The sequence below is a fragment of the Bradyrhizobium sp. BEA-2-5 genome, assembly GCF_032918025.1.
GTDB classification, from domain to species: Bacteria; Pseudomonadota; Alphaproteobacteria; order Rhizobiales; family Xanthobacteraceae; genus Bradyrhizobium; species Bradyrhizobium pachyrhizi.
Genome location: NZ_CP136629.1, coordinates 2,462,993 through 2,577,273, shown reverse-complemented (window position 1 = coordinate 2,577,273; position 114,281 = coordinate 2,462,993). Strand labels below are relative to the sequence as shown.

At 64.8% G+C, this 114,281-nt stretch carries 104 protein-coding genes, 1 tRNA gene and 4 pseudogenes (2 of these 109 running past the window's edge); 49 read left to right on the top strand and 60 right to left on the bottom strand.

From position 1 onward, the window contains the following. The 4 genes from RX327_RS12055 to RX327_RS12040 form a co-directional block, all read left to right on the top strand. On the top strand, positions 1-841 hold the 3' portion of the coding sequence (locus RX327_RS12055; protein WP_028334463.1) for a phytanoyl-CoA dioxygenase family protein. The gene continues 32 nt to the left of window position 1, outside the view; 841 of the gene's 873 nt are visible here — the last part of the coding sequence; the start codon falls outside the window, past its left edge; the stop codon is at positions 839-841. Positions 842-967: 126 nt separating this feature from the next. After that, positions 968-2,314 (top strand): MFS transporter, encoded by a 1,347-nt coding sequence (locus RX327_RS12050; RefSeq protein ID WP_028334464.1) that lies wholly within the window; start codon positions 968-970, stop codon positions 2,312-2,314. A gap of 3 nt (positions 2,315-2,317) precedes the next feature. After that, a complete protein-coding gene (locus RX327_RS12045) occupies positions 2,318-3,178 on the top strand; it encodes a sugar phosphate isomerase/epimerase family protein (RefSeq protein WP_050387812.1) in 861 nt (286 codons plus the stop codon). A 57-nt stretch (positions 3,179-3,235) separates the two neighbouring features. After that, complete coding sequence (locus tag RX327_RS12040) at positions 3,236-4,741, top strand: hypothetical protein (protein WP_317250362.1); 1,506 nt, start codon at positions 3,236-3,238, stop codon at positions 4,739-4,741. 15 nt (positions 4,742-4,756) lie between these two features. Here the strand turns inward: RX327_RS12040 and RX327_RS12035 are convergent, their stop codons facing one another. Continuing rightward, positions 4,757-5,380 carry a division plane positioning ATPase MipZ gene (locus RX327_RS12035; protein ID WP_317250360.1) on the bottom strand — a complete coding sequence of 208 codons (624 nt, stop codon included), beginning with the start codon at positions 5,378-5,380 and terminating at the stop codon, positions 4,757-4,759. A gap of 169 nt (positions 5,381-5,549) precedes the next feature. Beyond that, a complete protein-coding gene (locus tag RX327_RS12030; RefSeq protein ID WP_050387956.1) occupies positions 5,550-6,338 on the bottom strand; it encodes a crotonase/enoyl-CoA hydratase family protein in 789 nt (262 codons plus the stop codon). Positions 6,339-6,442: 104 nt separating this feature from the next. On the opposite strand from RX327_RS12030, the gene RX327_RS12025 reads away from it, so the two are divergent. From RX327_RS12025 to RX327_RS12010, 4 genes are all read left to right on the top strand, one after another. Beyond that, positions 6,443-7,012 (top strand): TetR/AcrR family transcriptional regulator, encoded by a 570-nt coding sequence (locus tag RX327_RS12025; protein ID WP_028334468.1) that lies wholly within the window; start codon positions 6,443-6,445, stop codon positions 7,010-7,012. A gap of 37 nt (positions 7,013-7,049) precedes the next feature. Beyond that, positions 7,050-7,808, top strand: coding sequence for an SDR family NAD(P)-dependent oxidoreductase (locus RX327_RS12020; RefSeq protein WP_038377534.1), 759 nt, complete (start codon positions 7,050-7,052; stop codon positions 7,806-7,808). Positions 7,809-7,917: 109 nt separating this feature from the next. Continuing rightward, on the top strand, positions 7,918-8,841 hold the full coding sequence (locus RX327_RS12015; protein WP_157345630.1) for a glutathione S-transferase family protein: 924 nt from the start codon (positions 7,918-7,920) through the stop codon (positions 8,839-8,841). A 213-nt stretch (positions 8,842-9,054) separates the two neighbouring features. Then, on the top strand, positions 9,055-10,089 hold the full coding sequence (locus RX327_RS12010; protein WP_317250359.1) for an LLM class flavin-dependent oxidoreductase: 1,035 nt from the start codon (positions 9,055-9,057) through the stop codon (positions 10,087-10,089). A gap of 85 nt (positions 10,090-10,174) precedes the next feature. On the opposite strand, the gene RX327_RS12005 is transcribed toward RX327_RS12010, so the two are convergent. The 3 genes from RX327_RS12005 to RX327_RS11995 all read right to left on the bottom strand — a co-directional run bounded on the left by RX327_RS12005 (position 10,175) and on the right by RX327_RS11995 (position 15,953). Then, positions 10,175-11,746 (bottom strand): porin, encoded by a 1,572-nt coding sequence (locus tag RX327_RS12005; RefSeq protein WP_317250358.1) that lies wholly within the window; start codon positions 11,744-11,746, stop codon positions 10,175-10,177. Positions 11,747-12,484: 738 nt separating this feature from the next. Continuing rightward, positions 12,485-15,589: a DEAD/DEAH box helicase gene (locus tag RX327_RS12000; protein ID WP_317251246.1), complete on the bottom strand. Its 3,105-nt coding sequence runs from the start codon at positions 15,587-15,589 to the stop codon at positions 12,485-12,487. A 289-nt stretch (positions 15,590-15,878) separates the two neighbouring features. Beyond that, a tRNA-Gln gene (locus RX327_RS11995) sits at positions 15,879-15,953 on the bottom strand. A gap of 232 nt (positions 15,954-16,185) precedes the next feature. Here RX327_RS11995 and RX327_RS11990 point away from each other — a divergent pair. Then, positions 16,186-17,962: pseudogene (locus RX327_RS11990) on the top strand (acyl-CoA dehydrogenase). Between the two features lie 519 nt (positions 17,963-18,481). On the opposite strand, the gene rpsU reads toward RX327_RS11990, so the two are convergent. Further along, on the bottom strand, positions 18,482-18,778 hold the full coding sequence (gene rpsU / locus RX327_RS11985; RefSeq protein ID WP_082190822.1) for a 30S ribosomal protein S21: 297 nt from the start codon (positions 18,776-18,778) through the stop codon (positions 18,482-18,484). A 498-nt stretch (positions 18,779-19,276) separates the two neighbouring features. Between rpsU and RX327_RS11980 the strand changes: the two genes are divergently transcribed. Then, the gene (locus tag RX327_RS11980) at positions 19,277-19,510 is read left to right on the top strand and encodes a DUF6894 family protein (RefSeq protein WP_050387816.1); all 234 of its coding nucleotides are present in this window, start codon (positions 19,277-19,279) and stop codon (positions 19,508-19,510) included. A gap of 22 nt (positions 19,511-19,532) precedes the next feature. On the opposite strand, the gene RX327_RS11975 is transcribed toward RX327_RS11980, so the two are convergent. The 3 genes from RX327_RS11975 to RX327_RS11965 form a co-directional block, all read right to left on the bottom strand. Continuing rightward, positions 19,533-19,775 (bottom strand): DUF6894 family protein, encoded by a 243-nt coding sequence (locus RX327_RS11975; protein ID WP_028334475.1) that lies wholly within the window; start codon positions 19,773-19,775, stop codon positions 19,533-19,535. Positions 19,776-20,220: 445 nt separating this feature from the next. Continuing rightward, positions 20,221-20,478, bottom strand: a complete 258-nt coding sequence (locus RX327_RS11970; RefSeq protein WP_028334476.1) for a hypothetical protein — start codon at positions 20,476-20,478, stop codon at positions 20,221-20,223. Positions 20,479-20,582: 104 nt separating this feature from the next. Continuing rightward, a complete protein-coding gene (locus tag RX327_RS11965) occupies positions 20,583-20,792 on the bottom strand; it encodes a cold-shock protein (protein WP_317250357.1) in 210 nt (69 codons plus the stop codon). A gap of 23 nt (positions 20,793-20,815) precedes the next feature. Here RX327_RS11965 and RX327_RS11960 point away from each other — a divergent pair, with 23 nt between their 5' ends. Together RX327_RS11960 and RX327_RS11955 are read left to right on the top strand one after the other, a co-directional pair. Beyond that, positions 20,816-22,213, top strand: coding sequence for a response regulator (locus RX327_RS11960; protein WP_317250356.1), 1,398 nt, complete (start codon positions 20,816-20,818; stop codon positions 22,211-22,213). Positions 22,214-22,318: 105 nt separating this feature from the next. Next, positions 22,319-23,839: an MASE4 domain-containing protein gene (locus RX327_RS11955; RefSeq protein ID WP_160321827.1), complete on the top strand. Its 1,521-nt coding sequence runs from the start codon at positions 22,319-22,321 to the stop codon at positions 23,837-23,839. A 1-nt stretch (position 23,840) separates the two neighbouring features. Here the strand turns inward: RX327_RS11955 and RX327_RS11950 are convergent, their stop codons facing one another. Then, positions 23,841-24,374, bottom strand: a complete 534-nt coding sequence (locus RX327_RS11950) for an HdeA/HdeB family chaperone (RefSeq protein WP_082190839.1) — start codon at positions 24,372-24,374, stop codon at positions 23,841-23,843. Here RX327_RS11950 and RX327_RS11945 point away from each other — a divergent pair. The 3 genes from RX327_RS11945 (at position 24,355) to RX327_RS11935 (ending at position 25,904) form a co-directional block, all read left to right on the top strand. Further along, positions 24,355-25,110: a DUF2092 domain-containing protein gene (locus tag RX327_RS11945; RefSeq protein ID WP_317250355.1), complete on the top strand. Its 756-nt coding sequence runs from the start codon at positions 24,355-24,357 to the stop codon at positions 25,108-25,110. The two genes, RX327_RS11950 and RX327_RS11945, sit on opposite strands and share 20 nt — an antisense overlap. Then, positions 25,107-25,400 (top strand): hypothetical protein, encoded by a 294-nt coding sequence (locus tag RX327_RS11940; RefSeq protein ID WP_050387820.1) that lies wholly within the window; start codon positions 25,107-25,109, stop codon positions 25,398-25,400. The genes RX327_RS11945 and RX327_RS11940 overlap by 4 nt, the downstream gene beginning before the upstream one ends. 144 nt (positions 25,401-25,544) lie before the next feature. After that, complete coding sequence (locus RX327_RS11935; RefSeq protein WP_038377519.1) at positions 25,545-25,904, top strand: HdeA/HdeB family chaperone; 360 nt, start codon at positions 25,545-25,547, stop codon at positions 25,902-25,904. A gap of 201 nt (positions 25,905-26,105) precedes the next feature. Here RX327_RS11935 and RX327_RS11930 read toward each other — a convergent pair whose 3' ends face one another. Continuing rightward, a complete protein-coding gene (locus RX327_RS11930) occupies positions 26,106-27,098 on the bottom strand; it encodes a LysR family transcriptional regulator (RefSeq protein ID WP_028334482.1) in 993 nt (330 codons plus the stop codon). Between the two features lie 143 nt (positions 27,099-27,241). Here RX327_RS11930 and RX327_RS11925 point away from each other — a divergent pair, with 143 nt between their 5' ends. Further along, positions 27,242-27,628 (top strand): DUF1330 domain-containing protein, encoded by a 387-nt coding sequence (locus RX327_RS11925; RefSeq protein WP_028334483.1) that lies wholly within the window; start codon positions 27,242-27,244, stop codon positions 27,626-27,628. Positions 27,629-27,671: 43 nt separating this feature from the next. Here RX327_RS11925 and RX327_RS11920 read toward each other — a convergent pair whose 3' ends face one another. Then, complete coding sequence (locus RX327_RS11920; RefSeq protein WP_082190825.1) at positions 27,672-28,727, bottom strand: lytic transglycosylase domain-containing protein; 1,056 nt, start codon at positions 28,725-28,727, stop codon at positions 27,672-27,674. A gap of 76 nt (positions 28,728-28,803) precedes the next feature. After that, on the bottom strand, positions 28,804-29,496 hold the full coding sequence (locus RX327_RS11915) for a VOC family protein (protein ID WP_050387822.1): 693 nt from the start codon (positions 29,494-29,496) through the stop codon (positions 28,804-28,806). A 144-nt stretch (positions 29,497-29,640) separates the two neighbouring features. Between RX327_RS11915 and RX327_RS11910 the strand changes: the two genes are divergently transcribed. Together RX327_RS11910 and RX327_RS11905 are read left to right on the top strand one after the other, a co-directional pair. Beyond that, positions 29,641-30,204: a DinB family protein gene (locus tag RX327_RS11910; RefSeq protein ID WP_028334485.1), complete on the top strand. Its 564-nt coding sequence runs from the start codon at positions 29,641-29,643 to the stop codon at positions 30,202-30,204. 107 nt (positions 30,205-30,311) lie between these two features. Next, positions 30,312-31,040 carry an alpha/beta fold hydrolase gene (locus RX327_RS11905; RefSeq protein ID WP_050387823.1) on the top strand — a complete coding sequence of 243 codons (729 nt, stop codon included), beginning with the start codon at positions 30,312-30,314 and terminating at the stop codon, positions 31,038-31,040. On the opposite strand, the gene paoC is transcribed toward RX327_RS11905, so the two are convergent. The 3 genes from paoC to paoA are packed head-to-tail and all read right to left on the bottom strand — an operon-like array spanning position 31,037 to position 34,858. Continuing rightward, positions 31,037-33,238 (bottom strand): aldehyde oxidoreductase molybdenum-binding subunit PaoC, encoded by a 2,202-nt coding sequence (gene paoC, locus RX327_RS11900; protein ID WP_317250354.1) that lies wholly within the window; start codon positions 33,236-33,238, stop codon positions 31,037-31,039. The two genes, RX327_RS11905 and paoC, sit on opposite strands and share 4 nt — an antisense overlap. Before the next feature lie 31 nt (positions 33,239-33,269). Continuing rightward, entirely contained in the window at positions 33,270-34,220 is a 951-nt protein-coding gene (locus RX327_RS11895; protein WP_050387825.1) for an FAD binding domain-containing protein, read from the bottom strand. Then, positions 34,217-34,858 (bottom strand): aldehyde dehydrogenase iron-sulfur subunit PaoA, encoded by a 642-nt coding sequence (gene paoA / locus RX327_RS11890; RefSeq protein ID WP_317250353.1) that lies wholly within the window; start codon positions 34,856-34,858, stop codon positions 34,217-34,219. Before paoA ends, RX327_RS11895 begins: the two co-directional genes overlap by 4 nt. Positions 34,859-35,221: 363 nt before the next feature. Here paoA and RX327_RS11885 point away from each other — a divergent pair, with 363 nt between their 5' ends. The 9 genes and pseudogenes from RX327_RS11885 (at position 35,222) to RX327_RS11845 (ending at position 45,325) form a co-directional block, all read left to right on the top strand. Then, positions 35,222-35,983, top strand: coding sequence for a crotonase/enoyl-CoA hydratase family protein (locus RX327_RS11885; protein WP_050387826.1), 762 nt, complete (start codon positions 35,222-35,224; stop codon positions 35,981-35,983). A gap of 61 nt (positions 35,984-36,044) precedes the next feature. Then, positions 36,045-37,715, top strand: a complete 1,671-nt coding sequence (locus tag RX327_RS11880) for a bifunctional metallophosphatase/5'-nucleotidase (RefSeq protein ID WP_317250352.1) — start codon at positions 36,045-36,047, stop codon at positions 37,713-37,715. 285 nt (positions 37,716-38,000) lie between these two features. Then, positions 38,001-38,925: pseudogene (locus RX327_RS11875) on the top strand (histone deacetylase family protein). A gap of 127 nt (positions 38,926-39,052) precedes the next feature. Then, the gene (locus tag RX327_RS11870) at positions 39,053-39,304 is read left to right on the top strand and encodes an exodeoxyribonuclease VII small subunit (RefSeq protein WP_317250351.1); all 252 of its coding nucleotides are present in this window, start codon (positions 39,053-39,055) and stop codon (positions 39,302-39,304) included. Positions 39,305-39,848: 544 nt separating this feature from the next. Further along, complete coding sequence (gene dxs, locus RX327_RS11865; RefSeq protein ID WP_317250350.1) at positions 39,849-41,777, top strand: 1-deoxy-D-xylulose-5-phosphate synthase; 1,929 nt, start codon at positions 39,849-39,851, stop codon at positions 41,775-41,777. Between the two features lie 103 nt (positions 41,778-41,880). Continuing rightward, the gene (locus RX327_RS11860; protein ID WP_028334496.1) at positions 41,881-42,444 is read left to right on the top strand and encodes a nucleoside 2-deoxyribosyltransferase; all 564 of its coding nucleotides are present in this window, start codon (positions 41,881-41,883) and stop codon (positions 42,442-42,444) included. Beyond that, positions 42,441-43,202: a TlyA family RNA methyltransferase gene (locus RX327_RS11855; protein ID WP_317250349.1), complete on the top strand. Its 762-nt coding sequence runs from the start codon at positions 42,441-42,443 to the stop codon at positions 43,200-43,202. The genes RX327_RS11860 and RX327_RS11855 overlap by 4 nt, the downstream gene beginning before the upstream one ends. After that, a pseudogene (locus tag RX327_RS11850) lies at positions 43,195-44,437 on the top strand (class I SAM-dependent RNA methyltransferase). Before RX327_RS11855 ends, RX327_RS11850 begins: the two are co-directional and overlap by 8 nt. A gap of 54 nt (positions 44,438-44,491) precedes the next feature. Next, entirely contained in the window at positions 44,492-45,325 is an 834-nt protein-coding gene (locus RX327_RS11845; RefSeq protein WP_157345602.1) for a nucleotidyltransferase domain-containing protein, read from the top strand. Between the two features lie 104 nt (positions 45,326-45,429). Here RX327_RS11845 and RX327_RS11840 read toward each other — a convergent pair whose 3' ends face one another. Then, the gene (locus RX327_RS11840) at positions 45,430-46,281 is read right to left on the bottom strand and encodes a DUF1194 domain-containing protein (protein ID WP_317250348.1); all 852 of its coding nucleotides are present in this window, start codon (positions 46,279-46,281) and stop codon (positions 45,430-45,432) included. A 233-nt stretch (positions 46,282-46,514) separates the two neighbouring features. Between RX327_RS11840 and clpS the strand changes: the two genes are divergently transcribed. Continuing rightward, complete coding sequence (gene clpS / locus RX327_RS11835) at positions 46,515-46,820, top strand: ATP-dependent Clp protease adapter ClpS (protein ID WP_317250347.1); 306 nt, start codon at positions 46,515-46,517, stop codon at positions 46,818-46,820. Positions 46,821-46,910: 90 nt separating this feature from the next. Then, positions 46,911-47,675, top strand: a complete 765-nt coding sequence (locus RX327_RS11830; protein ID WP_244482665.1) for a hypothetical protein — start codon at positions 46,911-46,913, stop codon at positions 47,673-47,675. Here RX327_RS11830 and RX327_RS11825 read toward each other — a convergent pair. From RX327_RS11825 to RX327_RS11815, 3 genes are all read right to left on the bottom strand, one after another. Continuing rightward, positions 47,672-48,865: an adenylate/guanylate cyclase domain-containing protein gene (locus RX327_RS11825; RefSeq protein ID WP_317250346.1), complete on the bottom strand. Its 1,194-nt coding sequence runs from the start codon at positions 48,863-48,865 to the stop codon at positions 47,672-47,674. The genes RX327_RS11830 and RX327_RS11825 overlap by 4 nt on opposite strands. A 44-nt stretch (positions 48,866-48,909) precedes the next feature. Then, complete coding sequence (gene aroC, locus RX327_RS11820; protein WP_317250345.1) at positions 48,910-49,998, bottom strand: chorismate synthase; 1,089 nt, start codon at positions 49,996-49,998, stop codon at positions 48,910-48,912. A 130-nt stretch (positions 49,999-50,128) separates the two neighbouring features. Beyond that, positions 50,129-50,728: a histidine phosphatase family protein gene (locus RX327_RS11815; RefSeq protein ID WP_050387834.1), complete on the bottom strand. Its 600-nt coding sequence runs from the start codon at positions 50,726-50,728 to the stop codon at positions 50,129-50,131. 227 nt (positions 50,729-50,955) lie between these two features. Here RX327_RS11815 and RX327_RS11810 point away from each other — a divergent pair, with 227 nt between their 5' ends. Together RX327_RS11810 and RX327_RS11805 are read left to right on the top strand one after the other, a co-directional pair. Then, positions 50,956-51,444, top strand: a complete 489-nt coding sequence (locus RX327_RS11810; RefSeq protein ID WP_317250344.1) for a sigma-70 family RNA polymerase sigma factor — start codon at positions 50,956-50,958, stop codon at positions 51,442-51,444. A 67-nt stretch (positions 51,445-51,511) separates the two neighbouring features. Continuing rightward, the gene (locus tag RX327_RS11805) at positions 51,512-52,276 is read left to right on the top strand and encodes an anti-sigma factor (protein ID WP_317250343.1); all 765 of its coding nucleotides are present in this window, start codon (positions 51,512-51,514) and stop codon (positions 52,274-52,276) included. A gap of 388 nt (positions 52,277-52,664) precedes the next feature. Here the strand turns inward: RX327_RS11805 and RX327_RS11800 are convergent, their stop codons facing one another. Together RX327_RS11800 and RX327_RS11795 are read right to left on the bottom strand one after the other, a co-directional pair. Beyond that, on the bottom strand, positions 52,665-53,621 hold the full coding sequence (locus RX327_RS11800; protein ID WP_317250342.1) for a DnaJ C-terminal domain-containing protein: 957 nt from the start codon (positions 53,619-53,621) through the stop codon (positions 52,665-52,667). 119 nt (positions 53,622-53,740) lie between these two features. Beyond that, positions 53,741-54,148, bottom strand: coding sequence for an RT0821/Lpp0805 family surface protein (locus RX327_RS11795; protein ID WP_317250341.1), 408 nt, complete (start codon positions 54,146-54,148; stop codon positions 53,741-53,743). 108 nt (positions 54,149-54,256) lie between these two features. Between RX327_RS11795 and pdxH the strand changes: the two genes are divergently transcribed. Both pdxH and RX327_RS11785 read left to right on the top strand, forming a co-directional pair. After that, positions 54,257-54,898, top strand: coding sequence for a pyridoxamine 5'-phosphate oxidase (gene pdxH, locus RX327_RS11790; RefSeq protein ID WP_317250340.1), 642 nt, complete (start codon positions 54,257-54,259; stop codon positions 54,896-54,898). Between the two features lie 154 nt (positions 54,899-55,052). Further along, on the top strand, positions 55,053-55,805 hold the full coding sequence (locus RX327_RS11785; RefSeq protein ID WP_317250339.1) for an SDR family oxidoreductase: 753 nt from the start codon (positions 55,053-55,055) through the stop codon (positions 55,803-55,805). A 133-nt stretch (positions 55,806-55,938) separates the two neighbouring features. On the opposite strand, the gene RX327_RS11780 is transcribed toward RX327_RS11785, so the two are convergent. After that, positions 55,939-56,163 (bottom strand): hypothetical protein, encoded by a 225-nt coding sequence (locus tag RX327_RS11780; RefSeq protein WP_028334509.1) that lies wholly within the window; start codon positions 56,161-56,163, stop codon positions 55,939-55,941. Positions 56,164-56,293: 130 nt separating this feature from the next. Beyond that, the gene (locus RX327_RS11775; RefSeq protein ID WP_317250338.1) at positions 56,294-57,271 is read right to left on the bottom strand and encodes a magnesium transporter CorA family protein; all 978 of its coding nucleotides are present in this window, start codon (positions 57,269-57,271) and stop codon (positions 56,294-56,296) included. Positions 57,272-57,609: 338 nt separating this feature from the next. Here RX327_RS11775 and RX327_RS11770 point away from each other — a divergent pair, with 338 nt between their 5' ends. Then, positions 57,610-58,287, top strand: a complete 678-nt coding sequence (locus RX327_RS11770) for a L,D-transpeptidase (RefSeq protein ID WP_317250337.1) — start codon at positions 57,610-57,612, stop codon at positions 58,285-58,287. Between the two features lie 17 nt (positions 58,288-58,304). Here RX327_RS11770 and RX327_RS11765 read toward each other — a convergent pair. Next, positions 58,305-59,454: pseudogene (locus RX327_RS11765) on the bottom strand (extensin family protein). A 76-nt stretch (positions 59,455-59,530) separates the two neighbouring features. Here RX327_RS11765 and RX327_RS11760 point away from each other — a divergent pair. Continuing rightward, the gene (locus RX327_RS11760) at positions 59,531-61,159 is read left to right on the top strand and encodes a fatty-acid--CoA ligase (RefSeq protein WP_317250336.1); all 1,629 of its coding nucleotides are present in this window, start codon (positions 59,531-59,533) and stop codon (positions 61,157-61,159) included. 287 nt (positions 61,160-61,446) lie between these two features. Beyond that, positions 61,447-62,304 carry a DUF1499 domain-containing protein gene (locus RX327_RS11755; protein ID WP_317250335.1) on the top strand — a complete coding sequence of 286 codons (858 nt, stop codon included), beginning with the start codon at positions 61,447-61,449 and terminating at the stop codon, positions 62,302-62,304. 91 nt (positions 62,305-62,395) lie between these two features. On the opposite strand, the gene RX327_RS11750 is transcribed toward RX327_RS11755, so the two are convergent. From RX327_RS11750 to RX327_RS11735, 4 genes are all read right to left on the bottom strand, one after another. Then, positions 62,396-63,313 (bottom strand): MBL fold metallo-hydrolase, encoded by a 918-nt coding sequence (locus tag RX327_RS11750; protein WP_317250334.1) that lies wholly within the window; start codon positions 63,311-63,313, stop codon positions 62,396-62,398. A gap of 132 nt (positions 63,314-63,445) precedes the next feature. Beyond that, entirely contained in the window at positions 63,446-64,660 is a 1,215-nt protein-coding gene (locus RX327_RS11745) for an acyl-CoA dehydrogenase (RefSeq protein WP_317250333.1), read from the bottom strand. A 129-nt stretch (positions 64,661-64,789) separates the two neighbouring features. Next, entirely contained in the window at positions 64,790-65,866 is a 1,077-nt protein-coding gene (gene ribB, locus RX327_RS11740; RefSeq protein ID WP_317250332.1) for a 3,4-dihydroxy-2-butanone-4-phosphate synthase, read from the bottom strand. 249 nt (positions 65,867-66,115) lie between these two features. Beyond that, positions 66,116-67,849, bottom strand: coding sequence for a cation:proton antiporter (locus tag RX327_RS11735; protein ID WP_317250331.1), 1,734 nt, complete (start codon positions 67,847-67,849; stop codon positions 66,116-66,118). A gap of 59 nt (positions 67,850-67,908) precedes the next feature. On the opposite strand from RX327_RS11735, the gene RX327_RS11730 reads away from it, so the two are divergent. Together RX327_RS11730 and RX327_RS11725 are read left to right on the top strand one after the other, a co-directional pair. Continuing rightward, positions 67,909-68,451, top strand: a complete 543-nt coding sequence (locus RX327_RS11730; RefSeq protein ID WP_050387841.1) for a DUF3124 domain-containing protein — start codon at positions 67,909-67,911, stop codon at positions 68,449-68,451. Between the two features lie 60 nt (positions 68,452-68,511). Further along, a complete protein-coding gene (locus tag RX327_RS11725) occupies positions 68,512-69,750 on the top strand; it encodes a PLP-dependent aminotransferase family protein (protein WP_317250330.1) in 1,239 nt (412 codons plus the stop codon). A gap of 115 nt (positions 69,751-69,865) precedes the next feature. On the opposite strand, the gene RX327_RS11720 is transcribed toward RX327_RS11725, so the two are convergent. Continuing rightward, on the bottom strand, positions 69,866-71,146 hold the full coding sequence (locus tag RX327_RS11720; RefSeq protein ID WP_050387843.1) for an amidohydrolase family protein: 1,281 nt from the start codon (positions 71,144-71,146) through the stop codon (positions 69,866-69,868). 232 nt (positions 71,147-71,378) lie between these two features. Here RX327_RS11720 and RX327_RS11715 point away from each other — a divergent pair, with 232 nt between their 5' ends. Then, positions 71,379-71,609 (top strand): hypothetical protein, encoded by a 231-nt coding sequence (locus tag RX327_RS11715; RefSeq protein WP_050387960.1) that lies wholly within the window; start codon positions 71,379-71,381, stop codon positions 71,607-71,609. 71 nt (positions 71,610-71,680) lie between these two features. Here the strand turns inward: RX327_RS11715 and RX327_RS11710 are convergent, their stop codons facing one another. From RX327_RS11710 to RX327_RS11695, 4 genes are all read right to left on the bottom strand, one after another. Then, positions 71,681-72,499: an aldo/keto reductase gene (locus tag RX327_RS11710; protein WP_317250329.1), complete on the bottom strand. Its 819-nt coding sequence runs from the start codon at positions 72,497-72,499 to the stop codon at positions 71,681-71,683. A 328-nt stretch (positions 72,500-72,827) separates the two neighbouring features. Continuing rightward, a complete protein-coding gene (locus tag RX327_RS11705; protein ID WP_317250328.1) occupies positions 72,828-74,408 on the bottom strand; it encodes an alkaline phosphatase D family protein in 1,581 nt (526 codons plus the stop codon). Positions 74,409-74,654: 246 nt separating this feature from the next. Continuing rightward, a complete protein-coding gene (locus tag RX327_RS11700) occupies positions 74,655-75,086 on the bottom strand; it encodes a hypothetical protein (protein WP_050387846.1) in 432 nt (143 codons plus the stop codon). A 234-nt stretch (positions 75,087-75,320) separates the two neighbouring features. Continuing rightward, positions 75,321-78,797 (bottom strand): indolepyruvate ferredoxin oxidoreductase family protein, encoded by a 3,477-nt coding sequence (locus RX327_RS11695; RefSeq protein WP_317250327.1) that lies wholly within the window; start codon positions 78,795-78,797, stop codon positions 75,321-75,323. 234 nt (positions 78,798-79,031) lie between these two features. On the opposite strand from RX327_RS11695, the gene RX327_RS11690 reads away from it, so the two are divergent. From RX327_RS11690 to RX327_RS11675, 4 genes are all read left to right on the top strand, one after another. After that, positions 79,032-79,982: a hypothetical protein gene (locus RX327_RS11690; RefSeq protein ID WP_317250326.1), complete on the top strand. Its 951-nt coding sequence runs from the start codon at positions 79,032-79,034 to the stop codon at positions 79,980-79,982. Positions 79,983-80,028: 46 nt separating this feature from the next. Further along, complete coding sequence (locus RX327_RS11685; RefSeq protein ID WP_050387849.1) at positions 80,029-80,583, top strand: carboxymuconolactone decarboxylase family protein; 555 nt, start codon at positions 80,029-80,031, stop codon at positions 80,581-80,583. A gap of 1 nt (position 80,584) precedes the next feature. Beyond that, positions 80,585-81,385 (top strand): SDR family NAD(P)-dependent oxidoreductase, encoded by an 801-nt coding sequence (locus RX327_RS11680; RefSeq protein ID WP_317250325.1) that lies wholly within the window; start codon positions 80,585-80,587, stop codon positions 81,383-81,385. 216 nt (positions 81,386-81,601) lie between these two features. Beyond that, positions 81,602-81,820, top strand: coding sequence for a hypothetical protein (locus tag RX327_RS11675; protein WP_028334528.1), 219 nt, complete (start codon positions 81,602-81,604; stop codon positions 81,818-81,820). Positions 81,821-81,856: 36 nt separating this feature from the next. On the opposite strand, the gene RX327_RS11670 is transcribed toward RX327_RS11675, so the two are convergent. Both RX327_RS11670 and RX327_RS11665 read right to left on the bottom strand, forming a co-directional pair. Continuing rightward, entirely contained in the window at positions 81,857-85,039 is a 3,183-nt protein-coding gene (locus RX327_RS11670) for a multidrug efflux RND transporter permease subunit (protein ID WP_317250324.1), read from the bottom strand. A gap of 23 nt (positions 85,040-85,062) precedes the next feature. Continuing rightward, on the bottom strand, positions 85,063-86,307 hold the full coding sequence (locus tag RX327_RS11665; protein ID WP_317250323.1) for an efflux RND transporter periplasmic adaptor subunit: 1,245 nt from the start codon (positions 86,305-86,307) through the stop codon (positions 85,063-85,065). 202 nt (positions 86,308-86,509) lie between these two features. Here RX327_RS11665 and RX327_RS11660 point away from each other — a divergent pair, with 202 nt between their 5' ends. Further along, positions 86,510-87,109 (top strand): TetR/AcrR family transcriptional regulator, encoded by a 600-nt coding sequence (locus tag RX327_RS11660; RefSeq protein ID WP_317250322.1) that lies wholly within the window; start codon positions 86,510-86,512, stop codon positions 87,107-87,109. A gap of 69 nt (positions 87,110-87,178) precedes the next feature. Beyond that, complete coding sequence (locus RX327_RS11655) at positions 87,179-88,903, top strand: sulfate permease (RefSeq protein WP_317250321.1); 1,725 nt, start codon at positions 87,179-87,181, stop codon at positions 88,901-88,903. Positions 88,904-89,013: 110 nt separating this feature from the next. On the opposite strand, the gene RX327_RS11650 is transcribed toward RX327_RS11655, so the two are convergent. From RX327_RS11650 to phnG, 9 genes are all read right to left on the bottom strand, one after another. Further along, a complete protein-coding gene (locus tag RX327_RS11650) occupies positions 89,014-89,625 on the bottom strand; it encodes a pyridoxamine 5'-phosphate oxidase family protein (RefSeq protein WP_317250320.1) in 612 nt (203 codons plus the stop codon). A gap of 76 nt (positions 89,626-89,701) precedes the next feature. Then, positions 89,702-90,295 (bottom strand): phosphonate metabolism protein/1,5-bisphosphokinase (PRPP-forming) PhnN, encoded by a 594-nt coding sequence (gene phnN / locus RX327_RS11645; RefSeq protein WP_050387854.1) that lies wholly within the window; start codon positions 90,293-90,295, stop codon positions 89,702-89,704. Beyond that, positions 90,292-91,446 (bottom strand): alpha-D-ribose 1-methylphosphonate 5-triphosphate diphosphatase, encoded by a 1,155-nt coding sequence (locus tag RX327_RS11640; protein WP_317250319.1) that lies wholly within the window; start codon positions 91,444-91,446, stop codon positions 90,292-90,294. The genes phnN and RX327_RS11640 overlap by 4 nt, the downstream gene beginning before the upstream one ends. Before the next feature lie 13 nt (positions 91,447-91,459). Next, positions 91,460-92,158, bottom strand: a complete 699-nt coding sequence (gene phnL, locus RX327_RS11635; protein WP_317250318.1) for a phosphonate C-P lyase system protein PhnL — start codon at positions 92,156-92,158, stop codon at positions 91,460-91,462. Positions 92,159-92,166: 8 nt separating this feature from the next. After that, positions 92,167-92,964: a phosphonate C-P lyase system protein PhnK gene (gene phnK / locus RX327_RS11630; protein WP_317250317.1), complete on the bottom strand. Its 798-nt coding sequence runs from the start codon at positions 92,962-92,964 to the stop codon at positions 92,167-92,169. Next, positions 92,957-93,841: an alpha-D-ribose 1-methylphosphonate 5-phosphate C-P-lyase PhnJ gene (locus RX327_RS11625; RefSeq protein WP_317250316.1), complete on the bottom strand. Its 885-nt coding sequence runs from the start codon at positions 93,839-93,841 to the stop codon at positions 92,957-92,959. Before RX327_RS11625 ends, phnK begins: the two co-directional genes overlap by 8 nt. Then, positions 93,838-94,941 (bottom strand): carbon-phosphorus lyase complex subunit PhnI, encoded by a 1,104-nt coding sequence (locus tag RX327_RS11620; RefSeq protein WP_317250315.1) that lies wholly within the window; start codon positions 94,939-94,941, stop codon positions 93,838-93,840. Before RX327_RS11620 ends, RX327_RS11625 begins: the two co-directional genes overlap by 4 nt. 3 nt (positions 94,942-94,944) lie before the next feature. Further along, on the bottom strand, positions 94,945-95,553 hold the full coding sequence (phnH, locus tag RX327_RS11615; protein ID WP_317250314.1) for a phosphonate C-P lyase system protein PhnH: 609 nt from the start codon (positions 95,551-95,553) through the stop codon (positions 94,945-94,947). Between the two features lie 4 nt (positions 95,554-95,557). Next, entirely contained in the window at positions 95,558-96,019 is a 462-nt protein-coding gene (phnG, locus tag RX327_RS11610; protein ID WP_317250313.1) for a phosphonate C-P lyase system protein PhnG, read from the bottom strand. A 116-nt stretch (positions 96,020-96,135) separates the two neighbouring features. On the opposite strand from phnG, the gene phnF reads away from it, so the two are divergent. Continuing rightward, positions 96,136-96,861 carry a phosphonate metabolism transcriptional regulator PhnF gene (gene phnF / locus RX327_RS11605; RefSeq protein ID WP_317250312.1) on the top strand — a complete coding sequence of 242 codons (726 nt, stop codon included), beginning with the start codon at positions 96,136-96,138 and terminating at the stop codon, positions 96,859-96,861. A 169-nt stretch (positions 96,862-97,030) separates the two neighbouring features. Here phnF and phnE (RX327_RS11600) read toward each other — a convergent pair whose 3' ends face one another. The 4 genes from phnE (RX327_RS11600) to phnC all read right to left on the bottom strand — a co-directional run bounded on the left by phnE (RX327_RS11600) (position 97,031) and on the right by phnC (position 100,667). Next, on the bottom strand, positions 97,031-97,879 hold the full coding sequence (gene phnE / locus RX327_RS11600) for a phosphonate ABC transporter, permease protein PhnE (RefSeq protein WP_317250311.1): 849 nt from the start codon (positions 97,877-97,879) through the stop codon (positions 97,031-97,033). After that, positions 97,876-98,760, bottom strand: coding sequence for a phosphonate ABC transporter, permease protein PhnE (gene phnE, locus RX327_RS11595; protein ID WP_317250310.1), 885 nt, complete (start codon positions 98,758-98,760; stop codon positions 97,876-97,878). The genes phnE (RX327_RS11600) and phnE (RX327_RS11595) overlap by 4 nt, the downstream gene beginning before the upstream one ends. 79 nt (positions 98,761-98,839) lie before the next feature. Then, a complete protein-coding gene (gene phnD / locus RX327_RS11590) occupies positions 98,840-99,772 on the bottom strand; it encodes a phosphonate ABC transporter substrate-binding protein (protein ID WP_317250309.1) in 933 nt (310 codons plus the stop codon). Positions 99,773-99,851: 79 nt separating this feature from the next. Beyond that, positions 99,852-100,667, bottom strand: coding sequence for a phosphonate ABC transporter ATP-binding protein (gene phnC / locus RX327_RS11585; protein WP_317250308.1), 816 nt, complete (start codon positions 100,665-100,667; stop codon positions 99,852-99,854). 210 nt (positions 100,668-100,877) lie between these two features. On the opposite strand from phnC, the gene RX327_RS11580 reads away from it, so the two are divergent. The 3 genes from RX327_RS11580 to RX327_RS11570 are packed head-to-tail and all read left to right on the top strand — an operon-like array spanning position 100,878 to position 103,411. Continuing rightward, positions 100,878-101,543, top strand: a complete 666-nt coding sequence (locus tag RX327_RS11580; protein ID WP_317250307.1) for a chloramphenicol acetyltransferase — start codon at positions 100,878-100,880, stop codon at positions 101,541-101,543. Continuing rightward, positions 101,540-102,712: an alpha-D-ribose 1-methylphosphonate 5-triphosphate diphosphatase gene (locus RX327_RS11575; RefSeq protein ID WP_317250305.1), complete on the top strand. Its 1,173-nt coding sequence runs from the start codon at positions 101,540-101,542 to the stop codon at positions 102,710-102,712. The genes RX327_RS11580 and RX327_RS11575 overlap by 4 nt, the downstream gene beginning before the upstream one ends. A 9-nt stretch (positions 102,713-102,721) precedes the next feature. Beyond that, on the top strand, positions 102,722-103,411 hold the full coding sequence (locus tag RX327_RS11570; RefSeq protein ID WP_317250304.1) for a DUF1045 domain-containing protein: 690 nt from the start codon (positions 102,722-102,724) through the stop codon (positions 103,409-103,411). Positions 103,412-103,417: 6 nt separating this feature from the next. Here the strand turns inward: RX327_RS11570 and hemC are convergent, their stop codons facing one another. The 11 genes from hemC to RX327_RS11515 all read right to left on the bottom strand — a co-directional run. Next, a complete protein-coding gene (gene hemC, locus RX327_RS11565) occupies positions 103,418-104,428 on the bottom strand; it encodes a hydroxymethylbilane synthase (protein WP_317250303.1) in 1,011 nt (336 codons plus the stop codon). Positions 104,429-104,493: 65 nt separating this feature from the next. Then, positions 104,494-105,114 carry a bifunctional nicotinamidase/pyrazinamidase gene (gene pncA, locus RX327_RS11560; protein ID WP_050387866.1) on the bottom strand — a complete coding sequence of 207 codons (621 nt, stop codon included), beginning with the start codon at positions 105,112-105,114 and terminating at the stop codon, positions 104,494-104,496. After that, positions 105,114-105,932: an aspartate dehydrogenase gene (locus RX327_RS11555; RefSeq protein ID WP_317250302.1), complete on the bottom strand. Its 819-nt coding sequence runs from the start codon at positions 105,930-105,932 to the stop codon at positions 105,114-105,116. Before RX327_RS11555 ends, pncA begins: the two co-directional genes overlap by 1 nt. Beyond that, the gene (locus tag RX327_RS11550; RefSeq protein WP_244482668.1) at positions 105,932-107,350 is read right to left on the bottom strand and encodes a M20/M25/M40 family metallo-hydrolase; all 1,419 of its coding nucleotides are present in this window, start codon (positions 107,348-107,350) and stop codon (positions 105,932-105,934) included. The genes RX327_RS11555 and RX327_RS11550 overlap by 1 nt, the downstream gene beginning before the upstream one ends. 129 nt (positions 107,351-107,479) lie before the next feature. Continuing rightward, on the bottom strand, positions 107,480-107,968 hold the full coding sequence (locus tag RX327_RS11545; protein WP_028334552.1) for a Rid family hydrolase: 489 nt from the start codon (positions 107,966-107,968) through the stop codon (positions 107,480-107,482). Positions 107,969-108,142: 174 nt separating this feature from the next. Further along, entirely contained in the window at positions 108,143-108,550 is a 408-nt protein-coding gene (locus tag RX327_RS11540) for a c-type cytochrome (protein ID WP_028334553.1), read from the bottom strand. After that, entirely contained in the window at positions 108,550-110,142 is a 1,593-nt protein-coding gene (locus RX327_RS11535) for an NAD(P)/FAD-dependent oxidoreductase (protein ID WP_082190828.1), read from the bottom strand. The genes RX327_RS11540 and RX327_RS11535 overlap by 1 nt, the downstream gene beginning before the upstream one ends. Positions 110,143-110,266: 124 nt before the next feature. Continuing rightward, complete coding sequence (locus RX327_RS11530) at positions 110,267-111,016, bottom strand: hypothetical protein (protein ID WP_317250301.1); 750 nt, start codon at positions 111,014-111,016, stop codon at positions 110,267-110,269. 311 nt (positions 111,017-111,327) lie between these two features. Next, complete coding sequence (locus tag RX327_RS11525; protein ID WP_317250300.1) at positions 111,328-111,753, bottom strand: GFA family protein; 426 nt, start codon at positions 111,751-111,753, stop codon at positions 111,328-111,330. 231 nt (positions 111,754-111,984) lie between these two features. Then, positions 111,985-113,205 carry an ABC transporter substrate-binding protein gene (locus RX327_RS11520; RefSeq protein WP_050387870.1) on the bottom strand — a complete coding sequence of 407 codons (1,221 nt, stop codon included), beginning with the start codon at positions 113,203-113,205 and terminating at the stop codon, positions 111,985-111,987. Between the two features lie 234 nt (positions 113,206-113,439). After that, positions 113,440-114,281: the 3' portion of an amidase family protein gene (locus RX327_RS11515; RefSeq protein ID WP_317250299.1), read on the bottom strand. The gene runs 589 nt beyond the window's last position; the window shows 842 of its 1,431 coding nt (coding positions 590-1,431); the start codon falls outside the window, past its right edge — the gene reads right to left on this strand; it ends in the stop codon at positions 113,440-113,442.

Sequence of the window (114,281 nt, the reverse complement as noted above, 5' to 3'; positions counted from 1 at the left end):
GCGCGACGGGGTGATCGTGGTCCCCGAGGTGCTCAACCAGGAGACCTTAGGCAAGGTGCGCACGGTCCTCGCCGAGCTCGTGGCCGGCGCCGCCAGCGTGAGCGAGCACACCGACGTCTACGACCTCGAGCCGGGCCATTCGCCTGACAATCCGCGCGTCCGCCGCATCAAGGCGCCGCACAAGGTGCATCCGATCTTCGACGAGATCGTGCGCAGCCCCGCCGTGATCTCGATCCTCACCAAGCTGATCGGCCCCGGCCTTCGCCTGCACGGCTCCAAGCTCAACATGAAGTCAGCGCAATACGGCTCGCCGGTCGAGTGGCATCAGGACTGGGCATTCTATCCGCATACCAATGACGACATCCTCGCGATCGGCGTGCTGCTCGACGATTGCGACATCGAGAACGGCCCGATGCTGGTGACGCCGGGATCGCACACCGGCGCCACGATGTGGGATCATCACGGCGAGGACGGCCACTTCGCGGGCCTGATCGATCCGGACCAGATCCAGGACGACATCAAGCGCGCGGTGCCCTGCATGGGCAAGGCCGGCAGCATGTCGTTCCATCACGTGCGCGCGCTGCACGGCTCGGCGACCAACACGTCGAACCGGCCGCGCAACCTGCTGCTCTATGAAGTGGCCGCCAGCGACGCCTGGCCGCTGATGGGCGTCAAGGACTTCGACGAATTCAACAGCCGCCTGCTGGCGGGCCCTCCAGTGGTCGCGCCGCGGCTCACCGACGTGCCGGTGCGGATGCCACTGCCGCCGGCCAAGCGACAGGGATCGATCTACGAGACCCAGTCGGCATCGAAGAAATCCTACTTCACGCGCGCCGCTTAAGACCGACCACAATGCCCGCGGCCAGGCCGCGGGCATTGCCGCTTTCACGAGCACGATCCGCCGCGACAACTGCGGAGATCGTGCCCGATCAAAACGACCATAAAAACCAAAACAACGGGGAAACGAATGACCGAGATGGCAAGAGATGGCGCTCGCACATCGCGCCTGCGTGTGATCCTGGCCGCAAGCATCGGCTCCGCGCTCGAATGGTACGACTTCTTCCTCTACGGCACCGCAGCGGCGCTGGTGTTCGGCGAGCTGTTCTTTCCGAAGAGCGATCCGGTGGTCGGCACGCTGCTGTCGTTCCTGACTTTCGGCGTCGGCTTCGTGGTGCGGCCGTTCGGCGGCCTTTTGTTCGGCATCCTCGGCGATCGCTATGGCCGCAAGCCGGTGCTGGTCTCCACACTCCTGATGATCGGCATCGGCACCACCGCGATCGGCTTCCTGCCGACTTATGGGCAGATCGGGATCTGGGCGCCGATCCTCCTGGTCGCGATGCGCGTCATCCAGGGTCTCGGCGCCGGCGCCGAGTATGGCGGCGCGGTGATCTATCTGGTCGAGAACGCACCGCCGAAGCATCGCGGCTTCTGGGGCGGCTTCGCGCCGCTCGGCGTCTCCGTCGGCAACCTGCTTGCGGCCGCCGCCTTTGCGCTGGTCACCATGCTGCCGCGCGAGGATTTGATGAGCTGGGGCTGGCGCCTGCCTTTCCTGGCGAGCTTCCTGCTGATCGTCGTCGGCATCTTCGTCCGCATGCGCATCACCGAGACGCCGGTTTACACCGAGGCGGTGGTCGCGCGCGGCAAGGTCGAAAGCAATCCGGCGATGGAAGCGTTGCGCCGGCATCCGCGCAACTTCTTCGTCGTGCTCGGCGCCCGCATGGCCGAGAACGGGCTCGGCTATTTCTTCCCGGTGTTTGGGCTGAGCTACGTGATCACCACGCTCGGCGTGCCCAAGGCGGAGGCGCTCAGCGCGCTGATGCTGGCATTCACGGTCGAACTGTTTGCGATCCTCGGCTTCGCGGCATTGTCTGACCGGATCGGACGGCGGCCGGTCTACATGTTCGGCGCGCTGGCCGGCGTGGCGCTCGCCTTCCCGTTCTTCTGGATGGTCGGCACCAAGGAATGGATCATGATCGCGCTCGCCTTCATCCTGGCGCGCGCGGTGGTAACGGCGGCGATGTTCGGGCCGCAGGCGGCGTATTTCGCCGAGCTGTTCCCGCCGCAACGCCGCTTCGCGGGCTTTGCCTTCGCCCGCGAGCTCGGCTCGCTGCTGTCGGGTGGTCCGGCGCCGTTCGTCGCCACCGCGCTGGTCGCAGCCTATGGCACCTGGTGGCCGGTCGCCTGCTACGCGATGTTCCTGTCCGCCTGCACCGTCGTTGCGATCTGGATCGGGCCCGAGACCTACCAGGAGAACATCGCCGCCGACGAAGGCGAACATGCCGAGCTGCCCACGGCGATCCCGGCGCGGGCCTGATCGGTGGCGCAGCAACTGCGTGTCCTGCAGTCGCTCTGGGCGATGGAGCGGCGGCTGGCGGATGAGGGCGAATGGCCGCTGCAAACCCAGCTCGCGATGATCCGCGATGCCGGGTTTGACGGCGCCGGCGTGCGCTTCATCGATCCTGTCTTTGCGCGCGAGGTGACGAGCTTCCTTCGCGCGCATGGCATGATCTGGCAGGCGCAATGCTACCCGAGGACGGTCGACGACCTGAAACCGGTGCTCGAGCTGGTCGCCCGGCTCGGCGCCGATCATGTCAACCTGCAGCCGGACGTTCGGCCGCGCCGGCTCGCAGATTGCATTCCGCTGCTCGAAGGCTGGCGGCGGCTTGCCGCGGAGGCCGGCGTTGCCGTGCATGTCGAGACCCATCGCGACCGCATGACGACCGACCTGTTCTTCATGCTCGACCTGCTCGACTGCTTTCCCGATCTGCGGCTCACCGCCGATCTCTCGCATTATCTGGTCGGCCGCGAATTCGCCTGGCCGGTCGACGACGTCAACCATGCGATGATCCATCGCATCCTCGACAATGCCTGGGGCATCCATGGCCGTATCGCGAGCCGCGAGCAGGTGCAGATCTCGCTCGGCTTTCCGCAACACCAGGGCTGGGAGTCGCTGTTCATGGGTTGGTGGGACTACGGTATCCGCTCGTGGCGGAAACGTGCCGGTCCCGACGCCACCCTGACCTTCCTGTGCGAGCTCGGTCCCCCGCCCTATGCCATCACCGGGCCCGACGGCAGGGAACTGTCCGACCGCTGGCAGGACGCGCTGGTCATGAAGGACACGATCCGCGCGCTTTGGGATCGTATCGCGAACGAGCCGCAAGGCCCGTTCCCGCATTGATTCAAGCAAGCCGCGGCGGCATCCTGAACGCCACAATCCGGAACGCCGCGAGGACCCGTGCGCGACCGCTGGGCTTATCCGCTTCGATGCCTCGTCGCCGTCTCGGCGATGGCAACCTTCGCGCATACGAAGGCGGCCGCGGCAGAGTTCGCCCTGAATGTCGCGACCCTGCCGCGCGTCGCGACCATCGACCCGCGCTTTCAGTCCTACAACATCGAGATGGTCGAGGTGACCGGCGGACGGTTCTGGAAGCGCTACGCAACCGCCGCCACGCGCCGGCGAGCAGAAACGGAGCGGTTCGCAGCTCGCGCTCCGATCGACCTGCACGATGGCAGGCTGCACAAGCTCGCCGCCGCGCTCTCTCCCGCCTATCTGCGCGTCAGCGGGACCTGGGCCAACAGCACGTTTTTTTCGGATTCCGAGACGCCACCGGCTGCACCGCCAGCCGGCTTCAACGGCGTGCTGACGCGACGGCAATGGCGGGACGTGATCGAGTTCTCGCGCGCCGTCGACGCTCCCATCGTCACGTCCTTTGCGATCAGCGCGGGCGCGCGTGACGCTGCGGGGCAATGGAGTCCCGAGCAGGCCCGGCAACTTCTCGCTTTCACGCGATCTGCTGGCGGGCGTATCGCCGCGGCCGAGTTCATGAATGAGCCCGATCTGCCGGCCATCGGCAGTGCCCCTGACGGCTACGATGCCGCGGCCTACGGCCGGGATTTTGCAGCGTTCCGCGGCTTCATGAAGGACACCGCGCCCGACGTGACGATCCTCGGCCCCGGCACGATCGGCGCCGGCGCTGAGGCCCAAGCGCTTTTCGCCGCATCAGCGGCAGGCATCGACGCGGTCTCCTACCATCACTATGGCGCGCTGTCGGCGCGATGCGGCGGTGATCGCAGGGCAAGGCAGGCATTGTCGGACGAATGGTTGGCGCGAACCGGCAACAGCCTCGCCCTCTACGAGACGCTGCGCGACCAGCTTGCACCGGGCAAGCCGATCTGGGTGACCGAGACGGCCGAGACCGCGTGCGGCGGCAATCGCCTGGCCGCGACGTTCACCGATACGTTCCGTTACCTCGATCAACTCGGATGGCTGGCCAAGGCCGGCGTTCAGGTGGTGATGCATAACACGCTTGCCGCGAGCGACTATGGGCTGCTGGACGAGCGCACGCATCTGCCGCGGCCGAATTATTGGGCTGCGCTGCTGTGGCGGCGGTTGATGGGCACCACCGTGCTGGATGCCGGTATCGCGGAGCGTCACGGCTTCCATGTCTATGCGCATTGCGCGCGCGACATGCCCGATGGAGTGGCCCTGCTCGTCATCAACAATGATCGGCGGATGCGGCACAAGCTCACGCTGTCAGCCGCCTCGCAACGTTACACGCTCGCGAGCGAAAAGCCTGCCGACGGCAACGTCCAGCTCAATGGCGCGACGCTTTTGCTTGGAGCCTCTGATCGCATCCCCGCGCTGGACGGCAATGCGACAGTCGCCGGAACGATCGTCTTCGCACCGGCAACCATCACGTTCCTGACCGTCACCGACGCCGGCAACGCCAATTGCCGGTAGCGGCCCGACGTCGCCTTACGCCGCGTCGCGGCTGGCGTCGGAGGATTCCGGCCGACGCGCCACCAGATGGCCGAGCATGATGGCGGTCATCAGCCGTTCCATCTCGAGCCGTGCGGTGACATGCGACATGGTCGGCCGGCTACCGAGTGCGAGCTGGCTGGCGTCGTCGACCGCCGTCAGTCCGCGCGGGTAGAATTCGCGGAAGATCACGCGTTCGGCCAGGCCATCGACCAGGCGGAAATTCAGCGTCTTGGCCAATTCGCTCAAGGCTTCGCCGACCAGGCGCTTGTTGCGTGACCCGAGCGTGGAGAGACGGTTGCGCAGCACCACCCACTCGAATGCCGGCTGATCGTGTGCGCTGCGCTGGCGCCGCGCTTCCTCCACCATCTTCGAATAGTGGCTGATGCCGGTCACCTTGAAGTCGTTCGGATCGACGGTGCCGAGCACGTCGAAATCGAGGAAGCTGTCGTTGAGCGGCGTGATCAACGTGTTCGCCAGCGAATGCGTGAACGTCGTGAGATAGGTGTCGTGGCCGGGACAGTCGATGACGACGAAATCGTGCGACCGGCCGAGCCGCTCGACGATCTCGGCCAACGCGCTGCGCCCGAGCGTCTCGACCTCGCTGCTCCTGCCGCTCACCGATACCGGACGCTTGAGTGAAAGCAGGACGAAACAGAATTTAATGAATGACTCGAATTTCCCTGATTCGACGAATCTCGACAAGAGTCGCTGCTACATTGTCGTGATCGAAATCAAGAAGCTGCGACATCATTGTCACAGCTTCTTCGAGCACGTATCGTGAACGCAACTAACGTCCCTGAAACACAGCCGAGCGACGCTCCACGAAGGACTTGATGCCCTCGGCCGCATCTGATGTGTTGAGCACGCGTTCGCGGATCTGCGGGATGATCGCAATTGCCGCCTGCTCGCCGGCTTCGATGAACTTGCGGCCCGCCTCCTTGGTTACCTGGATTCCAAGCGGCGCATTGCGCGCGATGATCTCCGCGAGCGCCATTGCACGCTCGACCTGCTGGCCCGCGGGCACGACTTCCTGCACGAGACCGATCCGATGCGCTTCGGCGGCGGTGAACTCGTCGCACAGCAACAGGTGATACATCGCATCGCCCCACCCGGCGCGGCTGATATAGCGGAAATGCGCACCCGCCAGCGGCGCGATGCCGCGCTTGGCTTCCATCTGGCAGAAGCGGCTGTCGTCCGCGGCGATCACGATATCGCCGGCCAGCATCATCTCGATGCCGACGGTGAACACGATACCCTGCACCGCCGTGACGATCGGCTTTCGGCAGCGCTTCGACAACCCGAATGGGTCGACGTTGCCCTCCGGCAGCGGCTTGCGCGTCGCCGTCGGACCGAAGAATTTCGGCATGTCGAGACCCGCGGTGAAACTGCCGCCGGCGGCGCAGAGCACGCCGACCCAGAGGCCATCGTCATTGTCGAGCAGCGTCAGCGCGTCGGAAAGCTCAGCCATCATCTCCGGACTGAAGGCATTCTTCTTCGCGGGATTGTCGATGATGATCTTGAGGATGTGGTCGTGCCGCTCGTGGCGGACCCGCCCTTCGCTCGCGCTGCCGGACATCAGTTCCTCCCTGCTTTGTGACTGGATAATTTCTGGATGATGGTTGTCATCCAGATACATGATGGTCATAATCCAGAAAGAGAGTCAAACAGGGGACAGGCGAGATGGGCCATTCCCAGGCCGAAAAGGCCAGGAGCCGTGAGCGTATTCTGAACGAGGCTGCGACGCAGATCCGCGGCAAGGGCCTCGACGCGCTCAGCATCGGCGGCCTGATGCAGCAGGTGAAGCTGACCCATGGCGGTTTCTATGGGCACTTCGCCTCGCGTTCCGACCTGATCGCCGCGGCGCTGGAACAGGCGCTGGATGCAGGCGAAGCGTCGGCTCACGCGGCGCGCGATCCCGACAAGCCGATCAACATCAACACACTGGTGCGGAGCTATCTCAGCCGCGCCCATCGCGACTCGCCCGGGTCGGGCTGCGCGATCGGCGCGCTGATCTCGGATGTCGGCCGCGCCGACGCGCAGTGCCGCGCGGTGATGGAGCCGCACATCGAATCCTTCATCGCCAAGGTCGCCGAGACGTTCGGCGACGATGACGACGGCAACGCAATCCTCGCGGTGAGTGCGATGGTCGGGGCGCTGGCGATCTCGCGCGTCCTCACCGACCAGAAGCGGTCCGACGCCGTTCTGCGCACGGTGCGCGACAGCATCGTCGCGATGGCATCCGACGAATGATTTCGCCCGCGCCGCGGGCACCTTGATGGAGCAAGCCATGAACGACCGATCCGCCCTCGAGCCGACCGCCGTGCAGGGAAGCGTGCTGATTGCCGGCGTCGGCGCATCGAACGGCCTCGGCGCGGCGATTGCGCGTCGCTTTGCTGCCGGCGGCTATCCCGTCGCGATCGCCGGCCGCAACGCCGACAAGCTCGCCGCGACGGCGGCCGAGCTCGCCGCAGGCGGCGCAACGGTCGCGCATGTGGTCGGCGACGCCTCCACGGCGGCCGATGTCGCGCGCTTCGTCGCGGCGGCCGAGAGGCTCGCACCGCTCGCGATGGCCGTGCACAATGCGGGCTCCAACCGGCCGGCACCGTTTCTGAAGGTCAGCGAGCAGCGCTTCGAGGAACACTGGCGCGAACATGCGCTCGGCGGTTTCCAGCTGGCACAGGCCGCGATCCCCGCTTTGCTTGCGCGCGGCGGCGGCACGCTGGTGTTCACCGGCGCCAGCGGTTCGCTGCGCGGCAAGGCCAACTACTCACCGTTCGCCGCCGCAAAGGCCGCGCTGCGCGCGCTGGCGCAGAGCGTGGCGCGGGAGTTCGGGCCGCAGGGCATCCATGTTGGCCATGTCGTGGTCGATGGCGGTATCGAGGGCGACCGCCTGCTGAGCATGCGCCCACAATTGAAGGACGAGCGCGGACCGGATGGCATGCTCAACATCGCGGCCATCGCCGACGCCTATTGGGTGCTGCACCACCAGCATCGCAGCGCTTGGACGCTGGAGCTCGACCTGCGGCCGTGGGCGGAGCAGTTCTGAACGCGCTGCGCCGCCCTCCTCACCGCGAATATAGGTTGCGATCGGCCGGAATCTTGTCAGCTTATGCGGCAAGGTCCGTCGAGATCGCACCCTGTCCCGGGAGAAGGCCATGTCGCAGCCCACGCCGATCCTGCACCATTTCGATCAATCGCCGTTCTCCGAGAAGATCCGCATCATCTTCGGATTCAAGAAACTCGCCTGGAATTCGGTGCGGATCTCACGGATCATGCCGCGGCCCGACCTGATGCCGATGACCGGCGGCTATCGCCGCACGCCGACGATGCAGATCGGTGCCGACATCTATTGTGACACACAGATCATCATCCGCGAGCTGGAGCGGCGCTACCCGACGCCGACGCTGTTTCCGGCAGGCAATGCCGGCATGCCCTGGGCGCTCGGCATGTGGACCGACCGGCCGTTCTTCCAGAACACGGTCAACCTCGTGTTCGGCTTCATCGGCGACAAGGTCCCGCGGGATTTCATCGAGGATCGCGAGAAGTTGCGCGGCGGCAAGTTCGACGTCGCCGCCATGACCGCGGCGCTGCCGCAGATGCGCGACCAGTTCCGCGCCAATATCGACTGGATCGAGGCGCAACTCGGCGACGGCCGGCCGTGGCTGTTCGGCGAGTTCAGCCTCGCGGACGTTAGCGCCTACATGAACGTGTGGTACGCGCGGCAGAGTCTCGCCACGATGGACGAGATCATGACGTCCTTTCCGCGCGTTGCGGCATGGGAGGAGCGCATCCGCGCCATCGGCCACAGCACGCGCACCGAGATGTCGTCGGCCGACGCGCTCGAGATCGCGGCGAAGGCACGGCCGGAGTCACCTGTGTTCGGCGACCCCACGGACCCGAACGGTCGCAAGCCCGGCGACGTCGTTGCCGTGATGCCGGATGACTACGGCAAGATCCCGGTGCGTGGCGAGATCGTCTCGCTGTCGGCGCAACACATCGCGATCCGCCGGTCGGATGAGCGCGTCGGCGAGGTGGTGGTGCATTTCCCGCGCGCCGGTTTCCTGGTGGTCCCGGGCTGATTGCCGCAGGCTGCTCCCAATCGGGCCTGGAAACGCTGCGTTTCGCGGCGTGACCTTGCCGGGCCCCTGAACCGGCAATAGCTCCCGTTTATCTCCAACAGAAGGCTCCACAGCGCAGGCTTGCGGATAGATCCGCAGCAACCCGACCTTTCGGCCTGCGTGCGATGGGTGGCCCGTGGTGGATGCTCCGCCACGCCGACAACTGGACTGACCATGACGACCTCCGTCGAATTCGGGCTTGATACGTTTGGCGACGTGACCAACAACGCCGCCGGCACGCCGCTGCCCCATGCCCAGGTGATCCGCAACGTCGTCGACGAAGCGGTGCTGGCCGATCAGCTCGGGATCGATTTCATCGGGCTCGGCGAGCATCACCGCTCCGATTTCGCGATCTCCTCGCCCGAGACCGTGCTCGCCGCAATCGCATCGCGCACCAGGCGAATCCATCTCGGCTCGGCCGTGACGGTGCTCTCCTCGGACGATCCGATCCGCGTATTCCAGCGCTTTGCCACGCTCGATGCACTCTCGAACGGGCGCGCCGAGGTGATCCTCGGCCGCGGCTCGTTCACGGAATCCTTTCCGCTGTTCGGCTTCGACCTGAGGCAATATGAAGAGCTGTTCGAGGAGAAGCTCGATCTGTTCGCCGAACTGCTCAAGCAGCAGCCGGTGACCTGGCAGGGCAAGCTCCGGCCACCGCTCAAGAGCCAGTCGGTCTATCCGCCGGTCGAGAACGGCACGCTGAAGACCTGGATCGGCGTCGGCGGCAGCCCGCAATCGGTGGTCCGCGCCGCGCATTACGACCTGCCCCTGATGCTCGCGATCATCGGCGGCGATCCCTCGCGCTTTGCGCCCTACGTCGATCTCTATCACCGCGCCTTCAGGGAGTTCGGCCGCCCGTCCAAGCCGATCGGCGTGCATTCGCCCGGCTACGTCGCCGAGACAGATGCGGAGGCGCGCGAGGAGCTCTGGCCCGACTACAAGGCCATGCGCGACCGCATCGGCAAGGAGCGCGGCTGGCCGCCGATGGGGCGCGACGAGTTCGTGACTGAGGCCGAGCACGGCTCGCTCTATGTCGGCGCGCCGGAAACCGTTGCCCTCAAGATCGCGTCGACCGTGAAGACGCTCGGCGCGGCGCGCTTCCAGCTGAAATACTCGGCGGGCCCGCTGCCGCATGAGAAGCTGATGAAGAGCATCGAGCTCTATGGCAGCAAGGTTGTGCCGATGGTGCGCGACATGCTCGCCGCGTGAGGCGCCAGAACCGGCAATCACAAAGCAAAACCCCCGGCGTTTTGGCGCCGGGGGCTCTGTTAGCTTGCAGTCAGATCAACCGGTGTTACCAGTTGCGCTGGGCGCGCAGCAGGAGGCTGTAGGTGTCCTGGTCCTTCAGCTCGTAGGTCGCAGCCGGCTTGGCGATCGTGGCGCTGCCCGGGAAGGCGACCGTACCAGCGAAGCTCTGGTCCAGACGGGTGTAGGTGAAGTCGGCCGAGAAGGTCAGGTTCTTCACCGGCGTCCACTGGGTCTGCGTGCCGAGCTGCGCGATGCTGTAGTCGGGGTTGCAGGACGTCAGAGCCGAACCAGCACCGAAGAAGTTGCTGAGCGAGCCACCCACGCCGTTGCCAGCCGGGCCGCAGAGGTAGCCCTTGGCGGTGCCGTTGTAGTTAACCTGGGCCCAAGCACCGTAGATGCTGGTGTTCCAGTTCGGGTTCCAGTTGTGCACGTAGGCACCACGGAAGCCGTAGGTCGTGATCAGCTGCTGCTGACCGCCCGTGACGAACACGCTGTCCGGAGCACTGCCGAAGCCGATGCTCTGGTAAGCACCAGGAACGTTCGTGCCGCCGAAGATGGTGTTCGCACCAGCGGAGCCGGCGAGATCCTGGATGTTATAGCGGGTCGCACCGTTGGTGTAGACACCCTGCAAGTTGATGGTGTCGCCAGGTCCGGTCGGGATGTTCTTGATCGACAAGGCCAACGAACCAGCCCAGCCCCACTTGTCGTCCGGATGACCGGTCAACTCGGTCGCGCCGTAATAGGCGACGTGGTTGTCATGCGCGGCAACCGACGCCTGGAACAGACCCCAGGCCTGGTCGACACGCAGCATCGCGACGAGATCCGGAGCAATCGTGCCGGCATAGTCGCTGACGCCGAACGTGTTGACGTTGCCGGGAACGCCGAAGTTGACGGGCGCACCGAGGTTGGCCACACCAGCCTGGTAGTAAGCCGACTGATCCTGAGCCGACAGAGACAGCGACACGCCGTTGCCGAACTGCGCGGTATAGGTGAACTGGTTGACACCAGTGACCGTGCCGCTGCCGCCGACGAGACCGTCGAAGTTGTTGCCGGGATAGTTGGTCCAGGGAGCCGAGAACTGCGAGACCGCCTTACCGATGGTGAAACCGGCGAACTGGATGAAGGCGTAGTAGACGCCGACCGTGCCGCCTGCAACCGCGCCGGAGTTGGCGTTGTTCGGAGCCGAAACCGCGCCGATCGGCGAGTAGACGGTCGCACCGTTGCCCTGACCGGCATAGGTGTCCGAGGTCCAGGAGAACGTCGCATCGAAGAAGGTGCGGACGACGCCGTATTCGGTCGCGGTGCGCGTGTCGATGTTGAGATCCTCGCGCGAACGCCAGGTGTAGCCGTTGGTGAAGCGGTTGTTCGCACCACCAGCACCCGAGGTGTTGCCGGTGTGGTCCGAGTTGGTGTTCGCCAGGACTTCGGCGCGCAGGTAACCACCCAGCTTGATGCAGGTGTCGGTGCCCGGGATGTAGTAGAACCCGGCACCATACAGGGAGCAGATCTTCACGTATTCGACCGCCTTGGCCTTCACGGGGAGATCGGCTGCCTGCGCTCCGCCCACGGCGATCAGACCCGCCGCTGAGCCGAGCAAAAGGCTCTTAACCAACTTCATGTTAAACCTCCAAGTTGCTCTTCAGGGAAGGTTCCGGATCCGCCGGGTAAAACACCCTCAGGTTGGTTCCCTTTGTCCCTTAAAATCCCCGCTTAGTCCCTTCGCGCCTTCGGACACACCCGCATGAACGCGAGGGACTTAAGCGAAAGACCTAAACGGGACGACCTCGGGATGCCCCCCTCCGTCGTAGTTCCATATGAGACAGAAGGCCCCCGATCACGCAACAAAAGACCGCTCGGTTTGCGGCGAGTTGCGGCTGTTTTCGGGCAAATGTTGCACAAATATCACGGGCTTTTGAATTGCGGCATTTCCGCAAGTCATTGAAATACAATACGAATATTTCAGTTACCGCTATCGGGCACAAGATTGGGCAACACCGCGCGGAACGGTGTGCAAAACGCGTAGTCCTACTGAGAAAGCGAAAGCTGAAGCCGGCTTCGGCAGCACTGATTCCGGTATCCCGGGCACGACATTTCGGCCCAAAACGCCGAGATTTGAACAACATAACCCGCCCCGAATACCGTCGACTCGCGTCTGGAAGGGGGCTTTCCGATGGCTCGGAGCAGGCCGAATGACGGCGGGCGGTTTGCCACGCATGTGCAGTAACGATGCTACATGTCACTGGGATGTCAGCGCGCAGAATCGGTCGATTTGTTCTCCGCAGCCGCAGCGCGCTGAAACATCTCTACTGTACGCGGTGCATCCGCAAGGCTCGTCTCCGACGGAGCCGCGTCGCGCTCACTCGTCCAAAATGTCCAGGAGATCCTCGATCCGCTCGAAAGGCGGCTCGTGTATGTTGTCCGAATAGAACACGCGATCGCCATCGCGCTCGAGCGAACGTGCTCTGGATTTGGGCAGCCTCCCGGGAAGGAACGTCGCCGCGACGGCCTCCGGGCCGACATCGAGCCTCACGATCCCTCGCCGCTTGCAATCGATCCTGAGCCTCGCCGCGGCGAAGAAGTCCCGACCGGCCGACGGCAGCCTGCCGAAGCGTCGCGAGGTCTCTTCCTCGAGATCTTCCAGATCGTCTTCGCTCCGGCACCTCGCGGCACGGCCATAGATTTCAAGCCGCACGGATTCCGATTGTACGTAGCTCCTGGGCAGCAAATCCGCGAGCGGAAGGTTGAGATCGGGTACCCACAGATCGGCGGACCGGTCGTTGGTCTTCTCCGAGGCTTGCTTGAGAAGGTGGCTGTACAGCACCGGACCGAAAACCTGCACATGGCCGGATTGCCGTTCCGAAAGCAGATCCCCGGCGCCTCTGAGGTCGAGATCCCGCTCGCTGATCGCGAAACCGGCGCCCGGTCTGCTGAACTCCTCCAGAACGGCCAAACGCCTCCCGGATTGTTCCGAACTGGATTCGGTCAGCATGTATGCGAAGGCGCGCGTCCCGCCGCGTCCCACCCGGCCTCTCAGCTGGTGCAGCTGGGCAAGGCCGAACTTTTCCGGCCAGCACACCACGATGGTGTTGGCGCGGGGAATGTCGAGGCCGCTCTCGACGATGTTGGTCGCGAGCAGGACGTCGGCACCGCCCTCGACGAAGCTCATCATCCGGTCGTCGATCTCGTCGGCAGGCAGCTTTCCGTGCAGACAGACGATGCGCAGGTCCGGCGCCACCGCCTGCACCCGCGCCAGCATCGGATCGAGATCATGGATGCGCGGACAGATCAGGAAACTCTGCCCGTGGCGGCGCTGCTCGCGCAGCAGCGCGTTGGCGATGGCGGCATCCGACAGCGGCGCAATCCGGGTCGCGACCGGAAGCCGGTGCACCGGCGGCGAGGCGATCACGCTGAGCTCCCTGAATCCCGCAAGGCCCGCCGCTAGCGTGCGCGGAATCGGCGTGGCACTCATCCACAGCGTATGGACGCCCTTCGCCAGGCCTGAAAGCTTCGCCTTCTCCGCCGCCCCGAAGTGCTGTTCCTCGTCGATGATGACCAGACTCAACTTGGCGAACTTCACGTCCTTCGATGCGATCGCCTGCGTGCCGACCACGACCTTCATCTTGCCGCTTCGCAGGCCCTCCTTGGTCTCCTTCATCTCCGGAGACGACGTCGCCCGCGACAGGCTTCCCACTTCGATGCCAAGCGGGGCAAACCGTTTGCGGAAGGTCGCGACGTGCTGCCTTGCCAGCACCGTCGTCGGCACCGCGATCGCCACCTGCTTGCCCGACAGCACCACCGCGGCCGCCGCGCGCAGCGCCACCTCGGTCTTGCCAAAGCCGACGTCGCCGCAGACCACCCGGTCCATGGGATGACCGGATGCAAGATCGTCCAGCACGTCGCTGATCGCCTGGGCCTGGTCGATCGTCGTGAAGTAAGGGAAGCGCGCGACGAACTGCTCATATGCGGGACCGGGAGCGACCAGCTTGGAAGCGCGCCGGCGGCGCCGTTGCGCGATGTGTTTGGCAAGCGCCTTGGCGGCAGTCTGAATTTCCTGCTCCGCCTTGGTTCGGCGCGTCCACCACGTACTGCCATCGGCCCTGTCCAGTGCCAGCTTGCCGAGCTCCGCGGCATACGGCCAGATCAGCGCAAGATCGGCCGGCGGAACGAGGACGGCATCGTCCCCCGCGAATGCCAGCCTGATCATCTCGCGCGATGATCCCTTCCCCACATCGAAGGTCTGCAAGCCATCGAGCACGGCAAGGCCGCGCTGGAGGTGGACGACCACCGTGCCCTGCTCGGGCACATCGGCATGGTCGAAGGCCGCACTCCAGGCGCGCGCCATCGGCTGCGGATGATGCGCGCGGCTGCCGAGCACGTCGGTCGCCGTCACGACGACGAGCGGCTTGCGCCCTGAGCCGATGAAGCCGGTGTCGAAGTCGGCCAGCAGCGCGCCTGCGCCGCCTCGCCCCTTCGCCGCCTCGTTCCAGTTTGCGAAGCGCTCCGCCTTGATCCCGCTCATTCGCTCCATCGCGCGCAGGTCATCCTCGACCGCCGCGACAAACAGCAGCCGCGATCCGGCGCGCTCGGTGTCGGCGACAAATGCGCGAAGCGCTTTCCGCGACGAGGCGACCTTCGAGAAGTCGGGCGTGGCGGTGAAAGCTGCCTTTCGGGGCAGCGAGCTCATCCGTCTGGTCAGCCGTTTCCAGTCAGCGGGCCCCAGATACTCGCGCTCCGCCTCCCTGCGGCCGGCCGCCTCCTTGATCGTGCTCAGCCAGCTATCAGCGTGGCCTGACACGCCCGCGTCCGCGATCCAGCGCGCACGCTCACAATAATCCAGCAGCGCCGCCCGCTGCACCCGCTTGCCTCCCAACGCGATCCGTTCGGACATGGGGTCGATGTGCAGTTCCTCCGCGTCGAACACGACGTCGTGCTCGTCCGGATCGACACCGGCGATTCTGCGGATCACGCCACCGGAATGCTCAATTCTGAACGGCCCCAGCGCGCCCGCGGGAAATACCTCGAACGTCATTCCGTGGAACAGAGCGCTGCCGGGATAATCCGCCTCTTCGTCGAGATCGTATCCCAGAGCTTCCAGACGATCCTTGAGTTCCCGCTCGGAGTAGCCCGCCCCCACCTTCAAGCTGATGCTGAGGCGCGCCGAACTGGCGGGCAACGGCAACCGCTCCATGATCGCCTCCGCCGTCGATACCAGGAAGACCGGCTTCTTGCTCCGGGCGAGGCGCCTCAACACCGAACTGCGCCGGCCGGCGATCTCTCGTGACGGCTCCAGCCCGTCAAAGGGCAGGGTATTCAGCCTCGGGAACACCAGCACCTCGAGCGAGGGATCGAGCGAATGCAGCACGCTGCCCAGGCGCTCGGCCCTGTTCTCGCTTTCCGCAAGGAAAACGATGCCGTCCCGCCCGGACTTCTTCCATTGCTCGAGAAGATGGAGCGCCAGCATGCCAAGCGGTGAGGAAGACGAGATCCCGGAACGCGCCGATCCCTTGCTTTTCTTCTTCGCGCCAGCAGCAGCGCGGGCCTTCTTGGTATTCGCCACGTCAGATCCGTCGTTATATCGTGATTACGATCGCCCGGTGACCTGCGTCTCCGGACGACTCGGGGCTTGTCGCCCGCCGCCATGGAAACCAAAGCGGCACAGATTTCCAGCTAGCCGGCCCAATCCGCCCGAAATGGCGGCGGGGGCGGCCGGCAAAAATCGATTCCTCTCTTGAAATCAATGGCTTGTTTGGTGGCTGGGGCGGGAGGGATCGAACCTCCGAATGGCGGAATCAAAATCCGCTGCCTTACCGCTTGGCTACGCCCCAACGCACCGATCGAAGGCCACGTCGGTCTATAGGGTGAGTCCCGCCATTTCAACAGGGCGGCGATCGAAAAGGCACGAAAGCCGCAGGATGATGACGGTACTCTTATTATAAGGCGACTTATAAGGCGACGCCGCGGTGGCCGAAACAGACCGTACGATGTCCGTTCGGACTGTTGAGAGGCCGCCGGTTTCATGGGATGACAATTTGCAAACGCCTCGTCGGGAGTAACGCCATGACCTACCGTGCGCCGATCAACGATATGCTGCTGTCGCTCAACCATGGCGCGGGCCTCAAGGCCGCCGTGGAGGCCGGCCATTACGGCGATTTCGACGCCGATCTCGCGGCCGCCGTGCTGGAGGAAGCCGGCAAGTTCGCTTCGGACGTGCTGGCGCCGCTCAACAAGATCGGCGACGAGCACGGCATCAAGCTGGACGACGGCAAGGTCACGACCGCACCCGGCTGGCCGGATGCCTACAGGCGCTGGACCGAGGGCGGCTGGAACGCGGTGTCCGGCCCGGAAGATTTCGGCGGCCAGGGCCTGCCGCTCGCGATCAACGCCGCCTGCACCGAGATCTGGAGCGCCGCCAACGTCGCCTTCGGCCTCTGCCCGCTGCTGACCGCCTCGGCGATCGAGGCGCTGGACACGCATGGCAGCGACGAGCTGAAGAGAATCTATCTCGGAAAACTCGTCTCCGGCGAATGGACCGGCACGATGCAGCTGACCGAGCCGCAGGCCGGCTCCGACGTCGGCGCGTTGCGCACCCGGGCCGTTCGGCAGCCCGACGGCACCTATCGCATCAAGGGGACCAAGATCTTCATCACCTATGGCGAGCACGACATGACCGACAACATCGTGCATTTCGTGCTGGCGCGTCTGCCGGATGCGCCCGCCGGCACCAAGGGCATCTCGCTCTTTCTCGTCCCCAAGTTCATGGTGAATGCCGACGGCTCGCTGGGCCAGCGCAACGACATCTATGCCTCCGGCGTCGAGCACAAGCTCGGCATGCACGCCTCCCCGACCTGTACCATGACCATGGGCGATCATGGCGGCGCGATCGGCTTTCTCATCGGCGAAGAGAACCAGGGCATGCGCTGCATGTTCACGATGATGAACCAGGCCCGCCTCGGCGTTGGACTCGAGGGCGTCGGCGTTGCCGAACGCGCCTACCAGCAGGCCTTGTCGTATGCGCAGGAGCGCCGGCAAGGGAAAGCTATCGGCCGCAAGGGCGACGAGATGGATGCGATCTTCGTGCATCCCGACGTCAAGCGCATGCTGATGCGGATGCGCGCAGACCGCGGCCGCGCGCACCATCTGCTATGCGACCGCCGTTGCGATCGACGTCTCGACGCGCGCCAAGGACCCGAAGGTGCGCGCCGATGCGGCAGCACGCGCGGCGCTGCTCACGCCGATGGCCAAGGCCTATTCCACCGACATCGGCAACGAGGTCGCCTATCTCGGCGTGCAGGTGCATGGCGGCATGGGCTTCATCGAGGAGACCGGCGCGGCTCAGCACTACCGCGATGCCCGCATCACCGCGATCTACGAGGGCACCAACGGCATCCAGGCGATCGATCTCGTCACGCGCAAGCTCGCAGCCAATGGCGGCGCGTCGGTGTGGTCGCTGCTCGACGAGCTCGCTGCCGTCATCAAGCAGGTCGAGACCTCCAACGATCCGGCGTTCGGCACCACGGGCGCCAAGCTGCGCGACGCGCATGCCGCGCTGGAGCGCACCAGCAAATGGCTGCTCGAGCGCCTCGCCTCGGCGCCGAACGAGGCACTGGCCGGCGCAACGCCCTATCTGCGGCTGTTCGCCGCAACGGCCGGTGGCTGCATGCTCGCCGGCGAGGCGCTGGCCGCCAAGGCGAACGGCGAAGCCGAGCCGCAGCGCTACGTCACGCTGGCGCGCTTCTTCGCCGAGAACATCACTGTGCAGGCGCCGTCGCTGGAAAAGACCGTGACCGAAAGCGCCGAGGCGGTGACCGGCGCGGATGCGGTGCTGGCGGGGTAGGATACCTTCCACCGTCAGCGAGGTGAGGAGGCCCAACGCGCTGTGGTCGCCAAAGGCCCTCCTCGCTCGTTTGATGCACACGACGTGCGGCATCACAGCTGTCGTCCCTGCGAAAGCAGGGACCCACAACCACAGCCTTCCGTTGTTGAAACGAGCCGTGGCTCCAGCTTTGCAAACCATTCGGCGCTTCGCTTGCCCGGGACGACATCGAGTTTTGCGTCTACCGCCGAATCGCACGTCTTGTCAGCGATCCGCGCGAAATTCCTCCGGGCCGTCGAGCAAGTCACGCTTGCGGGCGGCCTGATCGAACTGGCTGGCGGAATGATCTGCCATTGCGTTGATGGCCGTGCCGGCCAGGTTCTGCGCACGTCGCCGTTGATCGTCGTGCCTCGATCGAACATCCCGATCCACGGCTCGCCGACGACAGATCTCATCGGAGATACGTTCCTGGAGGCATCCGTTGCCTCGATAAGATCGCCGCGTCATCCTGCACGATCCTTCCAGCAGGATCGGTACGGGCTAAGTCCCCCGTGTGCCGCCTGCTTGCTGTGGCGATTGCCCTGGCGCCGAAGGTCTGGACGCCGGGAATTTGGGTTTCCGCGGAGGGGCCGCGATCAATCCATCCCGTATCGCTTGCTTGCGGGCAAGCTTGCGGGCTCGCCGCACGGCCTCGGATTTCTCTCGAGCCCTTTTTTCTGACGGCTTTTCGAACGATCTGCGGCGCTTCATCTCTCTAAAGACGCCCTCGCGCTGCAACCTCTTCTTTAGAACTCGAAGCGCCTGGTCGATGTTGTTGTCCCTGACAAGAACTTGCAACGGATCACCTCTCTCGCGCTACAACGCACATTGAATGAACACTACAATGGCCCGCTCCATCAGTGACAGAGCGGGCCGCACTACCATTCCAGTACATCCGTGGAACGGCAGCCGACCAACAACATCGCGGAAGCTTCAGCCGCGGTGCTGCAAGCACGCGTCCTCGCTTTCATCCGACGATGTCTTTGGAAAAAGGTCCCGTGGAACCGATCTACAAGGCTCAAGGCCAGTCGATCTACGAAACCTATGCACTTATCTCGGCTATGCAAGACGCAGTCGCTGATCATGAGAATTATATCCGACGGCTCAGCCACGCCGAGATCATGGCTGAACGGCGATGGCGGCTTGACCGTGAACGCGGAGCCGGTTCCCTAAAATCTTCACCGTTGCCGAGTAGCAAATTCGCTCCAACAGGCGCAGAGTACGTCGCTGCCGGATGACTATTGAGCGCCGGCACCTGAGAGCCTGGGCAGCTCCCGCCACCAAAGGGAGCCGAAGATGGCAACCCGCTACTATTTCGATATCCGCAACGGCGAGCAACTCTATGCCGACAAACAGGGCATCGAGCTACGCGACGAGGAAACTGCCGCGCACGAAGCGATGCAGTCATTGCTCAGCATAGCCAAGGAGAACCCGCCTTTGGACAAACACAGTCTATTGGCGTTTGAGGTCCGGACGGACGAAGGGCCGCTATTTCAGGTCAGTCTCAGTCTCGGCATCACAAGGTGCTAGCCGCTGCGCTACGCAGCCAGACTCAAGAATCCAGCCGGCAACTGCGCCAAGCGATGGCCACCTCAAGCACGGGCCCATCGCCGTCCCGGACCTCGATGGCAATCTGATGGAAATTGTGACCGCGAAAGGAATCCCGAATGACGTCGGCCAAGGCGCGCGCAGCCTCCTCCTGAACCGCACCGAAGCTGGACATCTCCATGCCCTCTTCGTCGATCGCCAGGCCGCCGCCATCACGAAGATCGAAATAATAGCGCGTCATCGGCATGGTAATTTGCCCCGGCTCTCGATTGTTCCTGCGAAGACCGAGGAACGTGGCCGGTGAGGACAGAGGCGCGCGAGCCGTCCGGGTGAGTCATGACCGCAAAAGCGAGAGAGTTCCTTGATTTCTGGATTGAAACAGCGTCCACGCTGCCGAGCGATATGGAACGCCGGGTGCCTCGCAGGACGTTGCCGAGTTGGCGCACCGGTGCGTCGAGATGGCGGGACAGCAAGGCCTGACGGAACAGGATCTGCGTGAGGCGGCCGGCGATATCACTGACTACATCAGGATCAGACTGAAGGCGGCGAACAGGAAGGAGGCCGATCGTCCCAAATAGTTCGGGCAACGACCAAGCTTCGCGACCTGAACGTAGCGGCCGAAGCCGCGAAACAACAGGTCCGCTTCAGCAACGTATCAGCGACGGACTCGAAGACGTGCGTGATTGCGCAGCTTAGCGCACGATGCGCTTGACCCGCTTGGTTCTCTTGGCAGCCACAGATGCCGCGCCTGCGGGTGCAGCGCCAGCCTGCGCGGCCGCCTCGGCGTCACGCGCTTCACGGAGAGCCCGCAGGCGCACCATGTTCTTGCGCACGGCGATCGCATCGCGCTCGACCTCAGCGATTGCCTGCGCACCGGCCTCGGCGGCAAGCCGCTGGCGCTGGGCCTTGGCCAGGCGCTCGGCAGAAAGTTCTTCCGGCTTCTTGGCCATGAGCGAATGAGCCCTTTGAAAAGCAGCGTGACCCGCTCAACCCATCAGAGGATCGAGCGGGCCGCGGCTGTCATCCCAGTACATCCGTGGAATGACAGATCGATTCAAGCCAGCCGAAGATCTTCGGCGCTGGTCTTGCCACGCATTTTGTCGATCTTGAGTTCGAACGACAGCTTCTGGCCCTCGGCGAGACCGCCAAGTCCGGCCCGCTCAACCGCGCTGATGTGAACGAACACATCGTTGCCGCCATCGCTCGGCTGGATGAAACCGAAGCCCTTTTGGCCATTGAACCACTTGACTGTACCTGTCGTCATTCTCTTCTCCAAAGCGGACGCACGTGAATTCGCGCTTGGTTCCGCATCATCCTTCAACCGACGATGTTCTTTGGAAAAGGGCCGCTTTGACCATTCAACAAGGCACAACGGCAAATCGAACGCCGCAAGCATACACACTTAATCCGCTAGGGCAAGTTCGGAAGCGCCCAAGCTGCGCAACGCGCACGCCGCGCTGGAGCGCATCAGCAAATGGCTGCTCGAGCGCCTCGGCGCCGAACGAGGCACTGGCCGGCGCAACGCCCTATCTGCGGCTGTTCGCCGGAACGCTCGGCGGCTGCATGCTCGCCGGCGAGGCGCTGGCCGCCAAGGCGAACGGCGAAGCCGAGCCGCAGCGCTATGTCGCGCTGGCGCGCTTCTTCGCCGAGAACATCGCCGTACAGGCGCCGTCGCTGGAAAAGACCGTGACCGAAAGCGCCGAGGCGGTGACCGGCGCGGACGCGGTACTGGCGGGGTACGACGCCCTCCCTGGCCATAGGCCGCGCCGCATTCACAGCCGTCGTCCTGGCGAAGGCCGCGACGACACCGAATGTGTTGCACGGTCAGTTCGTCATACATCCGCGTTCTCGCGACACGATCTGTCCGAGCTTTGCGCTTCGTTCCGCCCTCTCCTCAAGCAGAGGGCGCAGGGAAAGCGGAGGTGCCCGACTCCGCCGTCATCGACGATTCCCGACCGGGAGCGGACATCCATGGCTCCGCTGAAAGACCCGATCACGAAGCCCGTAAAAACCCGTGTTGTTGACACTGGAAAACACAGCTACAGGTTCCATGAATTGCAGGTTGAGCGGCTTGGTTTGCGTGGGACGATTTACCTTGTGGATGATGACCCTGAGTTCAGCGGCGCTGCCCAGCGTCTGCTGGAGCTGGCAGGCTATCATGTCCAATCCTTTCCGTCAGCAGAGCGGCTGCTGGCGCAGCAGCTCCACCAGAATAGGGTTGACTGCATACTGCTTGATGTTCGCCTGCCGGCAATCACTGGCCCCGACTTGCAGCAGCAGCTGATTGCGCAGAACGTCGAGCTCCCGATCATCTTTCTTTCCGGGTACGAAGACATACCGATCACGGTTCGTACCATCAAATCTGGCGCCGAGGATTTTCTGAGGAAGCCGGTCACGGCCGAAATTCTGCTTTCCACGATCGAACGTGCAATTGATAAGCACAAGACCTCCCAGCAGCGTCGAGAAGAAAAAGCGATTCACCGCACCAACGCGGCCAAGCTCACTCCGCGAGAGCGCGATGTGTTCGAACGGGTCGTTGAGGGCAAATTAAACAAGCAGATCGCAAATGAATTTGGTTCGACCGTGCGCACCATCAAGGCGCACCGTCAACGAGTGATGGAGAAAATGCAGGCCCGATCGCTTGCCGAACTCGTCTTGATGGCCGAGCAACTCAAGCCGAGCTGATTTCGATCTCATTCCGGCAGACGGCCATCCTCTTGAGGGACGAAGATGATTACAAGGCAAATCACGTCGCCTCACGAAGACGAATTTCCTCTGGTGATTCCTCTCATGCCCGCAACGCGCGAACATCGCCGCGCGGCCATGTGGGTGGTGGCCGCGCTGTTTGTCCTCGCCGCCTGTATCGCGCCGTTTGCGAGCGTACAGATCGGCAGGGTCGACGCATTTGTTCCAGTCCTGCAGACAGTGCTAAGCGCCGCCGATCTGCTGACCGCTACGCTGCTGTTCGGACAGTATTCTGTGCAACCTCGGCGCGGACTATTGGCCGTCGCCGGTGCATATCTCTTCAGCGGCGCGTTTGCCTTCTTGCAGACACTGAGCTTTCCCGGTGGTTATGGCCCAAACGGAATACTCGGCGATGGCTTCGATACACCGGCGTGGTTTTTTGTTTTCTGGCACACCACGTTTCCACTGAGCATCCTGGCATACACGCTTCTCAAGGATAAGACGGAGCGAGGCGCCGCCGCCCGGTCGACGAGAGCGAGCATCATAGCGACAATATGCGCCGTCCTCACCACCGTTGCTGCACTGACGTGGACCGTGACAGCGTGGGTGAACCACTTGCCGAGCTTCTACAGCGGGAGCGTTACCCTGCAAACGCGGTTCGGGAGCCAGATCAACATTGCGCTCTGGCTCGTGGGCGCGGCAACGTTGGCGGTCTTGTTCAGCCGCCGACGCACAATTCTGGACATGTGGCTGATGGTGACGCTTGTCGCCTGGATGCCGAACTTTCTCGTAGCGGCGGTCGCCAGCTCCGTTCGCTTCTCTGTCGGCTGGTACGCCGCGCGCGGCTTCGCGCTGGTAGCGAGCTGCATGCTGCTATGCGTCCTGCTAACGGAGCTGATGGTGCTGTACTCCCGTCTGGCCAGCGCGCTAATTCTCCAGCGGCGAGAACGGGCCAATCAGCTTATGAGCATCGACGCTGCGACGGCCGCAATCGCGCACGAAATCAGATCTCCCCTCGGCTCGATCACCTTGAACACGAGCATTGCGCTTAATCAGCTCGCCGCCGAGCCGCCCGACCTTGAGGAGATCGACGTTGTCCTGAAGGACATCGAGCGCGCCAGCCTGAGCGTTGACTCGACGATCACGAGCATCCGCAGTCTGTTCAAGAGCGCCTCCAATCGCTCCAGGATGCAGATCGAGGATGTGGTGTGCCAGGTCTTGCGTTTGATGCAACATGATCTGCAAACTAACCAGATATCCGTCTCGACCAGCTTTTCCGATCACCCTCACGCAGTCACGGGCAATCGGGCTCAATTGCAGCAAGTGGTGTTGAATATCGTGAAGAATGGCGTTGAGGCCATGGCGTCGATACCAGTTGATCAACGAAAGCTAACCGTTTCGACCCGTATCGACCAACGCTGGATCGTTCTGAACGTCCGGGATGCCGGAGTTGGCATACCTCAGCACACCAACGTCTTTGATGCGTTCTTCACGACCAAAGCCGATGGGATGGGATTGGGTCTCGCAATTTGTCGCACGATCATCGATCGGCATGGGGGAATGCTGGCGCTTGTTGCGACAGGCAGCCAAGGCACGGAATTTGAGGTCAGGCTGCCGATCGCGTAGCCTAGCGCGAACGGGGCATTTTAATACCGAGAGCCCGCTCGGCCGCAGACATGACCGTGGACTGCGGGCTCGTTTGGCAGAAATCCTTCACGGTCTTTGCAGCTTGCGCGAACTGATACAGGTCGACCACGGTGTTGTGCACGCTCGCGTTGTAATACCCGCTGAGCCACATGGTGACACCGGCAAAATCCTGGAAGTCGAGCCTGGCCAGCTCGCGGCAGGTCATCCTGCTCATGTCGACGACCAGCTTTTCTTCCGCCTTGCCGGACGCATTCGACAACAACAAAACCGTGATTGTGATCAGCAGCTTTCTCATATCACCCCCAATATTTGTTCGGCTCCGCATCCGGTCCGACGTCTGCTCGGCTGCCGTGCTCCCGAAATCCATTATCGTTGGACCGGCTCCTTGATCTAAATCAAGCGAGCGACGGCGCAGGTGCTCCAGACTGGTCGCGACCTTAGGGAGGACCGGCATGAACAGGAAAAGACTGCGCGCATTGCTTCGCGCTTCGGGGGTGGCTGCATCGATCGCCATAGCTGCAACGCCGATCGGTCACGCGCGTGCCGATGACTCCACGACGTTGCTGAAGGCGATGGCGGACTATACGGCCGCCCAGAAATCGATCACCGCGACGTACGACAGCGACATCGAGATCATCACGCCCGAACTCCAGAAGATCCAGTTCGCGAGCTCCGGTCAGTTGAAAATGACCCGGCCCGACAAATTGAGGGTCAGACGAACCGGTGGCTATACCGATGTCGACCTGGTCTATGACGGCAAGACCGTCTCGCTGTACGGCAATAACGCCAAGGCCTATGTGCAGGCCGACGCACCCGGCACGGTCGAGCAACTTGTGGAGGCGATTCAGGCGAAAACGGGAGCAGCGATGCCCGGCACGGATCTGCTGCTCTCGAATTCCTTCGACGTACTTACGTCCGACGTCATTGAAGGGCATCATATCGGGCAGGGTGTCGTCGATGGCGTCGAGTGCGAGCATCTTGCGTTCCGCACGCCGGACACGGACTGGCAGATCTGGATCGAGACCGGTCCGCAACCGATCCCCCGCAAATATGTCATCACCAGCAAGACCGTGGCTGGCGCGCCGCAATATACGTTGCGGATCAAGGACTGGAAGACCGATGCAATCGCTGCCGCGGACATCTTCTCGTTCAAGCCGCCGGAAGGCGCGACGAAGGTCGGACTCGATTCCGACGTCATGATCGAATTTGACGAAGTACCTGCGGGCACAATTGCTGGAGCCAAGAAATGACCAACCCACTTCGCAAGACGCTTCTGCTTCTCTTAACCGCCGTCACATTCTCGGGCACGCTGCTCTGGAATGGCAAGGGCCATATCGAGCAAGGGCTGGTTTCCACCGCGGAAGCACGGGTCGGACGACCGTTGACGCCGATGAGCTATGCCGGGGTCGCGCGCCGGACCACGCGGCGCGCCGTCTACGGCACCGCAGCCGCTGGAGCAGTAGCAGCCGGCACCTATGTTGCCACGCCGGGGTGCGTGCAGGTGACCAACGCCTATGGTCAGGTCGTGACCAAATGCTGATGCAGCCGCGCGCGCGAGCCCAAAACATCACCCCACTCCGAGCAAAGTGGGCCGATCCCGCGCGGTACTGGTAGCAAGTCCCGCGAGACCGGTTTGCGCTGCGATCCGAAAGAAGTCATTCACGAGAACCTGTGGGAAGATAGCATGTCCATAAAATTGTTTCTGGCTTCCGCGGCGGTCGCGATTTCAGCCGTGACACCCTGTCAGGCCCAGGTCGAGTTGAAGACCTACGCGAACGCTGACGGCTATGTTGATGTTCAGGCGCTTACATGCGCCCAGCTTGCCAACACCTTCCAGGAGGATGCCGATTATCTGACGGTTTGGTACAGCGGTTGGTATAATGGCCTCGCTAAGAAGCACTTGATGAAGGTCGATCGCGCGAAGGATCTGGAGCACCAGATCATCGTTTATTGCAAGGCGAACCAGGACAAGAAGGTCATTCAGGCCATTGACGTTGTCTTCAACGAGTATCGTGCCAAGAACGGCATCAAGATGAAAAAGTGAGAATGCCGGACGGGTGCCGATACAGGTCCAGACGTTAGCTTCCGACGGAAGCTCGCCTCCGGAGGTTATTGAACATCCGGCGCTGCTGGCCTGCGTCGTGGACGGCCCATCTCACACCGGTCCAGGAGAAGGCCCTCGCGCCGATGAGCGTCGTCTTTGCCTTTCGCGCGCCACCGGCAAGCTGCCGCGCGCAAGCAGCATTCAACCGCCCCGACTTTTCGCCTTGCGTGGAACTCGCCTGGCGCGCGTCCGAACACTTGCTTTTGCCGCTGCCGGCTCCGTCGGGCGCGTGATCGGAAACGTCTCCCGCATATGTGCTGCCAGCATTGCACAGTAGTCAGTCGCGAAACGAGGCAACGGACGCCGCTTGTCCCATGAGATGGTCAGGGGCTCCTGCAACACGCGGCGTCTGTGCGTGAGACCGACAATCCTTAATCCGTAGCGCCAGCACTGAAGCTGGGAGGGAACGATCGCGACGCCGTGCCCCGCCTCGGCGAGTGCCAGCAAGGTGTGCGGACTGCGACTCTCGAACATGATCTTCGGTTTCAGTCCCGCCATACGGCTTGCCGCATCGAAAGCACGGCGAAATCCGAACCCGCTGTCCAGCAGCAGCAACGGAAGTTCGGCAAGGTCAGCGATCTCGATTGTGCGACGGGGACCAAGCGGCATCGACGGATGGCAAGCAGCCAGTAACTGCACAGATCCAAGCGGAAGGCTGCCGAAGTGCTGCTCGTCCAGCTTGACGGCGTGCAACAAATTCTGGCCGAGATGAACTTCCCCGCGTTCGAGCATCGCCAATATCTCGCTGCCCGTCCCCTCCCTGATCCTGATCTCGACCCTGGGATATCGCTCCGCGTACCGGTGCAGAAATTCCGACAGCACGCTTTCGATGTGTTGCGGCGAGCCGGCGATCCTTAGGACCCCGGTATCTCCTTGACGAAGCAGCTGAGCCTGCTCCTTCAAGGAATTGACGCTGTTGAGCAGCAGACGGCAGCCCGCAATCAACTGCTCGCCTTCGCCGGTCAATAGAAGCCGGCGCCCGACGCGATCGAAGAGCTGCAAGCCGAGCTCCCGTTCGAGACCGATGATTTGCCTGGATAGAGCGGGTTGGGCGACACGCAACCGCAAAGCGGCCTTTGAGACCGTGCCGAGCTCGGCCACCGTCAAGAACGTGAGGGCCTGTTGAAGAGTCATACCCGCTTATACCATTCAAGCATAAGGTTCGAGAAAATATATGTATTGGACGTATTTCGAAGCCTCGTGGAGAGTCCTGCCAGGCTGCGGCTTGTGGCACCGCCACGGCATCGGAGGAAGCTCCCATGAGTTCTGGAGGCAAGATGGCTCTGGTCATGTTGAGTTGTACCGCTATCGGCGCTCTTGGCGCCGAAGCACTGCATGGCGAAGCCAGGCCGCCCGCCTATCTGATCGGGCAAATCGAGGTCACCGATCCCGATGGTTATGCCAGGGAATATCTCCCGAAGGCGAAGGAGATCATCAAGGCGCATGGCGGCAAGCTGATCGCGGCTGCCGGCGCGGCGGCAACCGGTTCGCAGGTCGTTGCCGTTGATGGAAATCCACCCAAGCGCGTCGTCATCTATATGTATCCGACCATGGAGGCGCTTTGGGCCTGGCGACACGATCCAGCCTACGTGCAGGTTCGGGCGGTCGGCGAGAAATACGCCAGGTACCACACATTTGCGGTCGAAGGCTCTGCCGCCAATTAGCCCTCATCCCGCCGTCGGTCGCGGCGACGTGCAACGTGTGCCACTAGTTTCGAAACACGAGGCAGCGCCCGCCGACTGCCTCCAATCGGGCGCACAGCTGGTTAGCTCGCTCGCGGGTCGTCTCGGCGACCGGGAGCAGATACCAGGTGGCCGAGCCTGGCCCGGCCATGCGCGATCTCAGAACGAGCGGTGCGCGATCGCCGAGCACGGATGCAAATCGTTTCTGAAGTTGCTGGTAGTCGGCGAGCACGCGCGATTGCGACGGGCCACCGGCCAATTGAAGTCCCCAGGGCCCCCACGCAGCTTGCTGCGCGATTGTCACGGACTCTCTTGGGCCCGCGGGAAGCGCCCGAACGAGCATGCCGCGCACGATGTCACCGCAGGCCATGGCCGCGTCGATGTGGACCCGATCCTCAAGCGAACCCTGCGCCCATTCCTCGGCGGACTTGCCGGTAATGATCCTGACATAGGCGCGCGTTTCGCCCGGCAGGCTTCCACGTCCCGCCAGCCAATCCTGAACGCGCCGTGGACCACCATTATAGGCGGCCGCCGCAAGGCCGAGATTGCCGAACTGCGCGCGCAGCTCGCGGAGCCAACGCGCGGATTCCTGCAAGGCAGGCAATGGCTCGAACGGGTCGACCAGACCGCGCCACCGTGCGGTACCGGGCATGAACTGGGCGATCCCCTGGGCACCGGCCGAACTGACCGAATTGGGATCGAAATTGCTTTCCTGCCAGATCAGCCGGACGAAGAAATCCGGCGGCAAGCCGTTCTCCAATGCAGCCTCTTCCAACGCCTTGCAGTATTGCTGCGGCCCATCGGGCCTTGGACGCAAAGGTATCGGCGCCGGCGACGGAACGGATGACGATTGCTGATCGGACGCCGACCGATCGGCCCCGGCGTTGGCATCCGGACGAGACGTTTCCGTTTGCGATGTTTCTGCCTGCGCCGGCTCTGCGCGCTGCGCGGCGGGCGTTACCGCTGGATTGCCGAGAGGCTGGGCGCTCGCGACGGGGACAAACAGCAGCAGGCAAGCCGAGCCGATAACCGCTCGTGGAATCGATCGATGAACCCGCCGCGGCCCGAAAATCGACTGCATAAAGCGATCATCAAATTGGATGCATTCGTCGGAATCATATCATCGGCGCCGCCCGGGCGGGCAGAAAATTTGCTGGCTAGCGGTCGGACAGGCTTCCAACGATCGATGCGCGGCGGGACAGTTCGATCCAGTTGCCATCGGGATCGAGGATCATGGAGATCCGTGCGACCTCGCCGAGCGTCACCGGCGCAAGGCCTTCCCGCACGCCCTTGGCGCGCAGCTCGTCATGCACGGCATCGATGTCGGCGACCTGCAGTGTGATGTAGCGCCAGCCGCGCGCCGGCCGGATCGGATCGACCGTGGCGGCAGCGTCTTCCTTGAGCAGCATCAGGCTGTCGCCGAGGCGAAACGCCGGACCGCCCGACCATGATTGCTCGGCGAAGCCGAGGATGTCGCCGTAGAACCTGCGATGCGCGGCGAGGTCGCGCACCGCCAGCATGACGGCGATCTGGGTGATGCCGTCATGTCCGGGCGCGACCAGGCAAACGCTGTTGCCATCGGGGTCGGCCATGCGTTGCGGTGCGTCGACGCCAGCGCGCGCAATGATCAGCTCGCGATAGCCGCTCGGCGCCGCGTCCGGCAGCCGCTCGACATGATGGTTGAGCTTGATGACCGAACCCTGCGCGTCGTGCCGGTACTGCTTCTGCCCGCGGCGGATCGGCTGCACATGATCGAAGCGCAGCCTGGCATCGTGCTGCCAGAACCGCAGCATCGGCTCGAGGTCGTTGGAGGAAAGGCCGACGTCGATCACGTTCTTTGCCAGTTGCATCTGCTCCCGCCTTCGGATGAAGTGCACCACGATGGATTAGCTATGCGAGGATCAAGTCACCAACGCAAGCACCGCGATCACTGTCGCAGGTCGGCCGGCTCGCCGCCGCGCCCGCCTGAAACAGTCAATCCAGTGAGGACCGATATGCAAGCAGGCCTCGTTCAGACCTTTCGCGCTTTTGCGTACAATAACGCCTGGGCCAATCATCGCCTGCTCACGGCCTGCGCCGGTCTCAGCCAGGCGGAGTTCGCCGCGGCGCGGACCGGGTTCTTCCCGAGCCTGCAGGCGACACTGAACCACATTCATGTCATCGACCTGTTTTATATCGACGCGCTCGAGGGCGGCTGGCTCGGGCCGAAGGCGTGGGCCAATGAAGTGCCCTATCCGTCGGTGGCGCAGCTGAAAGACGCCCAGCGCGCGATCGATCAGCGGCTGATCGTGCACTGCGATGTGCTGACGGCTGAGCGGCTCGATGATGTGGTGAAGATCAATCGCGACACGAGCGTGCAGACTGAGCGGCGCGACCGCCTCTTGATGCATCTGTTTCAGCACCAGATCCATCATCGCGGCCAGGCCCATGCGATGCTCTCGGAGACCACAGTCAAGCCGCCGCAGCTCGACGAATTCTTCGCCGCCGGTGAAGCGCCGCTCCGCGCGGCCGAGTTCAGGGATCTCGGCTGGAGCGAGGCCACCGTGTGGGGCGGCTGAAGGCGAGGTTCCGCCCGCCATCGGCGATGTGGTTCCTGATCCGGAACGAGGTCTTGAAACCCGGCGCCTTCACGCTCACCTCTGGTGAAACGTGGGGAACTCTATCAATGCCTTTCGCCAATCACCGGGGCCAGCGTATCCATTACACCGTCGAGGGATCCGGGCCGCTGATCGTGCTGCAGCACGGTCTCTTGCTCGACGCCGCGAGCTGGAAACAATGCGGCGTGGTCGACGCGCTTGCCGATCGCTTTCGTGTCGTCTGCGTCGATTCGCTCGGACATGGCCTCAGCGACAAGCCGGCCGATCCGGCGCTTTATAACCAGGCGCAGCGCGCCGGCGACATCGTTGCCGTGATCGACGATCTCGGCGACGAGCGCGCCCATGTGGTGGGACACTCGATGGGCGGCTGGGTCGCGGTCGGCGTCGCCCGATTTTTCCCGGCACGGCTGGCGTCGCTGGCGATCGGTGGCTGGGACTTTCTCACCGGACTGCCGCGCGGCAATGCCGGCCCGCTGACCTATGGCGCCTTCATCACCTTTGCCCGCCGCACCGTGCCGGAACTCGCCGAATGGGTGACGCCGGATATCGAAGGCGGCGTGCGCGCCTGCTTCAATGCGCTCGGCCAGGTCGATGGCGCAAAGGACGCGGTGCTGTCCTCGCGCGTGCCGGTGCTGCTGTGGAACGGACAGGACGACGGACCGCATGCGCCGATGCAGCGCTTCGCCGCGGAGAACGGCCTCGATGCGATGTCGGTGCCCGGCGATCACCTCGGCGCGCTGTTTCAGCACGGCGCCGCGATCGGCCGGGGCATCGGTTCGTTCGTCGGGCGAGGTTAGACCGGCATCCCTGCGAGCAGCTTGTCGAGCGTGATCGGATAGTCGCGCACGCGAACGCCGGTCGCGTTGTAGACCGCATTGGCGACTGCGGCGGCGACGCCGCAAATGCCGAGTTCGGCGACGCCCTTGGCCTTCATCGGCGACGAGATCGGGTCGGTCTCGTCGAGGAAGATCATCTCCTGATGCGGGATGTCGGCATGGACCGGCACCTCATAGGCAGCAAGGTCGTGATTGATGAACAGGCCGTGCCGCTTGTCGACGACCAGATCCTCCATCAGCGCCGCGCCGACACCCATGGTCATCGCGCCGATCACCTGGCTGCGCGCCGCCTTGGGGTTGAGGATGCGGCCGGCCGCGCAGACCGCAAGCATCCGCCGCACCCGGATTTCAGCGGTGTCGGCGTCGACGCCGACCTCGACGAAATGCGCGCCGAAGGTCGACTGCTGGTAGGTTTTCGCGAGATCGCCATACTCGATGGCATCCTCCGCCACGAGGTCGCCGCCGCCGGCGGCCTGCGCCAGCGGCACGCTGCGATTACCGGAGCGGACCACGCCGTCGGCAAACACCGCCTCCGCGGAATTGAAGCCGAGCTTCTGCGCAATGGTCTCGCGCAGCTTGGTGCAGGCGGCATAGACGCCGGCGGTGGAATTGTTGCCGCCCCACTGCCCGCCCGAGCCGCAGGACACCGGAAAGTCGGAATCGCCGAGCCGCACCGCGACCTTGTCCAGCGGCACGCCCATCATCTCGGCGGCGGTCTGCGCGATGATGGTGTAGGAGCCGGTGCCGATGTCCGTCATGTCGGTCTCGACGGTCACGATGCCCTGCTGGTCGAGACGAACGCGTGCCGCCGATTTGGCCACGAGATTGTTGCGGAAGGCCGCGGCGACGCCCATTCCGACCAGCCAGCGTCCGTCGCGGACCGCGCCGGGTTTCGGGTTGCGCTTGTCCCAGCCGAACCGCGCCGCGCCATCGCTCAAGCACTGCACCAATTGCCGTTGCGAGAAGTGCCGCTCCGGATGCTCGGGGTCGACCTGGGTGTTGTTGCTGATGCGCAGCACGACCGGGTCGATGCCGAGCTTGTCGGCGAACTCGTCGATCGCGATCTCGAGCGCCATCATGCCGGAGGCTTCTCCGGGCGCGCGCATCGCATTGCCCTCCGGCAGATCGAGCGCCGCAAGCCGCGTCGCCGTCATCCGGCTGGCGCCGGCATAAAGCAGCCGCGTCTGACTCACCGCCATCTCGGGCTCGCCGTCCTTGACGTTGCCGGACCAGCTTTCGTGGCCGATCGCGGTGATCTTGCCGTCGCGCTCGGCGCCGATGCGGATGCGCTGGATCGTCGCCGGACGGTGCGTCGTGTTGTTGAACATCAGCGGACGTTGCAGCGCGACCTTGACCGGCCGGCCGGCCGCGCGGGCGCCGAGCGCGGCGAGCAGCACCTCGGCGCGCAGGAACAGCTTGCCGCCGAAGCCGCCGCCGATATAGGGCGACACCAGGCGGACATTCTCCTTGGGGATACCAAGCGTCTTCGCCATGTCCTCAGCGCCCCAGGCGATCATCTGGTTGGAGGTCCAGACCGTGAGCTTGTCGCCGTCCCAGGCCGCGATCGAAGCATGCGGCTCCATCATCGCGTGGCCTTGATCAGGCGTCGTGTAGGTGGCATCGAGCTGCACGGGTGCACCAGCGAGGGCGGAGGCGAAATCGCCGACGGCGGTATCGGCCGGGCCGCCGAATGACGGGTGCGGCGTGATGCCCTTGTCCCGCTCCGCGGCGAGATCGAACTTGCCGTCGCCCTTGACGTAGTCGATCCGGACCAACTGCGCCGCGGCCCGCGCCTGCTCGAAGGTCCCGGCGACGACGATGGCGACGGCCTGGTGATAATGCGCGATCTCGGGCCCGCCGAGCAGCGGTGCCGCATTGCGCTCGCCCTTGCCGAGCTTGCCGGCATTGCCCGATGTGACGATGGCGAGCACACCCGGTGCAGCCTTCGCCGCCTCGAGATCGATCGAACCGATCCGCCCCTTGCCGATCGCCGAACCGACCACGTAGCCATAGGCCTGGTTGGCCGCGACGTCGTGCCGCTCATAGGCGTAAGGCGCGGTGCCGGTGGTCTTGAGCGGCCCCTCGATCCGGCTGGTCGGGTGGCCGATCACCTTGAGTTGGTCGATCGGATTGAAGGTGGCGGGATGTTCAAAACGCATGATGTCAGGCCCTCATCTTAAGCCTTGGATCTCAAGCCCTGGCCTCGCGCAGCACCGCCGCCAGCGTTCGCTCGGCGAGCGGCAGCTTGTACGCATTGTCCTTGGTCGGCTTCGCATCGGCGAACAGGCGCGCGGTGACGGCCTTGGCGCCGTCGGGCAATTTCGCCTCCGCCGCCTCGACGCGCCACGGCTTGTGCGCCACGCCGCCGAGCGCAACGCGGCCGGTGCCGTCGCGCTGCACGATCGCGGCAACCGAGACCAGTGCGAAGGCATAAGAGGCGCGGTCGCGCACCTTGCGATAGGCCTGCGCGCCGCCGACCGGTTTCGGCAGCACCACCGCGGTGATCAGTTCGCCCGGCTCCAGGCTGGTTTCGATCTCCGGGCTGTCGCCGGGCAGACGATGCAGCTCGGCGATCGGAATGCTGCGCGTGGTGCCGTCGGGCCGCACGGTCTCGACGACGGCGTCGAGCGCGCGCATCGCCACGGCCATGTCGCTCGGATGGGTCGCGATGCAGGCGTCGCTCACACCGACCACCGCATGCTGGCGGCTGAAGCCGCCGATCGCGGCGCAGCCGCTGCCGGGCTTGCGCTTGTTGCAGGGCAGATTGGTGTCGTAAAAATAGGGACAGCGCGTCCGCTGCAGCAGATTGCCCGCGGTCGTCGCCTTGTTGCGCAACTGGCCGGAAGCGCCGGCGAGCAGCGCGCGCGACAGCACGCCATAGTCGCGCCGCACGCGGATATCGGCGGCGAGATCGGTGTTGCGCACCAGCGCGCCGATCCGCAAGCCGCCGTCCGCAGTCTCCTCGATGCGGTCGAGCGCCAGGTCGTTGACGTCGATCAGGTGCGCCGGCGTCTCGATCTCGAGCTTCATCAGGTCGAGCAGATTGGTGCCGCCGGCGATGAATTTGGCGTTCGCGGTGCCGGCGGCGGCTGCGGCCGCCGCGCCCGGCGAGGCGGCGCGCTCATAGCTGAATGATCTCATGCGCTCCTCCCGGCGACCTCGCTGATCGCCTCGACGATGTTGGGATAGGCGGCGCAGCGGCAGATGTTGCCGCTCATGCGCTCACGGAGCTCGGCATTGGTCAGTCGCAGCGGCGCATTCAGATCCGCCGTGACATGGCTCGGGATGCCGGCCTTGACCTCGGCAAGCACGGCGACAGCCGAGCAGATCTGTCCCGGCGTGCAATAGCCGCACTGAAAGGCGTCATGGTCGATGAAGGCCTGTTGCAGGGGATGCAGCCCGTCCGGCGTGCCGAGCCCCTCGATCGTCGTGATCTCGTCGCCCTGATGCATCACGGCGAGCGTCAGGCAGGAATTGATCCGCCGGCCGTCGACGAGCACGGTGCAGGCGCCGCATTGGCCGTGATCACAGCCTTTCTTGGTGCCGGTCAGATGCAGGTGCTCGCGCAGGGCATCGAGCAGCGTGGTCCTGGTGTCGAGCTCGAGTTGGTGGGTTTCGCCGTTCACGTCAAAGGATACTCTCGTCATCACGGGCGCTCCGGTCGGGGCAGATTGGGCGGCCGCAGGCGGGGGCGTCGCAATCGACGACGCCGCAAGCGAGGCGGCTCCAACAATCAACAGATGGCGCCGCGATAGTTCCAAACGTCCGGAGATCTGCATGCCGCCGCTCTCCTCAAGTCAGCCGGACACGGAACCACGACAACGACGTGTCGGGGTCTGCTCGGCCTGTCAGCAAAGGGGGAATGCCGCGAACAGCGGAATGTTTCTCGCGGGGAAGTTAAACTCGTCGCGAGCGTCACGGGCGCGGCAGGCAGGCAGCATCGCCGTGCGCGTCCGGCCTACGACCAACGTCCCCTGCCCGGTATCGCAAGCTCCGGTTATCTGCATTGCGCCGTTCTCATGCTCGCCCACGGGGAAAAGCGGCCCGGAACACGCTGGAGCTCTTGGGGCTTGCACCGGATCATGTAGGATGGCGGCACGACCTCCGCCGGCGACGTTGCCGGCCGACCCTGGGACCGCTCGATGACCGCGCATGTCATAGTGACCGACGAAGCCGCCACGCGCGTGATCCGGCTGCGCAGGCCCGAGAAGAAGAACGCGATTACCCAGGAGATGTTTCGCGCGATCAGCGACGCGATCGACAAGGCGCAGAACAATCCGAAGATCCGCTGCCTGATCATCACCGGCGGCTCCGGCGTGTTTACCGCGGGCAACGACATCGAGGACCTGCTCGCGCAGGGCACCTCGACCGGCGAGACCCCGCCGGCCTCCGACCTCGTCAAGTTCCTGTATTCGCTTGCCCACAATGTGAAGCCGATCATCGCCGCCGTCGACGGCGTCGCGATGGGCATCGGCACCACCATGCTGTTTCACTGTGACTATGTGCTCGCCAGCAAGACCGCACTGTTCTCGACGCCGTTCTCCAATTTCGGCCTGGTGCCGGAAGGCGCCTCGAGCCTGTTGATGCCGCGCATGATGGGCCACCAGCGTGCCTTCGCGATGCTGGTGATGGGCCGCACCATGTCGGCCGACGACGCCCGCGTCGCCGGCTTCGTCAATACCGTGGTGGCGCCGGGACATGCCGAGGTGGAGGCGCACAAGGTGGCGCGCGAGATCTGCGCGCTGCCGGCCGAGGCGGTGGCGATCTCGCGGCGCCTGATCCGGTTGCCGCCGGAGGACGTCACCCGCCGCATCGAGCAGGAGAACCATCTGTTCAGCGAACGGATGCGCTCCGAGGAAGCAGTCGAGGCGTTCAAGGCATTCATGGCTCGCCCGAAGGATTGAAACGAAGCGTCGCAAAATTGTAGTGGCGCGGCGCCATGATCCCGTGCTCCATGGACAGGTCATGAGACAGCCCCGCCTTTCCCCTCTCGCCGCGCTCTGCGCGTTCGGACTGGCCGCAGCAAGCCCCTGCCCGGCACAGGCCGCGGAGCCGGTGAGCCTGCGCATTCTCGCGATCAACGATTTCCATGGCAATCTGCGCCCGCCACCGGGCGGCATCCGCATCAACGACCCCGCTCACGCGACCAGGAAGATCATGGAGCCCGCCGGCGGCGCCGAGCGGATGGCCACCATCGTCAAGCAGCTGCGCGAGGGGCGCAAGAACACCATCTTCGTCGCCGCCGGCGATCTGATCGGCGCGAGCCCCTTCCTGTCGGCGATGTTCCACGACGAACCCTCGATCGAATCGCTCTCGATGATGGGCCTTGCGATCAGTTCGGTCGGCAATCACGAATTCGACGAGGGCAAAACCGAGCTCTTGCGAATGCAGAACGGCGGATGCCATCCCGTCGACGGCTGCCAGGGACCGCATCCCTTCACGGGCGCCAAATTCCGCTATCTCGCGGCCTCAACGATCGACAAGGCGACCGGCAAGACGGTGTTTCCGCCCTACGAGATCAAGCAATTCGACGGCATTGCAGTGGCCTTCATCGGGCTGACGCTGAAGAACACCCCGAACCTGGTGTCGCCGGCCGGCGTCGCGAGCCTCGACTTTCGCGACGAGGCCGAGACCGTCAATGCGCTGGTCCCCGAGCTGAAGGCGAAGGGCGTCGAGGCGATCGTGGTGCTGATCCACGAAGGCGGCTTTCCGACCGGCGACTATAATGAATGTCCAGGGATCTCCGGGCCGATCGTCGACATCGTCCACAAATTCGACCGTGCCGTCGACGTCGTGGTCAGCGGCCACACCCACCGCGCCTATGTCTGCGATATCGACGGGCGCCTCGTCACCAGCGGCGACAAATACGGCACGCTGGTCACCGCGATCGATCTTCAGCTCGATCCGAACAGCCATGACGTGATCAGCGCCAGCGCCGCCAACACCATCGTGCGGATCGCCGGCACGGCCAAGGATCCCGAGCAGAGCGCGCTGCTGGAATCCTACGACCGGCTGGCCGCGCCGATCGCGAGCCGCGCGGCAGGCTCGGTCACCGAAACGCTGTCGCGTACGCCTGCCGAAACTGGCGAGAGCCCGCTCGGCGACATCGTCGCCGATGCACAGCTGCTTGCAACCAGCGCCGAGCCGAATGGCGGCGCGGTGATCGCCTTCACCAATCCCGGCGGCGTGCGCACCGACATCGTCAAGCGCGAGGACGGCGCGGTGACCTATGCCGATATCTTCGCAAGCCAGCCGTTCCGCAACCAGCTCGTGACGATGACGCTGACCGGCAAGCAGCTCAAGGACGCGCTGGAGCAGCAATGGGCCGATCCGAAGCGGCCGCGCGCCCTCCAGGTCTCGAAGGGGTTCTCCTATGCGTGGGATGCGAGCAAGCCCGATGGCGCGCGCATCATCGCCGCACGGATGTCGCTGGACGGCAAGCCGATCGACCCGGCCGCGAGCTACCGCGTCACCGTGAACAATTATCTCGCCGAGGGCGGCGACGGCTTCACCGTGTTCAAGCAAGGAACCGCGCAGCAGTTCGGCATCTACGACGTCGATGCGCTCTATGCCTACTTCAAGGCCAACAGCCCGGTAGGCCCGACGGCAGGCAAGCGGATCGAGCGGATCAATTGAGCGAGGTCCAGGGGTGACGTACGCAGCCCCTCACCTCATTGCGAACGGAGCGAACCAATCCATTGTCTCCGAGCATGCGGCATGGATTGCTTCGCTCCGCTCGCGGTGACGCGGAAAACGCCCAGGCTTTGGAAGGACGGGAACAGGGATGATGTCGGCCCTTTCCGGAACGCCGCTAACGGCCTAGATTAGGGCCTACTCTTGCATGATCTTGGTCGGAAAACCGCTGCGCACTTTTCCGGATCATGCGTCCTCGCACGCGCATCGATTGCGCCGGGAATTTGCATGACACTGCTTCTGACGCATTCCGCCTGTCTCGACCACCTGACCCCTCCCGGACATCCCGAACGCCCCGACCGGCTGCGGGCGGTCGCCGAGGTGCTCGGCGAGGATCGTTTCAAGGCGCTGGTGCGCGATTCCGCGCCGGAAGGCGACCTCGACACCGTGCTGCTCTGTCACGGCGAGCACTATGTCAGCGAACTCCGCCACATCGCGCCGACCTCGGGCAAGATCTATATCGACGGCGATACCTCGATGTCGCCGGGCACGTGGGAGGCCGTGATGCGCGGCGTCGGCGGCGCAGTCGCGGCGACCGAGGCGGTGATGGCGGGCGAGCACCGCAACGCCTTCGTCGCGATCCGCCCACCCGGTCATCACGCCGAGATCGGCGCCGATGGGCTTCTGCTTCTTCGACAACGTCGCCATCGCGGCACGCCACGCACAGCGCAAATACGGCATCAAGCGCGCGGCCATCGTCGATTTCGACGTGCATCACGGCAACGGCACGCAGGACATCTTCTGGTCGGACCCGACCGTGATGTACTGCTCGACGCACCAGATGCCGTTGTTTCCAGGCACTGGGGCCGCCGGCGAGCGTGGCGAGCACGACACTGTCGTCAACGCGCCGCTGGCGCCCGGCGACGGCGGCGCCAAGTTCCGCTCCGCTTTCGAGAATCTGATCCTGCCGCAGCTGGAGAAGTTCTCCCCCGAACTCGTCGTCATCTCGGCGGGCTTCGACGCGCATCACCGCGATCCCTTGGCCTCGATCAACCTGACGGGCGAGGATTTCGGCTGGGTCACGCGCAAGCTGATGGATCTCGCCGACAAGAGCGCCGGCGGCCGCGTCGTCTCCGTCCTGGAAGGCGGCTACGACCTGCAGGGCCTGAAAGAGTCGGTGGCATCTCACGTCACCGCATTGATGGACGGGTAAATCCCCGCCACAATACGTCCGCAAAAATTCGATTGATTCTGCGCCGGGGCGAGCATGGCCTGCGACAGGTCATGTTTGGACGACAAGATCAGGTTGCGATCTGATCCACGCAATCGGGAACGCAAGAATGGCCGAGAATACCCAAGCCGACGTGAAGAAGCTCACCTTCGAGCGCGCGATCGAGGAACTCGAAACGATCGTGAAGCGGCTCGAAGACGGCAAGGTCCCGCTCGAAGAATCCGTGACGATCTATGAACGCGGCGAGGCCCTGAAGCGGCGCTGCGAGGAGCTGCTGCGTCAGGCCGAGGCGCGCGTCGACAAGATCACCACCGATGCCTCGGGCCAGCCGACCGGCACCGAACCACTCGACGTGCAGTAGCGCCACCGACCACCTCGATCGTGCGGCGCGATGTCCGCCACGGCGGGCAATTGTTGCTGTGCATTTCCAGCCACCCGTAAACCCCCGGGGCTACCCGCGCGGGTCGGGTACGGCTGCGAATCAGGCCGAGCCGCCCCGGCCGGCTGCCGTCAAATTAGGCGAATTGGAACCCGGCTCCCACCCAGGCATTGAAAAGATTAGGTTTTTTAGCGCGCCGCATAGGAACCCTGCGCCCCCTATCGGGTTGGCTTTGGCTGCGGCTTTGGTGTAATGCTTCCAGTTCTATGGGCATTTGAGAGTGGCGGGCAGCCCGACTTTTCGGGCGGCATGCATCTCAAATGGTTCGACAAAACTGAACCGGGACGGGTGAAGCGCGACCAAGGTGATGCATATCACGTGGTCCAATCCGGAGTGAATCTAGGCTTACAACCAGGCACCGGCCTGCCGGGGCGGCACCGAGTGTCTGGCATTCGCTGCGCGGTGTGCGCGCCATCCCATCTCGCGTCGGGCGGTTCGTTCCGACAGGCAAAATTGGAAATTCGCTGTGACCACATTTAGTAAGACGCCGCTTCTTGACACTATTCACACGCCGGATGACCTGCGCAAGCTGAAGGTCGAGCAGGTGCAGCAGGTCGCCGACGAGCTGCGGCAGGAGACCATCGATGCCGTCTCGGTGACCGGCGGTCATTTCGGCGCGGGCCTCGGCGTGGTCGAGCTCACCACTGCGATCCATTACGTGTTCGACACGCCACGCGACCGGCTGATCTGGGACGTCGGCCATCAGGCCTATCCGCACAAGATCCTCACCGGCCGGCGCGACCGCATCCGCACCCTGCGCACCGGCGGCGGCCTGTCCGGCTTCACCAAGCGCAGCGAAAGCGACTACGATCCGTTCGGCGCGGCGCATTCCTCGACCTCGATCTCCGCCGGCCTCGGCATGGCCGTGGCGCGCGACCTCTCCGGCGGCACCAACAACGTTATCGCCGTGATCGGTGACGGCGCGATGTCGGCCGGCATGGCCTATGAGGCCATGAACAATGCGGGTGCGATGAACTCGCGCCTGATCGTCATCCTCAACGACAACGACATGTCGATCGCCCCGCCGGTCGGCGCCATGAGCGCCTATCTGTCGCGGCTCTATTCCGGCAAGACCTATCGTACGCTGCGCGATGCGGCCAAGCAGATCAACAAGCGGCTGCCCAAGATCCTCGCCAACCGTGCCAACCGCGTCGAGGAATATTCCCGCGGCTTCATGATGGACGGCGGCACGCTGTTCGAGGAACTCGGCTTCTATTATGTCGGCCCGATCGACGGCCACAACCTCGACCATCTTCTGCCGGTGCTCAAGAACGTCCGCGACATGGAAGAAGGCCCGATCCTGGTCCACGTCGTGACGCAGAAGGGCAAGGGCTACGGCCCAGCGGAAGCGTCCGCCGACAAGTACCACGCCGTCGTGAAGTTCGACGTCGCGACCGGCACCCAGGCCAAGGCCAAGCCGAATGCGCCGGCCTACCAGAACGTGTTCGGCCAGAGCCTCGTCAAGGAAGCGCAGAAAGACGACAAGATCGTCGCCATCACCGCGGCCATGCCGTCGGGCACCGGCGTCGACATCTTCAACAAGGCCTTCCCCGACCGCACCTTCGATGTCGGCATTGCCGAGCAGCACGCGGTGACCTTTGCCGCCGGTCTTGCGACCGAAGGCTACAAGCCGTTCTGCGCGATCTACTCGACCTTCCTGCAACGCGGCTATGACCAGATCGTGCATGACGTCGCGATCCAGAGCCTGCCCGTCCGCTTCGCGATCGACCGCGCCGGCCTCGTCGGCGCCGATGGCGCGACCCATGCCGGCTCGTTCGACAACGCCTATCTCGGCTGCCTGCCCAACATGGTGATCATGGCGGCGGCGGATGAGGCCGAACTCGTGCACATGGTGGCGACCCAGGTCGCGATCGACGACCGTCCGAGCTCGCTGCGCTATCCGCGCGGCGAAGGCCGCGGCGTCGAGATGCCTGACGTCGGCGTTCCGCTCGAGATCGGCAAGGGCCGCGTGATCCGTCAGGGCAGCAAGATCGCCCTGCTCTCCTTCGGCACGCGCCTCGCCGAATGCGAGAAGGCCGCCGACGAGCTTGCCGCCCACGGCCTGTCGACCACGATCGCCGATGCTCGCTTCATGAAGCCGCTGGACACCGAGCTGGTGCTCAAGCTGGCGCGCGACCATGAGATCCTGATCACGATCGAGGAAGGCTCGGTCGGCGGCTTCGGCTCGCATGTCGCGCAATTCCTGACCGACCAGGGCGCGCTCGACAGCGGCATGGTCAAGTTCCGCTCGATGGTGCTGCCCGACGTGTTCCAGGATCACGACGCGCCCGCCGCGATGTACGCCCGCGCCGGTCTCGACGCCAAGAGCATCGTTGCCAAGGTGTTCGAAACCCTCGGCAAGGACTACAAGGCCGAGACCGTCAAGCTCGCCTGATCGCTGCGGGCGGCGCTCACTGGAGCATTTTCGGTTCTGATTGAATCAATCAGAACCGAAGCTCCAGGTTCTCGCTCGAAAACGCACCAGCCCCGGCAAGTCCATGAAGATCTATCTGGCAGGCCCCGACGTTTTCCTGCCGGACGCGGTCGAGATCGGCCGGCGCAAGGCGGAGGTTTGCGCCTATCACGGGCTGACCGGGCTGTATCCGCTCGATAACAGCATCGATCCCACCGCCGCCGGCGCCTCGCTCACCATCTTCAAGAGCAACGAGGCGATGATGGAGTCTGCCGACGCCATCATCGCCAACTTGACGCCGTTTCGCGGCCCCAGTGCCGACGCAGGCACGGTTTACGAACTCGGCTACATGGCGGGACGCGACAAACTGTGTCTCGCCTATTCCAACGATCCCACGTCCTACGCCAATCGCGTGGCGCGGCTCAGTCAGGTCGTGCCGGCATCCGACGGACGCCTGATCGATGCGGAGGGGCTGACGGTGGAAGAGTTTGGATTACCGGATAATCTGATGATGATGCACGCGCTCGACCTGCACGGCAGCCCGCTGGTGACCCCGCGCGAGCCGTCGGCCGACCTCTGGCACGACCTCACCTCCTTCGAGGCGTGCGTGCGGCTCGCTGCCGCGCAGCGCCGGCAGGCGGCGAAGTGACCAGAGCGGGCGACAACGACAACGACGCATCCGCCGGCAAGCGCATCGACGTGCTGCTGGTGGAACGCGGCCTGTTCGAAAGCCGGGCGCGGGCGCGCGCCGCCATCGACGCCGGCCTCGTCACCGCCGACGGCAAGCAGATCGCGAAGGCGTCCGAGATCGTCGCACCGGGCGCGGCACTCTCGGCGGAGCCGGCACATCCCTACGTCTCCCGCGGCGGCGTCAAGCTCGCCGGGGCGCTGGAGCGCTACCCGATTGAAATCGAGGACCATGTTTGCCTCGACGTCGGCGCCTCCACCGGCGGCTTCACCGAGGTGCTGCTGGCGAACGGTGCAAGCCTGGTGTTCGCGATCGATGTCGGCAGCAGCCAGCTGCATCCCTCGCTGCAGGGGCATCCGAAGATCGTCTCCATGGAGGCAACCGACATCAGGAGTTTCGAGGGCAAGCGCCTGCCGGCGCGGCCCGATGTCGTCGTGATCGACGTCAGCTTCATCTCGCTGAAGGCGGTGCTGCCGGTGGCGCTGTCGCTCGCGGCCGCGCCGATGAGCCTGCTGGCGCTGATCAAGCCGCAATTCGAGGCGGCGCGCAAACACTCCAAGCGCGGCGTCATCCGCAATGCGATGGTGCACCAGGAGATCTGCGCCGATATCGCGGCCTTTGCCGCTTCGCTCGGCTGCACCGACATCGAGATATTCCCCTCGCCGATCACCGGCGGCGACGGCAATGTCGAATTCTTCCTGGGCGCGCGCCGTGGTTGAGCTTCTTACCATCGACCATGTCGGTCACCGCGGCGACGGCGTCGCGATCGAGGGATCGCAATCGATCTTTGTGCCCTATGCGCTGGCCGGCGAAATGGTCGAGGTCGACGACGTCCCGGGCAACCATCCCGACCGGCGGCGGCTGCTGCGGGTCGTGCAGGCAAGCCCCGAGCGCATCGAACCGTTCTGCCCGCATTTCGGCGTCTGCGGCGGCTGCGCGATCCAGCATTGGGCGACTGAGCCGTATCGCGCCTGGAAACGCAACATCGTGGTGGAAACGCTGGCGCAGGCGAAGATTGCGGCGGAAGTCGCTGCGCTGATCGATGCCCATGGCGCGGGCCGTCGCCGCATCACGTTGCACGGCCGCATGGGCAGCCATGAGGTCCTCAAGGTCGGCTACGCCGCGGCAGGTTCGCACGACATCATCCCGGTCGATCGCTGCCCGATCCTCGATCCTGCGCTCGACGGCGCGCTCGAGGCGGCCTGGGCCACAGCCGAGCCGCTGATCGCGACCGGCAAGCCGCTCGACATCCAGGTCACCGCGACCGCCAACGGCCTCGATGTCGACGTGCGCGGCTCCGGCCCGCTGCCGACCCCGCTGGTCACGGCGCTGTCGCGCGTCGCCGAGCAGCATCGCCTGGCGCGGCTGACGCGGCACGGCGAATTGGTGCTGCAGCGTGCCTCTCCCGAGATTGCGATCGGAAAGGCGAAGGTCGTGCTGCCGCCCGGCTCGTTCCTGCAGGCGACCGTCCAGGGCGAGGAGGCACTGGCCGCGCTGGTTCGCGCGCATTGCGGACGCGCCAAGCATATCGCCGACCTGTTTTGCGGCGTCGGTCCGTTCGCGCTGCGCCTCGCGGAGAAGGCGCGGATCGCGGCCTTCGACAGCGACACGGGTGCGATCACCGCGCTACAGAAGGCCGCGCAATCGACGCCGGGGCTTGAAACCGATCAAGGCCGAGCCGCGCGATCTGTTCCGCCGCCCCCTGGTGCCGCCGGAGCTGCGCGACTTCGACGCGGTGGTGTTCGACCCGCCGCGCCAGGGCGCGCAGGCGCAGGTCACCCAGCTGGCGACGAGCAAGGTGCCGGTGATCGTCGCGGTGTCCTGCAACGCCGCAACGTTTGCGCGCGACGCGAAGATCCTGATCGACGGCGGCTACAGGATCGCGGACGTCACGCCGGTCGATCAGTTCCGCCACACGCCGCATGTCGAGCTGGTGGCGCGATTCGCGCGCTGACAGGACGCAGCGACTATCGCTGAGCGCGGGCAGTCTCGCTATAATCTGCGCTCCATGTCCGACGATCCGCTGCTCGCACGCATCATTCCCGTTCTCGCCGCCGTACCGGGCGTCGCCGCCATCGTGCTCGGCGGCTCGCGGGCGCGCGGCACGGCGCATGACACCTCCGACACCGATATCGGCCTCTATCATCGGGATGGCGCCGCGCCGGATATCGATCGGTTGCGCGAAGCTGTAACGGGTCTGGTCGACGATCCCGCTGTTGCGCATGTCACGCCGGTCGGCGAATGGGGACCGTGGATCGTCGGCGGTGCCTGGCTCACGATCGACGGCCGCAAGGTCGACCTGCTCTACCGCAGCATCGATCGGGTCTCCGCTGTCATCGATGCTTGCCGGAACGGCGAGATCAGCATGCACTATCAGCCCGGCCATCCGCACGACTTCTGCTCGGCGATCTGGATGGGCGAGGTCGCGCTGTGCCGTGCGCTGCACGATCCCGACGGCCTCGTCGCGGCGCTGAAGGCGAGGACCGTGCCCTACCCGCCGGCCTTGCGCGATGCGTTGGTGCGGCGCTTTCAATGGGAAGCCCAGTTCAGCATCGAGAATGCCGAGCTCGCCTTGCCGCGCGGCGACAGCACGCATATCGCCGGCTGCGCCTATCGCGCGCTGGCCTGCATCGCGCAGGTGCTGTTTGCGCTGAACGGGGCGTATCTGATCAACGAAAAGGGCGCGCTGGCACAGGCCGCGAATTTTCCGGTGACGGTTCGCGAACTGTCTGGACGTGTCGCGCAAATATGGCAAGAGATCGGCGCGGCCGAGCACGCCGCCGCGTTGCAGATGCTGCGCGCGATAGAGAGTGAGCTCCAGAAGATCTGTAGGGCGAGTTAGAACCGCAGGATGGGTAGAGCGCAGCGAAACCCATCATTCGCGCCGCGGATATGAATTGATGGGTTTCGCTGCGCTCTACCCATCCTGCGAGATTTCCATGATCGCTACCGTCCCCAGCGGTCCGACCAGATCTTCTCGCCAATCAGGCAGTTGACGCGCGGCTCCTTGTCGGCAACGCGCATCACGGGGCGCTCCGGCGTGCGGCCGGCGACTTCCATCAGCAGCTTGGTGCGGATCGCTTCCTTGAACTTGTCGCGATCCTTGATCGTGATGACGAAGGAGCCGGGACCTCCGATGACGCAGTCCTCATAGTATAAATCGAGATTGTCGATATCCATGGTCGAATAGGACGGCTCCTTGACCATGATCGGCAGGCCGTTGATGACGATGCCCTTCTCCAGGGCGGCATCGCGCGCCACCGTGACCGGACCGCCATTGTTGTTGGGACCGTCGCCGGAAATGTCGATGACGCGGCGCAAGCCGCGATGCGGATTCTCCTCGAACATCGGGATCGCGAAATAGATCGCGCCGGAGATCGACGTGCGCGAGGCGCGGCGCACCGGCGTCTTCATAATTTCGGCGGCGACCGCATCGGCGGATTCAGGGCCGTCGATCACCCGCCAGGGGATGATCATCTTCTGATCGCTGGAGGCCGCCCACTCGAAATAGGTCACCGCGATCCGGCCGTTCGGACCTAACTTCAGCGCCTGCAGGAACTCCTTCGACTGGATTGCCTGCGCATAGCCCTCGCGCTGGACCGCGAGCTCGTCCATGTCCATGGAGTAGGATACGTCGACCGCGAGGATCAACTCGATGTCGACGCTCGGTGTGGATTCCTTTTCAGCCAGGCGATGGCCGGGCTGGGTTCCCGGGCCGGGCGCGGCAACACCGGCCACATCGCCGCTGGCCAACATGCCCGCGACAAGCACCGCTCCGATCGAGACATACCAGCGCATTGCGGCCCTCCCGTCGTATGAGTGTCATGGTGACACGCAATTCAGGCGGCGAAAAGCGCAGATATCAGCTGTCCTTCACATTCAGGTTAGACGCCCACACTCAAGTCAGACTTCGCTTGTCTCGAATGCGGCGACGCGCGCCGTGCCGTTGCCGCAATGACGCCGTGCAAATCGAACGGTTCCAAGGCGCGCCTGAAGACGGTATTCTTACGGGGCAATCGCGAGGGAGTGCGATGCCGGACACCGTCACCAAGCCGAAAACCAGGACAAAGACCAAGGTCGAGCGGCCGCGGCTGCACAAGGTCATCCTGATCAACGACGACTACACGCCGCGCGAGTTCGTCACCATGGTGCTGAAGGCCGAATTCCGCATGACGGAGGATCAGGCCTACAAGGTGATGATCACCGCGCACAAGCTGGGTGCCTGCGTCGTCGCGGTGTTCACCAAGGATGTTGCCGAGAGCAAGGCGACGCGCGCCACCGACGCCGGCCGCGCCAAGGGCTATCCGCTGCTGTTCACAACCGAGCCGGAAGAATAGCGCGCCAGCGCCAGATTGCCACAGGCCTTGCCGCCAATTTTAGCGATCGCGGCGACCGGTGCTTTAGGGATCACATGGCATGAACGCGGCATGTCCGTCGCGCTGCGCCAACAACTGTCCCTGCGGAAGACTCGCCCGGAGACCTCGTTCGGGCCATTTCGCCCGTTGCCCGCCCTGCCTTGGCTCGTCATGGCGGCGGCGCTGCGGATCGTCGGCTACGGCAATCTCGGCCTGATCGTGCCCGCGCTGGCGCTGGCCAACGCTTGCGTGCTGCTCGCCTTCTTCGCGACGGCACGGGACTCGATCCAGGCTTCCGGAGGTCGATCATCGCTTGGCGAATTGACGCTGGCCGAGCAGATCAGACTGTCGCTGTCGATCCTGTGGCGGATCGTGCTCGTGATGATCGTGGCGTCACTCGGCGCCGCCGCGATCGGCTTCTCGTCGTTTGCACCGTATCTCTTGTCGGGCCTCGACGGCATGGCCTTCGATCAGGTCACCCATCTCGGCCGGTTCTGGAGTGCGGCGATCGCGGCGCTGGTGCTGCTGATCATCGTCAATGCGGAAGGCAATGGCGGCCGCGTTGCGCTGGTTGCCGCCGTCAAGGACCTTGGCCGGCACGCGCTCTGGCTTGGCGCGGCGGTGCTCGTGCTGGGCACGATCAACGTTGCGCTGGGCTACGGGCAGGCGCTTGTGCGCACCGCGATCTGGCACTTCTGGCAAATCTCGATGGTGGACCAGCCGCTCAAGAACCTGATCTACGTCGTCTTCATCTTCGGCTTCGCCATGCTGCGGCTGTGGATCACATTGTCGATCCTGACCTTCGGCCTGAAGCAGTCTTACGCCCGCGGCGGCTAGCTCGCGGCAGCGACCGGCGCCTCGTCGTACAGGCCGTAGACCCGTTCGGCCTTGGCAAATCCCGCGATCGGAAACTCGCCGAGATCGCTCCAGCCGCCGTCGCTGATGCCGGCGAAGCCTTCCGAGGCCACGATCGTGCGGCCGAGCCGGCTCGCGATCTTCTCCAGTCGCGCGGCGAGATTGACGGCAGGGCCGATGCAGGTGAAGTCGAGGCGGTTGCCGCCGCCGATATTGCCATAGAGCACGCGCCCGAGATGCAGGGCGACGCCGAAACGGAAGCGTTCGACGGCATCGCCATTGGCGAATTGGAGCGCCTCGACACTGGCGCGGGACTCGCGCGCCGCCTCCAGCACCTGCGCGCAGACATGCGCGGCATCGCCGACATATTCGTCGATCGGAAACACCGCGAGCAGGCCGTCGCCCATGAACTTCAAGACCTCGCCGCCATGGGCGAGGATCGCGCTGACCTGGCAGTCGAAATAGCCGTTGAGGATCTCGACCACGGTCTCGGCCGGCAGCCGGTCCGACAGCGCAGTGAAGCCGCGCAGGTCCGAGAGCCAGATAGCCGCCTGCATGGTGTCGGTATGACCACGGCGGATCTGGCCGCCGAGGATGCGTGCGCCGGCGCGGTTGCCGACATAAGTGTCGAGCAGCATCTCCGCGGTGCGGCGCAGGGTGATGATCTCGATGTAGCGTGCCAGCGGCACGGTGATCGAGCGGATCGCATCGAGCTGCTCCTCGGTGAAGCCGCCCGGCTGCCTGGTGGTCCAGCTCGAGGCATTGACGAAGCCGTCGGTGTAAACCAGCGGCATCGCGATGTAGTCGGTGACGCCCTCGGCCTGCAGGTCCACGACAATGGGAAAGCGTTTGCTCGCGGGGTCGTCGAGGCGCGCGCGTACTTCAACGCCCTGCCTGAACACGATCGACAGCGGGCTGACGGCAAAGTCCGGGGAATCCAGGATGTTGTGATCGACGGTGCCGGTTTCGACTTCGCTACCCGGCTTCCAGAAGAAATGGCGGCCATAGATCTCCGGATGCAGCGTGCGCACGAAGACGCCGATGCGCCACAGCGGCAATCCGGCCCGCACCAGCCGCTCGCAGCATTCCGCCATCATCTGCGGCGGGGTCGGCGCCGACCGCGCGCCGCCGATCATCCACTCGATGATGTCCCGAAGCTCCGACGCGTTCATGGCATTCCCCCAGGGCGGTCTGGCGACCGCCACTATATAAGGGATCAGCGCCCGGTCTGCCCGCGGTCGCGCAGAAAATGATCGGCCAGCACGCAGGCCATCATGGCTTCGCCGACGGGAACGGCGCGGATGCCGACGCAGGGGTCGTGGCGACCCTTGGTGAAGATCTCGGTATCAGTGCCCTTGCGATCGACGGTGAGACGCGGCTGCAGGATCGACGAGGTCGGCTTCACTGCGAAGCGAACCACTACCGGCTGTCCGGTGGAGATGCCGCCCAGCACGCCGCCGGCATGGTTGGACAGGAAGCGCGTGCCGTCATTGCCGGTGCGCATCTCGTCCGCGTTTTCCTCGCCGGTGAGCTCGGCCGCGCCGAAGCCGGCGCCGATCTCGACGCCCTTCACAGCGTTGATGCTCATCATCGCGGCCGCGAGATCGGAATCGAGCTTGGCATAGATAGGCGCGCCGAGACCTGCCGGCACGCCGTCGGCGACGACCTCGATCACCGCGCCGATCGAGGATCCGCTCTTGCGGATGCCGTCGAGATAGGTCTCGAAGAATGCGGCCTTGTCCTTGTCGGGGCAGAAGAACGGATTCTTGGCGATCTCGTCCCAGTCCCACTTGTCGCGATCGATTTTGTGCGGGCCGATCTGCACCAGCGCGCCGCGCACCCTCACATCGGGCAGGACTTTTCGCGCGATCGCGCCGGCGGCAACGCGCATCGCGGTCTCGCGTGCGGAGGAGCGGCCGCCGCCGCGATAGTCGCGCAGGCCGTACTTGGCTTCATAGGTGAAGTCGGCATGGCCCGGACGAAACTTGTCCTTGATCTCGGAATAGTCCTTGGAGCGCTGGTCGGTGTTCTCGATCAGGAGTCCGATCGGCGTGCCCGTCGTCACCTGCACACCGGTCTCCGGATGCGCCATCACGCCGGACAGGATTTTCACCTGATCCGGCTCCTGACGCTGCGTGGTGAAGCGCGACTGGCCCGGCCGCCGGCGATCGAGATCACGCTGGATGTCGGCCTCGGTGAGCGGGATCATGGGCGGGCAGCCATCGACCACGCAGCCGATCGCGACCCCATGGCTCTCGCCGAAGGTCGTGACGCGGAACATATGGCCGAAAGTATTGAAGGACATGGCGTGTCGTAACGCGCGGAGGCAGCGGGGTCAAACAGCCAGGCTGTCATTCCGGGGCGCCCGAAGGGCGAACCCGGAATCTCGAGATTCCGGGTTCGATGCTCCGCATCGCCCCGGAATGACGGGATGCTTAGCTATATTGGCGCAGCCCCTGCTCACCGAACACGTAGACCGCCCCCTGCTCGATATAAAGTTCGGCGGCCGAGGCCGGCGTCTCAAGGCCGAGCGCCACCATCAGCGCCCGCGCCGTACCGCCATGGGCAACCGCGACCGTGTCTGCCGTCACCGAGCGATACCAGTCGGTCATTCGCACCTGGACGTCGACATAGCTCTCGCCTCCGGCCGGCGACACCGTCCACTTCTCGGCCAGGCGGCGGGCATACAGTGCGGGGTCCGCAGCCTGCGCCTGCGCCAGGGTCGAGCCCTCCCACGTCCCGTAGCCGATCTCGCGCAGCCGCGCGTCGAGGGTGTAGTCGCCGGGCGGCAGGCCGAGCTCGGCGCGCACCAGCTCCATGGTCGCCCGCGCCCGGATCAGCGGGCTTGCGACGAACGGCACCGTCGTCTTGTCGCGGCCGTCGCGCGCCAGGAGATCGGCGAGGATGCGCCCGGCATGCGCCGCCTGGGCGCGGCCGCGCTCATTGAGGGCGATGTCCTGCACGCCCTGGAGCCGGCCTTCGGCGTTCCACGAGGTCTCGCCGTGGCGGATGTAATAAATCGTCGGTACCGGCATTCCCGTAACGGCTGGTCCCTGCTGTGCGAGAGGTCGGCCGCCTCAAGGCTTCCACGCTTCGAATTTTTTCGGATCGGAGGTACACCAGCACTTCGGCTGGCGACAAGCCCAAATCGGCCGCAGCTTGGGCGGTATGCGCGCAGATCGGCGCAGACGGAATAGCCACGCCGCCAGGGTGTTATGTTGGACAAGGCGGCTATCGCCGAGACCATCGAAGACTGGGATGCATGACCGCGTTTCGTCAAAGTGTCGAAGCCATGATACCGGCGCTGCGTCGCTATGCGCGCGCGCTGGCGCGTGACACGGATATCGCCGACGATCTGGTGCAGGATACATTGGTGCGCGCGCTGCGTTCGGAACGCCTGTTTCTCGGCGGCGACGTCAGGAGCTGGCTCTATACGATCCTGACCAACCTCAACAAGAACCGGCGGCGCTCACTGGCAAGGCGGCCGGCGTTCGTGCCGCTGCTCGACAACAATGCCGACGCCAGCGGGACCGAGGCCGAAGGACGTGACATCGAGAGGGCGCTGGCCACCCTCGTCGAGGAGCAGCGTTCGGTGCTGCTCCTGGTGATGCTGGAAGGCATGAGCTATCGCGAGGTCGCCGACATCCAGGGCGTGCCGATCGGCACCGTGATGTCGCGCCTGGCACGCGCACGGGCCCACGTTAAAGCCTCGCTGGAGGGTGAGCGCCCGGCGCTCAGGCGGGTGAAATGAGAATGTGCGCGATGGCCGGCGTTATGCATGAACGATTTTCGAACAAGATTTGGCAGAGACCACTGATATGACCGACCCGAACATTCCCGTCACCGAAGACGAGCTGCACGCTTACGTCGACAATGAGCTGCCGGCCGAACGCCGCGGCGATGTCGAGGCGTGGCTTGCCGCACATCCCGACGACGCGGCGCGGGTGCAGTCATGGCGTGCGATGGCCGAGACACTGCATGCGCGCTACGACACCGTGCTGGACGAGGCGGTGCCGAAACGGCTCGAGCTCGAGCGGCTGGTGCGCCAGCCGCGCCGCTGGGTCTATGGCGCGGTAGCAGCGACGGTCATGGCCTTCGTCGCCGGTGGCGGCGCCGGCTGGATCGCGCGCGGCGCCTCGGCGACGCCGTCGGCCTTCCAGAGCTTCACGGTCGATGCACTCGATGCGCATCGGCTCTACGTGGTCGAGGTCCGGCATCCCGTCGAGGTGCCGGGCAGCGAGCGCGACCACCTGCAACAATGGCTGACCAAGCGCTGCGGCTGGGACGTCCGCGCGCCGGAGCTGACCGGGCTGAAGCTTGTCGGCGGCCGGCTTCTGCCCGGGGCGAGCGGTCCGGCGTCGTTCCTGATGTATGAGGGCGCCTCGGGTGAGCGGTACACGATTTACACCGCCAAGGTGAAGACCGAGGCGACCCAGATGCGCTATGCCGTGCAGGGCAGCGATGGCGCGCTGTTCTGGGCGGATCGGGGGGTCGCCTATGTCGTCAGCGGCGGCACCGATCGCACGCGCCTGACCCAGGTCGCGCAGGCCGTCTACGATCAGATGGAGAAGAGCGGCGGCTGATCTCCGGTAAATTTACGGAAGATCAGGCCGTCAAAATTGCGTCATTTCGAGTAAGTGAATCCAGCCTCACTCAGTGTCCCAATTCCGACATCGAAAACTTCGATTCGCGTCATCGACGCGTCTCATTATCGCACCGGATGATCACGCGAAAATGAGCAGCGTTCGATCCGCCGATCGACGCGGGCGGCCTCGATTGGGGCTTTTGGTACCGCGCTGGTCCCCCTCTCGAGGCCGCACCCCTTTCCGCCGTCCCATCCGCACGCCGCAGATGGGACTTCCGGCGGCCGGTCATCTTTTGACGCGCCCGCAATGCCCGCGTCTACCCCGATAGAGTCCGGGGTAGTTGCAGTTTCGCGTCTTCGCGTCTTTTGGGGCACGCTCTCGGCGGTCAGCCGAGATCGCTACGCGGATTGTAGGGTTTTTGATCCCCCCACGTCTGCATCAATGCCTCAAGCTCGGCATCGTTCCCGTCGGGAAGGATGATGCGGGTCGTGACGTAGAGATCGCCGACGGCGCCCGCCTTCGACAGCCCCTTGCCCTTGAGGCGGAAGGTCCGGCCGCTGGAGGTGTTCTTCGGGACCGAAAGCTCCACGGCATTGCCGAGGGTGGGCACGCGGACCTTGCCGCCGAGCACCGCCTCATACAGCGTCACCGGCAGGTCGATCCTGAGGTCGGCGCCCTCGACCTTGAAGAACGGGTGCGGCGCGATGTTGATGGTGATCAGGAGATCGCCGGGCGGATGGCCCTGCGCGCTCTCGCCCTGCCCCCGGAGCCGAATCTGCTGGCCCTCGGTGACGCCGGCCGGAATCTTGACGTTGAGCTCCTTGCCCGTCGGCAGCCGGACGCGCTTCTCGCCACCCTTGGCCGATTCCTCCAGCGACACCGTCATGGCGACCGACAGATCGAGGTCGACACCGACCCCGCCGCCGTCAAACTCGAACGGACTGGCCCGGCCCGCGCGGCCGCCACCGCCGCGAGCCGCATTGCCGAACATGCTGTTGAGGATGTCCTCGAAGCTGCCGCCGCCCATGCCGCCGCCGGCCCCGGAGCGGAAACTGTACTCGAAGCCGCCCGGACCGGCACGACCGCCGGCCCCGCCGCCAGGAAAACCCTGGAAGCGCGGCTTGCCCTCGGCATCAATCTCGCCGCGGTCAAACTGCTTGCGCTTGTCCTCGTCGCCGAGGATCTCGTTGGCCGAGTTGATCTCGGCGAAGCGCTCGGCGGCCTTCGGATCACCCTTGTTGCTGTCCGGATGATGCTTCTTGGCCAGCTTGCGATAGGCGCTCTTGATCGCGGCAGCGCTGGCGCTCCGCGGCACCCCCAAGACCTCATAGGGGTCGCGCATTCGTCACGTCTCCTTCACGGGAAAAATCAGTCCTGGCCGGGAACCCGTCCGGGCCCACTTCGCCTTCATGTGGGGGCTCAGTGGCATTTTTGCAACTTAGCCCGGCTTCGCCGGAATTCTCAGGATTTTCTCCAGGGCTTCAGGCTATGGATTTCCCACCGCCCTTGTCCAGCCTTGCATGCGGCACCCTGCAGCCAGCTCTCGGTGGCTCCATTGACGTAGCTGGCAAGGAAATCCCGGCACGTCTTGCCGTCCTCGCCCGCATAGGACTGGGCGATCGGCGTCACCGAGCCGCGCGCCCCGGTCTCCGGATTCTCCCAGTGCTGGCTGGAATCCTTGTCGCCCTTGCTGAGGACGTCGGAGGCGGCATTGCGCGCGAAGGCGAGATCGGTCTCTGTCGGCATCACCGCATTGACCTGGGTCGGGCTGATCGAGCCCGTCACATCCTTGTCGTCCAGCTTGGCGAAGGCGTCGCTGCGCGACAGGCTGCAGCCGCTTGCGCCGACGCCGATCAGGATCAATGTCACCACCGCGCCTGCGGGGTGGATCGCCGATAGGCCAACGCGATCCCATGCCCTATATAGGGCTAGTAACGCGCTTTCAGACGCGGGCGGATGCAAATCGGGACTCCAGACATGACCGACACGACCTCGATGAAACACCAGACACCCTTAACATCCGGTGATTTCACCGCCGCCGACGAGCCGTTCGCCCTGTTCGCCGAATGGTTTGCGGAGGCGGTCAAGTCCGAGCCGAACGATCCGAATGCCATGGCGCTCGCAACCGTCGACCCTGACGGGCTGCCGGACGTCCGCATGGTGCTGATGAAGGGCTTCGATACCGAAGGTTTCGTCTTCTACAGCCACATCGCCAGCCAGAAGGGCCGCGAACTCGCCGCAAATCCTAAGGCAGCGTTACTGTTCCACTGGAAGTCGCTGCGCCGTCAGGTCCGCATCCGCGGCAACGTGACGCCGGTGACCGACGCCGAGGCCGACGCCTATTTCGCCACCCGCCCCAAGCAGGCCCAGATCGGCGCCTGGGCAAGCAAGCAGTCGCAAGAGCTTGAGAGCCGCTTCGCATTCGAGCAGGCCATCGCCAAGGTTGCGGCCAGATATGTCATCGGCGAAGTGCCGCGGCCGCCGGGCTGGAGCGGCTGGCGCATCACACCTTCGCGCATCGAGTTCTGGCACGACCGCCCGTTCCGCCTGCACGACCGCATCGAATTTCGCCGCGACGGCGCCGGCAGCGCCTGGTCGAAGGTGCGGCTCTATCCCTGAAAGCTGCGATCGTCATGGCCCGGAGAAAGCGCGGAGCGCATCTTCGTGTAAGATGACCCGGCCAGCGACGTCTGATCCCAAGTCATCCCAAGTCGTTCGAAGGCGTGAATGCCCGGCACGCCGCCGCGCATGACGAAAACGAAAGAAACCGTCGATGCCCCACCCGTCCAATGCGCCGCGCCGCACGCTGCTCCTGACCGGAGCAAGCCGCGGCATCGGCCACGCCACCGTGATCCGCTTTTCCTCGGCGGGATGGCGCGTCATCACTTGCTCGCGGCATCCTTTCCCGGAGGACTGCCCGTGGGACGCGGGGCCCGAGGACCACATCCAGGTCGATCTCGGCAGCCATGACGACACCGTGCGCGCGATCTCCGAGATCCGCAGACGGCTCGAGAACGATGAACTGCATGCGCTGGTCAACAACGCCGCGATCTCGCCGAAAGGTCCGGGCGGCTCCCGGCTCGGCTCGGTCGACACCGACCTCGACACCTGGACGCATGTCTTCCATGTCAACTTCTTCGCGCCGATCATGATAGCACGCGGGCTGATCGAGGAATTGAAGGCGGCCAAGGGCTCGGTCGTCAACGTCACCTCGATCGCCGGCTCGCGCGTGCATCCGTTTGCCGGCGCCGCCTATGCGACGTCGAAGGCCGCGCTCGCCTCGCTGACGCGCGAGATGGCGTCCGATTTCGGCCGCATCGGCGTCCGCGTCAACGCGATCGCGCCGGGCGAGATCGACACCTCGATCCTGTCTCCGGGCACCGAGAAGATCGTCGAGCAGCAGATCCCGATGCACCGCCTCGGCACGCCCGACGAGGTCGCCAAGATCATCTACGTGCTGTGCACGGACACCTCGTCCTACGTCAATGGCGCGGAGATCCACATCAACGGTGGTCAGCACGTCTGAGCTTGGGAAGAGCCGTATTTCGGGGAGGGAAGTTTTGAGGCGATCCCGGCCGCCGCCGCGGCCGTCATTGGGATTGCTTCACTTGCAGGCGTAACAAACGCAAACGAGGCTTCTGCCTCCGAGGCTTCGGCCTCTAGTCTGCGTAAAACCGACGCGACTTCTTCTTCTCGGGCTGCCGCAGCGCGACGTCGTTCAGCGCGCTGGAGCATTCGTCTTCGTCCTCGCCATCCAGCAACGCAGCGCCACAGTAACGGCAAAGTCTCGGCGAGATCGCCTGCACCTTGCCTGCTGCGCGGTCCTGTTGATAGCGCGCAAAGTCGATGACGTTACGCCGTGGCGTTATGATCTTCTCAACCATTGCTGTCCTCCGGCTTCGAGGCGGGCGTTATCGCAGACAAGTTTCGCGCAAACGTTCAGCCCACCGCTCAAATTTTACCGGAGGAATTAAGGCAGGAAGCGCGTCCCAAAACGCGACGCGTGGAACCGGCTTACAGCCACTTCTTCCATTTGAAGATCCAGTACGGGACGACCGCGGCGACCAGCATCATCACCAGCGCCATCGGATAGCCGTGCACCCATTCGAGTTCCGGCATCACCTTGAAGTTCATGCCGTAGACCGAGGCGATCAGCGTCGGCGGCATCAGGACGACGGCCATCACCGAGAACAGCTTGATGATGTTGTTCTGCTCGAGATTGACGACGCCGAGCATGGCGTCGAGCACGAAGGTGATCTTGTTGGAGAGATAGGAGGCGTGGTCGGTCAACGAGGCGACGTCGCGCTGCATGGTCTTGAGCTGCTCGCGCATGTCCTTCGACCATTTCACGCCCTCGACCACCGCGGACAGGAACGTGACGACGCGACCGATCGACACCAGACTCTCGCGAACCTTCGAGGTCAAATCACCCTTGCGGCCGATCGAGATCAGGATCTGGGAGTATCTCTTTGCCTGTCCATGGCGCGCGCTCTCGGGCTCGAAGATGTCGTGCGAGACCTGATCGATCTCGGCGCCGCAACGCTCCAGAATGTCGGCGCAGCGGTCGATCACCGCATCCAGCAGCTCCATCAGCACCTGCTCCCCGGTGATGCCGGGGGAACAGGCGCGCGCCAGCTTGTTCTCGACCAGCGCGAACGGTTTCGGCAGGTCGTAGCGCACCGTCACCAGCCGATGACCGGTGAGGATGAAGGTCACCGCCGTGGTCCGGGGCATGTCGGTATCGGAGTGGCACATCAGCGTCGCAGTCATGTAGCGCGCGCCGTTCTCCATATAGAGGCGGCTGGAGATCTCGATCTCCTGCATGTCTTCCCGGGTCGGCACCGCGATCCCCGCGAGCTTCTCGACCGCCCGGTCCTCCTCCACGGTCGGATTCACCAGATCGACCCAGACCGCACCCTCGGGCAGCGCGCCGAGGTCGGTCGCCGTGGCCTTCTTGAGCGAGAACTCGGACGGAACGAACACCGACAGCATCACGAACTCCACGAAACAGGGCTGGCAGGACCCGCCGACTTAGCGCGATTCTGGGGGGCGCATCATGACCGGGGTATTAACCGGGCATCCATACTTGTGGCGGCCAGGCGGCAGCGACGTGACGCCGACTCGTCGACCGTTGCCTGTTTGCACAAAAACCAACCTGGCGCCAGAACAGTTGCGGCAAAAAAGCCACAGACAGCGTCCCGCGATGCGGGAAAGGCATCTAAAGTCTGGGAATAATGGCACGTTTCGGCAATAATGCCGCTAATGGAATCGTGGCGTTTGGGGCGTAATAGTGGCGCTTTCGGGCGCGGATTTTCGATTGGAATGTAACCATGTCGTCGCTGAAAGTTATGTTTGGGATTTTTGCCGCCGGCCTGATGCTGTCGGGCTGCATGCAGGCCACTCACTATGAGGCAACCAACACCGCGAACTTCAAGCCGCGTGACAAGGAACTCCTGGCCAAGACCACCTACGTCAAGACCCCGGTCGCAGAGCCGTTCCGCCGCGCCATCGTCGAATACCACCGCAAGGAATCGCCGGGCTCGATCGTGGTCGATTCCGACAACCATTACCTCTATTACGTGCTGGAGGGCGGCAAGGCGATCCGCTACGGCATCACCGTTGGCGAAGAGGCCATGGCCTGGTCGGGCATCGCCAAGGTGGGCAGCAAGACCGAGTGGCCGGCCTGGCACCCCACCCCCGGCGAAATTTCGCGTCTGGGCGTGCCGACCTATGTCGCCCCCGGCCCGGACAATCCGATGGGCTCCCGCGCGCTGTACCTCTATTCGGGGGGCAAGGACACGCTGTTCCGCATCCACGGCACCAACCAGCCGGAATATATCGGCGCCTCGATCTCCTCAGGCTGCATCCGCATGACCAACGAGGACGTCATCGACCTCTATGATCGCGTCAAGGTTGGCACCCTCGTCGTGGTGCTCGAGCCCAAGCACGGCGACTCGCCGTACAAGCCGCAGATGGCGCTGCAGGGCGGCGGCGGCACGACCTACTGATCCAATCGCAACCGCGATCAAAAGCGCCGGCTTTGCCGGCGCTTTTTTGTTGGCTGCGGCCTGGTCTCGGCGCTGCGGTCGGGTGCGGCCGCATCATCTGATTTTGTGGCGTCCGGCTTGCTGGTGTCAGACTTGCCGTGGTCAGCTTTGGATGTATCCGCCTTCGGCGCGTCGGATTTGGCCGCGACCTCGCGCGGCGGCGCCTCCTCGGGACGTTCCGCCGGCAGGAGCGGGGCGACCTGCGGCAGAGGATCCCAGACGTTCCACTGGCAGATGCGGTAGTCGTTGCGGCGCTGCGCCAGATCGAGATGGATGTGGTCCTCATGGTACCAGTCCGAGCCCGGCCCGAGCACCGTGGAGAAACGGGCGCAGACCGAATGCAGCACGGTCTCGCGCAAGGTCCGCGGCACGCTGCGGTCGGTCAGCGAGATCGACTTGCCGTCGGCGAGACCGAAGGCGCGCACGTCGAGCGCGTTGGCGCGGCCATGCTCGGAGAGCTGCGCGCCGGCGACGCGATTGCGGCCGCGGCATTCGAACGAGTTCGAAATTGTCGAGATTGCTGATCCCGCCCCCGAGGCTCTGCGCGAGCGGCGCGATATCGGTGCGGATCCAGTCGGCGACCGCAGCGGCCATCTTGCAGCGAAGGATGGCCGCCGGCTTGACCGTCACCTTGCGCTTGTCCGGCAGCACGACGGCTTCCAGCCGCACCAGATCCTCGCCGCCGCAGGCGCCGGGGCCGCGGATGTCCGGGATCGAGGGCGCGATCGCAATGTCCTCGGTCAGCGCCTGCCGGCAGGCCGAAAGCTGCGGCGCAGCGGGCTCGGCCGGCTTCGCTGCCTCAACCGGCTTGGCCGACTCGCTGGGCCCGGCCGCCTCAGCGGGCACCGCAGGCTGCGTTTTGGCTGCGGCGGGAGGCTCCGCCGGCGCCTGAGCCGGGCGCGGCTTCGGCAGCGGCACCGCTGCGCGGCGGGCTGCCTTGTGCGGCCTTTGCGGCCGGGTGCCGAACAGATCGTCCCACGGAAAGCTGGGCGCGCGGCGGGCGGCCTCGGCGGGGCCTGCTTGCATGCCAAGGCAAAGCAGCACAGCGGCGGTAACCATTGCCGCGCCCCCGCGACGAAACGCGCCAACAGGCCATTTTCGGCTTGCTTTCTCCGCGCTAAAGTTCATGTCAGTTCCATGATTTTACTGCCGGCCGTCCAAGATGCCGGCGGATCATGCGTGAGGATCGAGGAGGGATTTGCGTATGCTTGGTTTGATGCAAGATTGGCCCTTGCTGTGTCACAAGATTATTGAGCACGCCGCCAAATATCACGGTACCCAGGAAGTCGTGACGCGCTCGGTCGAGGGACCGATCCACCGCACCACCTACGCCGAGATCCACAAGCGCGCGCTCAAGGTCTCGCAGATGCTGGAGCGCGACGGTATCAAGCTCGGCGACCGGGTCGCAACGATCGCCTGGAACACCTGGCGTCATCTCGAGGTCTGGTACGGCATCATGGGGATCGGTGCCATCTGCCACACGGTCAATCCTCGCCTTTTCCCGGAGCAGATCGCCTGGATCATCAATCATGCGCAGGATCGCATCGTGATGACCGACATCACCTTCGTTCCGATCCTGGAGAAGATCGCAGGCCAGCTGCCGAGCGTCGAGCGCTACGTGGTGCTGACCGACAAGGCGCACATGCCGCAGACCACGCTGAAGAACGCGGTCGCCTACGAGGACTGGATCGCCGAGGCCGACGGCAAATTCAAGTGGAAGGAGTTCGACGAGAACACGGCAGCGGCGATGTGTTACACCTCCGGCACGACCGGCGATCCCAAGGGTGTGCTGTACTCGCATCGCTCCAACGTGTTGCACGCGCTGATGGCCAACAATGTCGACGCGCTCGGCACCAGCGCGTCCGAGACAATGCTGCCGGTGGTTCCGCTGTTCCATGCCAACAGCTGGGGCATCGCCTTTTCCGCGCCCTCGCAGGGCACCAAGCTGGTCATGCCCGGCGCCAAGCTCGACGGCGCCTCGGTCTATGAGCTGCTCTCGACCGAGAAGGTGACGCACACCGCCGGCGTGCCGACGGTGTGGCTGATGCTGCTCCAGCACATGGCCGCCAACAATCTCAAGCTGCCGGATCTGAAGATGGTGATCTGCGGCGGCTCGGCGATGCCGCGCTCGATGATCAAGGCCTTCCTCGACATGGGCTCCAACGTCCGTCACGCCTGGGGCATGACCGAGATGAGCCCGATCGGCAGCGTCGCGGCGCTGAAGCCGCCGTTCACCGAGCGCACCGGCGAGGAGCGGCTCGACATCCTGCAGACCCAAGGCTATCCGCCGTTCGGCGTCGAGATGAAGATCACCGACGATGCGGGCAAGGAGCTGCCCTGGGACGGCAAGACGTTCGGCCGCCTCAAGGTCTCCGGTCCCGCGGTGGCCAAGGCCTATTACCGCGTCGACACCAACATCCTCGACGAGGAAGGCTTCTTCGACACCGGCGACGTCTCGACGATCGATGAGGACGGCTACATGCGGATCACCGACCGCTCCAAGGACGTGATCAAGTCCGGCGGCGAGTGGATCTCCTCGATCGACCTCGAAAACCTCGCAGTCGGCCATCCGGCCGTGGCGGAGGCCGCAGTGATCGGCGTATTCCATCCCAAATGGGATGAGCGGCCGCTTTTGATCGTGCAGCTCAAGCAGGGCCAGCAGGCCACACGTGAGGACATCCTGAAGTTCATGGACGGCAAGATCGCCAAATGGTGGATGCCCGACGACGTCGCCTTCGTCGAAGGTATTCCACATACGGCCACCGGCAAGATCCTGAAGACGGCGCTGCGCGACCAGTTCAAGGATTACACCTTCCCGACCGCCGCGGCGTAGGCAGGCTCGCATCCTCCCTTATCCTCCCTTGGAGGGGGGATCGGTTCGCATGGAGCGAAGCGGAATGCGGACCGAGGTGGGGTGACGGTCCCTCCGTTGAGACAGGTGCCCGTGCTGAGGATCACGCCACCGCGCCGCTCATTTCATTCGCGTCGCCCCTCCCCTCCAGGGGAGGGTGAACAGCACCGCCCAAATCCCTTGAATTCGCCGCAGGTCCGTGGTCTCACACGACTGATCGCGGCGGCCGAGGTCGCCTGAGGACATCTCAACCGGCAGATTTTTCGCCGATGGCCCGCAGGTTTTCCGCTCCCTACCAGTCGGAGCCCGTGTCCAGCCTGGCGACCTGGGCGCGCAACCTCGCCATCTTCTCGGTCGTCGCGGTGGTGGTCTCGATCCTGATCGTCCGCTTCGGGTTCCTGGAGGTCAAGCCGGCGCTGGCGACCTTCTTCGGCGCGCTAGGCCTGGCCGGCCTGTCGATCCTGCTTGGGCTGGCCGCCTTTGCTGCGATCTGGCAGAACGGCACCCGCGGCATGGGCCGGATCCTGCTCGCGCTCGTGATCGACGCGGCGATCCTCGCCTACCCGGCCTACCTCATCTATCAGTATCGCAAGCTGCCGTCGATCTACGACATCACCACCGACCCGATCGATCCGCCGCGCTTCGACGCGATGGCGCGGCTGCGCACCGGCGAGGGCACCAACACCGCGGTCTATGCCGGCCTCTACTCGGCGGAGCAGCAGCGCGCGGCCTATCCCGATATCGAAACCGTCGAGCTCGAAACCCCGGTCGACCGCGCCTATGAGCTGACGCTGCGGCTGGTGAACCGCCGCAAATGGATCGTCATCGACGAGCGCGCGCCGCAGCCGCCGCGCCGCATCGGCCGCATCGAGGCGGTGGCGCGCACGCCGATCATGGGTTTTCGCGAGGACGTTTCGATAAGGGTCGTGCCGGATGGCGACGATTCCCGGGTCGACATGCGCTCCGCTTCGCGCAATTTCGACAGCGATCTCGGCAGCAACGCCGCGCGCATCAAGAAGTTCATCGAGGACCTCAACAGCGCGGCCGAGAACGACAATGCCAAGCCGGCGAAGAAGGCGGCTCCTGTCGCGCCAAAGGCACCGCCGGCGAAGACGGTGAAGAAGTGACGCGCTAGCGTCATTCCGGTTCATCGCGCACGATGAACCCGAAATCTCGAGATTCCGGGTCTGGTGCTTCGCACCATCCCGGAATGACGAACTAGGCCAATCGGTACGTCCCGCCGATCACCGGATCGCCGTCGGTCGCCACGACGCCGCGCGCGACCAGATCCTCCAGATGCGCCAGCACCGAATAGCCGGCGGCATTGGCGAGGCGCGGATCGAGCCCGATATAGATCGCCCGCACCATGGTCGGAATGTCGGCCTCGCCCTTGCCGAGACGATGCAGGATCGACGCCTCGCGCGCCCGGCGATGCCGCGCCAGGAAACGGACGTAGCGCGGGCCCTCCGGAATCTCCGGGCCGTGGCCGGAGAAATACAGCTGCTCGGGCCGCTGCTCCAGCCGCTCCAGCGAATCCATGTAGTCGATCATAGAGCCGTCGGGTGGCGCCACGATGGAGGTCGACCAGCCCATCACGTGATCGCCGACGAAATTGAACTTTCGCTCGGGCCAGGCGAATGCCAGATGATTGGCCGTGTGGCCGGGGGTGGCGACCGCCTCCAGCGCAAAGCCCGCCCCCTCGATGACGTCGCCGTGCTTGACCTGCACATCGGGCCGGAAATCGCGGTCGACGCCGGATTCCGGATTGTGCTTCTCGCTCTCGAAACGCGGGCGCGAGGCGCGATGCGGGCCTTCGGCATAGACCGGCGCACCTGTCGCCTGCTTGATGCGCGCGGTGTTCGGCGAATGGTCGCGATGGGTGTGGGTGACGAAGATATGGCTCACCGTCTCGCCGCGCACGGCATCGAGCAGCGCAGCCGCATGCGCCTCATCGTCCGGACCGGGATCGATGATCGCGACATTGCCTCGGCCTACGATATAGCTGACCGTGCCGGTGAAGGTGAACGGGCTCGGATTGTTGCAGAGCACGCGCCGCACGCCGGGGCGGACCTCCTCGACGATGCCGGGCTTCAGCGGAAAGTTGCGGTTGAACGGGACGTCGTCATTGTCGGACATCTGGAATTTCACTCCGACGTCATTCCGGGGCAGCCCGACAGGGCTGAACCTCAGGGGCGCAATTGCGCCTCGGGGAATCTCGAGCTTCCGGGTCGATGCTGACGCATCGCCCCGGAATGACTGTGAAAGGATTTACGAAAACGCCTGAATGCCCGTGATGGCGCGGCCCAGGATCAGGGCGTGGACGTCGTGGGTGCCCTCATAGGTGTTGACCGTCTCGAGGTTATGGACGTGGCGCATCACGTGGTACTCGATCGAGATGCCGTTGCCGCCGTGCATGTCGCGAGCGGTGCGGGCGATATCGAGGGCCTTGCCGCAATTGTTGCGCTTGACGATCGAGATCATCTCGGGCGCGAACTTGCCCTCATCCATCAGGCGGCCGACGCGCAAGGAGGCTTGCAGGCCCAGCGCGATCTCGGTCTCCATGTCGGCGAGCTTCTTCTGCACAAGCTGGGTCGCGGCGAGCGGCTTGCCGAACTGCTTGCGGTCGAGCGTGTACTGGCGGGCGCGATGCATGCAGTCCTCGGCGGCCCCCAACGCACCCCAGGAGATGCCGTAGCGAGCGCGGTTGAGGCAGCCGAACGGGCCCTTCAGGCCGGAGACGTTGGGCAGCAGGGCGTCTTCCGGAACGACGACGCCGTCCATCACGACTTCGCCGGTGATCGAGGCGCGCAGGGACAGCTTGCCCCCGATCTTCGGCGCGGAAAGGCCCTTCATGCCCTTCTCCAGCACGAAGCCGCGGATCTGGTTGTCGTGCGCGGCCGACTTGGCCCAGACCACGAACACGTCGGCGATCGGCGCGTTCGAGATCCACATCTTGCTGCCGGTGAGGCGATAGCCGTCCGAAACCTTCTCCGCGCGGGTCTTCATGCCGGCGGGATCGGAGCCGGCGTCGGGCTCCGTCAGGCCGAAGCAGCCGACCCACTCGCCGCTGGCGAGCTTCGGCAGGTACTTCTTGCGCTGGTTCTCGTCGCCATAGGCGTAGATCGGGTACATCACCAGCGAGGACTGCACCGAGTTCATCGAGCGATAGCCGGAATCGACCCGCTCGATCTCGCGTGCGACGAGGCCATAGGCGACGTAGCTCGCATTCGCGCAACCATATTCCTCGGGTAGCGTGATGCCGATCAGGCCGAGCTCGCCCATCTCATTGAAGATCTCGCGGTCGGTCTTCTCTTCAAGATAGGCCTTGGCGACACGCGGCATCAGCTTGTCCTGGGCGTAGGCGCGGGCGGTGTCGCGCACCATGCGCTCGTCTTCGGTCAGCTGCTCGTCGAGCAGGAACGGATCGTCCCACTGGAAAGAAGCCGCAGCCGGCTTGTCCTTGGCCTGAGGGCGCACGCTCATGAAACGTCCTTTCGCGTCGTCTATCGGAAATTGGCGGATAAATTAAAGCGCTATGCTGCGAAGCGCAATTGGTGATCCTCTCACCGTCATTCCGGGGCGCGAACTAGCGCGAACCCGGAATGACTAATGTCAGGTCTCCAGCTTCTCGTTCGACACGATCTCGATGCCGAAGCCCGACAGACCCTTGTAGTCGTGCACCGAGGAGGTGAGATGCCGGATCGAGGTGACGCCGAGGTCGCGCAGGATCTGCGCGCCGACGCCGACCTCGCGCCACTGGCGGTTGCGGTCGGCCTCCGCCGTCTTCTGCTCGCCAACCGGCTCGACCGGAACACCGGCGGCACCATCGCGCAGATATACCAGCACGCCGCGGCCGGCGTCCTTGAAGTGCCGCAGCACGGCTTCCATTCGCGCCGGCCCGGTGAACAGGTCTTTGACGATGTTCGGCTTGTGAAAGCGCGTCAGCACGTTCTTGCCGTCGCCGACGCCGTTATAGACGAAGGCGACGTGAGCGATGGAATCGAACGGCGAGCGGTAGGCATAGCCCTGCAAGGGACCGATCGGGCTCTCGGTGACGAAGGTCGAGACCCGCTCGATCAGCTTTTCGCGCGCCTGGCGGTAAGCGATCATATCCGCGATGGTGACGTGCTTGAGCTTGTGCTGGGCGGCGAAGCGGGCGACCTGCTCGCCCTTCATCACGCTGCCGTCGTCGTTCATGAGCTCACTGATGACGCCGACCGGCGGCAGGCCCGAGAGCTTGCAGAGGTCCACGGCAGCCTCGGTATGGCCGGAGCGCAGCAACACGCCGCCATCCTTTGCGATCAGCGGGAAGATGTGGCCGGGCCGGGCGAAGTCGTTGGCGCCGACATTGGGATTGGCGAGCGCGCGGCAGCACGAGGCGCGCTCCTCGGCGGAGATGCCGGTGCCGCCATCGGGCTTGTAGTCGATCGAGACCGTGAACGCGGTGGTGTGCGCGGAATCGTTGTGGGCGACCATCGGATCGAGCCGCAGGCGGCGCGCATCCTCGGTCGTCACGGGAGCGCAGACGATGCCGGAGGTATGGCGGATGATGAAGGCCATCTTGTCGGCGGTGCAGAGCGAGGCTGCGACGATCAGATCGCCCTCGCCCTCGCGGTCCTCGTCGTCGGTGACGACCACGAGCTCACCCCGGGCAAAGGCCTGCAAGACTTCCTGGACGGTATCGGCCATTGTCCTGACATCTCGCTATATGCAGGCAGTGGATTAGCCGGGTTCCGATGTCAGCGCCAGTATCATTATGCAACCCGCCATGCGTCCGGCAGGGATACCAGGGCGCTTCACCTCTCCCATAGGGAGAGGTCGGATTGCATCGTCAGATGCAATCCGGGTGAGGGATTGCGCTCCCTCGTGGGACCTAAGCCCCTCACCCGCGCTCTCAGCGCGACCTCTCCCCGATGGGGAGAGGTCGAGAAGGCTCGCCTACGGCAGCACCTCGCGCCGGTCGCTGAGCTGGGCGTCCAGCTCGGCGCGCTTGTCGTCGAGCAGACCAGCGTCGGCCGCCTCGATCACGGAGTAAAGCTCGCCGGCGTCGCTGAGCCGGGTCACGGTGACGTAGCTGGCGCCGGCCTCGTAGAGCGCCCCGACGTCGGCCAGGAGGTCGGCCGTGGCGACGATCAGCGCGGTCGGATTGAGCGCGCGCACGTGGCGGACCAGCTTCTCGTTGGTGGCGCCCTTCAGCAGCGAATCCGGCACGCTGAGGATGATCATCTCGGACTTGCCGATGCCGGCATGGAGCAGCGTATCGACATTGCTGATGTCGCCGTAGATCACGTGCAGGCCACGGTCGGACAGCGTGCGGAATACCAGCGGGTTGAAATCGATGACGCTGATCTGCTCGAGCAGCGACTGGTTCTGCCGCTCGATCTGGCTGATCAGCGCGCTCGCGGCACGGAAAAAGCCGAGGATGACGACGCGGCGGGCCTCGCCATGGCCGCCCTCGTGCCCGTCCTCGCCGCGGCCCTGGCCTTCCTGGTCGAGGTCGCGCAGCCCGATCCGCTTCAACGGACCGATCAGGCCGCGCACGATCTGGTCGCTGCGCCCCATCACGAAGGTCGAGAGCACCGCCAGCACCACGAAGGCGAAGGAGGCGGCATTTGCCGTCTCCGCGGCGATATGGTGGTCGGCGATACCGGTCTGGATCACCACCAGCGAGAACTCGGAGATCTGCGCGAGGTTCAGCGCCGGCAACAGGCTGGCGCGCAGGCCCTGCTTCATCAGGTAGAGCGGGGTGAAGGTGGTGACGAGGCGGCTCACCACCGTGAACGCCGCGATCATCAAGGCAAGTCCGATCACCGAGAGGCCGGGCACGGGGATGGTCATCCCCAGCGCGACGAAGAACAGCGTGATGAAGAAGTCGCGCAGCGTGGTGACCTTGGCGGTCACGTCGAGGGCGTAAGGGAAGGTCGAGAGCGACACACCGGCTATCAGCGCACCCATCTCGCGCGACAGCGAGAGCCGCTCGGCGGTCTCGGCAACGAGGAAGCACCAGGCCAGCGCGCCGAGCAGGATCAACTCGGGCCGCCGGGCGATCTGATGGAACAGGCGCGGCAGCACGTAGCGGCTGACCAGAAGCGCGGCGGCAACCAGCACAGCGACGCGGCCGATCGAGAGCAGGATGACGCTGACCTGCAGATTGGCCAGGCTCGGCTGCACCGCCAGGAACAGAATCGCGAAGATGTCCTGGAGCACCAGAACGCCGAGGGTGATGCGGCCCGGCAGCGTATCGAGCTCGCGTTTCTCATAGAGCACCTTGACGATGATGACGGTGCTGGACAGCGCGCAGGCGACGCAGAGATAGACCGCATCGAACTTGCCGCCGCCGATCGCAAGCCCGATAGCGGCAAAGAACGCCACGCCGATCAGGCAGCCGCCGATCAGCTCGCCTGCACCGGCGAACAGGATGACCTTGCCGGCACGGATGATCTTCTTCAGGTCGATTTCGAGCCCAATCATGAAGAGCATGAAGATCAGGCCGAGCTCGGAGATGACGCTGATCGATTCCTGCGAATGGACCCAGCCGGCGCCGAATGGACCTATGCAGAAGCCGGCGATAAGGTAGGCCAGGATCAGCGGTTGCCGGGAGAAATGGGCGAGCAGGCCCAGCATCCAGGCAAACAGAATACAGAGCGTGATATCGGGAATCAGTTCATGCATGCGTCAAAGACTTCCTGTTGCCGCAACCTAGAGGGCCGGGCGTGAGGATCAACCGAGCAATGTGTCACATCCGCGCAGGCGGCATTTTTCTCGCAGTTTTGCTCTGCCTGCTCACCGTGCGCATGTCAGAGGCGCTAGCACAATCCTCGGCAGGTATTGAACAAAATTTCGCGAACTCGTTGACGGCGGTGCCATCGGAGGGCCTCACCGCCTCCGGTGCATTCTACGTGCCGGTGTATTCCAGCGTGTCGATGAGCCAGGGCAAGCTCAGGGCCGATTTTTCGGTGACGCTCAGCGTGCACAACGCTTCCGAGACGAAGCCGCTGGTGCTGAAGCGGATCGCCTATTTCGACACATCAGGCAAGATGGTGGAGAGCTACCTCAAATCGCCGGTCGCGCTAAAACCGTTTGCGACCGTCGAGGTCGCGATCGCCACGACCGATACCCGCGGCGGCACCGGCGCGAATTTCGTGGTCGATTGGGCGGCCGCCGGCGAGATCGCGGAACCGGCGGTCGAGGCCCTGATGGTCGGCAGTGTCGGCGCAGGGCACTACGCCTTCATCAGCCAGGGCCGGCCGATCCGGCCGGTCGGCAAGAACTAACCTCATGGAAAGCCGCTTGCCGCGGCCTTCTCAACGATAACAACACGGAGCGAAACATCCATGTCCACCTCAGCCCGGTTCGACTTTGCACCGCTGCTCCCGGCCGGCCGGCCTGCCCCGGCCGCACGCTGGACGGGGCTTGCCAAGTACAGCTTCGTCGGCGGCAACAACGATTCCGAGCAGGTCCCGGTCGACGGGCTGCTGGAGGCGGTCAACGCCGTGTTGAAGCGCGAGGGCAGGAATCTCGCGACCTACAACCTCGCGCACGGGCCGCAGGGCTATCTGCCGCTGCGCCAGTTCCTGACCGAGAAGCTGAAGCGCGACGCCGGGATTGCCTGCACGCCCGACGAGATCATGATCGTCTCCGGCTCGCTGCAGGCGCTCGACCTCGTCAATCACACCCTGCTCGCCAAGGGCGATACCGTGCTGATCGAGCAGGAAACCTATCAGGGCTCACTGAACCGGCTGACACGGCTTGGCGTCAATGCGGTCGGAATTCCCCTCGATCGCGAAGGCATCAGGATCGATGCGCTGGCTGCAGCACTCGCCGATCACAAGCGGCGCGGCATCACGCCGAAATACATCTACACCATCCCGACGGTGCAGAACCCGACCGGCTCGATCCTTCCCGAGAGCCGCCGCGCCGAGATGCTGAAGCTCTCAAGGGAATACGGCGTGCCGATCTTCGAGGATGATTGCTATGCCGATTTGATCTGGAGCGGCGAACGGCCGCCGGCGATCTACGCGATGAGCCCGAACGGCGGCGTGATCCATATCGGCTCGTTCTCGAAGTCGATCGCGCCGGCGCTGCGCGTCGGCTTCATCGTCGCGCCCTGGGAGGTGATGTCGCGGATGCTGTCGCTGAAGACGGATGCCGGGTCCGGCGCGCTCGAGCAGATGGTGCTCGCGGAATATTGCGCGCCGCATTTTTCGACCCATGTGCCGCGCCTGACCAAGGGCCTGCGCGCCAAGCTCGACACGCTGATGGAAGCGCTCAACGAGCAGTTCGGCACGGCCGCCGAGTTCGAGGAGCCCAAGGGCGGAATCTTCCTCTGGGTGAAGCTGCCCGACCAGGTCGATACGCTGAAGCTGTACCAAGCCGCGCTTGCCGCCGGCGTCTCGATCAATCCGGGGCCGGAATGGTCGACCAACAAGAGCCATTCCAGCTCGCGGCTGCGGCTGTGCTTTGCAAGCCCCACGCATCAGCAGATCCGCGAGGGCGTCGCCGTGCTGGCCGAGGTCTGCCGCAAGGAATTCGGCGTGCCGGCCCGCAGCGCCAATGTGGAGAAGTGCGGCTAACGACTTCGAATAGGTGGTCCAAGCGGCAAGCTGGATTGCTTCGTCGCTACGCTCCTCGCAATGACGGCTAGTTGCGTCGTCGTTGAAGCGAAGCAATCCATGTTTCCACCTGCCCTCACCTCACCGAAAATGGCGCCTGATAGGGCCGGCCGAACGGCACGCCGTTGACCACGGTCTGCACCGGCTTCAGCAGCAGATTGCCGTCGCGCTTGTTGTTGCGGGTGTCGACGAAGGAGACCGGACCCTCGACGAGGTCCATGATCGCGACATCGCCGGGCGCGCCACGCTGCAGCGTGCCGATCTTCGGGGTCCGGTTGATGATCCGCGCCGGCACCGAGGTCGCCATCGCCACCACCTGATCCAGCGACGAGCCCATCGCGAGGAACTTGCTCATCACGTTCGGCAGGAACGGGATGCCGGGCGAGTTGCCCGAGAAGACATGGATGTCGGAGGAGATCGTATCGGGCGCGCAGCCGGCGGGAATCGCGATCTCGGCCACCGTGAAATCGAAGCTGCCGCCGCCATGGCCGACGTCGAACAGCACACCGCGCTGCTTGGCCGCGAGCGCCGCCGGCAACAGCTTGCCCTCCTGGACGATATTGGTGAAAGCGCCCGACACGTTCGGCGCACCGGAATAGGCATGGGTCAGGATATCGCCCGGCCGCAGCAGATTGAGGATGTCGGACATCAGCTCCCTGGTCTCGACGCCGCCGATATGCACCATCATCCGCGCCGGCCAGCCGCACATCTCGCAGGCCCGAATGCCGCGCTTCAGCGGCTCGAGACCATGCTTGAAGATGACGTTTTCCGACATCCGCACCTTGACCCCGATCAGGAAGTCGGGGTTCTCGGCCAGCGCCATCGCACAGGCTTCGACTTGGGCGTTGTCGATGTTGTAGAGCTCGGCCACCGGGAATGCCGACAGGCCGTTGTTGGCGATGTGGACGAAGGCGTAGATCCGCGCCCGCGATTGCGCCACGATGAAGCGCCGCAGCGCCGCGAGGTTGTTGACGCCGGCGTCGCCCGCCGAGACCACCGTCGTGGTGCCCTGGAATTGCACCAGCTCGTCGGCGGGAATGCCGATCGCCGATCCGTACGGGTAGACGTGGCAGTGCAGATCGACCAGGCCCGGCATCACGAGCTTGCCCGAGGCGTCAATGGTCCTGGTGGCGCGAGTAGCCGGGATCTCGTCTTCGATCGCCTCGATGATGCCCCAGCGGATGCCGATGTCGCGCTTGCCGCGCAGCGACTGGCTGGGATCGATGACATCGCCGTTCTTGATCACGAGGTCGAACTTGTCGTCCGGCCCCATCGCCGCAGCGGCCGGCCCGGCGAGGGCTGCGGCAGCGGCCGATCCCGTCACTTTCAAAAAATCCCGGCGTGAAAATTCGCTCACGGCAACGTCCCCCCGAACATTGATTTTTATGGCGCGATGATGCGTCGGACGCAGCGGTTAGGCAAGGCCGGGAAAGCCGCCCGTGCGCTCGCTCATCGGTTGTGCCTACCAACACGCGACGGCAGCAGCGTTCGAGGCAGTTGCTGAACAAGCGTTCAGAAAACTCCTCTGGTTCCTCAGGAACGTTTCAATCTCCGTACGGTTTTCTCTTCGCTTGTTTGAGGAGGATGAGATGAAAAAGATTGGCTTTGTTCTCGCGGCGGTTGGTGCGCTTGCGGTGGCCGTTCCGTCGATCGCGAGCGCCGAGACGGTCGTGATCAGACATGGCGGTCATCATCACTGGGACCGCGGCTGGGGCGCACGCGCCGAAATGCGCCATGACCGTGGCTGGCATCGCGGTTGGCATCATGGCTGGCATCACGGCCATGACCGGACGGTGATCATCAAGCGTCATCACTACTAAAGACCGACACAACGGAAAATGGCTCCTCACGGAGCCATTTTTTCTTATCTGCTTCCTCAGGGCCAGCGGCCTCAATCCCACGCCGGCGCAAACCCCGGATTGACGCAGCGCATGTCCTTGCGCAGCGCCGCAATCGCCTTGCGGTCCTCGTCGTCGAGCTTGACCTTCAGTGCGTCGAGGTTGGCCTTTTGGCTTTCGGCGCGCGAGGCTTTCGGAATGGCCGCCACGCCATCCTGATCGAGCAGCCATTTCAGCGCCACCTGTGCAGCGGTCGCATCATGCTTGCTGCCGATTTTCGCCAGCGTCTCGTCGGTGGCGAAGCGGCCCTGGGCGAGCGGACAATAGGCCACCAGCGGGATCGATTTCGCGGCGAGATATTTGCGCACCGGCGTCTGGTCCAGCATCGCGTGATATTCGATCTGATTGCAGGCGATCGGCGCCTTGATGTCCTCGACCACGGTCTTGAGCAGCGCGGTGGTGAAATTGGCGACGCCGATCGCGCGGGTGCGGCCTTCCTCCTTCAGCTTCATCAGCGTCTCGAAGACGGCAGGCAGCTTCATGCTCCTCGACGGCCAATGCACGAGATAGAGATCGACATGGTCGAGCCTGAGCTTCTTCAGGCTGGCATCGAAGGCGCGCCGGATCGCGTCAGGGGCGAGGTTCTCGTGCCAGACCTTCGTGGTGACGTGCAGTTCCTTGCGCGCGACATTCGAGGCCGCGATGGCCGAGCCGATCGGCTCCTCATTGGCATACATCTCGGCGGTATCGAGGTGGCGATAGCCGATCGACAGCGCGCTCTCGACTGCGGCGCGGCAGGCATCGCCCTGCATGCGGAAGGTACCGAGGCCAAGCTTGGGCAGGCTGATGCCCTGTGTTTTCAGATTTTCCATGGATAGCTCCTGACGCGTGGGACGCCGATGCCATCGACGACGTCACGCCAGCAAATCGTTTCCTGGGAATGAAATTGGCAGGACTGCCGACACGCAGTCTGCCCGCAAACCGGCCCTTCGGGCAAGACGCCGGCAATCAAGATGTCGCGACGGGATCAGAGAGGGCGCTAGTGTCCCGAATCCGAAGTTCGCATCATTTGCCGCACCTTCGGAGCGAACTTCGGATTCGATAAGGACACTAGCAAACTTATGATTCTAGTGTGCTTTATGAATACGAAGTTCGTGAAAGTGGCTGCCGCGAAATCGCACGAACTTCGCATTCAGCACACTAGATGTGCTGCGCCATGATCTGACCAGGCCGCGCGTCCGGCCGCGGCTCGATATCGACCGACCAGAGATCGTGGTTGTCGACGTCCTTCAGCGTCACCGTCATCACGCCGGTCTTGCCGTCGATGTCGACGCGGCCGAAGAATTGCAGCCCGAAGCACGGCGCGAGATTGTCGCCCTGCTCGGCCGAGCAGCCCTGCTGATACATCGCGACCGGGCCAAAGGTGTCGTCGAGCTCGCCCGGCCCCCAGCTGCCGGCATGCAACGGGCCGGAGACGAACTCCCAGAACGGCTCGAAATCCTGGAATCGCGCTTTGTTCGGGTCGTAGTAGTGCGCGGCGGTGTAGTGCATGTCGGCGGTGAGCCAGACGATGTTGCAGATGCCGGCGCGCTTGATGGAGGAGAGCAGATCGGCGATCTCGTGCTCGCGCCGGTCGGGCGGCCCGTCGCCGAGCGCGACGGCGTCCAGGCTGATCAGGCCGATCGGCAAGTCGGCCGCGATCACCTTCCAGACAGCATCCGACGCCACCAGTTCCCGCTTCAGCCAGGCAAGCTGGCTCTGGCCGAGGATGCAGGCCTGGTCCGGATCGCCCTGCTTGTTCCAGCTGGAATCACGATAGGAGCGCATGTCGATCATGAAGACGTCGAGCAGCGGGCCGTAGGCGATCTTGCGATAGACCCGGCCATCGCGCTCCGGCATCAGCCGCATCGGCATGAATTCGTGGAAGGCGCGGCGCGCCCGCGCCACCAGGCGCGAGCTGCCGTCCGCCTCATAGCCGGTCGCATCGGTGGTGCCGGTCGGCGACCAGTCATTGGTCACCTCGTGATCGTCCCATTGCGCGAACATCGGCACCTCGGCGTGGAAGGCGCGGAAGTGATCGTCGAGATGGTTGTATTTGTAATTGCCGCGAAACTGATCGAGGCTCTGTGCGACGGCGGATTTCTCCTCGGTGACGATGTTGCGCCAGATCTCACCGTTGGAGAGTTTCTGCTCCGACGGCACCGTGCAATCGGCGTAGATGTGATCGCCGGAATGGATGAAGAAGTCCGGGCGCTCGCCCAGCATGGTGCGGTAGCTGCGCAGGCCGCCGCGCGCGGGGTCGATGCCCCAGCCCTGCCCGACGACGTCGCCGGACCAGACGAACGAGACGGGACGCCGGTCGGCCGGCGCGGTTCTGAAATGGCCGACCCGGCTTTCGCCTGATGTGCCGTCGCGGTCCTCGAAGCGCACGCGATAGAACAGGTCCTGGCCCGGCGGCAGGCCGTTGAGCAGCAGCTTGGCGGTGAAGTCGCGCTCGGGCAGCGCATCGGCGGACGCGGCGCGCAGGATGCTGGCGAAGCTTTCGACCGCGGCGCATTCGACGTGCATCCGCGCGGCACGATCGGCGCGGGCCCAGATGACAGCGGAATCGCTTGCGACGTCGCCGGACTGGATGCCCGCGATCGCCGGCCGATCCGCGGCGCGGCTCAGATATGGTTTGGCCAGCGCGCCGAATCCCGCCAGCGCGGCGGTCGACGCCGAGCGCACCAGAAGCTGGCGCCGGGTGAGGCCTCGCCGCCCCGCGGAGATCGCTGTCGGCATCGAATAACCTTCGTCGAATCGCAACGAAGGTTTTGCCTGCGCTCCTTGACTCCGGCCTTACGGTTTCTTGACTCTCCGCCGACGGTTTTGCGACGGCGGGATGACTCGGTTACGTCGATTGGAACGCAGCACGCCGAGCATTCGATCTAAACCCGTCATCCTGAAGCGCGAGCGGAGCGAGCCTCGAAGGATGACGGGCTTAACATTCTTGTGGATGCGCACGTGGATCTGCGCGAGAGCGCCGCCTCACCGATGCCAGTTGCAAATGCCGCCGGTGCGGCACGGCCAGGTCTGGATCCGTGTGTCGCGGGCCTCCGCATCGAGCGGGTTCGAGTGGCGGCGCGCGAGCTTGGCGCGGGCGGGCACGCGCACTTCCGCGCGCTTCTTCTCGTGCGGTGCGGTCACCCTGGTGGTCCGCACGGCTTTCTTCGGCGCGACTTTCGGCTCCTCGACCTGCGGCTCGACATTTGCATGCTGATCGGGGCCATGGTCGGTCTTCGCCTCGACCGGAACGGGCTCGAACTGCGTCGGCGGGCCAAGCCGCTTCGGCGACAGCACCGCCTTGGAGAGATCGAGGCTGAAGAATTCGCTGGGGCCGTACTCGTCGGCCAACGCCACGCCACCCCAAGTCAGGCACGCGGCGCAAACGATTGCAACAAAACCGTTTTTCAGGACCATCAAACGGCCTCCTGAAATCACTCGAACAGACAGCCATCATGTAGGGGCTCGGCCGTACGAATCCAGCCACCGCTTGCAGGCAGGGTTACCGGTCAACCAGGGCGGCCGTGGAAAGTTCCCGGTCGCCGCCTGGAGCCCTCTCCGCTCCGATGGAATCGGAACGTGGCTCCAGATTCTTGTTCTGACGCGTTTTCTTCGCGAACCGGTAGCCACTTCGCTCGAAAACGCTCTGCCCTATTCGGCCGCCTGCGCCAGCGGCTGGCTGATCGCGCGCTCCAGCCGCGCGCATTCGGTGCGATAGCGGGCGACGTTGCCCTCCTTGATGTGGCCATAACCACGCACGAGGTCCGCAGCCTTCGCCAGCGCCACGAGGCGCGGCAAGTCGAGCGGCTTCCTGCCGTCGAGGTGACGCAGGATCATCGCCGAATACTCGACCGGCAATGCGCGCTCCATCTTGCGCTCGGCGGTATAGCCGAAGATGTCGAAGGCGGTGCCGCGCAGGCCCTTCAGCTTCGCGAGCATGCCGAACGCGGTGAAAATCCACGGACCGAATTCGCGCTTCTGCAGCCGCCCGGTGACGGGATCGCGCTGGGCCAGCAGCGGCGGCGCCAGCAGGACCTTCAGACCGGAATTGCCTTGGAATTGCTCCCTCAAGGCCTTGCTGAACTCGCCGTCGGAATAGAGCCGCGCCACCTCGTACTCGTCCTTGTAGGCCATCAGCTTGAACAGGCCCTTTACGAAGGCCTCGGTCAGGTCCTGCGAGCCCGGCGCGGCCGCCGCCTCGGCGGTGCGGACGCGCGCGACATCGTCGAGATAACGCTTGGCGTAGGCCGCATCCTGATAGTCGGTGAGGAATTTGGCGCGGAACGCGATCGCCTCATCGAGCGTCTTCTTGGCCGGCGCGGCGCCGGCGCTCTTGAAGCGCGCGGCGCTGACCACGCGTTGCAGATCATGTGCGGCGAGCCGGCCCCATGAGAAAGCAGTCTTGTTCATCTCGATCGCGGCGCCGTTGATCTCGATGGCGCGCAGCAGGGCCTCCAGCGACAGCGGGATCGCGCCTTTCTGGAAGGCGAAGCCGAGCATGAAGGGATTGGTCGCGATGCTGTCGCCCATCAGCGCGGCGGCAATGCCCGTGGCGTCGATGATGTCGAGATCGCCTGGCGTCACCGCGCCGTTCAGCGCATCGCGCATCGAGCTGGCTTCGAAGTCGATATCGGGATCGATCACGAAGCTCGCGGTCGGCAAGAGATCGGCGTTGACCACGGCGCGGGTAACGCCGCGCTCGGCGCGGCTCAGGGCCGGCACGCTGGTGGCGACGACTAGGTCGCAGCCGAGGATCAGGTTGGCATTGCCCGGCGCGATGCGAACCGTGGTCAGCATGTCGGAGGCGGGCGCGAGCCGCACATGGCTCATCACCGCGCCGTTCTTCTGCGACAGGCCGGTGAAATCCAGCGCCGAGCAGCCGCGGCCGTCGACATGGGCGGCCATGCCGAGCAGCGCGCCGATGGTGATGACGCCCGTGCCGCCGATGCCGGTCACGAGGATGTTGTAGGGATTGCTCAACGCGGCCGCAGGCGGCGTCGGCAAATCGGCGAACAACGCCTTGGGATCGGCCGCGGTGCGGTCGGCCTTGCGCAGCTTGGGATCCTGCACCGTGACAAAGCTCGGGCAGAAGCCCTCGACGCAGGAAAAGTCCTTGTTGCAGTTCGACTGGTCGATCTGGCGCTTGCGGCCGAACTCGGTCTCGAGCGGCTGCACCGAGACGCAATTGGAAGCCTGCGAGCAGTCGCCACAGCCTTCGCAGACGAGCTCGTTGATGAAGGCGCGCTTGGCGGGATCGGGATACAGCCCGCGCTTGCGGCGGCGACGCTTTTCGGCGGCGCAGGTCTGGTCGTAGACGATGACGGTGAGGCCCTTGATGTCGCGCAGCTCGCGCTGCACGGCATCGAGCTCGCGGCGGTGATGGATGGTCGCGCCTTGCGGGAAGTAGTTGCCTTGGGGATACTTGCCCGGATCGTCCGAGACGATCGCAAGCTTCCTGGTGCCTTCAGCCGCGACCTGGTGCGCGATCTGCGCGACGTTGAAGGCGCCTTCGGCCGGCTGGCCGCCGGTCATCGCCACGGCATCGTTGTAGAGGATCTTGTAGGTGATGTTGATGCCGGCGGCCGATGCCGCGCGCAGCGCCAGCAGCCCGGAATGCGTATAGGTACCGTCGCCGAGATTCTGGAAGATGTGCTGCTCGCTCGTGAAGGGCGACTGGCCGATCCAGTTCACGCCCTCGGCGCCCATATGCGAGATGGTCTGGGTGTTGCGGTTCGGCACCGACAGGGCCATGCCGTGGCAGCCGATGCCAGCCATGGCGCGGCTGCCCTCGGGCACGCGCGTCGACGTGTTGTGCGGGCAGCCCGAGCAGAAATACGGCGTACGCTGCAGCTTCGCGGTGCCCGTGCCCTCGGCCGGGCGATCGAACGCCTCGAGTTTTGCCAAACGCTGCTCCAGCACCGGGCTATGATGGCCGAGCTTGCGCAAACGCGCCACCAGTGCGGCCGCGACGATGGTCGGTGTCAGTTCGCCCTCGCTCGGCAGCAGCGGCGCGCCGCGCTCGTCGCGCTTGCCCGTGACGGTCGGGCGCCTGGACGCGTCGATATTGTAGAGGATGCGCATCAGCTGGTCTTCGATGAAGCCGCGCTTCTCCTCGACCACCAGCACGTCCTGAAGACCTTCGGCGAAGGCGCGCGCGCCGCGCGCTTCGAGCGGCCAGGTCAGCGCCACCTTGTAGATGCGCAGCCCGAGCGCCTGCGCATCGGCATCGGTGATGCCGAAATCGGCGAGCGCCTGGCGCAGGTCGAGATAGGCCTTGCCGGTCGCGACGATGCCGAGCCGCGCCGGCTTTGAATCGAGCACAATGCGGTCGAGCTGGTTGGCGCGGGCGAAGGCCGCGACGGCCTCCATCTTGGGCCCGTGCAGCCTGCGCTCGGCTTCGAGCGGCGGATCGGGCCAGCGGATGTTGAGGCCGCCGGGCGGCATCTCGAAATCGTCGGGCAGCCTGATCTGGATGCGTTCGGGATCGCTGTAGATGGACGCCGAGCTCTCCACGGTCTCGCTGATCGCCTTGAAGCCGACCCAGCAGCCGGAGAAGCGCGACAGCGCGAAGCCGTAGAGGCCGAGGTCGAGATAGTCCTGCAGCGTCGCGGGATTGATCACGGGGATCAGCGCCGCGGCGAACACCTGCTCGCTCTGATGCGCCAGCGTCGAGGACTGGCAGCCGTGGTCGTCGCCGGCAAGCGCGAGCACGCCGCCGTTCAGCGAGGTGCCGGCCGCATTGGCATGCTTGAGCGCATCCACCGAGCGGTCGACGCCGGGGCCCTTGCCGTACCAGATGCCGAACACGCCATCGACCTTGGCGCCAGGAAACAGGCCGACCTGCTGGCTGCCCCACACGGCGGTTGCAGCTAGGTCCTCGTTCAGGCCGGGCACGAAGGCGATGTCGTGCTGCTGGAGGTGCGACTTCGCCCGCCACAATGCGTGGTCGTACATGCCGAGCGGGGAACCGCGATAGCCCGAGATGAAGCCGCCGGTGTTGAGCCCCTGGAGCCGGTCGCGTTCGCGCTGCAACATGGGCAGTCGAACCAGAGCCTGCGTGCCGGACAGAAAGATTCGTTTCGTATCCAACCGGTACTTGTCGTCCAGTCCAACTTCCATCAACGCCATCAGTTTCCCCGTCAGTCAGCCACGCCGGTCCGAACCGGTCTGATTATCTTCCGAAATGATCATGCATCAGCATGCACTGATTTTGTTATGCATGAACAGCTCCGTTCCATGGCCGCAGCACATATCTCATGTTGCGCATGCGAGGCCTTGTCGCTCTGCGAGGCCTTGTTGCTCTGCGAGGCCTTGCCGAACCCCGGCATCTTTGAAACGGTGGCGCGCAAAGGGAGACCAAGGATGATTACAGTCGAATCCGCGTTCACGACGGAAATCGTGGAGAACGGTGATCTGCTGGTGGGTCCCTGGCGCAGCCCGAAGCAGATGCTGCAAGCGCAAACCTACGACGCGCACGCCTCGATCCACGACGACGCAACCGCCCAGAAGCTCGGCTTCAAGGGCGGCACCATCGAAGGGCCGACCCATTTCAGCCAGTTCGCGCCGCTGTGCGAGCGGATCTGGGGCCGCGCCTGGTTCATGACCGGATGCCTCTCGGCGCATTACCGCAACCCGGTGTTCGAAGGCGAAGAGGTGCAGGCCCAGATCGAGAAGCCGAAGCCGGGCCAGACCGTTTGCACGATCGCGATGGTCAAGCGCGACGGCACCGAGGTGCTGCGCGGCACGGCCTCGATCGACGGCGACGGCAGCGAGACGGCGCTCAGTCACCGGCTCGGCGAATTGAAGCCACTGACCGATCCCGTGATCCTCGCCGACATCAAGGTCGGCATGAAGACGCCGCGGCAGGCGATCAAGATGGATTTCGACCAGAACATGGGCGATCTCTATCCGTTTTCGCTGGCCGACAAGCTCAGGGTGATCACCGAGCCTTCGGACTATTATTCGCTGGAGCACAATCCCTGGGGCAAGCCCATCATTCCGATGGAGATGCTGAGCGTGCTGTTCCAGTACCGCGCGCGCGAGGACCGGCTGCCGGTCCGCGGCCCCGCGGTCGGGCTGTTCGCCGACCAGGAGATCCGTGTTTTGCGCGGGCCGCTCTTTCCCGGCGAGACCTATTGGGTCGAGCGCGAGGTCGCGGCGCTCTCCGGCAGCAAGCGCACCGAGAGCATGTGGGTGCGCTCGACCGTGTTCGATGCCGACAACGCGGTGGTCGCAACGATGCTGCTCAACGGCGCCAGCATGAAGGATTCCTACGCCAACTACGAAAGCGAGCACAAAGCCCTCTACGGCTGAAACAACAGCCGTCTCTCCCGCAAGCCGCCGAAAAAGGACAACAATAATGGCCCGCCTGCCCTATCTCGAAGCCGATCAGGTCGCCCCCGAATATCGCGACATGCTCAAGCGCAATACCAATCTGCACAAGCTGCTGGTGAACTCGCCGGACATGGCGCGCGCCTTCAACGGCGTCGGCGGCTATATCCGCTTCAAGAGCAAGCTCGATCCCAGGCTGCGCGAACTCGCGATCCTGCAGGTCGGCTGGCTCGAGCAGTCGGAATACGAATTCACCCACCATGTGAAGATCGGCAAGGAGTTCGGCGTCACCGACGAGGATATCCAGGGCCTGATCGCGGAGACCAAAGGCCAGCCGTCGAAGCTCGAGCCGCTGGCGAAAGCCATCCTGAAGGGCGCCCGCGAGATGGTGCGCGAGCTCGCGATGTCGGAGGCGACCTTCGCCGAGATCAAGCGCGAGCTGTCCGACGAGCACATGACCGACCTCGTGCTGACGATCGCATTCTACTGCGCCGTGGTGCGGGTGCTCGCCACCATGCAGATCGACAACGAGCCTTACTACAAGGAGGTACTGCAGCAGTACCCGCTACAGGGAGTGAAGTGACATGCGCCTGCAAGATCGCGTCGCTATCGTCGTGGGTGCCGGCCAAAGTCCCGGCGAAGGCATGGGCAACGGCCGCGCCACCGCGCTCACCTTCGCGCGCGAAGGCGCGAAGGTGCTGTGCGTCGATCACAATCTGGCATCGGCGCAGGAGACCGTCGACCTGATCGCGGCCAAGGGCGGCACTTCAGTCGCCTTCAAGGCCGACGTGACCAAGGCTGCCGACATCAAGGCGATGGTGGCCGACGCGCAATCGCGCTGGGGCCGGATCGACGTGCTGCATAACAATGTCGGCGTCAGCCTGTCCGGCGGCGACGCCGAGCTGCTGCAACTGACCGAGGAAGCGTTCGACCGCGTCGTCGCCATCAATCTGAAGAGCTGCATACTCGCCGCGAAGGAAGTGATCCCGATCATGCGCGCTCAACGAAGCGGCGCCATCATCAACATCTCCTCGATGGCCGCGATCACGACGTATCCTTATGTCGCCTACAAGGCCACCAAATCCGCGATGATTGCCTTCACCGAACAGCTCGCCTATCAGAACGCGGAATACGGCATCCGCGCCAACGTCATCCTGCCCGGCCTGATGAACACCCCGATGGCCGTCGACACCCGCGCCCGCGAATGGCACAAGACCCGCGCCGAGGTCGAAGCCGAACGCGACAGCAAGGTGCCGCTGCGCAGGAAGATGGGCACCGGATGGGACGTCGCCAACGCCGCACTGTTTCTGGCGTCCGACGAGGCGAACTTCATCACCGGCGTGACGCTGCCGGTGGACGGCGGCGCGAGTGTGCGGCGCGGTTAATCGAGACGATTAACCTGTGTGACAATTTGGGATTAATCACTGTGACGAAATCACGCGTTATTGCGCCGCAACGATTCGAAAAAATTGAAGTATTCCAATGACACGGCGATGTGACGACGCGTCCACATAAATCGAAATCCTAACTCGTTGTGGTCGCACGAAATTCATCTGCGCTCTGTATCTCGCTCGCCAAGAACTTCTGGAGTGCCTGGACCGATGAGCGAAGAATTCGAACTCAGACCCGATCAGTGGGATGCGCTGAAAGCGTTGCGGGCTCCCGCAGCAAACCCTTCACGGCTGAACCGCTTTGCCGTCGAGAGCCTGATCACGCTCGGCTATGTCGCCGTGCGCGGCGATTCGTTTGAACTGACGCCCGCGGGCCGCAAGGTGCTGGTCCGCGGTTCATCGCTTCTGCTGCTCGATATCGCAGCCTGACCTCTTCAAAATAACACGAAGGTTACACACGCGGCATCATGCCGCGTGTGCTTTTCCAGGGATAGTCGTCTCGCCGTGGTGCGTCAGCGGCTTCATGCCGGTGACGGTCCGCAGCAGCACATAGAACACCGGCGTCAGGAACAGGCCGAACACCGTGACGCCGATCATGCCGGAGAACACGGCAACGCCCATGGCTCGCCGCATTTCCGAACCGGCGCCGGTCGAGAGCACCAGCGGCAGGACGCCCATGATGAACGCCATCGACGTCATCAGGATCGGACGCAGCCGCAGCCGGCTCGCCTCGATCGCGGCCCGGATCGGCGTGCGGCCTGCGAATTCGAGCTCCCGCGCGAATTCGACGATGAGGATCGCGTTCTTGGCGGAGAGGCCGACCAGCACGATCAAGCCGATCTGGGTGAAGACGTTGTTGTCGCCCTTGGAGATCCAGACGCCGAACATCGCTGCCAGGAGGCCCATCGGCACGATCATGATGATCGAGAGCGGCAGGGTCAGGCTCTCATAGAGCGCGGCCAGCACCAGGAACACCAACAGGATCGCCAGCGGGAACACCCACATGCCGGAATTGCCGGCGATGAACTCCTGATAGGTCAGGTCGGTCCATTCGAAGGCAAAGCCTGGCGGCAGCACCTCTGCGGCGATCCGCGTCGCCGCCTCCTGCGCCTGGCCTGATGAAAAGCCGGGCGCGGCCGCCGCGTTGATGTCCGAGGACAGGAAGCCGTTGTAGCGGATCGCACGCTCCGGACCCGCGCTCTGGCGGATCGTGAGCAGGGCGGACAACGGCACCATGTCGCCCGAGGACGAGCGCACCTTCAACTGCCTGATGTCGTCGGCGCGCGCGCGGAACGGCGCGTCGGCCTGCACATAGACCGAATAGGTGCGGCCGAACTTGTTGAAGTCGTTGACGTAATAGGAGCCCAGGTAAATCTGGAGCGTGTTGAACACTTCCGTGACGGGGACGCCAAGCTGCAGCGCCTTGGTGCGGTCGATGTCGGCGAACAGCTGGGGCACGTTGACCTGGAAGCTCGAGAACACGCCGGCGATCTCCGGCGCATTCTGCATCGCAGCCATGAATGCGTTCGTCGCTTCGTTCAAGGCGTCATAGCCGAGACCGGCGCGGTCCTCGATCTGCAGCTTGAAGCCGCCGATGGTGCCGAGGCCGTTGACCGGCGGCGGCGGGAACATGGCGATGAAGGCTTCCTGGATGCCCGCGTACTTCTTGTTCAGCTCGGCCGCGAGGGCGGGACCGCTGAGCGAGGGATCCTTGCGTTCGTCGAACGGCTTCAGCGTCGAGAACACGATGCCGGCGTTGGACGAGTTGGTGAAGCCGGAGATCGACAGGCCCGGGAATGCCACCGAGCTCTCGACGCCAGGCTGGGTCAGCGCGATGTCGCTCATCTTGCGGATGACTTCTTCCGTCCGGTCGAGCGTCGCGCCATCGGGCAGGCGGGCGAAGCCGACGAGGTACTGCTTGTCCTGTCCCGGCACGAAGCCGCTCGGCACCTGCTTGAACAGCACGCCCGTCAAGCCGATCAGCAGCACATAGAGGCCCATCACGGCGGCCTTGCCCGAGATCACCTTGCCAACGCTGCCGCTGTAGTTCTCGGAGGAGCGCGTGAAGGCCTTGTTGAAGCCGCGGAAGAACCAGCCGAGGCTCTTTTCCATGACCAGCGTCAGCTTGTCCTTCGGCTCGTTGTGGCCCTTGAGCAGCAGCGCCGACAGCGCCGGCGACAGCGTCAGCGAGTTGACGGCCGAGATCACGGTCGAGATCGCGATCGTCAGCGCGAACTGCTTGTAGAACTGCCCGGTGAGGCCGGAGATGAAGGCCAGCGGCACGAACACCGCGATCAGCACCATGGCGATTGCGATGATCGGACCCGACACCTCGCGCATCGCCTGGTACGTGGCATCGCGCGGCGACAGGCCGGACTCGATGTTGCGCTCGACATTCTCGACCACGACGATGGCATCGTCGACGACGATGCCGATCGCGAGCACCAGGCCGAACAGGCTCAGCGCGTTGATGGAAAAGCCGAACACGTGCATCACCGCGAACGTGCCGACGATCGACACCGGCACGGCCAGGAGCGGGATGATCGAGGCGCGCCAGGTCTGGAGGAACAGGATCACCACCAGCACGACAAGGGCGATGGCCTCCAGCAGCGTGTGGATGACGGCTTCGATCGAGGAACGCACGAACTGGGTGGGGTCGTAGACGATCTGGTAGGACACGCCCTCGGGCATGTTCTTCTTGATCTCGGCCATGGTGGCGCGAACGTTGTCGGAAATCTGCAGCGCGTTGGAACCGGGCGCCTGGAAGATCGGGATCGCCACCGCCTGCTTGTTGTCGAGCAGCGAGCGCAGGCCGTATTCGGAGGCGCCAAGCTCGACGCGCGCGACGTCGCGCAAGCGTACGACCTCGCCGCGTGCGCCGGTTTTGACCACGATGTCGCCGAACTGCTCTTCGGTCGATAGCCGTCCCTCGGCGTTGACGGAGAGCTGCAGGTCGATCCCCTTGACGTTCGGGGAGGAGCCGACCACGCCGGCGGCGGCCTCGACGTTCTGCGCCTGGATCGCGCGCACGATGTCGCTCGCGGTCAGGCCGTGCTCGGCGGCCTTCTGAGGATCGACCCAGACCCGCATCGAATAGTCGCCGGCGCCATAAAGCTGGACGTCGCCGACGCCGTCGATCCGCGCCAGCCGGTCCTTGACGTTGAGCACCGCATAATTGCGCAGATACGTCATATCGTAGCGGCCGTTCGGCGACAGCAGGTGCACGACCATGGTAAGGTCGGGCGACGACTTCTTGGTGATGATGCCGAGCTGGCGCACCACGGACGGCAGGCGCGGCTCGGCCTGCTGCACGCGGTTCTGCACCAGCTGCGTCGCTTTGTCGGGGTCGGTGCCGAGCCGGAACGTCACCGTCAGCGTCATCGCGCCGTCGGTGGTCGCCTGGCTCGACATGTAGAGCATGTTCTCGACGCCGTTGATCTGCTCCTCGATCGGGGTTGCCACCGTCTCCGCGATCACCTTGGGATTGGCGCCGGGATAGGTCGCGCGCACCACGACCGAGGGCGGCACCACGTCCGGGTATTCCGAGATCGGCATCGCGAACAGCGAGATCAGCCCCGCCAGGAAGATCAGCACCGACAGCACGCCGGCGAAGATCGGACGGTCGATGAAAAACTTCGAGAGATTCATGGCTCCGCCCCCGCGCGCAGCGCCTAGCGCTGCACGACGTGCTGGTTGGTTTCAGTGGATGCCTGCTGCATGCTGCGCGCGCCCATTTCGGCGACTTCCATCTTCAGAAGCGCACCCGGACGCACGCGCTGTAGTCCGTTCACGACGATGCGCTCGCCGGACTTCAGGCCCGAGGTGACGATACGAAGCCCATCGACGGTGCCGCCGAGCGTGACTGGCCGGTAGACGGCGCGGTTGTCGTCGCCGACCGCCATCACGAACTTCTTGTCCTGGTCGGTGCCGATCGCGCGCTCGTCGATCATCACGACTGCCTGCTGCTTCGGCTGGCCCATGCGCACGCGGGCGAACTGGCCGGGGATGAGGCGCCCGTCCTCGTTGCGGAATACCGCGCGGACACGGATGGTGCCGCTCTGGCCGTTGACCTGGTTATCGATGAGCTGGATGTGGCCCTTCGCGGACAGGCCGCCCGACGTGGTCATCTCGACCGGGATCTGGTCGAGCTCGCCGCGCCTGCCGGAGGCATCCGCGATCGAGTTCAGCGCGCGCAGCACGAGCTCTTCATCCGCATCGAACGAGGCGTAGATCGGATTGACCGAGACCAGCGAGGTCAAGACCGGGGACGCGGTACCGGCGGCGACGAGATTGCCGACGGTGACCTCGATCTTGCCGACGCGGCCGTCCACGGGGGCGCGCACCTCGGTGTAGTCGAGATTGAGCTTTGCGGTCTGGAGCGTCGCCTCGGCCGCCTTCACATTGGCGATGGCTTCGCGGTTGGCGTTGTCGCGCTGGTCGAAATCGCGCTTGGTCACGATGTTGTTGCCGACCAGCTGCGCGCCGCGCTCGACTTCGCTGGTCGTGAACACGACGCGGGCCTTGGCGGCCTCGAGCTGAGCCTGGGCGCGATCGACCTCGGCCGCGTACGGCGCGGGGTCGATCTTGAACAGGATGTCGCCGGACTTCACCAGCGCGCCCTCGGTGAAGTTGGTCGAAAGGATCGCACCGGCCACCCGCGGCCGGAGCTGGACACGGTCGACGGCTTCGAGCCGGCCCGAGAAGTCATCGAACAGCGTGGTCGACCGCGGCTGGATCACGGCGACGGTGACCGGGACCGCCGGCTCGGGAGCTGCGGCAGTCGCGGTCGCCTGTGCGGCATGAAAATAGTGGCCGGTCGCGATCGAACCGGCCACCGCGAGGCCGCCAAGGATCACGATACCGCCGACGACACGTCGGAAGCGGCCGGAACGGGGATTTTGGATTGACGAGGGCATTTGCGCGCTCCAGATATGTAGTGTTCACTACAGATGTGGAGCTGGATGCCGGTTCGCAAGATACTTATGTATCGAGCACTATGAATTTCTTATCTCATTCATGGGGAAATGGGAAGTCGCGGAAAAACATCACGTGCAACAAGAGGATAAGCCAGGGACAATCCGTCATAGAAACGGCACCCGGCTTACGGAGCAACGAAAAATGGGAATGGGACGCCCCCGCGCTTTCGACGCGGACGCCGCGTTGGACCAGGCGATGGAAGTGTTTTGGCGCCATGGCTATGAGGGCGCGACCATTGCCCAGCTCACCGAGGCCATGGGCATCAACCCGCCCAGTCTCTACGCCTGCTTCGGCAACAAGGAGGGCCTGCTGAAGGCCGCGCTCGACCGCTACACCGAGAAGCGCGACGCCTGGATGGAAAAGGTTTTGGGCGCCTCCACCGCCCGAGAGGTGGCCGAACGATTTCTGATGGAGCACGCGGACGCCCAGACCGATCCTGCCAATCCGCCCGGCTGCCTGCTGGTGCAAGGTGGCATCGCCTGCGGCACCGGCTCCGAGAACGTTCCCTTCGAACTGGCCGCGCGCCGCGCCCAGAACGAGGACCAGTTGCACGAGCGTTTTGTCCGCGCGAAGGCCGAACGCGACCTGGGCGAAAGCGCCGATCCGGCCACCCTTGCCCGCTATCTCTCCGCGGTGACATCAGGCATGTGCGTGATGGCTTCCTCGGGTGCCGACCGCAACGCGCTGCGCGAGATTGCAGCGGTGTCGCTGAAGGCGTTTGATGAGCAGGCGAAGGGGTAGAGCGGTTGAAGGGGTAGAGCGGTTCACGTCAAGCGCCTGCGGCCCCAACGACGTTGGGAGTGACCGGCGATGAAGCATTGGACCGGCTGGCTGCCAGGTCTCACCACGCTGCGTCGATATCAAGCGGCGTGGCTTCCACACGACATCGTCGCCGGGCTTGTGCTCGCGACCATGCTGGTCCCGGTCGGCATCGCCTATGCGGAAGCGTCCGGCCTGCCCGGCATCTACGGGCTCTATGCGACGATCATCCCGCTGCTGGTCTACGCGCTGTTCGGGCCGAGCCGCATCCTTGTCCTTGGGCCGGACTCGGCGCTTGCGGCCATCATCCTCGGCGTCGTCGTTCCGCTGTCTGGCGGCGATCCGATGCGTGCGGCAACCCTGGCCGCCATGATGGCGGTCGTCTCTGGGACGATATGCATCGTCGCGGGCATCGCGCGGCTGGGATTCCTGACCGAGCTTCTCTCCAAGCCGATCCGCTACGGCTACATGAACGGAATAGCCCTGACCGTGCTGATCAGCCAGCTGCCAAAGCTGTTCGGCTTTTCCATTGAAGGCGATGGACCTCTGCGCAGTCTCTGGGCGGTCGTCGGAGCAATCGTCGACGGAAAGACGAATTGGGCGACCCTCGGGATCGGCCTTGCGACGCTGGCGGTGATCCTGCTGCTCGCCCGGAACAAGCGGTTGCCCGGCATTCTGATTGCCGTCGTCGCGGCGACGGTCGTCACCGGGGTTTTCGATCTCGGGGCCCGCTTCGGCGTGACCGTCCTGGGTTCGCTTCCCCAGGGCTTGCCGGGATTCGCCATTCCCAGGATCGGCTATGGCGACGTCGTGCAGGTGCTGATCGGCGGCAGCGCCGTCGCGCTGGTGTCGTTCGCCGATACCAGCGTGCTGTCGCGCGCCTATGCGGGACGATTGGGCGATCGCGTTGATCCCAATCAGGAGATGGTGGGACTCGGCGCGGCGAATCTGGCGGCCGGCTTCTTTCAGGGTTTTCCGATCAGCAGCAGCGGATCGCGCACGCCCGTTGCGGAAGCTGCCGGAGCGCGCACGCAATTGACCAGCGTCATCGGCGCGCTGGCCATCGCCTTCCTGCTGCTGATAGCGCCGAATTTGCTGCAGCACTTGCCCAACGCAGCATTGGCCGCCGTCGTCATCGCTGCTGCGCTCGGCCTGTTTGAGATCAGCGACCTCAGGCGAATCTACCGCATTCAGCAGTGGGAGTTCTGGCTATCGATGGTCTGCTTCGTCGGCGTAGCCGTGCTCGGCGTGATTCCGGGAATAGGCCTCGCCATCGTGCTCGCGATCGTCGAATTCCTGTGGGACGGCTGGCGGCCGCATTCCGCCGTGCTGGGCCGCGCCTCCGGCGTGAAGGGCTATCACGACATCACGCGATACCCGGATGCGCGCCAGGTCCCCGGTCTGGTGCTGTTCCGATGGGATGCGCCGCTGTTCTTTGCCAATGCCGAGTTCTTCAAGGAACGCGCGCTGGATGCGGTGGCAAAATCCCCGACGGCGGTGCGCTGGCTGGTGGTCACGGCCGAGCCGGTCACCAGCGTGGACGTGACCGCCGGCGACATTCTCGCCGAGCTCGACGAGGCATTGCACGCACAGAAGATCGAGCTGTGCTTTGCCGAGCTCAAGGACCCCGTCAAGGACAAGCTGAAGAAATTCGGCCTGCTGGCGCAGCTTGGCGAGAACAACTTCTTCCCGACCATCGGCGTTGCCGTTGCGCGCTACCTCGAGATCAATGCTGACGTGACCTGGGAGGATTGGGAAGACCGGACTGAAGCCTAAAGCGCGATGGGTTCAATCGTCAGCGCGCTATAGCACTTTTGTTTGAGCATGATCTTTCGGAAAGCCGCTTCGCACTTTTCCGGATCATGCTTCCCAGCCATCCGGGCGCGTCACCACATCGTCTGCCGCGCGCGCTCCGGCCATTCCCGATCGTATTTTTCGCCGCCGACCGTGTGCTCGCTCATCTCGGCGAGAATCTGGCCCGGCGTCGGCAAGACCTTCGGATCGACCCGCTTGTCCGGATTCCAGAGATCGGAGCGCACGATCGCGCGCGCACACTGGAAATAGATCTCCTCCACATGCATCACGATCACCGTGCGCGGTGCCTTGCCTTCCATCGTGAAGGAGGCGAGCAGCTCCGGCTCGGCCGTGACATAGGCGCGGCCGTTGACGCGCAGCGTGCTGCCCGAGCCGGGAATCAGGAACAGCAAGCCAACGCGGGGATCGCGAACGATGTTGCGCAGCGAATCACAGCGATTGTTGCCGCGGCGATCCGGCATCATCAGCGTCTTCGCATCATGGATGCGCACGAAGCCCGGCAGATCGCCGCGCGGCGAGCAATCGAGCCCTTCGGGGCCTGCGGTGGCAAGCGACACGAACGGCGACTTCTCGATGAGCACACGATAGAGCGGCGTGACGTGGTCGGCGACTTTCACGGTCGAGGCGTCATTGGTGGCGCCGTAGATGGCTTCCAACTGTTCGACCGTTTCGATCACCGTCATTCGTGCTCTTCTCCCTTTGCTGCCTTTCGACGCATTTTCTTGACGCGAACCGGTATCCATTTCGCTCGAAAACGCTCTAGTCGTCCCAGCGTTCGCCCTTGATGATGCGGACAAGCTGTCGCGCATGATAGTCGGCGGTGCCGGAATTGACGATGGTGAAATCGGGCGTCGACGTGCTCTCGTCGACGGTGCGGGCCAGCCGCTGCTCGAGAAGGCCGTCGCTGCTGCGCGCCCGCATTGCGAGCCGCGCGGCCAGCACATCCGGCGGCGCCGTGACCAGCACCACGACAGCATTGGCATAGTTGCGGCGCGCCGCGGCGATCACGGTGCGCGAGACGTTCGCGATCACGGTGCGTCCGGCGCCTAAATCGTCGTTGATCGACCGCGACAGCGCGTAGCGATGGCCGTGCGCTTCCCAGTGCATGGCGTAGTCGCCGGCGGCTACCGCGCGCTGGAAGCTTTCCGCGCTGACCTCCTCATTGTCCTCCGACGCCGAGGCCTGGCGGGTGATCAGCCGACGGGGAAACACGACATCGCGATCATCGCCACAGGCCGCCTTGGCGAACCCCAGCAGCGTATCCTTGCCGGCACCGCTCGGGCCGACCACCAGGATCAGCCGGCCGGGACCGATTCCGGCGCGCCGATCGGCGACGACGGACGCATCGGTCATGCGACCCTCCCCCCTTCGCGCCAGACGCTGCGGACGACGGGAACGCTGCCGGCAACGTGCACGCGGATCAGGTCAGCGCGCTTGCCGGTCGCGATCTCGCCGCGGTCGGTGAGGCCGACCGCTTCGGCGGGCGCTTTCGTCACGGTGCGTACCGCCGAAGCGAGATCGATCGCCGGCACATGCTCCGGCAGTTGCAGCGCGCCCATCAGGAGGCTCGAGGGGATGTAGTCCGACGACAGGATATCGAGCAGGCCTTCGCGGGCGAGATCGACCGCAGCGATGTTGCCGGAATGCGAGCCGCCGCGCACGACGTTGGGCGCGCCCATCAGGATGTCGATACCAGCCTGGTGCAGGCCGCGCGCGGCCTCCAGCGTGGTCGGGAACTCCGCCACCGCGACCTTGTCGTTGACGGCGTCGACCACGTTCTCGTCGGTGGTGTCGTCGTGGCTTGCCAGCGGGATCTTGTACTGATGCGCCAGCGCCACGATCTCGCGCATGTTGTTCGCCGCATATTGCTTCTGATACTCGAAGCGCTTTGCGAACAGCTCGTCGAGCTCGGCATCGGTCTTGCCGCCGCCCTTGCCGCGATAATAGTCGCGCAGCTTGACCTCGTCGCGAAACTGGCGCTGACCCGGCGTGTGATCCATCAGCGACATCAACTTGACGTCGGGACGGTCGATCAGCTCCTTGGCCTCCTCGACCACGCTCGGCATCGGGATCTCGCAGCGCAGGTGCAGGAAGTGGTCGGCGCGCAGCAGGCTGGCGTCGCGCGCAGTCGTGATCGCGGCGGCGAGCACGCCGGCGCGGCCGTCGACTTCCTCGGCGCCGTCCTCGCGCCAGACCCGGAGCGAATCGAACACGGTGGTAATGCCCGAGGTCGCGAGCTGGCCGTCATAGGAGATGACGGCGGCGACCGGATTCCAGAACACCTTCGGCCGCGGCACGTAGTGCGCTTCGAGGTGGTCGGTGTGGAGCTCGATCAGGCCGGGCATGATCAGGTCGCCGCCCGCGTCCTCGGCACCCACAGGCGCCCTGCCCTCGCCGATCTCGGCGATCCTGCCATCAGCGATCGCGACCCAGCCCTGCTCGATCACGCGATCGGCGAGGACCAGCCGGGCGTTGCCGATGATGGTGTCTTGCTTGGCGGTCATTTCAAACGGTCCTTCAGGCAGCAGCCGCGAACGAGGTCACGTCGACGATACGGTCCGCAATCAGATGACGGATTTCGTCGTCATGGACAATAGCGACCATGGCGACGCCCTGACGCTTCTTTTCAGCGACCAGTTCGACGACGACGGCGCGATTGGCGGCATCGAGCGAGGCGGTGGGCTCGTCCAGCAGCAGGATCGGCAGGTCCGAGATGAAGCCGCGCGCGATGTTGACGCGCTGCTGCTCGCCGCCGGAGAAGGTCGCGGGCGGCAGCTGCCAGAGCCGCTCGGGGATGTTGAGACGATGCAGCAGCTCGCCGGCGCGCGCGCGGGCCTCCTCGCGCGCCACGCCGTTGACGATCAACGGCTCGGCGACGACGTCGATGGTGGCAACGCGCGGCACAGCGCGCAAAAACTGGCTGACATAGCCGATCGTGGAGCGGCGGATGTTGAGCACCTGCCGCGGCTCGGCGGCGGCGAGATCGATCACCGCGCCGCGATGGCGGATGCCGATGCGGCCGCTATCGCAACGGTAGTTGCCGAAGATCATCTTCAGGATCGACGATTTGCCGGCTCCCGACGGCCCCGACAGCACGACGCACTCGCCGGGATTGACGTGGAACGTCACGCCGCGCACCACCGGCAGCTCGATGCCGCCTTGCAAGTGCATCGTAAAGGTCTTCTGGGCATCGGCAACGTCGATCATGGCGGTCATCGAAAAGCTCATGGCGGGAGAATCGAGGAGACGAGGAGTTGCGTATAGGGTTCGCGGGGATCGTCGAGCACCTGGTCGGTGAGACCGGTCTCGATGACGCGGCCGCCCTTCATCACCATCACGCGATGCGACAGGAGGCGCGCGACCGCGAGATCGTGGGTGACGATGATGACAGCGAGATGCAGCTCGGCGACGAGACTGCGCACGAGATCGAGCAGGCGCGCCTGCACCGACACGTCGAGGCCGCCGGTCGGCTCGTCCATGAACACCAGCCGCGGCTCGGTGACGAGGTTGCGGGCGATCTGAAGACGCTGCCGCATGCCGCCGGAATAGGTCTTCGGCGCGTCGTCGATGCGGCCGGTATCGATCTCGACCCGCTCCAGCCAGGTCGACGCGGTCTCGCGGATGCGGCCGTAGTGGTTCCACCCCACCGCCATCAGCCGCTCGCCGACATTGGCACCGGCCGAGACCGCCATGCGCAGACCCTGCGCGGGGTCCTGGTGCACAAAACCCCAATCGGTGCGGAACAGGAAGCGCCGCTCGGCTTCACCGAGTTCAGCGAGATTGCGCAGCACGCCGTCGCGCATCCGGTAGGACACATGGCCGGCGCTCGGTGCCAGCTGGCCCGACAGCATCTGCAGAAGCGTCGACTTGCCCGAGCCGGACTCGCCGACGATCGCCAGCACCTCGCCGGGATAGAGCGCGAAGGAGACGTCGCGGCAGGCCGCCAGCCGGCCGTAATTCTTGGCAAGCCCCTCGGCCAGCAGCAGCGGCTCGTCGTTCTCGAGGCTCGAGAGCTCAGACATGCGCCTTCTCCTTGTGCGGCGCTGCGCTCTCGGTGCCGTGATGGCCGGCGGCCTGGCGGCCCTCGCAATAATCGGTGTCCGAGCAGACGAACATCCGCCCGCCCCTGTCGTCGGTGACGATCTCATCGAGATAGGAATTTTCCGCGCCGCAGAGCGCGCAGGGCGCGTTGAAACGGTAGGGCTCGAACGGGTGATCCTCGAAATCGAGCGAGACCACCTGCGTATAGGGCGGGATCGCGTAGATGCGCTTCTCGCGGCCGGCGCCGAACAATTGCAGCGCGGGAGAATTGTCCATCTTGGGATTGTCGAACTTCGGCGTCGGGGACGGATCCATCACGTAGCGCGCGTTCACCTTCACCGGATAGGCGTAGGCGGTCGCGATATGGCCGAAGCGGGCAATGTCCTCGTAGAGCTTCACGTGCATCAGGCCGTACTCGGCGAGCGCGTGCATGCGCCGCGTCTCGGTCTCGCGCGGCTCGAGGAAACGCAACGGCTCAGGGATCGGCACCTGATAGACCAGCACCTGGTTTTCCCTGAGCGCCGTCTCCGGGATGCGGTGACGGGTCTGGATCACCGTCGCCTCCGCCGTCGCGGTCGTCGTCGCAACGCCGGCGGTCTTGGCGAAGAACTTTCGGATCGAGATCGCGTTGGTGGTGTCGTCGGAGCCCTGGTCGATCACCTTGAGCACGTCTTGGGGACCGAGGATCGCGGCGGTGACCTGCACGCCGCCGGTGCCCCAGCCATAGGGCATCGGCATCTCGCGGCTGGCGAACGGCACCTGGTAGCCGGGAATGGCGATCGCCTTCAGGATCGCACGGCGGATCATCCGCTTGGTCTGCTCGTCGAGATAGGCGAAATTGTAGGCGGGCGCGTTCATTCCGCGGCTTCCTTCATGGCATCAGGCGCATTGGCATCCGCGAACTCCTGCCGCAGCTTGCGCAGCAGGCCGAGCTCGGACTGGAAATCCACATAATGCGGCAGCTTCAGATGCTCGACGAAGCCTGTCGCCTGGACGTTGTCCGAATGCGACATCACGAACTCCTCGTCCTGCGCGGGTGCGAGTGCCTCCTCGCCGAGCTCGCGGGCACGCAGTGCGCGATCGACCAGCGCCATCGACATGGTCTTGCGCTCGCTCTGGCCGAAGGCAAGGCCGTAGCCGCGAGTGAAGCACGGCGCTTCGGTCGCAGAACCCTTGAACTGGTTGACCATCTGGCACTCGGTCAGCTCGATCGAGCCGAGCGGCACGGCGAAGCCGGCGTCTTCCGCGATGAATTCGACCTCGACCTCGCCGAAGCGGATCTCGCCGGCGAAGGGATGGTTGCGGCCATAGCCGCGCTGGGTGGAATAGCCCATCGCCAGCAGGAAGCCTTCGTCGCCGCGCGCCAGGTTCTGCAGGCGCAGGTCGCGATCCGCCGGGAAGTTCAGCGGCTCGCGGGTGAGATCGCCGACCGGCGTGTTGCTATCTGCCTGCGGTGAGGATTCGATCAGGCCATCGCGGCCGAGAATGTCGGTGACCCGCGGCGTGGCGGCCTGCGAGGCGTCCGCGGTTGCCGGCTGCTCCGGCACAAAGCCTTCCGCGAGCTGCGGGTCGAGCAGGCGATGGGTATAGTCGAAGGTCGGTCCGAGGATCTGCCCGCCGGGAATGTCCTTGAAGGTCGAGGACACACGCCGTTGCACCCGCATGGCGCCGGTGTCGACCGGCTCGCTGGCGCCGAAGCGCGGCAGGGTGGCGCGGAAGGCGCGAACCAGGAAGATCGCCTCGATCAGATCGCCGCGCGCCTGCTTGATCGCCAGCGCCGCGAGCTCGCGATCGTAGAGCGAGCCTTCGCTCATGACGCGGTCGACGGCGAGGCCGAGCTGCTCCGAGATCTGTGCCAGCGTCACCTCGGGCACGTCGCGGTCGCCGCGCCGCTTATGCGCGAGCAGGCGATGGGCGTTCTCGATGGCGCGTTCACCGCCCTTGACTGCGACATACATCGCTTACACTCCGCTTGCGATCAGCCGCGTGGTGCGCGGGATCGCCACAATGGCATCGTCATGGACCAGCACGACATCGATGCCGCGCGGGAACAGGGCTTCGTTGATCACAAGCCGCTGGAACAGGTCGCGCGGCTTGAGCATCGCCTGCAGCACGGCGCTGCCGTCGATGCCGGGTCCTTTCAGCTCGAAGGCCGGCCCCTGCGATAGGCTGTCGACCTGCAGGATCAGCGTGGTCGAGCGGTCAGGATACTCGCTGCTGCCGAACGCAAAGCAATCGAGCGCCGGCAGGCTCGCGGCATCGCCGATCAAAGCGAAGCTCGCGATCGAGGAATCGGAGACCACCGGCGCGCTGGCGTGAAACTTCAGCCAGCGGGCGACGTCCGGCGTCGCCGACATCGCGGCGTCGAGCCAGATCGGCGTGTCGTGATCGAACAGCGTCAGCGCGATCGCGGCCGAGCCACGCATCATGCCGGCTGGTGTTCCCACGCTCGCGGCGACGCGCTGCACGCTGCCCGGCCGCGCCATGGCGTCCATGACGGAGCGAAAGGTCGATTGCGCCGACAGCACCTTGTCGGCAAAGCCCGGCGGCAGTTCCGCAATCGTGGTCATGATCTCAGCCCTCACCGCGCACCATGGTGTAGAAATCAACCTTCGTCGCGGCGGTTTCCGCTGCCTTGCGGCCGCGTTCGGCGTTCATGGCGACGCGCAGCGGCGCGATCACCTTGGCCTCCACCTCGCCGGACAACTCCGCCGACTGCACCATGGCGTCGCACAGCGCGATCATCTGCGCCTTCCGCGCGTCGCGGCCGAGCGTGTAGCCGAACCCAACCTCGCCGCTCGCAAGCCGCACCGCGGCACGCGACACCGTCGCCTCGCCGAGATTGAACGGCGCGCCGTCGCCGCCGACCCGGCCGCGCAGCATGACGAGGCCGTTTTCGGGCTCGCGCAGGTTCTCATGCGCGGGCACCGCGATCGCTGCCAGCCTGCCGGCGATGTCCGCAGCGGCGGCGTGCGCCAGCACCGTCATCGCGGCCTTGCGCTGGAGCTGTTTGCTGTTTGGTCCGGTCGAACTCATGGGCAAACCTTTGGGCAACTTTGCTTGCATCAAGTTGTCTATGATACTAGACAACTTGATAGCGGAGCGCCATGACTGTTTCGTGACAAACCAAAGATTTCTGGTATCACCGCGCCATGAGCATGCAGGAAAGTTCCGGCGTTGCCTTGTGGCGGCAGGTTGCCGACGGCATCGAACGCGGCATCGCCGACGGCCGCTTTGCGGCCGGCGACAAGCTGCCGGGCGAGATGGAGATCGCCGAAACCTATCGCGTCAACCGCCACACCGTGCGGCGCGCGCTGGCGGCGCTCGCCGAGCGCGGCCTGGTGCGGGCCGAGCGCGGCAGCGGAACCTATGTCGAGGCGCAGAAGCTCGCCTATCCGCTGCGCTCGCGCACGCGTTTTTCCGAGATCGTCGGTGCGGGCGGCCACGAGCCGCGCGGCCAGTTGATCGATGCGAGCAGCGACACCGCCAATCGCGAGCTCGCGCGGGAGCTGGGACTGAAGACCGGCGCGCCTTTGATGCGGATCGAGGCGATCCGCCTCGCCGACCGCACGCCGATCTGCGTGTCCACCACCTGGCTGTCGGCGGAACGGTTTCCGGACGCCGGCAGCGTATTCGCCAACGTCCGCTCGATGACGAAGCTGCTCGGCCATTACGGCGTCAAGGACTACCACCGCGCCTCGACCCGGATCACCGCGGCGATCGTCGATGCGACCGACGCCGCGCGGCTCGACCTGCCGCTGGGACGGCCGGTGCTGGTGGTCGACGCAACCGACGTCGACATGCTGGACCAGCCGCTGGTGACCAAGCGCTCGCGCTTCGCCGCCGAGCGCGTGGAGTTTCTGGTCGAGAATGGTTGACGACTGAGCACTTCTCCCTCGCCCCGCTCTGGCGGGGAGAGCGTGGGGGTGAGGGGCCTGTCTCCGCGAATCCGGAAGCTGTGAGTCCCCGGAGAGTCCCCCTCACCCGGAATTTGCTTGCGCGAAAATTCCGGCCTCTCCCCGCACGCGGGGAGAGGCGAAGAAGAAGCTACACCACCGCACGCTGCCCGATGATCGCAAAGCGCAGCTTGCCCGAGATGAAATCGATCGCGGCCACCGCAACCAGGATCATCAGGATCAGGAACGAGACCTTCTGCCATTCCAGCACGCGGATCTGCTCGGCGAGCTGGAGGCCGATGCCGCCGGCGCCGACGATGCCGATGATGGTGGCCGAGCGCGTGTTGGATTCGATGTAGTAGAGCACCTGGCCGGCGATGACGGGCAGCACCTGCGGCATCAGGCCGAAGCGGATCTCGTGCAGGGCACTGCCGCCGGAGGCGCGGATGCCCTCGACCTCCTTCTGGTCGGCGCCCTCTATCGCCTCCGAGAACAGTTTGCCGAACGCACCGAAATCCGACACCGCGATCGCCAGCACCCCGGCAAACGGCCCGAGCCCGACCACGTTGATCCAGACCAGCGCCCAGATCAGCGTATCGACGCCGCGAATCGAATCGAGGAAGCGCCGGACCGGGAAGCGAATCAGGTTCGAGGGGATGATGTTGCGCGCCGCCAGCAGGCTGACCGGCAGCGCCAAAACCGCGGCAAGCGTGGTGCCGAGCACCGCGATCGACAGCGTCTCGCCGAGCGCCTGCATGTAGAGCGGAAACGACGAGCCCGGATTCGGCGGAAGCATCAGCATGGTGATCCAGCCGAGCTGGCCGAGGCCCGCGATCAGCCTGGACGGCGAGAAGTCGAGATCGACCAGGCCGAACACGAAGATCGCGAGCGCCGCCGCGATCATGGCCGGCATCGCCAGCCGTGCCGATGCGGGACGTTCGAAGACGCCGGGGTACTTCGCGCGCAGTTCCGTGGTGTCCGGCCTCGGCATCTGGCTCATCGACGGGTCTCCTTGCCGAACAGGCGGCCACGCAGCCAGCCGGTGCCGATGTCGATGAGGAAGACCGTGACGATGATGGTCAGGAGGATCGCGCTGACGTCGGAATAGTAGAACTTGCGGATCGCAACAATCAGCTCCATCCCGATGCCGCCGGCCCCGACAAAGCCCATCACCGAGGCTTCTCGCACATTGATCTCGAAGCGCAGCAGCGCGTAGCTGACATAGCCCGCGATCACCTGAGGCAGCACGGCAAAGCGCATGCAGGACAGCCAGCTTGCCCCGGTCGAGCGCACGCCTTCGACCGGCCTCATGTCGGCATTCTCGACGATCTCGGAGAACTGTTTGCCGAGCGCGCCGGTCGAATGGATGGCAATCGCCAGCACGCCCGCCATCGGTCCCAGACCGAAGGCGATGACGAAGATCAACGCGAACACGATGCTCGGCACGGTACGGGCGAATTCGAGCAGACGGCGGATCGTGAAACGTACCCACGGGCCCGGCGACGTATTCTGGGCCGCGAAGAAATTGAGCGCGAAGGCAAGCACGGCACCCGTCAGCGTGCCGACATAGCTGATCAGCAGCGTCTCGCCCAGGAGCTTCAGCCATTTGTGCCAGCCCCAGAACCATTCGCCGAGGTCGGTCCAGACCCGCTGGCCATTGTCGAGCGTGAAGATGCGATCGAAGTAGCTGACGAAATTGCCGAAATGGGCGAAGAAGGTGCGCAAGTTCACTTCGGCGCCGAACGCCGCGATCACCAGCACCGCACAGAATGCCGCCGTTGCCAGCGCGGCCTTCAACCGCTTGCGTGCGACGGACTTGCGGTAGGCGTCCTCCAATGTCGCCAGTTGCTGCGCTGGAAGAATGGATACGGCGGTCGCCATCGACGCGTGCCAGTCCGGTTCGAAGTTGAGTGGAAAGGGCCGGGCTATACGCCCGGCCCTCGTGACGTCAGGCGTGCGATCAGCTCGCCTTCTTGCGCAAACCGTCGACGAACTTGATCAGCTCGATGGTGCCGTCCCAATCCTTGGTGGTGGCGGGATGGAAGCCCTTCTTCTGACCGTCGGACAGACGGTCGAAGGCGGCTTTGTCCTTGGTCGGGGCGTCGAAGAAGGCCTTTGCGATCGCGGCCTTCAGGTCCTCCGGAAGATCGGTGTTGTACGCATAGGGGCCGTTGATGATCAGCGCCGACTTGTGGATGATGCGGAAATCATCCTTCTTCATCGCCGAGCCGTCGGCATTCTTCAGCATGCCCTTGGTCAGCATCTGGGCGAGCGTGGAATCGTCCTCGTTGGTCCACTGGTTGGCGGCCACATCAACGGTTCCCTGCGACAGCGCCAGGACGGCGTTCTCGTGGCTGCCGGTGAACACGACCTTGCCGAAATAGCCTTCGGCGTTCGCGATGCCCATCTTGTTGAGTTCGAAGCGCGGCACGTTGTTGCCGGACGTCGAGTTCGGATCGACCAGGCCGAGATTCTTGCCTTTCAGGTCCTCGACCGTCTTGTACGGGCTCGACGCCTTGACGAAGAACACCGAGTAATAGCCGGTCGAACCGTCGGCGTTCATATCGTTGGCGAACGCGTCGGTCTTGACGCCGGTCAGGCGCGCGCGAGAGAACGAGGCCGAGCCGTAGCTGGCGATGTGGATATTTCCGGCGCGCTGGCCTTCGATCACGGCGGCATAGTCGTTGGCGACGCGCAGCGTGACCTTCGTGCCTAGCTCCTTCGACAGATAGTTGATGAAGGGCGTAAAGCGCTCGGTGACGCCGGAGGCATTCTCGGCGGGAACGACGGCGAGAGTGATCTCCGGGTATTTTGCTTTCCAGTCCTGCGCGGAGGCCGAACCGGCAAATGCCAGCGCGGCGGCGCCAGCCAGAATGATGCGACGAGTGAACATGACTACCCCTCTTTTGTTGTAGTTGCACCTGTTGGCCGGGCAAAATGCCCGGCCTCCCAGATTGAAAAATGCGCGACGCTCAGGCCGCGGCTGCGGTGCCGAGTGCCGGCGCAGTTGCACCGTCGGGCGCGGGCAGCGGTGCTGCGCCGATGACGTCATTGGCCTCGAGGTCATAGAGCTCGCGGGCGATATGGTCGGTGAGCGCCGCGGGGGCGCCGTCGAACACCACGCGGCCCGCGGCCATGCCGATCAGGCGGTCGCAATAGCTGCGGGCGAGATCGAGCGAATGCAGGTTGCAGAGCACGGTGATGCCGAAATGCTTGTTGATGCGCAGCAGCGCATCCATCACGATCTTGGTGTTGCGCGGGTCGAGCGAGGCGATCGGCTCGTCGGCCAGAATGATATCGGGCTGCTGCACCAATGCGCGGGCGATCGCCACGCGCTGCTGCTGGCCGCCCGAGAGCTGATCGGCGCGCTGGGCGGCGAGCGAGGCGATGTCGAACTGTTCCAGTGCGGACATCGCCAGCGCCTTGTCCTGCTCGGGCCAGGCCTGCAGCAGCGACCGCCATGACGGAATCTGGGCCAGCCGCCCCATCAGCACATTGGTGAGCACGTCGAGCCGGCCGACCAGGTTGAACTGCTGGAAAATCATGGCCGAACGGGCACGCCACTGCCGCAGCTCCTTGCCGCGCAACGCGGTGACGTCGAGGCCGTCGAACAGGATACGGCCGGAGGTCGGATCGGCGAGACGGTTGATCATCCGCAGCAGCGTCGACTTGCCGGCACCGGAGCGGCCGATCACGCCGACAAAGCTGCCCGGCGCGATCGAAAAGGACGCGTTGTCGACTGCGGCTTTCGTGCCGAAACGGCACGTCAAACCTTCCACCACCAGCATGTAATGCTCCAACCGCGCCTCGTTGGGCCATCGCTATCCCCGGCGTTTTACAGTTATGTGACGACAGCGCTGCGGTGCGGCGATCGTCCACACCCCTCCCTTGTCGCTCCCTTGCCGTCATCCCGACGTCATGATGTTGTCATCAAGCGCCCCGATGACGAGCACGCATCCCCGGAAGCCCAAGATTCTTTAAGATTTGCGGAGGCCCCGATGGCCGGAAAAACACTCTCGGTTGTGCCGACCGTCGACCCGACAGCGTCGGTGCGCGAGAGCAAGCTCGGCAAGTATACCGAGGTCGGCGCGCGCACGATCCTGCTTGAAGTCAGCATGGATGACTATTCTTACGTCGTGAACGACAGCCAGATCACCTACACCACCATCGGAAAGTTCTGCTCGATCGCGGCGATGACGCGCATCAATCCCGGCAACCATCCGATGCACCGCGTGACACAGGCGCACTTCACCTACCGCTCCAGCGCCTATTTCGAGGGTGAGAGCGACGATGCCGAGTTCTTCGACTGGCGACGTGCGCATCACGTGCATATCGGCCATGACGTCTGGATCGGGCACGGTGCGATCCTGTTACCGGGCCGGAACGTCGGAACCGGCGCTGTCGTCGCCGCCGGCGCGATCGTGACCAAGGACGTTCCCGCATACACCATCGTCGCCGGTAATCCGGCGCGGCCGGTGAAGCGGCGCTTCTCCGAGACGATCGCCGACCGCCTCGCCGCGCTCGCATGGTGGGACTGGGATCACGAGACGCTCCGCCGCGTCCTGCCCGACTTTCGCAAGCTCGCGGTCGAGGAATTCCTCGACAAGCATGAGGCCGAGGCCGTATCCCAATCACAAGCCAAACAACGGAGCGCCGCATCGTGACGGACATTTTCATCGAGGGCGGGCGCACGCTGGTTGACGGCGCCTTGGTCGAGACCTCGCTGCGGACCGCAGGCCGCGACATCGGCGCGCTCGACGCCGAGCAGGGTCGCGCCGCGCTGCACATCGATGCCAGCGGCCTCCTGGTGCTGCCCGGCATCATCGACCTGCACGGCGATGCGTTCGAGCGGCAGATGATGCCGCGCCCGGGCGTCGACTTCCCGACCGACGTGGCGCTGATCGACAGCGACCGGCAGGCGATCGGCAACGGCATCACCACCGTCTTTCACGCCACGACCTGCTCCTGGGAGCCGGGCCTGCGCAGCGCCGACAATGCGCGCGGCCTGATGGAGGCGATCGAGCGGCAGCGTCCGCAATTCGCCGCCGACACCCGCTTCCATCTGCGGCACGAGACCTACAATCTCGACGCCGAGGCCGAGATCGCCCAGTGGCTCGCCGAGGGCCGCGTCGACCTGTTCGCCTTCAACGACCACAGCAACGTCAAGCCGAAGAAGCGCAACCAGCTGGCCGAGCGCACCGGGCTCTCCGTCGAGGCCGTCAACGACATGCTGGACCGGGTCGTGGCGCGCCGCCCCGAGGTGCCTGCCTCGATCGCGCGACTGGCCGCCGCTGCGCGCGCGGCCGATATCCGCATGCTGTCGCACGACGACAACAGCCCGGCGATGCGCCAGGAGTTTCGCGCGCTGGGCGCCACGATCGCCGAATTCCCCGTCAACGAGGAGACCGCGCGCGACGCTGCGGCGGCGGGCGACTTCATCGTGTTCGGCGCGCCCAATGTGGTGCGCGGCGGCAGTCATACCGGCTGGACCAGGGCATCCGACATGATCGCCAAGGGGCTCTGCTCGGTGCTGGCGTCGGACTATTATTATCCCGCACAGCTGCTCGCCGCGTTCCGCCTCGCCGCCGACGGCATCCTGCCGCTCGCCAGGGCCTGGGACCTGATCTCGTCGGCGCCGGCCCGCGCGGCCGGGCTCGCCGACCGCGGCGTGCTCGCCGCGGGCCGCCGTGCCGACATCATCGTCGTCGACGACAAGGTGCCGCTGCGACCGCGCATTGTCGCCGTGATCGCGGCCGGACGGCTGGTGCATCTGGCGGACGCGAGCTGCCTCGTTCATTCGCTCGCACCGCGCAAGACGGTTGCGGCGGCGTAGCTCGGTCCCATGGCCAATACTCCGCGCTACGCGATCTACCATGCGCCGTCACCCGACAGCGCGCTGCACCGCTTCGGTTCGACGCTGCTCGGCTACGATGCCGTGTCAGGCGACGAGTTGCCGTTTCCCGAAGGCGTCATGCCCGACTGGCGCGAGGTCACCGAAGATCCGCGCAAGTATGGATTCCACGCCACGCTGAAGGCGCCCACCGCGCTCGCCGACGGTCGGAGCGAGGCTGAGCTTCTCGATGCCTGCGCCGCCTTCGCCGGTCGCGCGCGGCGCATTCCGGTGATCGAACCGGTGGTCGATGCCATCAGCGGCTTCATCGCGGTGATCCCGGCTAGCCGCTCGGATGATCTCCAGCAGCTTGCCGCCGATTGCGTCCGTGAATTCGACTCCTTCCGCGCGGTTCTCACCGCGGAAGATCGTGCGCGGCGCAAGCCCGAAAAACTCACCGAGCGGCAGCGCGATTATCTCGACCGCTGGGGCTACCCTTACGTGATGGAGGAATTCCGCTTCCACATGACGCTCACGGGACGGCTGAGCGACGAGCGGCGCGGCCCGATCATGGCGCAGCTGCGCACACGGTTCGCGGCGGTCGACCTCGCGAGGCTCGCAATCGACCGCATCGCGCTGTTCAAGCAGACCGACAGCGCATCACGCTTCCGCATCATCGGCAGCTGGCCGCTTCGGGCGTAGCGCGCGCTATTCCTCCACCCGGGTGCGGGCGATGATCTCGGCGGCGCCCTTCTCCAGCAGCTCCATGCCCACGGCGCGGCCGAGTTCGCGCGGCCGATCCGCCGGCCCGCGCCGCGTCACCTCGATGAAGCCGGCGCCGGCCTCGTCGAGCACGGAGGCGCGCAGCGTCATCTCGCTGCCCGCAAGCGTGGCGTGACCGGCGACCGGTGAATTGCAGTGGCCGTTGAGCACCCACAGCACCTCGCGCTCGGCATCGGCGGCGAGCCGCGACTGCACGTTGTCGATCCCGGCAAGCCGCGCACGTGTCGCCCAGTCGGTGTCGACGCATTCCACCGCGACAATGCCCTGACCGACCGCCGGCAGCATCTCGCCGACCGAGAAATCATGCGCGATGCGCGCGGTCATGCCGATGCGCTCCAGGCCCGAGCGCGCCATCACCAGCGCATCCGCCGGCCCAACCTCGCCGCCACCCGGCAGCCGCTGCTTGTCGCCGCGATCGAGTTTGGCCACCCGCGTGTCGGCGGCGCCGCGATAATGGATCACGGTCGCTTCCGGAAACAGCCGGCGCAGATAGGCGGCGCGACGGACGGCGTTGGTGCCGATCATGAAGCCCTTGCCGCGCGCGGCGCGAAGGGTGTCGAGCGACAGGCCGGGACGCAGCACGAGGCTGTCATTGGCGGCATCGCGCGCCAGCATCGCGGCGATGACGAGACCCGGCGTCTCCTCATTGCCCGGTACGTCCTTCAGCGAATGCATCGCCGCCTGCAAGGTGCCGGCACGCATGGCTTCGCGGATCTGCGCCACGAAGGCGCCGCCCTTGCCGCCATGCGGCAAGAGCTTGCTGGTCTGGTCCTGGTCGCCGCGGGTCTCGAACTTGACGATGTCGACGGCAAGGTCCGGCGCCGAAGCGCGCAGCAGCCGCGCAACCTCGTCCGTCTGCGCGAGCGCCATCGCGCTCTTGCGCGTCCCAATCCGCAAAACCTGTCCCGACACGAAAGCTCCGCTGCGCGTGATCATCAACGGCTGGGGATTAGAACAAAAAGCCAGTCAAAACAACGGTTTTTGCCCCTGTTTGGCCACGCTCAGACGGTGTCCTTAACAAGCTCCACTCCGGCCTCGCGCATTGTCGTCGTGGCGGCCGCGAGCGAGCCGCCGAGGTCGATGGCGCGGCAGCCCGACAGTACGACAATGGTCTCAAAGCCGAGCCGGCGCGCATCGAGCGCCGAATACTGCACGCAATAATCCGTGGCGAGCCCGGCCATCACGACGCGCCTGAAGCCGCGCTCGCGCAGATAGCCGGCGAGCCCGGTCGGCGTCTTGCGGTCGTTCTCGAAGAACGCCGAATAGGAATCGATCGCGGTCCGGAACCCCTTGCGGATCACGAGTTCGGCCCGCTCGGTGGCGAGGTCGGGATGGAACGCGGCGCCGGCCGTGCCCTGGATGCAATGATCCGGCCACAGCGTCTGCGGCCCATAGGGCATGGCGATCTCGGAGAACGGCGCCGCACCCGGATGCGAGGTCGCAAACGAGCTGTGGCCCGCCGGGTGCCAGTCCTGGGTCAGCACGACATGGTCGAACCGCTCGGCGAGCCGGTTGACGACAGGCACGACCGCATCGCCGTCCGCGACCGCCAGCGCGCCGCCGGGGCAGAAATCGTTCTGCACGTCGATGATAAGGAAGAGATCGTCGGGCGCAATCTTCATCAGGTGCCGATCCGCAATGACGCGCGCAGCTTGCGCAGGCAGGCGATCACCGACAGCGCGGTGATGCGGCCGGTCTTCGGATTGTCCGAGGGAATGTTCTCGATCATCATTGAGAACCGCGCGGAATCGGAATCGACCTCGATCCGGTGGGTATTGCGCGTCACCGTCGGATCCGCCCAGATCTCGACCCTTGTGCGGTCGGGGCCGATGCCGGCGAGCGACAGCGCCACCGCGACGTTGAGGTTGGCCGGAAAGCCCTTTGCGGCGTCGCGCGCACTGCCCTCGAAGATGCGCAGCGGCTCGGTGATGCCTTCGATCTGGATGTTGTTCTCGACCAGATGCGGCGCGCCGACGAGGCCGGCGATCGGCTTGCGCGTCACCATCTTCACCGAATGGATGGTGCCGACTGCGGCGGCGTTCACGGCATCGAGCCCGATCAGTGCGCCGGTCGGTACGATGATCTGGCCGCCGTGGGCCTTCGCGAAATCGACGAGGTCCTCGTTCTGGAGCAGCGCGCCGACGCTGAGCACGACCGCGGTCTTGCCGCGCTCGACCAGCGGCGCCACGATCGAACGGACCAGCTTGCTCGGCGCGCACTCGACCACGATGTCGGCAATCTCGGCCAGTTGCTCGATCGGCACCAGCTTCGGCGCAGACTTGAGCTTCGCCACCCAGCCGCGGTGCTTGTCCGGGTTGTTCGCTGACACCGCAACCAGCGTCAGGCCCTCGATGCCCTGATCGAGCGCCTTGACGACGTCGGCGCCGATCGCGCCGAGGCCGGCGACCGCAACCCGTGTCCTTGTCTTGCTGTCAGCCATCATTTCCCGCCGGCGAGCATCTTGACCAGGCGATAGAGATACTCCTCGCCCTCGTAGAACGACTTGACGAGCACGCGCTCGTCCTTGCCATGGTTGCGATTGTCGTCGACATCGGCGGCCAGCCCGGAGTGACCATAGGTCGGAATGCCCGCGTTCCGCAGATAGCTGCCGTCGGTCGCGCCGGTGCTCATGACCGGAACGATCGACGCATCCGGCCAGAACTCCTTCGACAGCTTCTCGATCGAACCCATGATCTCCTCGTTCAGGGGCGACGGCGGGCTCAGCACGGCCTTGCCGGTCGGAGCCACCGCGATCTCCTTGTCGGCGAGCACGCGCTCGATCGTCGCCTGCACGCCCTCGACCGGCTCGCCGGGCAGGATCCGGCAGTTCACCTTGGCTGTCGCCAGCTGCGGCAGCGCGTTGATGGCGTGGCCGCCCTCCAGCATGGTCGCGACGCAGGTGGTGCGGAGCTGCGCATTATAGCCCGGATTCTCCGACAAACGCGCCAGCGCCGCCGGGTCGGGCTGCGGCGCCAGGATCGCCCTGATGTCGTCGGCATGCGACGTGTCGACCTCGGCGGTCTTGGTGAAATAGATCCGTGTGGTCTCGTTGAGGTTCATCGGGAAGCTGTAATTGGAGAGCCGCACGAGGCCTTCGGCGAGGTGATAGATCGCATTGTCCTTGCGCGGCAGCGATGAGTGGCCGCCGCGATCCTTCACCGTGAGCTGGTAGCCGATCGAGACCTTCTCGCTGGTCTGCACGCTGTTGCGGATCGCCTTGCCGTTCTTGAGACCGACGCCGCCGCCTTCATTGAGCGCGAACTCGGCATCGATCAGGTCGCGGTGGTTCTTGATCAGCCACTGCATGCCGAGAGCGTTGGCATCGAGGATTTCCTCGTCGGTCTCGAGCGCGACGATGATGTCGCGGTCGGGCTTATAGCCCTCCTTCTTGTAGCGGATCAGATTGGTGATGAAGGCGGACGCCATGTATTTGTCGTCGCTGGAGCCGCGGCCGTAGAAATAGCCATCCTGCTCGGTGAGCTTGAACGGATCGACCGACCAGTCCTCGCGGTTAGCGGGGACGACGTCGAGATGGGCAACCAGAAGGATCGGCTTGCGCGCGCCGGAGCCGTGCAGCCGCGCCACCAGATTGCCCTTGTGCGGCGCCGGCGAGAACACGTGCACGTCGGCCTCGGGGAAGCCCGCCGCGCGGAGCCGCGCGCCCATCGCCTCCGCCGCCTTCTGGGTATCGCCGGTCGCGGTGGTCGTGTTGATCTCGACCAGCTCCTGGTAGATGCCGCGGGCGAATTGCTGCTGCTCCGTCAGCCCCTGCGCCGCGGCACCGGTTGCCAGCAGCGCCGGACCGAGCGCCGCCGCGAGCCGCAGCGACCGAACCGTGTCTCTAGCCTTGTGCGACATCATGCTCTCCCGGAATTCCGCCACCTGATCGGAGCGAATTCAGACAGCCGGCACGCGCTTTGGCAAGACGGCGAGCCCTTCAATTTCCGCGCGCATGCTCCGCGGTTTCGCGCACGCTATTTGCAGTCCTTATTTCGAATCCTTGGCCGCGATCACCTCGATCTCGACCAGGAATCCGGGATTGGCGAGGGCTGCGACGCCGACCACCGAGCGCGCCGGCAGGTTGGGCTGGCTGCCGCCGAAGAACTGGGTGTAGCCCTCCATGAAGGCTTTGAAGTCCATCGGCGCGGATGCGTTGTGCACCAGGAATACCTGCATCTTGACGACGTCGCCCATGCCGAGGCCCTGGCCTTCCAGAATGGCCTTGATGCGGTTGAGCACGCCGACGGTCTGCGCCTTGGTATCGCCATAGGCCTGCGGGCTCGACGGATCGGCGTCCTTGTTGATCACCGGCGGCACCTGGCCGCTGACATAGACGGTCGTGGTGTTACCGGTGACGGTCACGGCCTGCGCGATCGGGAATGTCGAGTTGGGAATCGGATGCCTGACCACGTCAGCCGAGGCGGCGGTCGCCATCGCCGACAACGCGGCGCCCAGTGCGATAGTTGCTAATCTCATGATTTCCCCCATTGCTCGATCGCAGCTCGTGCGGCACACATCGTTCATTTCGTCATTCCGGGGCGCGCGCCGCGCGAGCCCGGAATCTCGAAGTTGCGGAACTCCGAGTACGTCACCTCTGGATTCCGGGTTCGCGGGCTTTGCCCGTGCCCCGGAATGACGGAAACGGCGCTTCTAGCGGCGGGCGTCCTGGACATCCTTGGTCGTCACCGCGTCCTGATAGTTGTTGCTGAAGTGCGTCCGCAGATAATTCACAACGGCGGCGATCTGACCATCGGTCATCATGTCGCCGAACGCCGGCATGCCGCGGCGGCCATTGATGACAAGGAAGACCGGATAGCCGGCGGCCTCGAGATTCTTGTTGCCGGCCAGCGACGGGTAAGTGCCCGCCCCGCTCGCGCCCGTCGCATCCGGCATGTGGCAGCCCTGGCACACATTGGCGAACAGCTCCTCGCCTGTCATCTCGACGAAGCGGTAGCCCGAAGAGAAGGTGCGCTTGCCCGCGCCACTGTCCTGCCCAAGGGCCGCCGTCGCCGACAGCAGCGCCAGTGCGGCGACGACGGATGTCGCGGTCCGCATCATCATGTCTTCACCACGCGTTCGTGCAGCCGGGAGATGACGTCGAGCGCGGACAGGATGGCGCCCTCCTGCCAGGCCGGCAGCTGCGAGGCGTGCTCGCCCGCCAGCACGATACGGCCGTCGATCTGACAGAGATTGCGGTAATGCTGCGCCCGGGTGGCCTCGGTCCATTCGCCGGCGCAGCCGAGCGTGAACGGCACGCGATGCCAGGCCACCGCGACGCCGTTCTCGAATTCGTTCCTGTACTGCGGATGGATTGCGGCGCCGAACTCGACCGCGCTGGCGACCCGCTCGGCCGGCGTCATCGCGGTGAACTCGAACGAATTGGCACCGCCATACATGTAGGCGCCGAGCAGGATGCCGCGGCCGCCGCGGTTGAAGCCGTAGTTCGGATAAGCGATCTGCCGGATCGGCAGGTCGGTGTAGCTGATGCCGCCGTAGATCGCGTCATCCTCCTCCCAGAACCGCCGCTTGAACTGCAGGCCGATCTTCACCGAGGCGGCATAGGGCACGGAGTCGATCGCACTCTTCATCGGCGCGCTGACATCGACCGGCAACTGGCTCAGGATCGGCAACGGGATGGTGCAGATGCACCAGTCGGCGGTGGCCTGCTGCACCGTGGATGGACTGGCGGTGTCGACATAGCTCACGGTGACGCCGGAGCCGTTCTGCTGGATTTGCGTCACCTTGGCGCCATAGCGGATGAGATCGCCGACCTCGCGCGCGAACGCCTTGCCGATCATGTCCATGCCGCCGACCGGCTGGAACATGGTGGTCTGGAAATCGTAGCGCGCAAAGGTCTGCAGATAGCGCCACATCCGCGACCGCAGCAGCTCCTGCAGCGGGATCGGCTCGCTGGGCAGCGGATCGCCCATCAGGCCGCCGCCGGGATCGCGCGCATACCCACGGAACTCGGCCGACACGAGGTTGGCATTGTACTTGTAGTCGCGATCCAGCGCGCCCCAATCGCGCAGCGACTGCAGCAGGATCTCCTGATCCTCCTTGCCGACGGTCTCGTCGAGCCGGCCCTGCTGGGTGACCTTTGCGAGCAGCTCCGAGACCCCGCCCTGGAAATCCGCCTTGATGCTGCGAAAGCGCTGCGGCTTGCCGCCGAATGCACGCGTCGCGTGCAGATAGGCGTTGTGATTGAGCTGGATGAAGGGTTCCAGCGTCACATTGAGCCGGCGGCAGTAATCGAGCAGCGCTCGGTGATGATAGGGAATCCGCCACGGGCCGGGATTGAGATAGAGCCCCTGCTCGAACTGACTGGTCTGCCTGAAGCCGCCGAGCTCGACAAAACTGTCGCCGCCGCGGATCGACCAGTTGCGGCCGCCGGCGCGGCTGTTGAATTCGAGGATCTGGACCTTGTAGCCGGCCTTGCGCAGCTCCAGCGCCGCCGTCATCCCGGCAAGCCCCGCGCCGAGAACCAGCACCGAGGCGCCCTTCACGTCGCCTGCAAGCTTGAGCGGCCCCTTGTAGGCGGATTCGGACGCGAAGCCGAGGCTCGTCATCGCGTGATACATCGCCGAACTGCCGGCAACGGTGCCAATCAGCGCCAACAGATCACGCCGCCTGATCACAGATTCGTTCTGCACCCGCGCTCACCCAGCCGCTGACGTCGATGGCGAAGGGAAACGGCTCGCGCGATCCGTGTCAAGAAAGGGCGCACGCTTCCACATCCACCCACACGCGCTTTTGATGCGTCACGCGACCGACGCGTCACACCACCCGCTCGCGATGCACGCGCCGGCAATCCATTTCGAAGTCGAGTCCAACCACCGGCGGCCGGTCGAAATGCCAGGTCAAGCCGTTGCGAAGCACGCCACGGCGGCCGAGCTCGCTTTCCAGCACAGGATAAGCGTCGTGCACGGTGTAAAGCTGCACTGCGGTGGTGTCCTGCCAACGGCCGCCGAACGCGCTCATCCGGCGTTCCATCTCGTCAGCCACGAATTTCGCCTTCGCCAGGAGCCCCGCCGGGCTGGTGTCGCCGAGGGCTACGGTATGATCGCGGTAATTGGCCTTGCCCTCGACCAACTCGCCGCTGCCGGCCACGACGAAGCTTGCCGGTGCGTCCTTGGCGGCCGGCACCGTGTAGCAGAAGGCGTGGAACGACGGCTCGCCGGGCGGATCGAGCTTTGGACAGACATTGCTGCGCGCCACCGGATTGACGCCCCGCATCACGCCCCAGGCGACCAGCGTCTTGATGTAGATCTCGTTGAAGGCCTTAAAGCCCTCCTCGGTGAACGGCGCCGGCGAGCGCAGCTCGCAGGCGGCGAATGCGGTCAGCGGACGGCCGGCGGCCTTGAGGATGTCAGCTATCCCAGCAAAACCCGCGCTCAGCGGCACCGGTTCGGCAAACCTGACGCGCTCGATGGCAAAGCCGGGCAGCGCAGCGACGCCGCAGGAATACTGGCTGACGCCGGGCATGAAGCGGTAGCCGCCGTCGGAAGCCTCGATGGTGTTGGTCATGGTGCCTCGTGAACACGGTGATGGGCCGTCGCGATGACGCCTCACTTGATTTCACCACAGCCGTCGTCCCTGCGAAAGCAGGGACGACACCGCATGTGTGGCCCGGCCTGCATCCACAATCGTCGTCCCGGCGAAGGCCGGGACCCATACGCCGCGGCGGATCATGTGGGGGACTCGTCGTTCCACCGCTGTACAGAAATTTGCAGCGGTGGTTATGGGTCCCGGCCTTCGCCGGGACGACGATGAAGATAGGTCCCGATTCAATTGCCACACAACGCGTGGGCCGGGCGGCCATCGGTCGACAGCGATCGTCAGTCGGCTGGAATGAACCGGAGTGTGCCTGCCCGGCGCGTCGGCTTGCCGGTGTCGTTCGTATGATTGACCCCGTCCATCACAGGCACCTCGGGAAAATCGAACGGGCTCACGCCGTGCAGGCAGGCCACGTTGACGGCATACAGGTTCTGGTTCGATCGTCGTTGATGATGCGTGTATATTCCGCAGCGAGAACAGAAGAAGTGTTGCGCCGATCCGGTATGGAAGCGGTAGGTTGTGAGCGCGTCCTCGCCCTGCAGGAACTTGAACCCACTCATTTCCGCCATGGCAATGACGGCGCCTCGCATCCGGCAGTAAGAGCAAGTGCAGCGGCGGATCGAATTGAAGCCGTCGCTGAGCGTCACCTCGAAGCGCACCGCACCGCAATGGCACTGGCCAGCCCAAACACCCGTGTCGCCCGTCATGTTGCTGCGTCTCCTTCTGCGCCCGGTCCTGCCGGGCGGACGAGAAACGTTCTCAGCGACAAGCCCGCAGCTCGCGCGGAACCGTGCAGCGACCTGCGCGACGATCATGATCTGTCGACTGAGACTGGTCTCAATACGAACGTATCTTCAGGATCGGCACCGGACAATCGATCAAAACTCGCGCATGATGCCAGAAAAACTCACGCGAAGGCTCGATGCAAACTCTTGAGACTAATGCGATTTGGCGACGTAAGGGCAGCCGCCTTCATCGAGCGGACGGAAGGCCTGGTCGCCCGGCACCGTCGCGAGATACTCGTAGAGGTCCCATTTGCTCTTGGACTCTTCCGGCTTCTTGATGCGCATCAGATACATGTCATGCACCATCCGGCCGTCCTCGCGCACGAGGCCGTTCTGGGCAAAGAAATCATTGACCGGGGTCTTGCGCATCTGCGCGATCACGGCCTCCGAATCGACCGAGTTGGTGGCGGCGACCGCCTTGAAGTAGTGCCTGAGCGCCGAGTTGACGCCGGCCTGATAGGCGGTCGGCATCGCGCCGTGCCGCTTGAAGAACTCCTGGGCGAAGGCGCGCGTCTCCGGCGTGCGATCCCAGTAGAAGGAATCGGTGAACAGCAGATCGTGCGCATGCGCGAGGCCAAGCGCGGGCACATCGGTGAGCGTCACCTGCAGCGCGACGAGTTGCATGCTGGCGCGGATATTGAACTCGTCGGCCTGAGAGACCGCGTTGCGGAAGTCGGAACCGGCATTGGCAAGCGCCAGGATCTTGGCGCCGGAGGATTGGGCCTGCAGCAGGAACGAAGAGAAATCGGCGGTGTCGAAGGGATGGCGAACCGCGCCCAGCACCTTGCCGCCGGCCGATGTCACGGCCTTGCTGGCATCGCGCTCCAGCGCCTGGCCGAACGCATAATCCGCCGTCAGGAAGAACCAGGGCGTACCGCCGCGCGCAACCACGGCCTTCGCCGTCGCGTTCGAGGACGCGTAGGTGTCGTAAGTCCACTGCACGCTGGTCGGCGAGCATTGCTTGCCGGTGAGGTCGGATGAACCGGAGCCCGAGATCAGGAAAAGCTTCTTGCGTTCGCGCGTCACGGTCTGGATCGCGAGCGCCACCGCGGAATTGACGCCTTCGGCGATCACGTCGACACCCTTGTTGTCGATCCAGTTGCGCACGATGCCGGTCGCCACATCAGGCTTGTTCTGGTGATCCGCCGAAATGATCTCGATCTTGCGTCCGGCGACCGTGCCGCCGATTTCCTCCGCCGCCATCTGCGCCGCGATCACCGATCCCGGGCCATTGCCGTCGGAATATTGCCCGCTCATGTCGGTGATGATGCCGACCCGCAGCACGCCATCCTCCGCTCGGGCAGCGCCGGCCGCAAAAGAGAGACACGCGGCGGCAATTGCGACCAGGACATGCGAGCGTTTCGTGACGGACATTTCGTTCCCAGGGGTTTCGACGTTTCGGACGATCTCCTGAAGCAATCAGGGATCGCCGACAACCCCATCGCCGGCATGGCGCTCTGCGATTCCGTTCAGAAATTCCGGGAGAAGGAACACAGCCGGTTCGTCGACATTCGCGCGTTTCCGATCATGCGAACGCCGCGACGAGACTTTGCCGCGGCGCGCGTTGAATGATACGAATGGATAAATGCGTTGTGGTGCCGAGATCGCTCAGCGCCGCTGCCACAATTGCCGTGCCAGAATGCCGGCCTTGCGTTCGATCGCCTCGGCGGCGTCGAGACACATGTCCTCGCGATAGCGCGAGCCGACGATCTGGACACCGACCGGCAATCCCTCATCAAGGCCGACCGGCACAACGGCCGCCGGCAGCCCCAGCACGTTCATCGACGAAATGAAGCGCAGGTCGTTCCAGAACAAATCCTTGACGCGCTGATCGCCGCCGAGATCAGCGTTGACCTCCGGCGTCTTGCGCACGGTGGTCGGCATCAGCACCAGCGGATACTGTTCGAGGAACGTCATCCAGTTCCGGATATGGCGCGAGCGCTCGGCGATCGCCTTCATGTAGCCGGCCTGGTCGAGCGGGTTGGCCAGCGCCATGAAGCCGCGGAATGTCTTCTGGAAGTCGGCGCTGGTGGTCGCCAGCATCTGGTCCTGCTGCAACACGCGGGTCTCGGTCATGATCAGGTCGCACCAGAGCTGCCAGACCTTGTTGAGGTCGGGGACCTCCACCTCGCTGACCGCATAGCCGGCATCGGCGAGATGATCCGCCGCCCTGCGCTGGAGCGCAATCACGCCGCGATCGGTCGTCATGTCCTCCGGGATCTTGGCGAGCGCGACCTTGATCGGCCCAGCCGGCTTCGGCCCCGTCAGCGGCGCCGGCACGTACCAGGGATCGCGCGGGTCGCGCTGCGCCATCACCTCGAGGCCGAGGCGGACGTCGGCGACATGGCGGGCGAGCGGCCCCTGCGCCGACATCAGATGCGCCAGCATCGGCCGCTCCGCCGTTGCGCTTCCGTTGAAGGCCGGGATACGGCCCTGCGTCGGCTTGATGG

Bases quoted from the DNA above. Each gene is read 5' to 3' on its own strand.
- RX327_RS12050 (WP_028334464.1), top strand. From the start codon at position 968: ATGACCGAGATGGCAAGAGATGGCGCTCGCACATCGCGCCTGCGTGTG.
- RX327_RS11675 (WP_028334528.1), top strand. From the start codon at position 81,602: ATGAGCGAAGAATTCGAACTCAGACCCGATCAGTGGGATGCGCTGAAA.
- ribB (WP_317250332.1), bottom strand. From the start codon at position 65,866: ATGGCCGATACCGTCCAGGAAGTCTTGCAGGCCTTTGCCCGGGGTGAG.
- phnE (WP_317250311.1), bottom strand. From the start codon at position 97,879: ATGAGCCAGATGCCGAGGCCGGACACCACGGAACTGCGCGCGAAGTAC.
- RX327_RS11545 (WP_028334552.1), bottom strand. From the start codon at position 107,968: ATGAGATTAGCAACTATCGCACTGGGCGCCGCGTTGTCGGCGATGGCG.
- RX327_RS11930 (WP_028334482.1), bottom strand. From the start codon at position 27,098: ATGACTCTTCAACAGGCCCTCACGTTCTTGACGGTGGCCGAGCTCGGC.
- RX327_RS11525 (WP_317250300.1), bottom strand. From the start codon at position 111,753: ATGACGGGCGACACGGGTGTTTGGGCTGGCCAGTGCCATTGCGGTGCG.
- RX327_RS11640 (WP_317250319.1), bottom strand. From the start codon at position 91,446: ATGACCGCCAAGCAAGACACCATCATCGGCAACGCCCGGCTGGTCCTC.
- RX327_RS11770 (WP_317250337.1), top strand. From the start codon at position 57,610: ATGTCGTCGCTGAAAGTTATGTTTGGGATTTTTGCCGCCGGCCTGATG.
- RX327_RS12025 (WP_028334468.1), top strand. From the start codon at position 6,443: ATGGGCCATTCCCAGGCCGAAAAGGCCAGGAGCCGTGAGCGTATTCTG.
- paoA (WP_317250353.1), bottom strand. From the start codon at position 34,858: ATGCAGATCTCCGGACGTTTGGAACTATCGCGGCGCCATCTGTTGATT.
- RX327_RS11880 (WP_317250352.1), top strand. From the start codon at position 36,045: ATGAGACAGCCCCGCCTTTCCCCTCTCGCCGCGCTCTGCGCGTTCGGA.
- hemC (WP_317250303.1), bottom strand. From the start codon at position 104,428: ATGATCACGCGCAGCGGAGCTTTCGTGTCGGGACAGGTTTTGCGGATT.
- RX327_RS11550 (WP_244482668.1), bottom strand. From the start codon at position 107,350: ATGTCGCACAAGGCTAGAGACACGGTTCGGTCGCTGCGGCTCGCGGCG.
- RX327_RS11660 (WP_317250322.1), top strand. From the start codon at position 86,510: ATGGGAATGGGACGCCCCCGCGCTTTCGACGCGGACGCCGCGTTGGAC.
- RX327_RS11700 (WP_050387846.1), bottom strand. From the start codon at position 75,086: ATGGTCCTGAAAAACGGTTTTGTTGCAATCGTTTGCGCCGCGTGCCTG.
- RX327_RS11735 (WP_317250331.1), bottom strand. From the start codon at position 67,849: ATGCATGAACTGATTCCCGATATCACGCTCTGTATTCTGTTTGCCTGG.
- RX327_RS11730 (WP_050387841.1), top strand. From the start codon at position 67,909: ATGTGTCACATCCGCGCAGGCGGCATTTTTCTCGCAGTTTTGCTCTGC.
- RX327_RS11705 (WP_317250328.1), bottom strand. From the start codon at position 74,408: ATGCCGACAGCGATCTCCGCGGGGCGGCGAGGCCTCACCCGGCGCCAG.
- RX327_RS11680 (WP_317250325.1), top strand. From the start codon at position 80,585: ATGCGCCTGCAAGATCGCGTCGCTATCGTCGTGGGTGCCGGCCAAAGT.
- RX327_RS11715 (WP_050387960.1), top strand. From the start codon at position 71,379: ATGAAAAAGATTGGCTTTGTTCTCGCGGCGGTTGGTGCGCTTGCGGTG.
- RX327_RS11895 (WP_050387825.1), bottom strand. From the start codon at position 34,220: ATGAGATCATTCAGCTATGAGCGCGCCGCCTCGCCGGGCGCGGCGGCC.
- RX327_RS11840 (WP_317250348.1), bottom strand. From the start codon at position 46,281: ATGCGCTGGTATGTCTCGATCGGAGCGGTGCTTGTCGCGGGCATGTTG.
- RX327_RS12030 (WP_050387956.1), bottom strand. From the start codon at position 6,338: ATGTCCGGCAGCGCGAGCGAAGGGCGGGTCCGCCACGAGCGGCACGAC.
- RX327_RS11860 (WP_028334496.1), top strand. From the start codon at position 41,881: ATGAAGATCTATCTGGCAGGCCCCGACGTTTTCCTGCCGGACGCGGTC.
- pdxH (WP_317250340.1), top strand. From the start codon at position 54,257: ATGACCGACACGACCTCGATGAAACACCAGACACCCTTAACATCCGGT.
- RX327_RS11800 (WP_317250342.1), bottom strand. From the start codon at position 53,621: ATGCGCGACCCCTATGAGGTCTTGGGGGTGCCGCGGAGCGCCAGCGCT.
- RX327_RS11805 (WP_317250343.1), top strand. From the start codon at position 51,512: ATGACCGACCCGAACATTCCCGTCACCGAAGACGAGCTGCACGCTTAC.
- phnF (WP_317250312.1), top strand. From the start codon at position 96,136: ATGAGCATGCAGGAAAGTTCCGGCGTTGCCTTGTGGCGGCAGGTTGCC.
- phnD (WP_317250309.1), bottom strand. From the start codon at position 99,772: ATGTTCACTCGTCGCATCATTCTGGCTGGCGCCGCCGCGCTGGCATTT.
- RX327_RS11650 (WP_317250320.1), bottom strand. From the start codon at position 89,625: ATGACGGTGATCGAAACGGTCGAACAGTTGGAAGCCATCTACGGCGCC.
- RX327_RS11760 (WP_317250336.1), top strand. From the start codon at position 59,531: ATGCTTGGTTTGATGCAAGATTGGCCCTTGCTGTGTCACAAGATTATT.
- RX327_RS11980 (WP_050387816.1), top strand. From the start codon at position 19,277: ATGGCAACCCGCTACTATTTCGATATCCGCAACGGCGAGCAACTCTAT.
- RX327_RS11785 (WP_317250339.1), top strand. From the start codon at position 55,053: ATGCCCCACCCGTCCAATGCGCCGCGCCGCACGCTGCTCCTGACCGGA.
- RX327_RS11620 (WP_317250315.1), bottom strand. From the start codon at position 94,941: ATGTATGTCGCAGTCAAGGGCGGTGAACGCGCCATCGAGAACGCCCAT.
- RX327_RS11570 (WP_317250304.1), top strand. From the start codon at position 102,722: ATGGCCAATACTCCGCGCTACGCGATCTACCATGCGCCGTCACCCGAC.
- RX327_RS11685 (WP_050387849.1), top strand. From the start codon at position 80,029: ATGGCCCGCCTGCCCTATCTCGAAGCCGATCAGGTCGCCCCCGAATAT.
- RX327_RS12010 (WP_317250359.1), top strand. From the start codon at position 9,055: ATGACGACCTCCGTCGAATTCGGGCTTGATACGTTTGGCGACGTGACC.
- RX327_RS11885 (WP_050387826.1), top strand. From the start codon at position 35,222: ATGACCGCGCATGTCATAGTGACCGACGAAGCCGCCACGCGCGTGATC.
- RX327_RS11970 (WP_028334476.1), bottom strand. From the start codon at position 20,478: ATGGCCAAGAAGCCGGAAGAACTTTCTGCCGAGCGCCTGGCCAAGGCC.
- RX327_RS11935 (WP_038377519.1), top strand. From the start codon at position 25,545: ATGTCCATAAAATTGTTTCTGGCTTCCGCGGCGGTCGCGATTTCAGCC.
- phnN (WP_050387854.1), bottom strand. From the start codon at position 90,295: ATGACCGATGCGTCCGTCGTCGCCGATCGGCGCGCCGGAATCGGTCCC.
- RX327_RS11530 (WP_317250301.1), bottom strand. From the start codon at position 111,016: ATGACCAACACCATCGAGGCTTCCGACGGCGGCTACCGCTTCATGCCC.
- RX327_RS11950 (WP_082190839.1), bottom strand. From the start codon at position 24,374: ATGGCGATCGATGCAGCCACCCCCGAAGCGCGAAGCAATGCGCGCAGT.
- RX327_RS11665 (WP_317250323.1), bottom strand. From the start codon at position 86,307: ATGCCCTCGTCAATCCAAAATCCCCGTTCCGGCCGCTTCCGACGTGTC.
- phnG (WP_317250313.1), bottom strand. From the start codon at position 96,019: ATGAGTTCGACCGGACCAAACAGCAAACAGCTCCAGCGCAAGGCCGCG.
- RX327_RS11775 (WP_317250338.1), bottom strand. From the start codon at position 57,271: ATGCTGTCGGTGTTCGTTCCGTCCGAGTTCTCGCTCAAGAAGGCCACG.
- aroC (WP_317250345.1), bottom strand. From the start codon at position 49,998: ATGTCCTTCAATACTTTCGGCCATATGTTCCGCGTCACGACCTTCGGC.
- phnL (WP_317250318.1), bottom strand. From the start codon at position 92,158: ATGACCGCCATGATCGACGTTGCCGATGCCCAGAAGACCTTTACGATG.
- RX327_RS11830 (WP_244482665.1), top strand. From the start codon at position 46,911: ATGTCCGTCGCGCTGCGCCAACAACTGTCCCTGCGGAAGACTCGCCCG.
- RX327_RS11520 (WP_050387870.1), bottom strand. From the start codon at position 113,205: ATGTCCGTCACGAAACGCTCGCATGTCCTGGTCGCAATTGCCGCCGCG.
- RX327_RS11915 (WP_050387822.1), bottom strand. From the start codon at position 29,496: ATGCAACTGGCAAAGAACGTGATCGACGTCGGCCTTTCCTCCAACGAC.
- RX327_RS11920 (WP_082190825.1), bottom strand. From the start codon at position 28,727: ATGCAGTCGATTTTCGGGCCGCGGCGGGTTCATCGATCGATTCCACGA.
- RX327_RS11725 (WP_317250330.1), top strand. From the start codon at position 68,512: ATGTCCACCTCAGCCCGGTTCGACTTTGCACCGCTGCTCCCGGCCGGC.
- phnC (WP_317250308.1), bottom strand. From the start codon at position 100,667: ATGCTGGTGGTGGAAGGTTTGACGTGCCGTTTCGGCACGAAAGCCGCA.
- RX327_RS11815 (WP_050387834.1), bottom strand. From the start codon at position 50,728: ATGCCGGTACCGACGATTTATTACATCCGCCACGGCGAGACCTCGTGG.
- RX327_RS11910 (WP_028334485.1), top strand. From the start codon at position 29,641: ATGCAAGCAGGCCTCGTTCAGACCTTTCGCGCTTTTGCGTACAATAAC.
- phnE (WP_317250310.1), bottom strand. From the start codon at position 98,760: ATGGCGACCGCCGTATCCATTCTTCCAGCGCAGCAACTGGCGACATTG.
- RX327_RS11745 (WP_317250333.1), bottom strand. From the start codon at position 64,660: ATGAGCGTGCGCCCTCAGGCCAAGGACAAGCCGGCTGCGGCTTCTTTC.
- RX327_RS11755 (WP_317250335.1), top strand. From the start codon at position 61,447: ATGGCCCGCAGGTTTTCCGCTCCCTACCAGTCGGAGCCCGTGTCCAGC.
- RX327_RS11780 (WP_028334509.1), bottom strand. From the start codon at position 56,163: ATGGTTGAGAAGATCATAACGCCACGGCGTAACGTCATCGACTTTGCG.
- RX327_RS11540 (WP_028334553.1), bottom strand. From the start codon at position 108,550: ATGATGCGGACCGCGACATCCGTCGTCGCCGCACTGGCGCTGCTGTCG.
- RX327_RS11955 (WP_160321827.1), top strand. From the start codon at position 22,319: ATGCCCGCAACGCGCGAACATCGCCGCGCGGCCATGTGGGTGGTGGCC.
- RX327_RS11750 (WP_317250334.1), bottom strand. From the start codon at position 63,313: ATGTCCGACAATGACGACGTCCCGTTCAACCGCAACTTTCCGCTGAAG.
- phnK (WP_317250317.1), bottom strand. From the start codon at position 92,964: ATGTCTGAGCTCTCGAGCCTCGAGAACGACGAGCCGCTGCTGCTGGCC.
- RX327_RS11690 (WP_317250326.1), top strand. From the start codon at position 79,032: ATGATTACAGTCGAATCCGCGTTCACGACGGAAATCGTGGAGAACGGT.
- RX327_RS11710 (WP_317250329.1), bottom strand. From the start codon at position 72,499: ATGGAAAATCTGAAAACACAGGGCATCAGCCTGCCCAAGCTTGGCCTC.
- RX327_RS11555 (WP_317250302.1), bottom strand. From the start codon at position 105,932: ATGGCTGACAGCAAGACAAGGACACGGGTTGCGGTCGCCGGCCTCGGC.
- phnH (WP_317250314.1), bottom strand. From the start codon at position 95,553: ATGACCACGATTGCGGAACTGCCGCCGGGCTTTGCCGACAAGGTGCTG.
- clpS (WP_317250347.1), top strand. From the start codon at position 46,515: ATGCCGGACACCGTCACCAAGCCGAAAACCAGGACAAAGACCAAGGTC.
- RX327_RS11905 (WP_050387823.1), top strand. From the start codon at position 30,312: ATGCCTTTCGCCAATCACCGGGGCCAGCGTATCCATTACACCGTCGAG.
- RX327_RS11940 (WP_050387820.1), top strand. From the start codon at position 25,107: ATGACCAACCCACTTCGCAAGACGCTTCTGCTTCTCTTAACCGCCGTC.
- RX327_RS11965 (WP_317250357.1), bottom strand. From the start codon at position 20,792: ATGACGACAGGTACAGTCAAGTGGTTCAATGGCCAAAAGGGCTTCGGT.
- RX327_RS11670 (WP_317250324.1), bottom strand. From the start codon at position 85,039: ATGAATCTCTCGAAGTTTTTCATCGACCGTCCGATCTTCGCCGGCGTG.
- RX327_RS12015 (WP_157345630.1), top strand. From the start codon at position 7,918: ATGTCGCAGCCCACGCCGATCCTGCACCATTTCGATCAATCGCCGTTC.
- RX327_RS11825 (WP_317250346.1), bottom strand. From the start codon at position 48,865: ATGAACGCGTCGGAGCTTCGGGACATCATCGAGTGGATGATCGGCGGC.
- RX327_RS11810 (WP_317250344.1), top strand. From the start codon at position 50,956: ATGACCGCGTTTCGTCAAAGTGTCGAAGCCATGATACCGGCGCTGCGT.
- paoC (WP_317250354.1), bottom strand. From the start codon at position 33,238: ATGCGTTTTGAACATCCCGCCACCTTCAATCCGATCGACCAACTCAAG.
- RX327_RS11695 (WP_317250327.1), bottom strand. From the start codon at position 78,797: ATGGCGTTGATGGAAGTTGGACTGGACGACAAGTACCGGTTGGATACG.
- RX327_RS11845 (WP_157345602.1), top strand. From the start codon at position 44,492: ATGTCCGACGATCCGCTGCTCGCACGCATCATTCCCGTTCTCGCCGCC.
- pncA (WP_050387866.1), bottom strand. From the start codon at position 105,114: ATGAAGATTGCGCCCGACGATCTCTTCCTTATCATCGACGTGCAGAAC.
- RX327_RS11975 (WP_028334475.1), bottom strand. From the start codon at position 19,775: ATGCCGATGACGCGCTATTATTTCGATCTTCGTGATGGCGGCGGCCTG.
- RX327_RS11655 (WP_317250321.1), top strand. From the start codon at position 87,179: ATGAAGCATTGGACCGGCTGGCTGCCAGGTCTCACCACGCTGCGTCGA.
- RX327_RS12005 (WP_317250358.1), bottom strand. From the start codon at position 11,746: ATGAAGTTGGTTAAGAGCCTTTTGCTCGGCTCAGCGGCGGGTCTGATC.
- RX327_RS11925 (WP_028334483.1), top strand. From the start codon at position 27,242: ATGGCTCTGGTCATGTTGAGTTGTACCGCTATCGGCGCTCTTGGCGCC.
- RX327_RS12000 (WP_317251246.1), bottom strand. From the start codon at position 15,589: ATGCTGGCGCTCCATCTTCTCGAGCAATGGAAGAAGTCCGGGCGGGAC.
- RX327_RS11580 (WP_317250307.1), top strand. From the start codon at position 100,878: ATGGCCGGAAAAACACTCTCGGTTGTGCCGACCGTCGACCCGACAGCG.
- RX327_RS11870 (WP_317250351.1), top strand. From the start codon at position 39,053: ATGGCCGAGAATACCCAAGCCGACGTGAAGAAGCTCACCTTCGAGCGC.
- RX327_RS11625 (WP_317250316.1), bottom strand. From the start codon at position 93,841: ATGAACGCGCCCGCCTACAATTTCGCCTATCTCGACGAGCAGACCAAG.
- RX327_RS12020 (WP_038377534.1), top strand. From the start codon at position 7,050: ATGAACGACCGATCCGCCCTCGAGCCGACCGCCGTGCAGGGAAGCGTG.